Origin of the sequence: Paraburkholderia sp. MM6662-R1, assembly GCF_050436245.1 — a bacterium.
GTDB classification, from domain to species: domain Bacteria; phylum Pseudomonadota; class Gammaproteobacteria; order Burkholderiales; family Burkholderiaceae; genus Paraburkholderia; species Paraburkholderia tuberum.
The window spans coordinates 2,231,365-2,346,707 of the sequence record NZ_JBNDLV010000004.1; the positions used below are offsets into that span (position 1 = coordinate 2,231,365).

92 protein-coding genes, 2 tRNA genes, 3 rRNA genes and 7 pseudogenes (2 of these 104 only partly in view) are annotated in these 115,343 nt (G+C 62.2%); 64 read left to right on the forward strand and 40 right to left on the reverse strand.

Annotation, left to right across the window (positions count from 1 at the left end):
* From OKW39_RS40165 to OKW39_RS40180, 4 genes are all read right to left on the reverse strand, one after another.
* Positions 1-266, reverse strand: partial view of a GlxA family transcriptional regulator gene (locus OKW39_RS40165; protein ID WP_429565183.1) — the 5' end (the start) only. It extends 649 nt beyond the left edge of the window; the window shows 266 of its 915 coding nt (coding positions 1-266); the start codon lies at positions 264-266; the stop codon falls past the left edge of the window.
* A gap of 167 nt (positions 267-433) precedes the next feature.
* Positions 434-589, reverse strand: coding sequence for a hypothetical protein (locus OKW39_RS40170; RefSeq protein ID WP_429565184.1), 156 nt, complete (start codon positions 587-589; stop codon positions 434-436).
* A gap of 407 nt (positions 590-996) precedes the next feature.
* A complete protein-coding gene (locus OKW39_RS40175; RefSeq protein ID WP_429365268.1) occupies positions 997-1,212 on the reverse strand; it encodes a hypothetical protein in 216 nt (71 codons plus the stop codon).
* 93 nt (positions 1,213-1,305) lie between these two features.
* The gene (locus tag OKW39_RS40180; protein WP_090806297.1) at positions 1,306-2,559 is read right to left on the reverse strand and encodes a glycosyltransferase WbuB; all 1,254 of its coding nucleotides are present in this window, start codon (positions 2,557-2,559) and stop codon (positions 1,306-1,308) included.
* A 606-nt stretch (positions 2,560-3,165) separates the two neighbouring features.
* Between OKW39_RS40180 and OKW39_RS40185 the strand changes: the two genes are divergently transcribed.
* The 13 genes and pseudogenes from OKW39_RS40185 to OKW39_RS40245 all read left to right on the forward strand — a co-directional run bounded on the left by OKW39_RS40185 (position 3,166) and on the right by OKW39_RS40245 (position 19,550).
* Complete coding sequence (locus OKW39_RS40185; protein ID WP_429565185.1) at positions 3,166-4,008, forward strand: aldo/keto reductase; 843 nt, start codon at positions 3,166-3,168, stop codon at positions 4,006-4,008.
* On the forward strand, positions 3,998-5,548 hold the full coding sequence (locus OKW39_RS40190; RefSeq protein WP_429365270.1) for a GMC oxidoreductase: 1,551 nt from the start codon (positions 3,998-4,000) through the stop codon (positions 5,546-5,548). Before OKW39_RS40185 ends, OKW39_RS40190 begins: the two co-directional genes overlap by 11 nt.
* A 66-nt stretch (positions 5,549-5,614) precedes the next feature.
* Positions 5,615-6,253 (forward strand): putative colanic acid biosynthesis acetyltransferase, encoded by a 639-nt coding sequence (locus tag OKW39_RS40195; protein ID WP_429565186.1) that lies wholly within the window; start codon positions 5,615-5,617, stop codon positions 6,251-6,253.
* Positions 6,216-7,085 carry a glycosyltransferase family 2 protein gene (locus tag OKW39_RS40200; protein WP_429565187.1) on the forward strand — a complete coding sequence of 290 codons (870 nt, stop codon included), beginning with the start codon at positions 6,216-6,218 and terminating at the stop codon, positions 7,083-7,085. Before OKW39_RS40195 ends, OKW39_RS40200 begins: the two co-directional genes overlap by 38 nt.
* Positions 7,086-7,135: 50 nt before the next feature.
* On the forward strand, positions 7,136-8,287 hold the full coding sequence (locus tag OKW39_RS40205; RefSeq protein ID WP_429565188.1) for a glycosyltransferase: 1,152 nt from the start codon (positions 7,136-7,138) through the stop codon (positions 8,285-8,287).
* A gap of 141 nt (positions 8,288-8,428) precedes the next feature.
* Complete coding sequence (locus OKW39_RS40210; RefSeq protein ID WP_429565189.1) at positions 8,429-9,856, forward strand: lipopolysaccharide biosynthesis protein; 1,428 nt, start codon at positions 8,429-8,431, stop codon at positions 9,854-9,856.
* 24 nt (positions 9,857-9,880) lie between these two features.
* Positions 9,881-11,953 (forward strand): hypothetical protein, encoded by a 2,073-nt coding sequence (locus tag OKW39_RS40215; RefSeq protein WP_429565190.1) that lies wholly within the window; start codon positions 9,881-9,883, stop codon positions 11,951-11,953.
* A 46-nt stretch (positions 11,954-11,999) separates the two neighbouring features.
* Positions 12,000-12,140: pseudogene (locus OKW39_RS40220) on the forward strand (DUF6429 family protein); the annotation flags it as partial.
* A 311-nt stretch (positions 12,141-12,451) separates the two neighbouring features.
* Positions 12,452-14,698 (forward strand): polysaccharide biosynthesis tyrosine autokinase, encoded by a 2,247-nt coding sequence (locus tag OKW39_RS40225; protein WP_429565191.1) that lies wholly within the window; start codon positions 12,452-12,454, stop codon positions 14,696-14,698.
* Between the two features lie 57 nt (positions 14,699-14,755).
* A complete protein-coding gene (gene gmd / locus OKW39_RS40230; RefSeq protein WP_090806278.1) occupies positions 14,756-15,874 on the forward strand; it encodes a GDP-mannose 4,6-dehydratase in 1,119 nt (372 codons plus the stop codon).
* A gap of 45 nt (positions 15,875-15,919) precedes the next feature.
* Positions 15,920-17,302 carry a hypothetical protein gene (locus tag OKW39_RS40235; protein ID WP_429565192.1) on the forward strand — a complete coding sequence of 461 codons (1,383 nt, stop codon included), beginning with the start codon at positions 15,920-15,922 and terminating at the stop codon, positions 17,300-17,302.
* Positions 17,287-18,453 carry a glycosyltransferase gene (locus tag OKW39_RS40240; RefSeq protein ID WP_429565193.1) on the forward strand — a complete coding sequence of 389 codons (1,167 nt, stop codon included), beginning with the start codon at positions 17,287-17,289 and terminating at the stop codon, positions 18,451-18,453. Before OKW39_RS40235 ends, OKW39_RS40240 begins: the two co-directional genes overlap by 16 nt.
* Positions 18,454-18,491: 38 nt before the next feature.
* The gene (locus OKW39_RS40245) at positions 18,492-19,550 is read left to right on the forward strand and encodes an IS630 family transposase (RefSeq protein WP_429334073.1); all 1,059 of its coding nucleotides are present in this window, start codon (positions 18,492-18,494) and stop codon (positions 19,548-19,550) included.
* A gap of 170 nt (positions 19,551-19,720) precedes the next feature.
* Here OKW39_RS40245 and OKW39_RS40250 read toward each other — a convergent pair whose 3' ends face one another.
* Entirely contained in the window at positions 19,721-20,671 is a 951-nt protein-coding gene (locus OKW39_RS40250; protein ID WP_090806270.1) for a GDP-L-fucose synthase family protein, read from the reverse strand.
* A 396-nt stretch (positions 20,672-21,067) separates the two neighbouring features.
* On the opposite strand from OKW39_RS40250, the gene OKW39_RS40255 reads away from it, so the two are divergent.
* Positions 21,068-21,589 carry a hypothetical protein gene (locus OKW39_RS40255; protein WP_429334071.1) on the forward strand — a complete coding sequence of 174 codons (522 nt, stop codon included), beginning with the start codon at positions 21,068-21,070 and terminating at the stop codon, positions 21,587-21,589.
* Complete coding sequence (locus OKW39_RS40260; protein WP_429565194.1) at positions 21,586-22,746, forward strand: DegT/DnrJ/EryC1/StrS family aminotransferase; 1,161 nt, start codon at positions 21,586-21,588, stop codon at positions 22,744-22,746. The genes OKW39_RS40255 and OKW39_RS40260 overlap by 4 nt, the downstream gene beginning before the upstream one ends.
* Before the next feature lie 223 nt (positions 22,747-22,969).
* Here the strand turns inward: OKW39_RS40260 and OKW39_RS40265 are convergent, their stop codons facing one another.
* Positions 22,970-23,737 carry a class I SAM-dependent DNA methyltransferase gene (locus OKW39_RS40265; protein ID WP_090806264.1) on the reverse strand — a complete coding sequence of 256 codons (768 nt, stop codon included), beginning with the start codon at positions 23,735-23,737 and terminating at the stop codon, positions 22,970-22,972.
* A gap of 477 nt (positions 23,738-24,214) precedes the next feature.
* Here OKW39_RS40265 and OKW39_RS40270 point away from each other — a divergent pair, with 477 nt between their 5' ends.
* Positions 24,215-25,225: a GlxA family transcriptional regulator gene (locus tag OKW39_RS40270; protein WP_090806262.1), complete on the forward strand. Its 1,011-nt coding sequence runs from the start codon at positions 24,215-24,217 to the stop codon at positions 25,223-25,225.
* A gap of 323 nt (positions 25,226-25,548) precedes the next feature.
* On the forward strand, positions 25,549-26,817 hold the full coding sequence (locus OKW39_RS40275; RefSeq protein ID WP_429565195.1) for a glycosyltransferase family 4 protein: 1,269 nt from the start codon (positions 25,549-25,551) through the stop codon (positions 26,815-26,817).
* A 12-nt stretch (positions 26,818-26,829) separates the two neighbouring features.
* Here the strand turns inward: OKW39_RS40275 and OKW39_RS40280 are convergent, their stop codons facing one another.
* Positions 26,830-27,069, reverse strand: a complete 240-nt coding sequence (locus OKW39_RS40280) for an NAD-dependent epimerase/dehydratase family protein (protein WP_429334067.1) — start codon at positions 27,067-27,069, stop codon at positions 26,830-26,832.
* Positions 27,070-27,376: 307 nt separating this feature from the next.
* On the opposite strand from OKW39_RS40280, the gene OKW39_RS40285 reads away from it, so the two are divergent.
* Complete coding sequence (locus OKW39_RS40285; RefSeq protein ID WP_429365571.1) at positions 27,377-28,861, forward strand: mannose-1-phosphate guanylyltransferase/mannose-6-phosphate isomerase; 1,485 nt, start codon at positions 27,377-27,379, stop codon at positions 28,859-28,861.
* Positions 28,862-29,166: 305 nt separating this feature from the next.
* Here the strand turns inward: OKW39_RS40285 and OKW39_RS40290 are convergent, their stop codons facing one another.
* Positions 29,167-29,955 carry an IclR family transcriptional regulator gene (locus OKW39_RS40290; RefSeq protein ID WP_429446517.1) on the reverse strand — a complete coding sequence of 263 codons (789 nt, stop codon included), beginning with the start codon at positions 29,953-29,955 and terminating at the stop codon, positions 29,167-29,169.
* A gap of 141 nt (positions 29,956-30,096) precedes the next feature.
* On the opposite strand from OKW39_RS40290, the gene OKW39_RS40295 reads away from it, so the two are divergent.
* From OKW39_RS40295 to OKW39_RS40315, 5 genes are all read left to right on the forward strand, one after another.
* A complete protein-coding gene (locus tag OKW39_RS40295; protein WP_429565497.1) occupies positions 30,097-31,371 on the forward strand; it encodes a Rieske 2Fe-2S domain-containing protein in 1,275 nt (424 codons plus the stop codon).
* A 105-nt stretch (positions 31,372-31,476) separates the two neighbouring features.
* A complete protein-coding gene (locus OKW39_RS40300; RefSeq protein ID WP_090806258.1) occupies positions 31,477-32,259 on the forward strand; it encodes an SDR family NAD(P)-dependent oxidoreductase in 783 nt (260 codons plus the stop codon).
* A 14-nt stretch (positions 32,260-32,273) separates the two neighbouring features.
* Positions 32,274-33,236 carry a PDR/VanB family oxidoreductase gene (locus tag OKW39_RS40305; protein WP_429565196.1) on the forward strand — a complete coding sequence of 321 codons (963 nt, stop codon included), beginning with the start codon at positions 32,274-32,276 and terminating at the stop codon, positions 33,234-33,236.
* Between the two features lie 94 nt (positions 33,237-33,330).
* A complete protein-coding gene (locus OKW39_RS40310) occupies positions 33,331-34,590 on the forward strand; it encodes an MFS transporter (protein ID WP_429365278.1) in 1,260 nt (419 codons plus the stop codon).
* A gap of 107 nt (positions 34,591-34,697) precedes the next feature.
* On the forward strand, positions 34,698-35,804 hold the full coding sequence (locus OKW39_RS40315) for a porin (RefSeq protein ID WP_429565197.1): 1,107 nt from the start codon (positions 34,698-34,700) through the stop codon (positions 35,802-35,804).
* Between the two features lie 36 nt (positions 35,805-35,840).
* On the opposite strand, the gene OKW39_RS40320 is transcribed toward OKW39_RS40315, so the two are convergent.
* The 4 genes from OKW39_RS40320 to OKW39_RS40335 all read right to left on the reverse strand — a co-directional run bounded on the left by OKW39_RS40320 (position 35,841) and on the right by OKW39_RS40335 (position 44,010).
* Complete coding sequence (locus OKW39_RS40320) at positions 35,841-38,438, reverse strand: ATP-binding response regulator (protein ID WP_429565198.1); 2,598 nt, start codon at positions 38,436-38,438, stop codon at positions 35,841-35,843.
* Between the two features lie 16 nt (positions 38,439-38,454).
* A complete protein-coding gene (locus OKW39_RS40325) occupies positions 38,455-39,687 on the reverse strand; it encodes a hypothetical protein (RefSeq protein WP_429565199.1) in 1,233 nt (410 codons plus the stop codon).
* Between the two features lie 297 nt (positions 39,688-39,984).
* The gene (locus OKW39_RS40330) at positions 39,985-41,226 is read right to left on the reverse strand and encodes a phospholipase A (protein ID WP_184068068.1); all 1,242 of its coding nucleotides are present in this window, start codon (positions 41,224-41,226) and stop codon (positions 39,985-39,987) included.
* Between the two features lie 780 nt (positions 41,227-42,006).
* Positions 42,007-44,010 (reverse strand): VTT domain-containing protein, encoded by a 2,004-nt coding sequence (locus OKW39_RS40335; protein ID WP_429565498.1) that lies wholly within the window; start codon positions 44,008-44,010, stop codon positions 42,007-42,009.
* Between the two features lie 149 nt (positions 44,011-44,159).
* Here OKW39_RS40335 and OKW39_RS40340 point away from each other — a divergent pair, with 149 nt between their 5' ends.
* Together OKW39_RS40340 and OKW39_RS40345 are read left to right on the forward strand one after the other, a co-directional pair.
* A complete protein-coding gene (locus tag OKW39_RS40340; protein ID WP_429334063.1) occupies positions 44,160-44,552 on the forward strand; it encodes a hypothetical protein in 393 nt (130 codons plus the stop codon).
* A 47-nt stretch (positions 44,553-44,599) separates the two neighbouring features.
* On the forward strand, positions 44,600-45,076 hold the full coding sequence (locus OKW39_RS40345) for an OsmC family protein (protein WP_429565200.1): 477 nt from the start codon (positions 44,600-44,602) through the stop codon (positions 45,074-45,076).
* Positions 45,077-45,146: 70 nt separating this feature from the next.
* Here OKW39_RS40345 and OKW39_RS40350 read toward each other — a convergent pair whose 3' ends face one another.
* Together OKW39_RS40350 and OKW39_RS40355 are read right to left on the reverse strand one after the other, a co-directional pair.
* A complete protein-coding gene (locus OKW39_RS40350; protein WP_090806236.1) occupies positions 45,147-45,380 on the reverse strand; it encodes a hypothetical protein in 234 nt (77 codons plus the stop codon).
* An 86-nt stretch (positions 45,381-45,466) separates the two neighbouring features.
* Positions 45,467-45,937 carry an Lrp/AsnC family transcriptional regulator gene (locus tag OKW39_RS40355; RefSeq protein WP_018425024.1) on the reverse strand — a complete coding sequence of 157 codons (471 nt, stop codon included), beginning with the start codon at positions 45,935-45,937 and terminating at the stop codon, positions 45,467-45,469.
* Positions 45,938-46,090: 153 nt separating this feature from the next.
* On the opposite strand from OKW39_RS40355, the gene OKW39_RS40360 reads away from it, so the two are divergent.
* Both OKW39_RS40360 and OKW39_RS40365 read left to right on the forward strand, forming a co-directional pair.
* On the forward strand, positions 46,091-46,771 hold the full coding sequence (locus tag OKW39_RS40360; RefSeq protein ID WP_429365284.1) for a LysE family translocator: 681 nt from the start codon (positions 46,091-46,093) through the stop codon (positions 46,769-46,771).
* A gap of 145 nt (positions 46,772-46,916) precedes the next feature.
* Positions 46,917-47,096 (forward strand): annotated as a pseudogene (locus tag OKW39_RS40365) (YnfA family protein); the annotation flags it as partial.
* 44 nt (positions 47,097-47,140) lie between these two features.
* Here OKW39_RS40365 and OKW39_RS40370 read toward each other — a convergent pair.
* Positions 47,141-47,653, reverse strand: coding sequence for a DUF1993 domain-containing protein (locus OKW39_RS40370; protein ID WP_429565201.1), 513 nt, complete (start codon positions 47,651-47,653; stop codon positions 47,141-47,143).
* A 310-nt stretch (positions 47,654-47,963) separates the two neighbouring features.
* On the opposite strand from OKW39_RS40370, the gene OKW39_RS40375 reads away from it, so the two are divergent.
* The 5 genes from OKW39_RS40375 (at position 47,964) to OKW39_RS40395 (ending at position 53,260) form a co-directional block, all read left to right on the forward strand.
* Positions 47,964-49,523, forward strand: coding sequence for a S53 family peptidase (locus OKW39_RS40375; RefSeq protein WP_429565202.1), 1,560 nt, complete (start codon positions 47,964-47,966; stop codon positions 49,521-49,523).
* Positions 49,524-49,603: 80 nt separating this feature from the next.
* The gene (locus tag OKW39_RS40380; protein WP_429565203.1) at positions 49,604-51,268 is read left to right on the forward strand and encodes a S10 family peptidase; all 1,665 of its coding nucleotides are present in this window, start codon (positions 49,604-49,606) and stop codon (positions 51,266-51,268) included.
* A 184-nt stretch (positions 51,269-51,452) separates the two neighbouring features.
* On the forward strand, positions 51,453-52,124 hold the full coding sequence (locus OKW39_RS40385) for a hypothetical protein (protein ID WP_429565204.1): 672 nt from the start codon (positions 51,453-51,455) through the stop codon (positions 52,122-52,124).
* Between the two features lie 79 nt (positions 52,125-52,203).
* A complete protein-coding gene (locus tag OKW39_RS40390) occupies positions 52,204-52,566 on the forward strand; it encodes a hypothetical protein (protein WP_429565205.1) in 363 nt (120 codons plus the stop codon).
* 427 nt (positions 52,567-52,993) lie between these two features.
* Positions 52,994-53,260 carry a hypothetical protein gene (locus OKW39_RS40395; protein WP_090806224.1) on the forward strand — a complete coding sequence of 89 codons (267 nt, stop codon included), beginning with the start codon at positions 52,994-52,996 and terminating at the stop codon, positions 53,258-53,260.
* A 111-nt stretch (positions 53,261-53,371) separates the two neighbouring features.
* Here OKW39_RS40395 and nadE read toward each other — a convergent pair.
* A pseudogene (nadE, locus tag OKW39_RS40400) lies at positions 53,372-54,231 on the reverse strand (ammonia-dependent NAD(+) synthetase).
* Between the two features lie 449 nt (positions 54,232-54,680).
* On the opposite strand from nadE, the gene OKW39_RS40405 reads away from it, so the two are divergent.
* A complete protein-coding gene (locus OKW39_RS40405; protein WP_429565206.1) occupies positions 54,681-55,628 on the forward strand; it encodes a L,D-transpeptidase in 948 nt (315 codons plus the stop codon).
* Positions 55,629-55,664: 36 nt separating this feature from the next.
* On the opposite strand, the pseudogene OKW39_RS40410 reads toward OKW39_RS40405, so the two are convergent.
* Both OKW39_RS40410 and OKW39_RS40415 read right to left on the reverse strand, forming a co-directional pair.
* Positions 55,665-55,958, reverse strand: a pseudogene (locus tag OKW39_RS40410) (EamA family transporter); the annotation flags it as partial.
* A 35-nt stretch (positions 55,959-55,993) separates the two neighbouring features.
* A complete protein-coding gene (locus tag OKW39_RS40415; RefSeq protein WP_184068105.1) occupies positions 55,994-57,550 on the reverse strand; it encodes an ABC1 kinase family protein in 1,557 nt (518 codons plus the stop codon).
* Positions 57,551-57,845: 295 nt separating this feature from the next.
* Between OKW39_RS40415 and OKW39_RS40420 the strand changes: the two genes are divergently transcribed.
* From OKW39_RS40420 to OKW39_RS40495, 16 genes and pseudogenes are all read left to right on the forward strand, one after another.
* Entirely contained in the window at positions 57,846-58,601 is a 756-nt protein-coding gene (locus tag OKW39_RS40420; RefSeq protein ID WP_090806218.1) for a DeoR/GlpR family DNA-binding transcription regulator, read from the forward strand.
* Positions 58,602-59,098: 497 nt separating this feature from the next.
* Positions 59,099-60,190: a 2-aminoethylphosphonate ABC transporter substrate-binding protein gene (phnS, locus tag OKW39_RS40425; RefSeq protein ID WP_429334056.1), complete on the forward strand. Its 1,092-nt coding sequence runs from the start codon at positions 59,099-59,101 to the stop codon at positions 60,188-60,190.
* A 74-nt stretch (positions 60,191-60,264) separates the two neighbouring features.
* Entirely contained in the window at positions 60,265-61,365 is a 1,101-nt protein-coding gene (gene phnT / locus OKW39_RS40430; protein WP_429565207.1) for a 2-aminoethylphosphonate ABC transport system ATP-binding subunit PhnT, read from the forward strand.
* Complete coding sequence (locus OKW39_RS40435; RefSeq protein WP_090806212.1) at positions 61,343-62,305, forward strand: 2-aminoethylphosphonate ABC transporter permease subunit; 963 nt, start codon at positions 61,343-61,345, stop codon at positions 62,303-62,305. Before phnT ends, OKW39_RS40435 begins: the two co-directional genes overlap by 23 nt.
* Positions 62,295-63,158 carry a 2-aminoethylphosphonate ABC transport system, membrane component PhnV gene (gene phnV / locus OKW39_RS40440; protein WP_429365292.1) on the forward strand — a complete coding sequence of 288 codons (864 nt, stop codon included), beginning with the start codon at positions 62,295-62,297 and terminating at the stop codon, positions 63,156-63,158. The genes OKW39_RS40435 and phnV overlap by 11 nt, the downstream gene beginning before the upstream one ends.
* A 96-nt stretch (positions 63,159-63,254) precedes the next feature.
* Entirely contained in the window at positions 63,255-64,010 is a 756-nt protein-coding gene (locus OKW39_RS40445; RefSeq protein ID WP_429565208.1) for a phosphonate utilization associated transcriptional regulator, read from the forward strand.
* Between the two features lie 106 nt (positions 64,011-64,116).
* Complete coding sequence (phnA, locus tag OKW39_RS40450) at positions 64,117-65,397, forward strand: phosphonoacetate hydrolase (RefSeq protein ID WP_429565499.1); 1,281 nt, start codon at positions 64,117-64,119, stop codon at positions 65,395-65,397.
* A pseudogene (locus OKW39_RS40455) lies at positions 65,394-66,148 on the forward strand (aldehyde dehydrogenase family protein). The gene phnA and the pseudogene OKW39_RS40455 overlap by 4 nt, the downstream one beginning before the upstream one ends.
* 3 nt (positions 66,149-66,151) lie before the next feature.
* Positions 66,152-66,712 (forward strand): phosphonate degradation HD-domain oxygenase, encoded by a 561-nt coding sequence (locus tag OKW39_RS40460; RefSeq protein ID WP_090806206.1) that lies wholly within the window; start codon positions 66,152-66,154, stop codon positions 66,710-66,712.
* Between the two features lie 502 nt (positions 66,713-67,214).
* A 16S ribosomal RNA gene (locus OKW39_RS40465) occupies positions 67,215-68,747 on the forward strand.
* A gap of 75 nt (positions 68,748-68,822) precedes the next feature.
* A tRNA-Ile gene (locus tag OKW39_RS40470) sits at positions 68,823-68,899 on the forward strand.
* 53 nt (positions 68,900-68,952) lie between these two features.
* Positions 68,953-69,028, forward strand: a tRNA-Ala gene (locus tag OKW39_RS40475).
* A gap of 348 nt (positions 69,029-69,376) precedes the next feature.
* Positions 69,377-72,258: ribosomal RNA gene (locus tag OKW39_RS40480) — 23S ribosomal RNA — on the forward strand.
* A gap of 227 nt (positions 72,259-72,485) precedes the next feature.
* Positions 72,486-72,599: ribosomal RNA gene (gene rrf / locus OKW39_RS40485) — 5S ribosomal RNA — on the forward strand.
* The 16S, 23S and 5S rRNA genes sit together here with 2 tRNA genes alongside, the layout of an rRNA operon.
* A 263-nt stretch (positions 72,600-72,862) precedes the next feature.
* Positions 72,863-72,943 (forward strand): annotated as a pseudogene (locus OKW39_RS40490) (hypothetical protein); the annotation flags it as partial.
* Between the two features lie 31 nt (positions 72,944-72,974).
* Positions 72,975-73,453: pseudogene (locus OKW39_RS40495) on the forward strand (integrase core domain-containing protein); the annotation flags it as partial.
* Here OKW39_RS40495 and OKW39_RS40500 read toward each other — a convergent pair.
* On the reverse strand, positions 73,442-74,452 hold the full coding sequence (locus OKW39_RS40500) for a LysR family transcriptional regulator (protein ID WP_429565209.1): 1,011 nt from the start codon (positions 74,450-74,452) through the stop codon (positions 73,442-73,444). The pseudogene OKW39_RS40495 and the gene OKW39_RS40500 sit on opposite strands and share 12 nt — an antisense overlap.
* Positions 74,453-74,651: 199 nt before the next feature.
* Here OKW39_RS40500 and OKW39_RS40505 point away from each other — a divergent pair, with 199 nt between their 5' ends.
* The 3 genes from OKW39_RS40505 to OKW39_RS40515 all read left to right on the forward strand — a co-directional run bounded on the left by OKW39_RS40505 (position 74,652) and on the right by OKW39_RS40515 (position 78,899).
* The gene (locus OKW39_RS40505) at positions 74,652-76,865 is read left to right on the forward strand and encodes an FUSC family protein (protein WP_429565210.1); all 2,214 of its coding nucleotides are present in this window, start codon (positions 74,652-74,654) and stop codon (positions 76,863-76,865) included.
* Between the two features lie 138 nt (positions 76,866-77,003).
* On the forward strand, positions 77,004-77,222 hold the full coding sequence (locus OKW39_RS40510; protein ID WP_090806192.1) for a hypothetical protein: 219 nt from the start codon (positions 77,004-77,006) through the stop codon (positions 77,220-77,222).
* Positions 77,223-77,399: 177 nt separating this feature from the next.
* A complete protein-coding gene (locus OKW39_RS40515) occupies positions 77,400-78,899 on the forward strand; it encodes an acetyl-CoA hydrolase/transferase family protein (RefSeq protein ID WP_429565211.1) in 1,500 nt (499 codons plus the stop codon).
* A gap of 104 nt (positions 78,900-79,003) precedes the next feature.
* Here OKW39_RS40515 and OKW39_RS40520 read toward each other — a convergent pair whose 3' ends face one another.
* The 3 genes from OKW39_RS40520 to OKW39_RS40530 form a co-directional block, all read right to left on the reverse strand.
* A complete protein-coding gene (locus OKW39_RS40520) occupies positions 79,004-79,258 on the reverse strand; it encodes a GlsB/YeaQ/YmgE family stress response membrane protein (RefSeq protein WP_090806189.1) in 255 nt (84 codons plus the stop codon).
* Between the two features lie 162 nt (positions 79,259-79,420).
* Positions 79,421-80,128 carry an MgtC/SapB family protein gene (locus tag OKW39_RS40525; RefSeq protein ID WP_429565212.1) on the reverse strand — a complete coding sequence of 236 codons (708 nt, stop codon included), beginning with the start codon at positions 80,126-80,128 and terminating at the stop codon, positions 79,421-79,423.
* A gap of 474 nt (positions 80,129-80,602) precedes the next feature.
* Positions 80,603-81,766, reverse strand: a complete 1,164-nt coding sequence (locus tag OKW39_RS40530; protein WP_090806186.1) for a metallophosphoesterase — start codon at positions 81,764-81,766, stop codon at positions 80,603-80,605.
* A 400-nt stretch (positions 81,767-82,166) separates the two neighbouring features.
* Here OKW39_RS40530 and OKW39_RS40535 point away from each other — a divergent pair, with 400 nt between their 5' ends.
* A complete protein-coding gene (locus OKW39_RS40535; protein WP_090806184.1) occupies positions 82,167-82,514 on the forward strand; it encodes a hypothetical protein in 348 nt (115 codons plus the stop codon).
* A 58-nt stretch (positions 82,515-82,572) separates the two neighbouring features.
* On the opposite strand, the gene OKW39_RS40540 is transcribed toward OKW39_RS40535, so the two are convergent.
* On the reverse strand, positions 82,573-83,157 hold the full coding sequence (locus tag OKW39_RS40540) for a malonic semialdehyde reductase (RefSeq protein WP_429565213.1): 585 nt from the start codon (positions 83,155-83,157) through the stop codon (positions 82,573-82,575).
* A gap of 140 nt (positions 83,158-83,297) precedes the next feature.
* Between OKW39_RS40540 and OKW39_RS40545 the strand changes: the two genes are divergently transcribed.
* From OKW39_RS40545 to OKW39_RS40575, 7 genes are all read left to right on the forward strand, one after another.
* Complete coding sequence (locus OKW39_RS40545; protein ID WP_429565214.1) at positions 83,298-83,900, forward strand: alpha-ketoglutarate-dependent dioxygenase AlkB family protein; 603 nt, start codon at positions 83,298-83,300, stop codon at positions 83,898-83,900.
* 181 nt (positions 83,901-84,081) lie between these two features.
* Positions 84,082-85,068 carry an ABC transporter substrate-binding protein gene (locus OKW39_RS40550; protein WP_090806177.1) on the forward strand — a complete coding sequence of 329 codons (987 nt, stop codon included), beginning with the start codon at positions 84,082-84,084 and terminating at the stop codon, positions 85,066-85,068.
* A 252-nt stretch (positions 85,069-85,320) separates the two neighbouring features.
* A complete protein-coding gene (locus OKW39_RS40555) occupies positions 85,321-86,964 on the forward strand; it encodes a sugar ABC transporter ATP-binding protein (protein WP_429565215.1) in 1,644 nt (547 codons plus the stop codon).
* Complete coding sequence (locus OKW39_RS40560) at positions 86,961-88,004, forward strand: ABC transporter permease (protein WP_090806172.1); 1,044 nt, start codon at positions 86,961-86,963, stop codon at positions 88,002-88,004. The genes OKW39_RS40555 and OKW39_RS40560 overlap by 4 nt, the downstream gene beginning before the upstream one ends.
* Complete coding sequence (yjfF, locus tag OKW39_RS40565) at positions 88,001-89,098, forward strand: galactofuranose ABC transporter, permease protein YjfF (RefSeq protein WP_018420772.1); 1,098 nt, start codon at positions 88,001-88,003, stop codon at positions 89,096-89,098. Before OKW39_RS40560 ends, yjfF begins: the two co-directional genes overlap by 4 nt.
* A gap of 423 nt (positions 89,099-89,521) precedes the next feature.
* The gene (locus tag OKW39_RS40570; protein WP_429565216.1) at positions 89,522-90,469 is read left to right on the forward strand and encodes a polyphosphate kinase 2 family protein; all 948 of its coding nucleotides are present in this window, start codon (positions 89,522-89,524) and stop codon (positions 90,467-90,469) included.
* A 45-nt stretch (positions 90,470-90,514) separates the two neighbouring features.
* Complete coding sequence (locus OKW39_RS40575) at positions 90,515-93,268, forward strand: HAD-IC family P-type ATPase (RefSeq protein WP_429565217.1); 2,754 nt, start codon at positions 90,515-90,517, stop codon at positions 93,266-93,268.
* Between the two features lie 20 nt (positions 93,269-93,288).
* Here the strand turns inward: OKW39_RS40575 and OKW39_RS40580 are convergent, their stop codons facing one another.
* Positions 93,289-94,098 carry a class I SAM-dependent methyltransferase gene (locus OKW39_RS40580; RefSeq protein WP_090806167.1) on the reverse strand — a complete coding sequence of 270 codons (810 nt, stop codon included), beginning with the start codon at positions 94,096-94,098 and terminating at the stop codon, positions 93,289-93,291.
* A 546-nt stretch (positions 94,099-94,644) separates the two neighbouring features.
* On the opposite strand from OKW39_RS40580, the gene OKW39_RS40585 reads away from it, so the two are divergent.
* From OKW39_RS40585 to OKW39_RS40595, 3 genes are all read left to right on the forward strand, one after another.
* The gene (locus OKW39_RS40585; protein ID WP_429565218.1) at positions 94,645-95,070 is read left to right on the forward strand and encodes a CopG family transcriptional regulator; all 426 of its coding nucleotides are present in this window, start codon (positions 94,645-94,647) and stop codon (positions 95,068-95,070) included.
* Positions 95,071-95,115: 45 nt separating this feature from the next.
* Positions 95,116-96,213: an extracellular catalytic domain type 1 short-chain-length polyhydroxyalkanoate depolymerase gene (locus tag OKW39_RS40590; protein WP_429565219.1), complete on the forward strand. Its 1,098-nt coding sequence runs from the start codon at positions 95,116-95,118 to the stop codon at positions 96,211-96,213.
* A gap of 559 nt (positions 96,214-96,772) precedes the next feature.
* Complete coding sequence (locus OKW39_RS40595) at positions 96,773-97,069, forward strand: cation:proton antiporter (RefSeq protein WP_429334046.1); 297 nt, start codon at positions 96,773-96,775, stop codon at positions 97,067-97,069.
* A 69-nt stretch (positions 97,070-97,138) separates the two neighbouring features.
* On the opposite strand, the gene OKW39_RS40600 is transcribed toward OKW39_RS40595, so the two are convergent.
* The 15 genes from OKW39_RS40600 to OKW39_RS40670 all read right to left on the reverse strand — a co-directional run bounded on the left by OKW39_RS40600 (position 97,139) and on the right by OKW39_RS40670 (position 113,560).
* Positions 97,139-97,555: a universal stress protein gene (locus OKW39_RS40600; RefSeq protein WP_429565220.1), complete on the reverse strand. Its 417-nt coding sequence runs from the start codon at positions 97,553-97,555 to the stop codon at positions 97,139-97,141.
* A 196-nt stretch (positions 97,556-97,751) separates the two neighbouring features.
* The gene (kdpE, locus tag OKW39_RS40605) at positions 97,752-98,465 is read right to left on the reverse strand and encodes a two-component system response regulator KdpE (RefSeq protein ID WP_090806163.1); all 714 of its coding nucleotides are present in this window, start codon (positions 98,463-98,465) and stop codon (positions 97,752-97,754) included.
* Entirely contained in the window at positions 98,462-101,290 is a 2,829-nt protein-coding gene (locus OKW39_RS40610; RefSeq protein ID WP_429565221.1) for a DUF4118 domain-containing protein, read from the reverse strand. The genes kdpE and OKW39_RS40610 overlap by 4 nt, the downstream gene beginning before the upstream one ends.
* A gap of 76 nt (positions 101,291-101,366) precedes the next feature.
* Positions 101,367-101,951 (reverse strand): potassium-transporting ATPase subunit KdpC, encoded by a 585-nt coding sequence (gene kdpC, locus OKW39_RS40615; protein ID WP_187631712.1) that lies wholly within the window; start codon positions 101,949-101,951, stop codon positions 101,367-101,369.
* 19 nt (positions 101,952-101,970) lie between these two features.
* The gene (kdpB, locus tag OKW39_RS40620) at positions 101,971-104,055 is read right to left on the reverse strand and encodes a potassium-transporting ATPase subunit KdpB (protein ID WP_090810086.1); all 2,085 of its coding nucleotides are present in this window, start codon (positions 104,053-104,055) and stop codon (positions 101,971-101,973) included.
* A gap of 85 nt (positions 104,056-104,140) precedes the next feature.
* Positions 104,141-105,949, reverse strand: a complete 1,809-nt coding sequence (kdpA, locus tag OKW39_RS40625) for a potassium-transporting ATPase subunit KdpA (RefSeq protein WP_429565222.1) — start codon at positions 105,947-105,949, stop codon at positions 104,141-104,143.
* Complete coding sequence (gene kdpF / locus OKW39_RS40630; protein WP_090806156.1) at positions 105,946-106,041, reverse strand: K(+)-transporting ATPase subunit F; 96 nt, start codon at positions 106,039-106,041, stop codon at positions 105,946-105,948. Before kdpF ends, kdpA begins: the two co-directional genes overlap by 4 nt.
* 431 nt (positions 106,042-106,472) lie before the next feature.
* Positions 106,473-107,405, reverse strand: coding sequence for a malonate decarboxylase subunit epsilon (gene mdcH, locus OKW39_RS40635; protein WP_429565223.1), 933 nt, complete (start codon positions 107,403-107,405; stop codon positions 106,473-106,475).
* On the reverse strand, positions 107,405-108,103 hold the full coding sequence (locus tag OKW39_RS40640) for a malonate decarboxylase holo-ACP synthase (protein WP_429565224.1): 699 nt from the start codon (positions 108,101-108,103) through the stop codon (positions 107,405-107,407). Before OKW39_RS40640 ends, mdcH begins: the two co-directional genes overlap by 1 nt.
* On the reverse strand, positions 108,103-108,924 hold the full coding sequence (gene mdcE / locus OKW39_RS40645; RefSeq protein WP_429565225.1) for a biotin-independent malonate decarboxylase subunit gamma: 822 nt from the start codon (positions 108,922-108,924) through the stop codon (positions 108,103-108,105). Before mdcE ends, OKW39_RS40640 begins: the two co-directional genes overlap by 1 nt.
* Positions 108,921-109,805, reverse strand: coding sequence for a biotin-independent malonate decarboxylase subunit beta (locus OKW39_RS40650; RefSeq protein WP_184068359.1), 885 nt, complete (start codon positions 109,803-109,805; stop codon positions 108,921-108,923). Before OKW39_RS40650 ends, mdcE begins: the two co-directional genes overlap by 4 nt.
* The gene (locus tag OKW39_RS40655) at positions 109,802-110,125 is read right to left on the reverse strand and encodes a malonate decarboxylase subunit delta (protein WP_184038621.1); all 324 of its coding nucleotides are present in this window, start codon (positions 110,123-110,125) and stop codon (positions 109,802-109,804) included. Before OKW39_RS40655 ends, OKW39_RS40650 begins: the two co-directional genes overlap by 4 nt.
* A 5-nt stretch (positions 110,126-110,130) precedes the next feature.
* Complete coding sequence (locus OKW39_RS40660) at positions 110,131-111,096, reverse strand: triphosphoribosyl-dephospho-CoA synthase (RefSeq protein WP_429565226.1); 966 nt, start codon at positions 111,094-111,096, stop codon at positions 110,131-110,133.
* Between the two features lie 2 nt (positions 111,097-111,098).
* Positions 111,099-112,769: a malonate decarboxylase subunit alpha gene (gene mdcA, locus OKW39_RS40665; protein ID WP_429565227.1), complete on the reverse strand. Its 1,671-nt coding sequence runs from the start codon at positions 112,767-112,769 to the stop codon at positions 111,099-111,101.
* A gap of 20 nt (positions 112,770-112,789) precedes the next feature.
* Positions 112,790-113,560, reverse strand: coding sequence for a GntR family transcriptional regulator (locus OKW39_RS40670; protein ID WP_429565228.1), 771 nt, complete (start codon positions 113,558-113,560; stop codon positions 112,790-112,792).
* A 205-nt stretch (positions 113,561-113,765) separates the two neighbouring features.
* On the opposite strand from OKW39_RS40670, the gene OKW39_RS40675 reads away from it, so the two are divergent.
* Positions 113,766-115,064, forward strand: a complete 1,299-nt coding sequence (locus OKW39_RS40675) for an MFS transporter (RefSeq protein ID WP_429565500.1) — start codon at positions 113,766-113,768, stop codon at positions 115,062-115,064.
* A gap of 21 nt (positions 115,065-115,085) precedes the next feature.
* Here OKW39_RS40675 and OKW39_RS40680 read toward each other — a convergent pair whose 3' ends face one another.
* Positions 115,086-115,343: the final stretch of a DMT family transporter gene (locus tag OKW39_RS40680; RefSeq protein ID WP_429565229.1), read on the reverse strand. The gene runs 675 nt beyond the window's last position; 258 of the gene's 933 nt are visible here — the last part of the coding sequence; its start codon lies off the right edge, out of view — the gene reads right to left on this strand; the stop codon is at positions 115,086-115,088.

Consider the following 115,343-nt stretch of genomic DNA (forward strand, 5'->3'; position numbering starts at 1 on the left):
GAGGCGTGCGCGACACCACTTCCGCTGGGAACGAAGAGGTTGTCGAGACGATCGAAATCGCGCGTGGAAAAATGCTCTGTCCAAACCATCATCGATGACGAGCACGCAACCGCTCCACCGCCAGCCGAGATGAGGTTCACGCGATATGTCACGGAATGATTCGAACTTTGCGATTGTAATTCATTAGCGACATGCAGAGCTTCGGCGAGCGTGCCGGCGTCCAGCAACGAAAATCCGTCATACAAAATAATCGCCACGTGCTTCACGATTGTCGAACACTGAACAGACCGAATGTCCTGTCTCGGACAATCAGGCGGTGCTAGCGCGTCAGATAAGATTGGCGTCATGCGGCCTCCAGTTCGGCAGGTTTCTATTCGTCACACGGAAAGAAGACAGGATTTCCATGTGTCGTCGGACTTCGATTCTCGCGTTTTCAGATTATTCTCGCCGTTTTAATCGACAAGGTTTCAGGCGAGAAAAATACGTTGCCGAAGGGCGGTGGTGCAAGCCCGGCATCCAGGTCGCGGCGCGCGATAAAAACGACTGTCAGCGGAAAATGCAGCGGCCTTGCCTCAGTGTCGAGATGCAAGGTGTCCGCCTCAAAATAGCGGAGGCGTCACTGCAATATGGGCAGCAACCCGGTAATCAGAAAGAAAATAGTAATAACAAGCAATGAGAATCAGCGAGGTTCCCATATATCGGTATTCCTGGTTCAAGCGCATTCTTCATATAGTAAACTTTGAAGGTAAACTGGCGAGATAATAAGCAGTCGTGCCACGTAAATATCGTTACACGCCATAACTTACCGCGTGAAAAAAAATCCCACCAATTACTTTCAACCTTTATCGGCCGGACAGGGCTAAGTTTTGACTTAATGAAACTACGGCGCGTTCAACTGGCCGCATACCCTGGTGAATTAGTAGGGAAGGTCTGCAAAAGTCCTGGTGTTGACGTCAAGGTGGACGAAAAGCGCTGCAAGGCGAAGCCGCTTCAGAGCTAGTCCCGGCTAATACATCTGATTGAATCATCCATGCCCATTGCTTCACCGAGTCTCGTGACCGCAACCATACAAATCCGGTCTCCGGCCTCTTCAAGCGTGATGGTCTGTTCTTTGTAGGCCAGTGCGATCGCCTCCACTGCACGCATAAAGAACTCCGACTCCTCATCCGTCCAGTCTACGGGAAGGTCAGCACTAAGCCCTTCTGAATTCATCCCTGCCTCCTTAGGATACCTTGTGAGGTCCACGAAGCAAGCTGGATCTCGCTCATTTGCGCTAGCACCGGATCCGAAGACTGTTAAGTGGGCCTACGTCGTCGCGCGGTCTCCGAGGTCTCGTTTACCGAGGACTGAGCTGCGAAGCCGTGCCTCAAACTGGAGGAGAATCGTTTCTTTCGAGAAATTGGATGCGGCGTATTGCCGTCCGAGGGTGCCAAGGCGCTCACGAAGCGACGGGTCGTCGGCGAGACGAAGGATGGCGTGTGACAATGCCGTGAAAGAGCCGGGCTCGACTGCGACGCCGACCGAGTTGATGACGCTCCATAACTCGGTACCTTCATTCGCAGTCGCAATTACCGGTCGGCTGCTCGACAGCATTGGGCCAAGCTTCGAAGGCATGACGAGATCCGCGGCGCCCGCAAGCTGTGGAAGGACGTGTATGTCCGCAGCCGATAGCAATTCATTGAACCGCTCTTTAGGTTGCAGCCCGAGAAACTTGACGTTCGGTACGTCACGGGCCTTTTCGAGCAGGACATCTTTTGCTGGTCCGGCGCCACAGATCAGGAACATGATGTCCGCGCGCCACGTGAGAAGCTTTGCAGCGTCGACAATGATTTCCAGACCTTGCTTAAGTCCGAGATTGCCTGAGTAGAGGACGACCAGCGCTCCGTGGCCGATGGTGAGTTGCGCGCGATAGGGGTTGTCCGTGCTGTTTGGATGCGCGTGTTGAGTATCGACCCAGTTGGGAAAGGTGAAAGCTTTTTCCGAGGAGACCCCCTTCTGCACGGCGAGCCGTGTCATCGCTGCGGAGGGTGTCGAGACGACGTCGGCGCGTGACATCAACCATCTTTCCACGCGCAAAGCCAGCTTTCTTGCGACATGGCCTTTCAGTATGCCCAGTCGAAACGCTGCGTCGACTTCGTAGTCCTGTACATGAAGCCAACATGAGGCGCTGGCGACGCGGGCGGCGAACAACGCGACGGGAGACGCGAACAAAGGTGGCTCTACGAGCCACACGGCGTGCGGACGCCACGCGATCTGCCACAGAGCGGCCGGACTCGCGAAGACCGCGAAGCTCATCAGATGTAGCACGCGTTTCAGACCCGACGGGCGCTTGGGGCACCAGAAGGGAACGCGTATGACGGAAACGTTGTTGATTTGCTCAGTCGAGTACGTCAACGCGTTATAGCCAGCCTTGATGCGCCACTCAGGATAGTATGGAGACGCGGTTATCACGCGTATCGTGTGCCCCTGTAATGCGAGCCACTCCGCAAGCTCCGCGGAGTACTTTCCCACCCCTGTCACCTCTGGGGCATAGTTGAGCGAGATTATCAGCACTTTCATTGAGTAATCCACATCTTGGGAAAAAGAAGATCAAGTCTGCGTTGGGCACGGGAACGTGCGACCCATGCGTTCGGACTCTGACGGAGGCTATCGTTCCGTGGCTTGCTCGCAGTCGCATTCGTATTCGCGTTGTGTCAAAGCTGCGCGTTCGCCTTTTGATTCGAAGATCGCAGATATCAAATTGCCCGGTCGGACAAATGCTTGTCGTGCCTCGCCTAGATGGGCTTCGCCAGCCAGGACATATGATCGCAAGTCGTGTGGGCGCAGGAGGCCTGATGCCGGTCTCTTGCCACTCGCGGTGGGCGAAAGCCGACAACTTCTTGCCAATTTCCGTCTTGACCGGGGACATCAGGGCGCGGCGCTTATATTCCTTTCACGTCGACGAGATTCAAGTTCGCTACATGCAATCGCGTGAACACGCTGTGCTAACCCATAGTGCTCGGTATACAGCGGCTTTGACGGAGAGCTCGTACAACCATGCCATGGATACTGACACGGTTAATCTGGCGGACTACGCACAGACCTTACTAAGGGACTGACGTCTTATTGCCGCGGTAACGCTGATCGTGGGTAGAACATTCTCGTCATTCAATTCAAGGCGCGGGCTTGACCAGCATTCAGCGGGAGCTAATCGTGCAAAGCGTTCAGTTGACCGGGACTCCCATCGTACTTTCGAGATTCATATTCGGCACCGCCAGTCTTTTCAACAGTGGCTCCGAAAAAGCAAGACGACGACTATTATTCTCAGCGGTGGACGCCGGGTTCACCCATTTCGACACGGCCCCCTACTATGGCTTTGGCTTGGCCGAGCGCGATCTTGGCCACGTTCTCAAAGCACGACCGGAGGTCACTGTCACCACCAAAGTCGGTATCTATTCGCCCGGCGGCGAGGAGCAAAGCGGAGCCGCTGTTTTTGTTCGCAAGGCGACAGGGCGCTTTATAAAGACCATCTCGGGTCCAACGGTGGATTTCTCAGTTGCCCGAGCGAAGAAAACACTCGAGGGCAGTTTGCGTCGTCTGAAGCGTGACTCTATCGACATCTACGCGCTGCACGAGCCTGAACTTTCCCTGCTCAATACTGATGAATGGTTGAAATGGCTCGGGAGTCTCCTACGCGACGGAACGGTCCGTACTTTCGGCCTCGCGCTAACTACGGATAAGGTCGAACCGTTCCTCGCTGCCGGCTCCGAACTGACCCGCTTCATTCAGGTCCACGACAGTCTCACCGGTCGCGAGGCCGACGTACTGACCTGCTACCGCAAGCCCTTCCAGATCACTTATGGTTATGTCTCCGCGTCCCGCAAGGAGGGGTCGCCGCTGTCAGTGACAGAGGTTCTGCGTCGGGCACTACTTCGCAATACCGATGGCGCAATCATCGTGAGCACGAAGCAGTTGGCCAGGCTGCAGCAATATGCCCGGCTCGTGGAGGAAACGGCCGATGCTCAATGACCTGGGCGGGCAGGGCGCAATTTCGCGGGCAGCCGATTTCATAGTCATCGGCGCGGGAACCGTCGGCCTACCGATCAGCGTACTACTGGCGCGGAAGACAGGCGCAACCGTCATCTGCCTGGAAACCGGCGGATTGCGCCAGGAAGAGGACACGCATCCGCTCAATGAAGTCGTCCAGCAGGGGATGTTCTACAAGGGCGCCTCGCACGGACGTTTCCGATGCCTGGGCGGTACCTCGATGCGATGGGGCGGGGCCCTCATTCCCTTCCAAAACTCTGATCTCTGCAATGCCAACTGGCCGATCTCACTCGATGAACTAACCCCTTTCATCGGTGACGTCGAGCGGCTATTCTCCCTGGAACCGGGCCCGTATTTCGACGTCTCCTTTCCGTTCGAACTCGGTGGGACCCATGTCAATCGTCTCGCCAAGTGGCCAGAATTCCGGAAGCGCAATGTAGCGGCGTTGTTGGACGCTGACGTCGCTGCGGCAGCCAACCTTCAGGTATGGTTGAATGCCCATGTCGTCAAAATCAAAACTCAGACTGAAGGCGTCCGACTGGAAGCGGTATCGCAAAATGGTGACAGGCTAGCTATCTCGGGGAGGAAGCTCATCGTCGCCGCTGGCGCGATCGAAACAACCCGTCTGGCATTGCTAATCGACCGTCAGAACAATGGAGCCGTCTCCGCCCTTACGTCTGCGCTCGGCCAAAACTTCACGGATCATATTTCCGCAGAAGTAGCGGAAATCGTCGCCTCCGAAAGCGCTTTGCTAAATAAGATCGTCGGCTTTCGATTCGGCGCCGCCGGTTCAATGCGCAATATTCGTTTCGAGCTAGCGCCACAAGCGGAGGCGCGGCGGCATCTGCCGCCAGGTTTCTGCCACATCGGGTTCGAGGTTGAGAAACCCGGTGGCTTTGATGTGCTACGGGAGATATTCCGGAATGTACAGCGTCGTAAGTCACCGCCGCCACGAGTAATCTTCGATTTGATTGCGGATACCCCTTGGCTTGCGCGCGCCATGTGGTGGAGGCTCGTGAACAAACGTCTACTGTTTCCCGCCCACTCGCGCCTGATTGTCCATGCGGTGGTTGAGCAGCTTCCATCTCCCAACAATCGTATCACTCTTAGCGATACGTGCTGCGACCGCTTTGGCTTGCCACTCGCTGAAATCAACTGGAGGTTGTCCAAGGAAGACAAAGAAAACTTAATCGAGACATCAGAACTATTTAGAAGAACTTGGAGAACGAGCAAATTCGCCTCGCTTGGCGTATGGAAATCGATCGAGCCACAGCAAATCTGGGCCAACATCGATAACGCAGAAGGCATCTTCCATCCGACAGGTTCGACTCGCATGGGTGCTTGCCCCGCCGATGGCGTGGTGGACAAAAACCTCAACCTCTTCGGTGTCGCGAATGTCCAGCTACTTGCCACGTCAGTCTTGCCGACGGGAGGTGGGGCGAATCCGACTATGATGCTCCTGCTGCTGGGGATGCGATGTGTCAATCAGCACGCTGCCGGCAGCACCCCGCCAAAAGCTTGATGCTTTCCGCCAACCGCGGGTATTGAGCCGTGTGGACGCTACGATGGTCCGTTGAGAGAGGAGTCTATGCCTAAAGATGCAATCAACCGGCAAGGCGTTCGTCCGAGCATAATCCTGAAAGGCGTGAATTCGAGACAGGGACCTTCATTTTCGTTGTCGAACAGATTTCTGAGGGTTCTTTGGGGCGTCATCTATATCGTTTTCTTCGTGCCGACGCCGCGTGTCTTTCATGCGTGGCGTCGCTGGATTCTGCGACTATTCGGGGCCACTATAGGCGCAGGTGTTCACGTCTATCCGCGTGTGCGCATCTGGGCGCCATGGAATCTTTCGATCGGCGACTTTACAGGCGTTGCCAATGGAGTGAACTTGTATTCCATCGAACGCATCACGTTAGGTGAGCGTTGCACGATATCGCAGGGCGCGCAGCTCTGTACAGGAAGTCACGACTACAACCATCCGACGTTTCAGCTAACTGCAAAGCCGATTATTGTGGGATCGGACGCGTGGGTGTGCTCTGAAGTCTTCGTTTGCCCTGGCATTCATATCGCGCCGGGAGCGGTTGTAGGCGCGCGATCAGTGGTAACGCGGAGTCTGCTGGATGAGTGGACTGTGTATGCCGGCATGCCAGCAAGGAAGATTTCTCTTAGAGTCAAGCACGGAGAGCCTAATGAGCAAAGTGTCTGTACTAGTGCTGACGAAGAATGAAGAACAGGATTTGCCTGGTTGTCTTGAGACCGTCATCGGGTGGTCCGACGACATCCACGTATTTGATTCGCTCAGCACAGACGGGACCGTCGCGTACGCTCGCTCGGTATGCGCGAACGTGATCTCCAGACCATTCGACGACTGGTCCACTCACCAGAACTGGGGATTGAAAAACATCCCATTCAAGTACGAATGGGTGCTGTATCTGGATGCCGACGAGCGCGTTCCCCCATTGCTCGTGCCGGAGATTGAAAAGGCGGTCTCGAACGCCGGCGATGCGGTGGCGTTTCAGATTAGACGCCGCGACTTCTTCAATGACAGGTGGCTCAGGCACGTGCAGGCTTCACCGTACTTCGTTCGGCTTTTCAGGCCCCAGCATATCCACTATGAACGGCTCGTCAATCCCGTCACCGTGGTGGATGGCAAGACTGGCCGGCTCGACGGCTATCTCGATCACTTCCCTTTCAGCAAGGGGCTATCGCACTGGCTTTCACGGCATAACGCCTACAGTTCGCTGGAAGCAGATCAGTTCCTTCGCAATAAGGCGAACGGCAACAAGTTCAGCCTTTCCAAGGCGCTGTTTGCGGCCGATTTCCAGACTCGCCGCTATCATCAAAAGCGCCTGTTCTACCAACTTCCATGCCGCCCGGTGATCAAGTTCGTTTTACTTTACTTGGTTCGTCGAGGCTTCCTCGACGGACACCCGGGCTTGGTGTATGCGACGCTGCAGTCGGTCTATGAGTACTTCATCGTTCTGAAAGTCAGGGAGAAGATGAGGGCGGCGAGAACGCAAGTCGATCGCCCTACGTTAAGCGAAGAATTGAAGAGTTGAACCGCGCATGCGCGTTATGATGAATGTCAGTGTCAGCCGGAGATCCCGCGTTGAGAACCCTTCACATTATCTCGTCAATCGAGCGAAGGTATGGTGGTCCTGCTGAGGCGCTCAAACGGCTCGCGACGGAGCTCCGGCTTTTCGGACACACTATCGACATTGTCTGTCTTGACTCATCTATTGATGCTGACAAATCGGACGACAATGCTTTCGATCTGGTTGTGAGGCTAGGCCACCACGCTGGAAAATACGCGCTCAACTTCAGGCTTGTTGGGTGGCTGACACAGCATGCAAACCGGTACGATGCAATTATCGTAGACGGCATATGGCAGTTCCACAGCGCGGCGGCCGTTCTCTCGCTTCTTCCGCAAAAGATCCCATATTTCGTGATGCCGCACGGCATGCTCGATCCGTGGTTCAACATCGGCCGCCCGTTGAAACATGCCAAGAAGCTAGTCTATTGGATATTTGTGGAGCGTCATGTCATCAGCAATGCGAAGGGGGTTCTCTTCACCACCGACAGTGAGCGCGAACTGGCGCGCTTGGCGTTTCCGCTGTACAGGGCGAAAGAGCTGATGATGATGATTGGCACGGCACCGCCACCTTCGACGGAAACGTTGGACGTTGCGCAGCGGCATTCGCTAGCGACGCCGGGCAAGATTATCCTTTTTCTCGGGCGAATTCACGAGAAGAAGGGCTGCGACTTGCTAATCCAGTCGTTTCACGATCTCCAGAACTTGAGCACCGACTATCGCCTCGTCGTCGCAGGCCCCGATGATCATGGACTCGGGGCGAGATTGCGTCGCGAGGCCGTGCGGCTCGGCATCGCGGATCGTGTTAGCTGGCCTGGCATGGTAACGGGGGCGCACAAGTGGTCGCTGCTGCGCGCTGCCGACGTCATGGTTTTGCCCTCGCATCAGGAAAACTTCGGCGTGGTGGTGGCCGAAGCACTAGCGTGCGGCGTGCCGGTGCTCTTGACCGACAAGGTCGGAATCTGGCAAGAGGTCGTTGCCGATGGAGCCGGGTTCGTGGACGACGACACGCGAGAGGGTATCACCCGCCTTCTGACGCAATGGGCAATGCTGCCGGACGACGAGAAGGTTGCGATGCAATGTTCGGCAAAGCAGTGTTTCAACAATCGGTTTCATATCTCCAGAGTCGCGCAGAACTATATCGCGTTGATGAGCAAGCAGGTCGCGTAAGCATTTCTGCTTTAGCACACGCGTGCAGGATGGCTGTCGCAGGAAGTTGAGTTCGTCAGCGCGATTTTACGCTCAACCGTTGCTGCCCCTTCCGGGACATCTCATTCGCGGAAGAGCAGCGTCAGAGGATTACACGCTCCAATGCCGCTTGCAGATAATTTTTTCGTGCGCGCACCGGTCTCCATCCTGCGGCTCTGTTTTCGTCGCTTGCCGTTTGGTATCGGAGCCTCGGAAGGGCGCGACAGGGATCGCTATGTGCGCGCCGCGCGTTCCGCTGCATGCAATGCGGTGAGTGCCGCGATGGGCTTTGCGGTAGTGCTGCTCTCGGTCTCTTTGACGCTTCCGTATCTCGGGCAAGAGCGCTTTGGCATCTGGATGACAATATCAAGCCTCGCAGTGATGTTGTCGGTGCTTGACCTTGGCGTGGCGAATGGCCTCGTCAACCTGGTTGCGGACGCGAAAACGAGCGGCGATCAAGAGAAACTGCAGACGATTGCGACTCGCGGCGTACTGCTGCTCGTGGTGATCGGCGCAGCCGCTGGGGCTGTGCTCGTTGGTGCCGTGAGGTTGCTGGACTTCCAAAGGCTGCTCAAGATCGAATCGGCAGACGTCACAAGAGAAGCGGTGGAGTCAACCGTGGTTTTCATCACGCTGTTTTGCGTGAACATCCCACTAAGCGGCGTGAGAAAGGTTTTTTATGGTCTTCAGCGAGCATGGGAGCCACATATCGCTGCTGCGATCGGATACTTTTTCTCGCTACCGCTTCTTTATCTCTGCAACCGCTATCGCGCACCGTTGCCGTATCTCGTGCTTTCTACCTATGGCATGCAGGTCGGCACGACGTTGATTCTCGTTTGGCGTCTTCGCCGGGAGCGGATTTTTCGCGTTCATCGCGGCATATGGCTGGGAACGGGGTGGCAGGACTCGAGGCTGCTACTGCGGACGAGCGGCATGTTCCTGATTCTTCAACTTGGCATGATATGCGGCAGCGCATGCGATCCCCTGATCGTTTCAAACATTCTCGGCGCGAAGGAAGTGGCGCGACTGGCCGTTGCGCAGCGGTTGTTCCAGGCGATCACCGTCGGGATGGCCATGCTGTCGGGGCCGCTCTGGGGTCTCTATGCCGACGCACACTCGCGCGGTGAGAAGATGTTCATCAGGCACACGCTGAAGGTGTCCATGGGCGTCACGGGCGGCATCGCGGTGCTGACAAGCGCGCTGATTCTGGCAGCTTCGCCCTGGCTTCTGAAGGTTTGGACGGGCAATCACCTGGCTGTACCTTTCCCATTGCTGTGCGCGGCGGGGATGCTGGCGGTGGTCGAAGCAATGGGAAACGCTTTCACCATCTTTCTGAATGGAATGAGCGAATTACGCCCCCAGTTGCTTGCCGTGCTGATCTTTAGCGCGGTATCCATTCCGCTCAAGGTATGTCTGCTCTTGAAGTTCGGCACAGTGGAATGGGTGGTCTGGTCGTCCATCATTGCGAGCATCATCGCCGACTATGGCGTCTATATCGGCCTCTGCAGGAAGCAGATTCTTGCGCACGCGTCGCTCGGTCCGCTTTCGTGACTCTCACACCCACCTTCTGAACGTATGGCCGACTTCCAGGAAAAGTTGCGGTTGGCGGGGGCCGCGCTCAAAAACAGACGTGGAGCCTTGAGGACAATCATGGCCGCCTGCTTCGGCCTGTCTGGCGCATCTGCACAAGCGGCGCAGCGGCAGGCATCGGGACTGCAGCCGTCGCACACGCAGAGCGGTTCGACCTCGATGCAGCCCGTGACCGACTTGTCGCCCGACGACAGGGTGATAGTCACCAGGTCTTCGCTCGCATACACCGAAATCCGACACCTCGCTGAATTTGTGCTTGCGCAAGGTCCGATTCAGGGCTACGCCAGCTTGCGTGACTACGGCGGACCGCTTACGAGACTGCTCGTTTTTCAGCACGCTGCGGGCGAACGCGATTTGGATGCTGCATATTATTGGCTCGATCCTACCGACGTCTTGAGCCGGGACAATGGTGGCACAGTGCTGGTTTCGAAGAGCGGAAAGCGTTGGAAGCGCGTATTCGAGGGCGACATCCATGCCCGATGGTTCGGTGCACGCGGTGACGGCACGACGGATGACGGTGACGCGATCAATCGCGCCGTCGCATTCGCAGGATCGCTCTATGCATCGACGGGCCGGACTCAGTGCGTTGTACTTGATAACGGCACGTTCTACCTTGCAGCCGCGCGCGGAACGCTGGCCATCCCTTGTCACGACGATGGCACGGTTAAGCAGGGAAAAGGCAGGAGACTCCCGTCTGAGCCTGCCATGCGACAGCCCTATTGCGTAGGCGTATGGCCGGGGGTCAAACTATATGGGCATAACGCCGTGGTGAAGGGCAACTATCGCTACGGCATGGCGGACGCGTCGCAGCCAGTCACTTTCGGCTTGCTCGATCAATTCGACACGGCGATGGATGCAGGGCTCGAGAATCTGACATGCGTGGATTGCTTCATGGCTTTTGGCGCCCTGTCCGCGACGCTCGCAGGCTGCATCTTCGACAGACTTCACTTTGTCGGCTGCGGGGTGGGTATCTATGCGGCTGTGCTGGAACAGTGCACGTTCAGCAATATCGAGGCGCTGCGCACGGGCGTCCCTGTTCTTGTCGGAGGGCAATGGGTCGATCGCAACGACGACTACAACGAACGAGGCGGCTTCGCGGACAAGTGCACCATCATCAACGTACGTAACATCTATGACCGCGTCTATGGCGACGATGAGCGCAAGATCGATCAATGGTTCGATGCCACGTTCTTCAAGTCAATCAACAGCGAGCGCAGACTCAGCGCGCCGACTAATGCCGCGTCACCGGCCAGGGCGTATCCCTATCGGGGCATTTGCGGATTCTGCATACGCGTCATGGCGCGCTATGCGCGCCCTTCGAATAGCAATGTCTTCATGCAAATAACGCACGCTTACTCGCCGCGTCCAGCGGTGCTGGTTGATGCATGCCAATCGGCTGTCTTCAACGGCGTTTATATGGAACGCGTCGGCTATCGCGACCATCGCAAGCGAACCGGTGCCGTTGGCGCCGGATGGGACGATCCTTATCTTGGTCATGGCGTCCTCGTCCCGGCGTTCATAGGAGAACTCGACGTCTCCTCCTGCGTTTCCGGTGTCAACATCCAGCAGTCTTTCGGCGTTTCGGTCGTTCGATCTGACGGCCCTGTCGGATCCGTCCAGTCAGCGGACTGTGTTTTCAAAGAACCGCAGCCTCGCTACACCCTGCCTGCCACCACTTTCACCGACGATGTGACGATACGCAGTGGAGCGCTTCGCGCATTGGAGGATGCCAGGCATCGGATCGGTGGATTGGGCCTCTACACCGTGCATTTCGATGGCGGCAGTTTCGACACTGAGATTTCCTGCCCGAAGGACGAAGAAGGGCATGCAGTCATGGTGCTGGTGTCACGCGATGCGAACCGCGTAGAGAGCGCGTCATCCGGTCTCTATCTGCTGCAGCTTTCGCGTAATAGTACGAGCGCTCCGGTTGGAACGCTCGTGTCGGGAAGCGATGTCCTGCGTTTTGCTGTAAGTCCGCGGAACATGCTGGAACTACGAGCTACTGTCCATGGCGCACACCACGTCGTGATGATCGGCAACCGGCCGTTCGAGACTTAGACCGACCCCGCATCTGGGGCAAAACTGATCAAGTCCACCGCAGACTCTCAACCGGCTGCATGAACGAGGGCTCATTGCCGATCCGGTCAACAAAGCGAAATCCGTGGTGCTGACGGAGGACGGCCTGCGAGAATCTGAACGCCTCTTCAAGCAGCACTTCGTCACCGCTGGCAGCAAAACCGATTAATGAAACGAATTTCCAACTCACGACACCAGGGGTCACGCTACTGGCCAGTGGATCGTTTCATTCTAAACGACCGTCCTATCGGGCCCGACAACATCTTGGCGATTTCGGTCTCGACACGGCGCAAGCAGCAGGCTTATCTAAAATAGACTGCGGCGGCGAATGTTCCGCATTCTCGAATTTCAGTCATTGAAGTCGTAGCAGAGTACCTGTCGAAATGGACGCACGGTCAATGCGTCGCGTCGTCGCTCCCGTAACTGGTTGCCCCTGGCGTTATCCCGCTGGCGGGCGCAAAGCACTCCACCCGAGAAACCATGGCCTCAAGGAAACAGATCACGCGCGATGATCCGCTGCAGGGCGACGAGATCTCCATCTCGGATTACCTTCGCACAATCGGCGAGAGCTGGCGTCTAATCGGCATGATTGCGCTCGGCGTTCTCGCGCTGGGATCGTTGTACGGCCTGATGCATCCGACCTTGTACCGGGCCGATGCGCTCATACAGATTGGCACACCCGCGTCCAGCTCTCCCGAAGCCGAAGCGTTGGGCCGGCTTGCCTCGATATTCGATTCGAGGGTGAAAGCCAGTGCAGACGCCGAGATGGAACTCATTCGCTCACGCCTGGTGGTCGGCGAGGCGGTGCAGCAACTGAATCTCCAAACTACGGCGCAACCTCGGTACTTCCCACTTATTGGCCGTTGGATCGCGCGACTGCGCAGCGGATCTGCCAGCATGAAACCCCTTTTTGGACTGCGGCAGTTCGCCTGGAGCGACGAGTCGATCGAAGTATCGAAATTCGATGTTCCTCATGCTGCAATCGGCCACGAATTCATCGTAAAGGCGAGACAGGCCCCGTACTTCAAGTTGATTGCACCTGACGGAAAAACCCTCGGAACAGGAGAAGTCGGCCACGAGCTGGTGGTGCCTTTCGGCGACGGCAAGGTGCATCTTCTCGTCAATGAGTTATCCGCTTCTCCCGGCGGTGAATTTACACTGAAGTCAAGTTCGATAGAGGCCACGATCCTCGCGCTGAAAGATGCTTTGGCCATTTCAGAAAAAAAGTCGCAAACCGGCATGATTGGTGTTGCCCTGGAGGGACCCGACCCGGTGCGCACTGCGGACATCGTCAATGCGGTTGCTCAGCAGTATCTCGCTCAGGATCTCGCAAGGCGTACGTCCGAGGCCGAACACTCGCTTCTCTTCCTCGAGGGTCAATTGCCGAAGCTGCGGGACGAATTACAGCAAGCCGAGGATAAGTACAACGCTTTTCGTAATAGCAATGGAACCGTCGATCTGAGTGTGGAAAGCCGGTTGTTGCTGCAACAGGTTGTCGATCTCGATACCGCCTTGCGGGGCCTCTTGCAGCAGCGCGACGACATCTCGCAGCATTACAAGGAGGGTTACCCGCTACTTACGGCGGTGGATTCGAAGATCGCCCGATTGCAACAAGACCGCGAAGCGCTGAGCCAGCGTGTTGCCAGTTTGCCGGATAAGGAACAAAACGCAGTGCGTCTGATGCGCAACGTTCAGGTCGACACAGACCTGTATACGAATCTCCTGAACAGTGCGCAACAGCTTCGTGTCGTCAAGGCGGGCAACGTAGGCAACGTGCGCATTGTCGATCTCGCGGTGCCCGCCGAGAAGTCGAGCAAGCCTAACTGGCAGGTACTATTGTCGTTGTCTGCCGTGCTTGGGCTTGTACTGGGAATCGTCACCGCGTTCCTTCGCAAGGCGTTGTCTGGTGGAATCGAGCGAAGCGCCGAGATCGAGGCAGCCCTTGGAATACCCGTTTGCGCTGTCGTGCCGCACAGCGAACGGCAAATTCGTTTGCAGGAGGCAATGCGCCGCAAGGCTCCGGGCATACATGTGCTTGCTGCGGTATGGCCAGGGGATGTCGCGGTCGAAGGCGTGCGAAGCTTGCGAACAGCGTTGCAATCGATCGGATCGGAAGTCAGGAACAATGTCGTGATGATCACAAGTTCCCGTCCCGGGGTAGGAAAGTCGTTTGTCGCGGCCAATCTTGCAATCGTGTTGGCGACAGGCGGGAAAAAGGTGCTCCTGATCGATGCCGACATGCGCATGGGCGACATACACAGATCCTTCAACCCGGCTGGCGGCCCCGGCTTGACCGAGTTGCTAAAAGGTGCGGCGTTTGACGACGTGGTCGTGCGCGATGTCATGAATGGCGTCGACCTGATCCCGCGCGGGGGCGAGACGCCAAACGCCGCGGACTTGCTCACGACCCGGAGACTGAGCGAGATACTCGATGTTGCATCGCGGCGGTATGACGCTGTCGTCGTCGATACGCCGCCTGTGCTTGCTGTCACCGATGCAACGCTGATCGGCCGGCAGGCCGGTACAACGCTGCTGGTCGTTCGGCACGGTCGGCATCCGGTGGACGAACTGTATGAGGCGCTCAACCGGTTGCGCAGTAGTGGCGTGAACGTGGCAGGAACTCTCTTTACCGATGTTCCGCTCGACAAGGCGCGATACGGTTCAGGCTACGGCAGGTCGGACGGGTACGGCAAAAGCGGCGGCGAGTCCAATGTCAGGACAGCCTGAACGAATCGCAAGAAGTATCACGCACACAGCGAAGTATCAAAACAAGGAGAAGGAACCATGTCGAACAAGGTTGCACTGGTCACCGGTATCACAGGCCAGGATGGCTCTTATCTTGCTCAATTCCTGCTCGACAAAGGATATGAAGTGCATGGCGTCAAGCGGCGCACCTCGCTCTTCAACACGGATCGCATCGACCATTTATACGAGGATGACCATGCATCGCAGCGCCGCTTTCATCTTCACCATGGTGACCTGACCGACTCGTCGAGCATCTTGCGAATTATTCAGCGGGTGCAACCGGATGAGATCTATAACCTCGCCGCGCAAAGCCACGTTGCGGTTTCGTTTGAAGAGCCTGAGTACACGGCGAACGCGGACGGCCTGGGTGCGCTGCGCATGCTGGAAGCCGTGCGAATTCTGGGCCTCGAGAAGACCGCCCGGTTCTATCAGGCGTCGACATCGGAGTTGTTCGGACTCGTGCAGGAAGTGCCGCAACGGGAGAACACGCCATTTTATCCGCGCAGTCCGTATGCGGTAGCGAAGATGTACGCGTACTGGATCACGGTCAACTATCGCGAGGCGTATGGCATATACGCTTGCAACGGCATTCTGTTCAATCATGAATCGCCCGTTCGGGGCGAGACGTTCGTTACGCGCAAAATTACGCGCGCCCTCGCACGTATTGCAATCGGTTCGCAGAATTGCCTTTACCTTGGCAATTTGTCGGCGAAACGCGACTGGGGACACGCGCGCGATTACGTCCAGATGCAATGGCTCATGTTGCAACAGGACGAGCCGGAAGACTTTGTCATTGCATCTGGCGTGCAATACAGCGTGCGCGAATTCGTTCAGCAGGCGGCGTGCGAACTCGGCATCAAGCTTCGGTTTGACGGAAGCGGAGTCGATGAAGTCGGGATCGTCGAAAGTGTGAGCGGCCGGGAATGCCGGGTCGCGCCCGGGACGGTCATCGTGCGAGTGGATCCTCGCTATTTTCGACCGACAGAGGTCGAGACCTTGCTCGGCGATCCGTCGAAAGCCCACGCGAAGCTGGGATGGGCACCGACCGTGACGTTCGGCGCTCTTGTGAGGGAAATGGTGTTGTCCGACTATCAGATCGCCAAGCGGGATGCGCTGATCACGCTGGCTGGCTACAGGGCGTTGGAGCATCACGAGTAAGGACGAAGTTTGGCCGAGTCGGCATGTAACTCAGGAGCGTGTGGAATGTCGCCGCGTTTCGTATTTTCACTCGCAGTCTTTACGGTCTTCGCGGCAGGCTTGGCTCAATACGCGGATCAGGCGCTTGGCGCGCTCGGCACCGGAGCAATCAACGTCTGGAACTTAAATTCGGCCGCCATGGATGACGCAGGTGCTGTCAAGTACGTGAAGGACGCGAGCATCGCCTTGATCGGAGTCGGGTGGCCTCTTGCGCTCGGTTTGAATCGCTTTCGGGGGGGAATGCGTACGTTTATTCTGATGTTCTTCACGTGGATTCTTTGCATCGTATCGGTGGGACTCGTGCCGTTCATCGCAGGTTGGACGCCATTGTTCTTCCTGCCTGCGGGATTGCGCTGGGTTCTGCTGATTCATGCGTCATTCGGCCTGTTTTTGTTCGCGAGTTTGCTGCCGGCCGAGAAGCAGGGACAAACGGCCCTCGTCCTCGCATTGCTCGCGCTTGCCGCATTGGACTTTTACGTTGTCCTGCGACAATGGATGCAACTCGGACAAATACAGCAAGTTCTATTTATGCAGGATCGGTACACGGGCCTGTTCAGTAACGCGGCGCTAGCAGGTATGTATGCGATTTCGCTTGCAAGCATGGTGCTCATTCTGGACCGCGCCCGGCTGTTGTATCGGCTTATATTGCTCTCCCTCGCAGTCGCGATTGCCGTCTCTTCGGGCACGCGATTCGCTATGCTCAGTATCGCGTCCATCGTCGGCGTAGTAGTTTGGGAAACGCTTGCGGGACGGCTGAGCCGTAATGATCGGATGCTGCTGGTGGTGACTGCGCTACCGATTGCTATTTTGCTCGCAATCGTTGGCTATTCTCACATGGTGGAAGCGGTCGGCCGCGGTGATGTGCTGACTGATCAACTCGACGAAGGCGGTCGTTTATCCAACCTCGGGAAGATAGCGGAGCAGTTGTCAGAGGCAACGCCGGGAGAACTCTTTTTGGGGCGGGGCCTCGGCGTAGGCACGAACACAGCCGTCATGCTCCTCCAGCGTTCGGGCGTCGACCCTGAGCAATACCGGTTCAATCTGCTCATCGATAACGCCTTCGTGACGATGCAGTTTCAAATCGGAATTGTGGGTATGCTAATTTTCGCGACGGGTGCGACGGCGTTTTTCTGGCGCATCCGTCCGCGTCATTCGAGGCGTCAGTCGGTTCGCTATGTGGTGTTCGTTGGGATCACGATTGCAGCCTGCATGGACATCAACCTATTCGAGCAGTATCCACTGGTGACGACGCTGATGCTCTGCTTTGGGGACATCTACGGGTGCTCTCTCGGCGCGTATTTGTCCACGCGTCGATCACGTGGCGTTGACTTGCGTGGCACTGAAGCAGGAGTCGCTGACGTGGAGCAGCAAAAATGCTTGTTTTCATAGCGCCTTACAGCGCCTCTAATCGTGGGGCGAATGTGAATCTGGGCGCCGCACGCAAGGTGGAATTTTTTCTGGCGTTGGCATCGCAACTTTCCAAGGATGTTCTGTTGATCAATACGGGCCACGTAGAGGCAGGATGGTCACGTAGAAAATTTCGGGATTCCGTCATCGGCACGCAACGCATTCGGGAGATTTCGCTTCGCTGCTACCCTGTAAGGCCCATCGGCAAGTTGCTGAACCTCTTCGAAGTCTTGGCGCTGAGCGATGAGATAGCGAAGGTCGGCAAGCCCGAAGCCGTATGGATCTATAACGCTTACGCATTCGAGTCGATGCTCGCTCGCGTGCTGACGCACCGGTTCGGTGCGCGCCTGATCCTCCAGTTCGAAGATTGGCTGCTTTCTCGTCGCCGCTGGCATCCGAAGCCGTTGCTCGACTTCATCGCATGGCGATATGTGTTACCCGCTCCATCGTTATGTCTTGCGGTTAACGATCACTTATCGACACGCGAACATCAACGCAGCGGTTGTCCGGTGGTGCTGTGTCCGGGCGTGGTGTCGGACGATCTCATTGAAGCTTGTGGACAGCGGCGTCCATTCTCGCGAACGGCAGATGCTAGAACGATGGTTGGCTATTTCGGTGGGCTGAGCGTCGAGAAGGGTGCTGACGTGGTTCTCGACCTGATCCGGAAGTCCGGCGGACGCCTCATGTTTCACGTCTGCGGAACGGGTCCGCTGGCACGCGAGTTCGTCAGGCTGTCCGCCGAAGATTACCCGGTGCACTTCCACGGTCGGGTGGACGAAAGAGTCTTGTTCAAATTGATTTCCGACTGTGACGTGCTGGTGAACCCGCATGTTTCGATAGAGAAAATGGGTAACGGGGTCTTTCCTTTCAAGGTTGTCGAATATGTCGCGTCGGGAAGATTGGTCATTTCCACCGAACTTCCCCCGATGAGCATGAAGGAGATTCACGACGCCATATGCTTTGTTTCCGCGGATGCAAGGTCCATCGCCGATGCGTTGGCAAACGCAGAGCAGACGTATCGCCGCAAACGCATGAGCATCGAGCGGGCAATGAAAGCAGCCGCCCAACTTCTGACGCGAGACGCGCTAGAAAGGTCGATATCCAGGGCTTTGAGCAGTCGAATCAAGGACTAGTCCATTGAACCAATGAAATTGCACTGAGCTAATAGTGCATGGGCAAAATGAATCTGAGTGAAACCGAGCGCGAAGAGCTGATGTCGATGCAGCGCAGCCGCACGATGGCCGTTGGCCAGGTGAGGCGTGCGCGGTTGATCTTGCTGCTCGACGAAGGAGCCTCGCGTGCGGCGATCATGGCGGAATTGCGTTGCGATTCGCGTTTCATTACAACGTGGCAAATGCGTTTCACCAGTGAGCGTTTGGCTGGGTTGTACGGCAGACATCCAGGCCGGGCGCCGCGACCTGACCTGGCGGTCCTTGAAGCGAGAGTGCTCGACTACACACTGCGACGTAAGCCGGCCGACGGCTCGACACACTGGAGCAGCCGCAAACTGGCGGCACAGTTGGGCATGGCCTTCGTGACGGTGCAGCGTATTTGGCGCAAGCACGACATTCGGCCACATCGTCTCGATACCCACATGGTGTCCAACGATCCCGACTTTGAGGCGAAGGCAGCCGACGTGATCGGGCTGTACCTCAATCCGCCGTTGCATGCGGTGGTGTTCTGCGTGGACGAGAAGACAGCCATCCAGGCGCTGGATCGCAAGGACCGGATGTTGCCGCTCTCGCCTGGACGCGCCGAGAGCCATGGCTTTGAATACAAACGCAACGGCACCCTGAGCCTGTTCGCCGCATTGAACGTTGCCACCGGTGAGGTGCAGGGCAAAACCGCGCCCCGCCATACCAGTGCCCAGTTTGTTGCGTTCCTCACGGAGGTGGTATGGGCACAGCCGTGCGGAAAGGAGATTCACGTGATCTGCGACAACGTGAGCAGCCACAAAACCAACGCCGTTCAAACATTTCTGGTTGACCATCCGAAAGTGTCGATACATTACGCCCCGACGTATTCGTCATGGCTGAATCAGGTCGAGAACTGGTTTGCACGCATCCAGCGCGACGACATTGCGCTTGGCGTGTTCACCAGCACCAAGGATCTCAACAAAAAGCTTATGCGTTATATCTGTCAATACAACAAGCAGGCGCGCCCATTGAAATGGAAATACTCCGATCCATCGCGGCGAATCCGGTGCAATTCATCCGGTTCAACGGACTAGGCCGATGCGTTGATCAAGCCGCTCTAACCGGAATGACCTGTCGTGGCCTTGAAAGTGACATGATTTGCGGGCATCGAGGGACAGGAACCTCAGTCGGCAGACGGGTACCCTGGATACCAGGGGCGGAACTTCAATCCGTGGTGCAGGATCGCGCACGCCGCGTGAATTCGTCAGGCGCTGGCGAGCCCGGTACGCTGCACGTCATTCTCGAAGTCGGCGTAGGTTGATGCGATGCCCTCTCTGAGCGTAATCGTGGGCGCCCAACCCAGAGCGGCGAGCTTCGATACGTCGAGCAACTTTCGCGGCGTCCCATCGGGCTTCGACGAGTCGAATCTCAGCGATCCAGAAAAACCGACGACATCGCAGATCAGTCGTGCGAGGTCGGCAATCGCTATGTCCTTTCCATATCCGACATTGAACATGCCCTCGACCAGGTCGTTGCTCAGCAGGACGAGAACCGCGGACGCCAGATCGTCTACATGAAGGAATTCCCGTCTGGGCGATCCGGAGCCCCATACCGGGAGCGATTCGAGTCCGTTCAGCTTTGCCTCGTGCGCCTTGCGGATGAGCGCGGCCAGCACATGGCTGCCTTGAAGATCATAGTTGTCGTTGGGGCCATAGAGATTCGTGGGCATCACCGATATGAAGCGCGTGCCGTATTGCTTGTTATACGCTTCACAAAGCTTGTGACCCGCGATCTTTGAGATGGCATAGGCTTCGTTGGTTTGTTCGAGAGCGCTCGTGAGCAGGTAATCCTCTTTTATGGGCTGAGGGCAAAGCTTTGGATAGATGCACGATGAACCGAAGAAGACGAGCTTCTGCGTGTGACTCTTGAATGCTGCATGAATCACATTGGTTTCGATGACGAGGTTCTCGTAGAGAAACGAAGCCGGCTGAGTCGAATTGGCATGAATTCCGCCGACTTTGGCTGCGGCCAGAAGGACGACGTCTATATGCTCCCGAGCGAAAAAATCCATCACGGCGCGCTGATCCAGCAAGTCGAGCGACTGTCTCGAGGCCGTGATCACGTGATCATATCCGGAACTGGCAAGGCGCCGAAGGAGAGCCGAGCCGACCATTCCCTTATGTCCGGCGACATAGATGCGAGAGTTTCTGTTCATGTGAATGGCCAATAGTCGAGAGAGACACGTCGGTCGGAACGTGAGTTGCCCCGCCACTTGATTCAAAGGGCTACGACGTGCGGTTTCATCAGCTTAGCAATGCATATGGACCATTCAAGGTCATGGCGGACGGTGCCAATATATTGGCGCGGTCCGTGTGCACCTCTGCGCGGTCGTTGCCGCGGATATAAAGATGCGCGAGGTGACGCTGCAACGTAATACCCCGGTCAGCCAACTTCATTCCGTATTCGGCCATCTGACCGTGTGACCGACGAACCGATCCTATGCTTCGGGGACGCATGAAGGACCTCCGTGGGCCAATTTATGTCGTAAGCGGCCTTGCTCCCGGAAGGTTCGGTGTGTCGGGATACTACCGGCTCTCTTCGAGGAAAAAAAATGGAAGCTCTACCGATAACGGGCAACGCAGAGGTCGTTCATGACTCGAATTTCGAAGTAGTCTCGTTCGAAGGTGAAACGCTCGCCATGATCATCCGGGATTCGTTCTCGAGAAGTGGTGTGAGTTTCTTTACTCCGAAGGAGTTTCCTCAGCAACTCGCGTACATGGAACATCCCGCCGGAAAAGTGATCGACGCGCATCTTCACTGCAAGTTGGTGCGGCAGATCGAATGGACGCAAGAGGTGCTCTTCGTCAAGCGTGGCCGTGTCCTGGTGAAGTTCTATACGCCCGATAAGGACTACCTGTCGAGCCGTGTACTGTACGCGGGCGATGTCATCTTGCTGGCGTCGGGCGGTCACGGCTTCGAGATGCTCGAGGACGCGTCTTTCTTCGAAGTCAAACAAGGGCCCTATATGGGGGAGCAGGAAAAATTGCGCTTCGCGTCCGCAAACCTGAGCCGATGCAGTGAAGCGAGTAACGGCCCAGGCGTCGAGCTTGAAGTTAAGGACGGCGCGCGATGATTCCGGTCAACGAACCCCTGCTCGACGGAAAGGAGCGCGTCTATCTGAACGAATGCATTGAAAGCGGGTGGATTTCTTCGGACGGGGCGTTCGTCGAGCGTTTCGAACGTGCGATGGCGGGTTACGTCGGCCGCAGACACGCGATTGCCGTCGCGAACGGCAGCGCTGCGTTGGACGTGGCGGCGGTGGCTCTGCGGCTCGGTCCCGACGACGAAGTTATCATCCCCACGCACACGATCATATCGTGCGCATCGGCCATTGTTCGCACCGGTGCCCGCTTGAGACTGGTCGACTCAAGTCCGGATACGTGGAACATGGACGTGACGAAGATCGAAAGCGCTATCACGGGCCGGACGCGGGCGATCATGGCCGTGCACACTTTCGGTCTGCCGGTGGACATGGCTCCGTTGCTGGATATCGCAAGGAAATACGGCCTCGTTGTGATCGAAGATGCTGCGCAGGCAATCGGACAAGCCTATAACGAAGCGAAGTGCGGCAGTTTCGGCGATATATCGTGCTTCAGCTTCTACGCCAACAAGCACATCACGACGGGGGAAGGGGGCATGATCGTCTGCGACGACGACGAGCTGGCTACGCGCGCGAGAAGTTTGCGAAACCTGTGTTTCAAGCCTGAGAGGCGATTCGTCCACGAAGAGCTTGGCTGGAATTATCGGATGAGCAACCTCCAGGCGGCTGTCGGGCTAGCGCAATTCGAGAAGCTAGATGCGCACGTCGCGCGAAAGCGCGAGTTGGGCCGCCGCTACGAAAGCCTTTTGCGGGGAGTGCCGGGAATCGGGATGGCGCCGGTGGCATTGCCATATGCCGAGAATATCTATTGGGTCTTCGGTATGGTATTGGACGACAGCTTGCCCTTTGATGCCGACGAGCTCCGGTCCATGCTGGCGGAGGCAGGTGTCAGCGCGCGGCCGTTCTTCTGGCCGATGCACGAACAGCCGGTTTTTCTCAAGCAAGGGATGTTCAAGGGAGAGAATTTCCCGATTGCCGAACGCATGAGTCGCAGGGGATTGTATCTGCCGAGTGGTCTCGCGCTTACCGAAGCACAGCAGGACTACACGGTGGGCGTGGTGCGCGACACGCTGGCCACCGCCTTTTCGCGAAGTTTCCGCAACAGCAGGTCAAGTTCAGCGCGGTGCTGACCGACTGCTCGCCGCAGCAAATATGGCCCGTCACGCAACGGAACAAACACTTGATCCGGGTGGCAGGTGGTCGCACGCGGCTTTCGGCGGGCCGCTTTGACGCGATGCGCTTAGCCAGCGCGGGACTGCCTGGCGGTTCAGCCTCGACTCATCGACGAGGCTGGCTATGACATGCCATTCGTTGTATTTTCCGACGTTTTCTCGCTCGGGCTGTTTCCGAGCATCACCGTTTTCTCGCGACGAAGGTCGCTGAGAGATCGGTAGCGCTCAACTCGCCGCCCATGCACTTCAAACTGTCCAGGACCTCGAATCCGCTGAGGTCCAGCATCAGTTCGATCTCGGGCTTGAACATGTAGCGCATCACATGCGTCTCGAGGACGGTCTCGACCGACTGTGTTTTCAAATCCGTTAGCAGGACGGTGTAGTTGAACGCGACAGTATTGTCATGAGGACGCATCGTGGGCTCGGCGATTCGTATCGCCGCGGTTTCTTCGCTGGAGGCGCGTTTGATGCGCACGTCGGGCGGAGCGGCGAGGACCGCGGGACCGTACCAGCAATCGAACACGAACAGTCCTGATGGCCGCAGGTGCGTCGCGGCGGTGTGACACATCGCCATGAAATCGGAGTTGGTCGTTTGATAGCTCGCAACATAAAAGAGCGAGACGACTGCGTCGTAGAGTTCATTCGTGCGGACGATCCGCGCGTCGCCTTGCTGAAACGTCAGTCGCTTCGCTACTGCGCCTGGCAGAGTGGTACACCTGGCAGCGGCTCGGGCAAGCATATCGGCGCTCATGTCAACGCCAGAAACACAAAATCCCGCGGCTGCGAATTCCGCCGCGTGGCGTCCGGTGCCGCAACCTAGATCCATCACGTGACCTCCAACTATTCCGTACCGCCCGAGCAATCCGGTGACAAACGACGCTTCCGCCTTGTAGTTCTTGTCATGATAGAAAAGATCATAGTATTGCGAATATCTCGTGCTGAAGCTCATGAAGCGACTCCATGTCTGGTCGTATGGCGGTGGCGAAGTCACGCGTGACGCGAACGCACTTTTGTTTATTCGAAGGCAACCAAAGCCAAAGCCAAAGCTCAGGGTGCTCATGAGAAAGGGTAACTAGCGGGGATTTTCAGACTACTTGCATGACTGTTTTCAGCAAGGTGTTGACGGGTCGTTTCCTTGCTGAAGCATTCGCCGTCTGATCGGTCTATCGCTCAGCAAGTCCTGTGGGTCGGGAAACCCTGATGAGCGGCTTTATGGTTTTCACTTTCAGCGCTAAAGAAATCAGACAATGTTTTGGTCTTGTCGATACTGGGAGCGACATTCTCGGCCAGAAACATGCTTTTGGCGGACACCGCGGCAATGGTGGATCGAATATGGCACTAAGCTCACGAGGTCATACGCTTTCCACAGCGTTCCAACGCAAGCCAGAGCAGCGATCTAGAACCGAAGCAAAATGGAGGTAACGGCATGTCCCACGCTACTAGCTTAGGCGATGCAGGAGATAACGGTATTTTCCACCGATTTAAAGAACGCGCGGTCAAGCTCATAGGAATTTTGTTGTACGACGGTTTTTCGCTGCTGGAAGCGGGCACCCTTGCCGAGGTGCTTCATATCGCCAACGAGATTCAGTCTCGCAGTCTGAGAAGAAACGCAACTTACAGCGTCCGTCTGGTCTCTGCCTGCGGTGGGATGATAGCCTGTTCGTCATCCGTTTGCGTTTGGACCGAGCGCCTGGGCGGCCAGCGGTTCCAAGGCTTCGACGCACTGTATATTGCGGGCGGACCCGGCGCAAAGCGTGCAGCCGCCGACGAGGTGCTCATTGGGTTATTGACCATAGCATGTTCGCAGACCGGCGTCGTCAACCCTCTCGGCAACGGCGACTTGCTGCTGGCGGCAGCGGGCATTTCTCGCCGCGATTGGGCTTCGGTCGATCCGGGCATCTGGAGTCCGGAGACGTCTAACGTCGCGGCGTCGACCGAAGGCGGCGATGCGCTGATCAACTCGCTCGCGCTCGTGAAGCGGGACCTCGGATACGACATCGCGACAGCAGTTGCCGATCACTTCACCGTCTCCAAAGATCAGAATTTGACGACCATGCTGAGCACCATGGGAACGAACACGCAGGCGGAAAAGGCACAGGAATCCGCGCGCTGGCTCGAGCGAAATTGCGGACGCCCGGTTTCAATAGGCGACGCGGCTCGTACGGTGGCGATGAGCGAGCGGAACTTCCTGCGTCTGTTCAAGCGCGAGATGGGAGTGACACCGTCGCAATATCTTTTGCGAGCGCGCCTCGATCTCAGTTGTGAACTGTTGGCCAGAAGCGACTTGCCGATAGACAAGATCGCTCGCAGGGTTGGACTGACGAATGGCGAGCGGCTTTCGAAAGTGTTCAGGAGGCAATTCTCGATGTCGGCGACGGAATACCGCTGTCAAAAGAAAAGCGGCGCCACGGCCGATCCTGTGGAGATGTCCGCTTAGGAGCTGGCGAGGCAAAGCTTCGCCGCGAGACAAGGAGCCCTTCGAATCAGTTGGTCGGCATTCAGATTCAAATATTTTCGAGGAGAAACAGATCTTCACGCATCTGTTCGCCTCGGAAGCTCGATGTCCGAGGGCCGCATGAGCGTCATATGAGCCTTGCACAAGGGCTTTTCTCAGGAAGCCGTCGGACCGGCCAAATACCTGCCTTAATCAGTCACGAACGGCACCAGCAAGCTCGCGCAATCTAAATTCAAACCGAGCGCGAGAACCTTTTTCGAGCGCTGCAATCGTTATATCGATGGCCAAGAAACGTGGAGCGAGGAGTGACGAATTCAAACGGTTCCTTGGAACGGCCTATTCGCATGGTCGCGTTTATAGACTATGAACATACCTCAGGTGGGGGTTATCAGCAGGCGAAGAATGCTGCCTTGCTGCTAAAGAGTCTTCCGCCGGAACTTTGCGCGGTTGAGTTTGTGACGACGCGGCGATCCACCATCGATGATCTGCGACGCAGCGGCATTGAGCCTATTTTTTTCCCGGTGCCCCGCTTGCGCGGACTGGCGGCGAGACTCGGTTCAATATATAGCCGTGGAGGCCCGCGCGCGTTTCTGCGGAAACCGGGCAGGATGGCTTCGGTGGACCGCTTGCTTTCGGTGATGCGCGCGGACATTGCGTACTTCACAACGCCGTCCAACCTCGCACTGGCGATTGATCGATTCAACTACCTGTTCACCGTTTGGGATCTGTCCCACCGCGACGACGTCGAGTTTCCCGAAGTCCGGATCAAGCACGAATTCGAGCGTCGAGAATTTTTGTACGGATCTGCCTTGAAGAAGGCCTGCGGCATCTTCGTCGATTCGCAGGCCGGCCGCGAGAAGGTTGTCAGGCGATATGGAGTAGACAGCGAACGCGTGCATTTGATGCCATTCTCGCCAGCCCGCGCGACAGTGCTTTCCGAGGAGGCGTACGTGGAGCACTTCGTCGATGTCAAGACGAAGTACAAAATTCCGCGCGATCTGAAATACGTCTACTATCCCGCGCAGTTCTGGTCGCACAAGAACCATGTGTTTCTGTTGAAGGGACTGCACGCGCTGGAGTCCCGCTATGGCATCCGCGTAGGTGCGGTCTTCACAGGAAGCGATTTCGGCAACATGAGATACGTGCGTTCGGTCGCCGCCGATCTCGGTCTGGGCGAGCGTGTGTTCTTTCTCGGTTTCGTTCCGGACGGCGACGTGCCTTACTTGTATCGCGAGTCGATCGCGTTAGTGATGCCCACATATTTCGGCCCGACCAATCTGCCGCCACTCGAGGCGTTCAGTCTGGGCGTACCGGTCCTTTACCCTGACCTCGAGGCGCTGCGCGAGCAAGTCGGCGACGCGGGACTGCTGGTCGATCTGGCTCGGCCCGACAGCATGGCGGATGCGCTTTTCAGTCTGATCGACCAGCCTGCATTGCGCCAGTTGATGATCGAGCGCGGCACGCGGCGTCTTGCGAGCAACGATGACGCAGCCCGCTTGTCGACGCTAGCGCGGGTGCTCGAACGATATCGCATCCGTGCGGTGTGTTGGGGAGAGGAAGTCTGGATGAATTAGAGTACGGTGAGGTCATAGACGAGACGGGCAAGATCCGCGATTGCAGTGTCCCCGTCCGTATCCGATATTGAACACGCCTTCGGCCCCGTCGGCGTCGAGCAAGGCCAGTGCGGCGGACCCGGGGTCGTCGACGTGCAGGAACTCCCGCTTCGGAGAGCCGGAGCTCCAGACGGAAATCGACTGAACCCCGTTGAGCTTTGCCTCGTGTGCCGTACCTTTATGGGCTGCGGGCAACACTTTGGATAAGTGCATGATGAACCAAAGAAGAGCAGATCAGGTGGTGCGTGTGAGACCACCTTGTACCGCGAGACTCGCTTCAGCCAACGTCATGGCATATTCGGTCAACCCGTCTAGTGACCCTGGAACTGCTCCTATGCTTGCAGACGCGTGAGGTCGTTCTCTCTTCATCAAGCGGGGCCCCTATGTGGGAGAGCAGGAGAAAGTGCGTTTCACGGCGAACCGATAACCGATGAATCGAATTGGCGATGCCGGGAAGTACGTGTTCGACGCAAGACCAGAGGGGTGGATGATGGAAGACGCGGTGAGTTCTGAAGACGCAATGGCAGCGGCGATCGCAGAAGGGTCGCTCGGGCACGCCTGTCGGCGCATCGTCCCGGTCATTCTCGCAGGTGGATCGGGCACGCGCCTCTGGCCGATGTCGCGTGAGCAGTTTCCAAAGCAGTTGATCGATGTGGTCGGACGGGATTCATTGCTGCAGGCTACCGTCACACGGATGGAGGGTTTCGTCGGCGGCTTCGACGTCGACACTCAGCCGATTATCGTGTGTGGGGAGGAACACCGGTTCCAGACAGAAGAGCAGGTGCGGGCGTGCGGCGTCTGCGCGAAGATTATCGTCGAGCCTGCGCGGCGCGATACGGCGCCGGCGCTCACGCTCGCGGCGCTCGCAGCCGTTAATCAGGATGACGACGCGATCATGGTGGTGATGCCGTCTGACCATTCCATCTCAGACATTCCGGCGCTGCATCGTGCGATCGCAATTGCCGCTGAATATGCCGAACACTCCATGATCGTGACGCTCGGCGTTGCGCCCACACGGCCGGATACCGGCTTTGGCTACATCCGAATCGGCGACGCCCTCGAAAACGGCGCACATCTGATCGACCGCTTCGTCGAAAAGCCCACGACCGAACTCGCCGCGCAGTACGTCGCTGCAGGCACCTACTGGTGGAACAGCGGCATCTTCATCGTGCGAGCGGGCGTGTGGCTCGAAGCGCTAGCCAAGCTCAACGGCGACATGCATGCGGCCTGCACCGCGGCGTTCGCGGAAGGCAAGGCGGACGACAACTTCATTCGTCCTTGCCCGTTTCAGTTCGGCCGTGTGCCAGCGGATTCCATCGACTATGCGGTAATGGAGCACATCGGCGCGGCCGGCTCGCCTTGCAAAGGCGTGGTTGTGCCATTGGCGGCGGGATGGTCGGACCTTGGATCCTGGGATGCCGTGTGGGAAGCGATGGAGAAGGACGGGCTCGGCAACGTCGCGAGCGGGCGTGTCGTTTTCGAAGGCGCGACCTCGAGCTATGTGCGCGCCGAGGGCGGGCGGCTGGTTGCATGCGTTGGCACCTCCAACGTAGTCGTCGTCGACACGGACGACGCCGTGCTCGTCGCCGACCGCTCACACGCGCAGGACATCAAGACGCTGGTGGCGCGCTTTCGCGAGCAGCGCGCGCCTGAAGCCGAGACGCACCGAAAGGTGCGCCGTCCGTGGGGCTTCTACGATGCGATCGAGCGCGGCGAGCGGTTTCAGGTGAAGCGCATCGTGGTTGCGCCAGGCGCTCGCCTGTCATTGCAGATGCACCACCATCGCGCCGAGCACTGGGTCGTCGTGCGCGGCACCGCGCTCGTGACACGGGGCGAGGACCAGTTTCTTCTTTCAGAAAACCAATCGACCTTCATTCCGCTCGGCGTGCAGCATCGGTTGGAGAATCCGGGCAAAGTGCAGCTCGAAATCATCGAGGTTCAATCGGGCAGTTATCTCGGCGAGGACGATATTGTGCGCCTGGACGACTGCTACGGCCGAATTTGACCCTCGGTTGATGCGCACGTGAGACACCAACGTCTCGCCAACTTCTATCCGCCGGTGTCATGCCGGCCTCATCCTTTATGCGCGCTGCGCCGGACACTGCGATCCGGGAGATCTGCCCCATCTGATTATCGGTTACGTTCAGCAACCGTCGGCCCTCCGGGCACATCACACTCCAACCTCGCGAATGTCGAACTGCGTGCCATCCGGCTGGTTTCGGCTTCAGCCCTGAATCAGCGGGAGCCTGAGCAAAGCGTCGACCTTTCTGACGACGCTCCCGGCGTTGGCCAGCGCCTTTGAGGCCGATTTCACCGACGTGCCGTACCCGGCGGCCGTCCAGTTTCCCCTTGATGCCCAAGCGCACGCGACAGATTGCCCACCTCGCGCTTGAGCAACTCCGCGAACTGCGCGACGCGCTCATCGGTTACGCGCACGCTCGGCCCGAAGATGCACACCGAACCTGCCACCTGGTTCGCGCCGTTGAAGAACGGCGCGGCTACCGCGACTGCGCCGGCGATCAGCTCGTGATGGCTGGTACCGAAGCCTCGTGCGCGGACCGCGTCGAGATCGGCGGCTAGCGCCGCGACGTCCTGATCCGGATCGGTCAGATAGCGCCGCAGATCGTCCTCCGACAGCGGCATCTGCGAAAGAATCGTGCGGCCGCTCGCGCCGAGCACGAGCTTCTCGCGATAGCCGACCCCGCGCCGGAAACTCAGCGGCTGCGGACTTTCCAGTTCGGCCACGCAGATCCGGTACGTCCCCTCCGGCACGAACAACGCGACCGTCTCCGATGTCGCTTCCCAAAGCTCGCGCAGCATCGGCTGCGCGAGCTGCGCGATCGTATTGTTCGCCATCCACGCGTGCGCGAGTTGCGCGACCGAACTGCCAAGCCTGAAGCGTTGCGGCTCGCCCGACGAGGCGAGAAAGCCGTTCTGTTCGAGCGTATTCAGCAGGCGGTACAGCGTCGGTCGGCTCAGGTCCACGCGGGTCAGCAGCTCCGCGACGGTCAATTCTTTGTCCCCGGGTCGGAACGCCAGAAGAATTTCTAGCGCCCGTTCTACGGCCCGCACGTTTTCGTGCGGCTTTTTTTCTTCCATTTGAAATTTCCTTTCTGCGGCGGTCCGCGTCGATTGCACATTGTAGTGAAAGTCCCTAGCCGCAAGAACTTGACGTCGATCAATCTGTCCGTACAATGAGACTACATTCTCATACAACGGACAACAGGATTCGGAGGAATGATGGACAAGAACATGTCGGAAACTCTGGTTCGCACTGGCCCAGGCACGGCGATGGGCAATCTGATGCGCCGCTACTGGGTGCCGGTGCTCCTCGCCAGCGAAATCGCAGAGCCTGATTGCCCGCCGGTTCGCGTGCAGATCCTCGGCGAAAAGCTGCTCGCTTTTCGCGATTCCGACGGCCAGCCGGCGCTGATCGACGAGTTCTGCTCGCACCGCGGCGTGTCGCTGTACTTCGGCCGCAATGAAGAGAACGGCATCCGCTGCTCGTATCACGGTCTGAAATTCGACCGCAACGGCAACTGCGTGGAAGTGCCGTCCGCGCCGCAGGCGTGCAAGCACATGGGCATCACCGCGTATCCGTGCATCGAACGCGCGGGCATCGTGTGGGCGTACATGGGGCCGAAGGACCGCCAGCCGGCGCCGCCGGATCTCGAGTGGTGCAATCTGCCGGAGAGCCACGTGTTCGTCTCGAAGCGGCTGCAGGAATCGAACTACCTGCAGGCGATGGAAGGCGGCATCGACACGAGTCACGTGTCGTATGTACACCGCTACGAAGTCGACGAGGACCCGATGCACCAGGGCACGAAGGCACTCGACTACATCAAGGCGGACGGCAACGTGATCTTCGAGATCGAGAAGCAGCCGTTCGGCCTCACGCTGTTCGGCCGCCGCAACGGCGAGCCGGATTCGTACTACTGGCGCGTCACGCAGTGGCTGTTCCCGTGGTACACGCTGATCCCGCCGTTCGGCGATCACTCGCTCGCGGGCCACGTATGGGTGCCGATCGACGATCACACCTGCTGGGCGTGGAGCATCAACTTCCGCCCGGACCGTCCGCTCGACGAGCAGGAACTGGCCGACCTGAACGCCGGCAAGGGCATTCATTGTGAGTACGAGGAGGGTGGCACGTTCCGGCCAAAAGCGAACAAGGACAACGACTACCTGATCGACCGCCAGGCTCAGAAGGAAAAGCGCGCGTACTCGGGCGTGTTCGGCTTCGCGATGCAGGACGCGTCGCTGCAGGAAAGCATGGGTCCGATCCAGGATCACAGCAAGGAAAAGCTGCTGCCGACCGACCGCGCGATCGTGATGGCCCGCCGCATGATGTACGAGGCGGCGACGGCGCTGGTGCCCGACACCGATCCGCCCGCGATCGACGCCGACCAGCAGCGCGTACGTGCTGCCGGCGTGCTGCTGCCGCGCGATCAGAAGCCGCAGGAATGGGCGGTGATCCATCTGCTCGACGGCAAGGACCAGCCGATCTACTCGATCTGATGCACGGCGGAGCCGGACTTCGGTCCGGCTGCGCGTGTCGTCGTCTGGTCCGACTGGACCTTCTGCCCATTCCGCAAAAGGAGGCCGGCTGCGCGCCGGCATGCAATGCAGCAACGTAAAAGACTCGAGGACAAGGTCGCGCTGATCACCGGAGGCGGAGGCGGCATCGGTGCCGCGACCGCGCGCGTGTTCTGCGCGGAGGGCGCCGCGGTGGTGCTGGTCGATGCGAACCCGGAGGCGCTCACGCGCGTCGCCGACGAACTGAAGGCGGCTGATCCGTCCGCGCGTGTCGAGACGTTCGCGGCCGACGTGTCTCACGACGCCGATGCGGTGCGCGCGGCGCAACTCGCCGCCGATTCGTTCGGCCGGCTCGACGTGCTGGTGAACAACGCGGCGATGCGCAACTACAGCGCGCTCGCCGACGCGACGCCGGCCGAGTGGCAGGCGATGGTGTCGGTCAATCTGGTCGGCACATCCAACTATTGCAGGGCAGCGCTGCCGTTCCTGCGTCGCGCGGGCCGCGCGAGCATCGTCAACGTGTCGTCGTGCTACGCGGTGACCGGCCGCAAGGGCATGGGCCTGTACGACGCGACCAAGGCCGGCATGCTCGCGATGACCCGCACACTCGCGTTCGAGGAGACCGCGAACGGCGTGCGCGTGAACGCGGTGTGCCCGGGTTCGACGCTGACCGAATTCCACATGAACCGGGCCATTGCATCGGGCAAAAGCGTCGAAGTGCTGAAGACGCAACGCCAGGACACGTCGTTGATCGGCCGTTGGGCGTCGCCCGAAGAGATCGCATGGCCGATCCTGTGGTTCGCGAGCGACGAGGCTTCGTACATAACCGGCACGACGCTGATGGTCGACGGCGGCCTGTCGGCGATGTGAGCGGAGGAGGTGGCATGAACATGACCGATTCCACGCTGATGGTGCGTGTCGCCGCACGACGCGACGAAGCCGACGGGATTGCCGGCTTCGAGTTCGTCGACATCGACGGCCGCGACCTTCCGCCGTTCGAGGCGGGCGCGCACATCGACGTCTACGTGCCCGGTGGGCCGGTGCGGCAGTACTCGCTGTGCAACGCGTCTCGCGAGCGTCACCGGTATCAGATCGCGGTGTTGCGCGCCGCCGATTCGCGCGGCGGATCGCAGCGCATGCACGACGCGGTAAACGAAGGCGACGCGATTCATATCGGCGTGCCACGCAATCACTTTCCGCTCGCCCGGCATGACGCGAAGCCGCTATTGCTCGCGGGCGGCATTGGCGTGACGCCGATTCTCTGCATGGCGGAGCAGCTGGCGGCAATGGGCGCGGCGTTCGAAATGCGTTACTGCGCGCGCTCGAAGAGCCGTGCGGCGTTCGTCGAGCGAATCGCCGCGTCGTCGTGGGCGGACAACGTGCAATACCACTTCGACGACGCGCACGGCATGCTCGATCTGAATGCACTGCTGACGGACGCCGGCGCGGACCGGCATCTATATGTGTGCGGTCCGCAGGGCTTCATGAACGCGGTGCTCGACACGGCCCGCTCGCTCGGCTGGAGTGACGAGCGTCTGCATTACGAATACTTCGCGGCGGCGCAGCCGTCGGGTGATGGCGCGTCGTTCGACGTGCGGCTCGCGCGCTCGGACCGCGTCGTGTCGATTGCGGCCGATTGCACGGTCACCCAGGCGCTCGCGGCGGCGGGCGTCGACGTGCCGGTGTCGTGCGAGCAGGGCATTTGCGGCACCTGCGTCACGCGGGTGCTCGAAGGCGAACCTGACCACCGCGACCTGTTCCTGTCGCCAGAAGAGCAGGCCCGCAACGATCAGTTCCTGCCGTGCTGTTCACGCGCGAAGTCGAGGGTGCTCGTACTCGATCTGTAACCGTAATCGCCGGCCCGGCCGCCAGGCGCGGTCGGCGCCATCCATCAGAAAGAAAACGGGCGGCCCCGCTGGCACGCCCGGCATCGGAGGAGTCATGGAGAAGAATCTGGCGTCGTCGGAGGGTATGCCCGCGAGCGTCTGGACCGGGAACGATGCGAGGGCGGCGAGTAGCGCCGACACGAGCCCGTATCGCTGGGTCGCGCTGTTCATCGTCTGGGCCGCGTTTCTGCTCAGCTATGTGGTCCGCGTTGCATGGAGTACGGTAGCCGCGCCGGTCGGCGCGTCGCTCGGCATCGGCGTGTCGATGCTCGGTGCGTTCGTGACCGCGTTTTACGCGGGCTATGTGATCGCGAACGTGGTTGGCGGCATGCTGACCGATCTGCTCGGCGGTCGCGTGATGCTCACGCTTGCGCTGCTGCCGCTCGGCGTGCTCACGTTCACGTTCGGCTATACGCATTCGCTCGCATTCGGCATCGTGATTCAGGCCGCGATGGGTTTCGCGGCGGGCGCCGACTACTCGGCCGGCATGAAGATCATTCCCGCATGGTTCACGCGCGACCGTGGCCGCGCAATGGGCCTCTACACGACCGCTACGTCGCTCGCCGTCGTGATTGCGAACGCGGTCGTGCCGTCGTTCTCCGCGCGGCACGGCTGGTCGAACGCATTCCATATGCTCGGCATCGTCACGTTCGCGTGGGGCATCGTCACGTTGCTGCTGCTGAAGAACCGGCCTTCGAACGAAGCGAAGCCCGCGCGCAACAGCCTCCAGGAAATGCTCGGCCTGTTGCGCAACCGTAACCTGATCGCGCTGTCGATCGCGGGATGCGGCGGGTTGTGGGCGACCGTCGGCTTCGGTGCATGGGGCAACGCACTGATGACGCGCCAATACGGCATTGCGCCGATCGTCGCCGGATCGATCGTCGCCTCGTTCGGCATTGGCGCGGTGATCGCGAAGCCGACGCTCGGCTGGATCTCCGACCTGCCTGGTGTGTCGCGGCGGATGATGTCGATCGGCTGCCTGATCGCCTTCGCGATCGCGCTGCTGGTGTTCGGCTACTGCTCGACGGTGCATCAGTTCTATCTGGTCGCGCCGATTCTCGGTGCGTTCTCGTTCGGCTATCTGCCGGTGCTGATGGCTCAGGTCAGCGACGCATCGGGCAAGCGTCTCGCGGGCGCGAGCGCCGGCTGGACCAATGCTATCTGGCAGTCCGGCAGCGCGGTGTCGCCGATGGTGGTCGGCTCGCTGTATGGCGCGAGCCATTCGTTCATGCTCGCGCTCCTCACACTCGCGATCGGACCCGCTATCGCGGTCATCGCGATGTTCTTCGTCAACCCGCATATCGCACGCGAATGACCGATTCTCCGGTAGCCGACGCGGCCCCGCGCCGGCTACCGCAACGACAGAGGTCGGACGATAACTAATCCGCATCACAAAACAACTCACTTTCCAGCAGGAGACACATGGTGAAGCACAACCCTCTCGCCAGGCCGTCGAAGGTCCTTTTTGCATGTGGTATTGGTATCGGCATCAGCGGCGCGGCGCATGCGCAGTCGTCGGTCACGCTCTATGGCATCGTCGACTCGGGGGTGACCTACGTGACTCACGCTGTCACGTCGCAGGGATCGTCGGGCACGCAGGTCGCTCTCGGCACCGGCAACCGGCTGAATTCGCGGTGGGGTTTCACGGGCAAGGAAGATCTCGGCGGCGGACTGCGGGCGATTTTCACGCTCGAATCGGGCATGTCGATGAACACCGGTGCCCTGCAGCAAGGAGGGCGGCTGTTCGGCCGGCAGGCGTTCGTCGGACTCGAATCGGACCGCTACGGCGCGATGATGCTCGGCCGGCAGATGACGCCGATGTATCGCTACTTCCTCGCGCTCGACCCGCTCGGTTATTCGAGTTACGGCCTTTCCGCGCAGGACGCGCAGTTCGTCGGTCGCGCGGATAACGCGGTGTCGTATCTCGGCCATGTGGGACCATTCGAGCTGAATGCGCTCTACAGCCTCGGCTACGACGCAGTCACCTACAACGTGCCGGTGGCTGGCTCGTTCCGCGTCGGCAAGCAGTACGACATCGGCGGACGCTATGTGCAGGGGCCGCTGAATCTGACGTTCGTGTACGAGCAGCGGCAAGGCTCGGCCATTGCGTCATCGGGCGACAGCGAGCGCCGCTACGTGGCCGGCGGTTCGTATCAGATCGGCAAGGCGACGCTGTACGGCGGCTACGAATTGCTGCTGAACGACGTCCGGTCGACGCTCGCGGCATCGCCGCCGCAGTCGATGGCGTTCGCGGGCGTGCGCTACAGGGTGGCGCCGGCGCTCGACCTCGCAGCCGCGACTTACTACCACGCGTATCGCCAGGTCGACGCGCACGCATTGAGCACCGGTGTCAACGCGGACTACTGGCTGTCGAAGCGCACGGCGCTGTACACCGACATCACGTATGTGATCAACAGCTCGAAGGCCGCGCTGAGTGCGACGGGGTGGGCGACTTCGGTCGCGACGACCACCGTGAAGACCGGCGCGAACCAGCTCGCTGTTGCGGTCGGCGTGCTGCACAAGTTCTGACTTGACGCTGCAAAGAGGGCGACCGAGGCCGCCCTCTCAATCGCTCAGTGCGTCGCGATGATCGCGCCGCCCTTTCGCCGACGCGTAATACCGCTGCAAGGCGTCGGTCGAGCGCGCGCCCAACGCGCGGATCTGGGCGTGCCAGTCGGTTTCCACTGGCCACTCACCGGCGATCACGCGCGGATAGATCTGCCGTGCGTAGCGATGCAGTGCCTTCGCGCCGATGTTGCCGCTGACGCCAAGCAACGCATGCAAGCTCGCGTGCGTCGCCTTGATATCGACGGCCGCGCTGTTGCCTGCGAGGCGCACGACGAGCGAGCGAATCTGTTCGATGCCGTTCAGGAACGATTCGTCAAGCAGATCGAGCGAGACCAGTTCCTTGAGGTGTGCTTCGTCGAGCAGGCTTTCTTCAGCGATGGCGGCGGCCGCGGGCGCGTTCGCAGTGGGGGGCAATGCCACCGGCGTCGCCGCAAAATCCGTTTGCGCGGCTCCGCCCGCGGTTTCCGTGATTCGTTGCGGAGCGTCCGCAACCAGCGCGCCGCGTGTGCCGAACTGCCGCGCGAGACATGCGTACAGCGAGCCGGCCTGCACCGGCTTGATCAACACCTCGTTCACCCCGGCGGCAACGCAGGCCTGCACCGCTTCGGCATCGGTGTGACTGGTCAGCGCAATGATAGGCAGCGTCGCGTAGGCATCGGTGCGCGCGCGAATCGACTTCGTCGTCTCGATGCCGTTCATGCCCGGCATGTTCACGTCCATCAGGATCGCGTCGATGAAGCCGTCTTCGTGCAGTTTGGTCAGCACCGCCTGACCGTGGTCGGCCTCGACGACGCTCGCGCCGCAGCGCTCCAGATACGCCTTCGCGACAAGCCGGCTGTAGGTGTCGTCGTCGGCGATCACAAAGGTTCTGCCGGCGAAGACATCGGGCAGTTCGCCCGGCTGATGATGCGCACCGTTGTCGAAGAGGGTCTGCAACGCGGTGAGCAGCTCCTGCACACTCGACGTCTTGCTGATGATCTCGTCCATGCCGGCGCGCCGCGCGCGCAGTCGCACCGCGATGCCCGGTTCGGCGGTATAGGCGGCGATCAGCACGTTGCGGTTCGGGCAGTCTCTGTCGGCGCGGAGGCGCTCGGTCGTCGTGTAGCCGTCCATCGCGGGCATGCTGATGTCCATCAACACGAGGTCGTAGAGCGGCGCGCGCCGCAACGTGGCGAGCGCAAGCTCGCCGCCCGACGCTTCGCTGACATAGGCGCCGGCCTGCGTCAGCACGCGGCGGGTGCGGGCGCGCAGCGTGTCGTCGTCGTCGACGACGAGCACGCGCTTGCCCTTGAACGCCGGCATCGCCCGTTCGAACAGGCGCCGCTCGTGCTCCTCGACCTCGTCGGCCGCTACCGGTGGAAAGCGCAGCGTGAACGCGGTGAACTTGCCGAGTCCCGATTCGCAGTCGATGCTGCCGCCGAACGCGCGCATCGCGCGCTGGCAGTACGCGAGCCCGAGCCCGGTGCCGCCAGAGTTGCCGGCCGTGCGAAACGGCTCGAACAGATGCTGCAGGATCTCCGGCGCGATGCCGGGGCCGGTGTCGCGTACGATCACCGAGTCGCGGTCGACGGTCAATGTGAGCGTCGCCTGCGGATACGCGACGATGTGATGCAGCGCGTTCTTGATCAGGTTGAACAACGTGAACAGATAGACCGTCTCGTCGACCTTGAACACGAAGTCGCGCCTGACGACGACGCTCACCTTCGCGCGTTCCTTGTCGTTGTCGAAGCCGTATTCGGCGAGCGCCTTGCGCGTGGTCGCGCCAGCATGGAGGTAGCTGAGACTATCCGGGCGGATCGATTTCGCGGCGACTTCGTCAAGCGTCATCGCGATGATGCGCAGGCCGCGCTCGATCGACAATTGCCCCTGCGCGAGGTGGTTGTACATCAGCGAGGCCGTGCCGTCGGTCAGCGTCGGCGCCGCGCCCGCTTCGGTCGCCGCGGGCAGCGCTTCCTCGACGCGGTCGAGCACGTGCCGCAACTGGCTCAGCGGATTGCGCATCTCGTGCGCGATGGACCCCGCGAGCGCCTGCAACGCGCGGTTCTTTTCGACGAAGATGCGTCCCTTGCTGATCGCATGACTGAACGCCATGCTGCACAGCACGACCACCGGCAGCAACGCGAGGTTGGACTTGTCCTGCGCGCTGAGAACGACCGGCGTCGGCGCGCTCAACACGCCGGCGAGCCCGCCGGAAAACACGCCAATACCGATGCACGTTATCAGCAGCAGGGGGTTGTCGATACACAGCGCCAGAATGAAGATCATCATGACCTCGGTCATCATCCACATCGTGGAGAAACCGTTTCTGACGGTCAGGAACGTGCAGACGAACGGCAGCACGTAAATCAGACAGCAATGCCAGTAGATCAGCAGCGCAGGATTGTAGCGCCTCGGCCAGCGCGCCTGGAACAGCAGGGGGACGCAGACGGCCGCCGCGCTGAGCCGCAGCAGCAGGTTGTCGTAAGGCTGCGGAAGGATGTAGGTCCAGACGACGTAATAGATGGGGTGACACAGGAGGCCGAGTGCGCCTCCCCATCGAATTGCGAACCTGCTTCGTTCCAGCATATCCCGCATGCTTTCGCGCGGTATCGCCATCAGGCCTCCGAGCTCATTAGGAACCCATCATTTCATGCGTATTGAATTGCTGTGATTCGACGACTTCGGCGAGCGAATCGCCGTTCTTGCCGTGAAACGGTCCGACCGAAAAGCCATACTTCTTCAGCAGACCATGAGTATAAGAGACCGACCACACGGGCGGGCTGCCAATGATGAAATCGGAGGCGATACCTTCCTGCCATGCCGAATAGCCTTCGGCGAAGCAGGTATAGCAGTCGCGGGTGGATGGCAGCCTGAACGGGAACGCGGTGTCGAGTCCGGCGGGCCCGCGCGCGAAGCATTCAATATAGAGCGTATGACCGCGAGAAGCGAGTTCCGCTGCGACGCTTGCCGCGCGCGGATGCGAGTCGTCGATCCAGAATTGCGCGCGTTTGAGATCGGCGGCGCTCAGGTAAGGCACGCTCGTGCTGCTCGCGAGAATCGCGCCGTCGAAGTCCGGCAGCGGCGTGTCCGGGCTGAACGTATGCACCGAGACTTTCGATTTGCCAAGCAGGTCCGACGCGAGCAGATCGTTCGCCTGATCGATCAGCAGGTTGATCTTGTCGGGCAGATCGATCAGCACCAGCTCCTTCGGCGCATCCTTGTAGAGCAGATACTTCGCGACCGTCGTGCCGAGCCGGCCGGCCGCGCCGAACAGCGCGAGCTTCGTGTTGCCGAGCTCGAGGTCGAGCTGTTCGCAGCAATGCATCGCCCAGTCCTTCAGCATCGCCGCGGTCGCCGCGTGGCCCGTCGTGATGTGAGGCGGCTTGACCGGCCGGGGCAGCGCGCCGTAGTTGCACGCGTAGGGCGTCGACGCGCCCATCGCGACCATGTTCAAGCCCGCCTTTCGGGCGAGCTCGAGCGCCGGAAAGAATTGCGTCTCGCGAAAGCGCTTGATGCCGCGCGGGCTGCCGAGCCACATTTCGAGCGGCACCGGGCAGGCGATATTCGCGCCGATCACCTGCGCGCCCGAATAGATCGGCGATGCGATGAAAGGCCTGGTTTTCCACAACTCCTCTTCGAACGATTCGCTTCGTTCGCGAACGTTGTGAAAAGAAAATGAAAGGGTTTCCCAATCGGTCGCGTGGAACAGAAAGCCGACTCCCCCCTGACGGGCCGGCAGGCTATCCCGGATCTGTTCCGGGTGAATTTCGTGCTTGAGCGCAAGCGGTGCACTATTCCGATGCAAAAGAAGTCCGGTTGGCTCGTTTGAAACAGGCGACACGTCTTTAAGGAGAGCGGTTTTCATTGGTTTTTCCGTGGTTTTGATTAGACGCTGGAAAAGTCAGCGCGCTGCGTGGCCAGCCGGTTGGACCGGCGACCCTTCAACTCTAGAGAAATCCACACCGATATGCCCGTCTGTTCGTGCACACAGCATTCACGAGCGGTCCATGACGGGTTGCCCGCCGGGTGGAGGTCGGCTTTGGGCAAACTTTTGAAAGGATTACGGCAGAAGTTTCGATGTATTAGGGCGCGTCGTGGGCCGTCATCGAATGGAAAAGGGCCGCTCGGCGGCCCTTTGCTTGCATGCCGGGCGAATTCCGGATTAGCGTGTGATGCTATAGCCGATTCGCGCAATCCAGCGATGCTGGTTGTAGTCGAGAATGTCCTCGCCATAACCGCTGAAGAAGCCGAGCCACAGATAACCGCCCCAGCGGCTATTGATCAGCTTCGCCAATGGATAGGTGAACTGCGTATCGACGCTGCCCTTGCCGCCTTGCGTTCCTTTGCGCAGCGTCGTGTCCAATTGCGCGCCGTCGGGGCTGCCGTAGATGAACCGCAGGTCCACATAGCCGCGGTAGTCGGCGATGTCGTGGTTCTCGCCGGCGATGTGCGTATAGTAATAAATCTTCGGCTGGATGGTCAGATGGTAGCTGTGGATGTCGCCGAAATCCCAGATCGGCTTGAGGAACACATAGTCGACGCCGCGCGATTCCGGACCGTCGCGTCCATTCGATTCGTGTTCGTAGCCGGCCATCACGCCCATTCTGCTCCACCACGTGCTCTTCCAGCCGGTGTCTTCGAGGTAATAAAAGAGTGCCGGCATATAGCTGGTGTCGCGGAACGGCGCCGAGTACTTCTTGAGATCCCACAGCGAGGTTTGCGTATAGGCGAAGTACAGGTTGTCCGCGAAACCACGCGAGCGCGGGTCGTCCGGAACGACGAGGCGGAACTTGAAGCTGAGCTGGAATTTCGCGAGGGACTCGCTACCGCCGCCATCGGCGAAATACATCGGTTCGAAGGCGGAGAAGCGGCTCAGGAAAGTGTTGATTTGCGGCACGGGCGCATCCGGTCGTGATGGCGCGGGCGACGACGCGATCAGGCTCGTCGACGACGGTGCGCCGCTCGCGGTGCCCGCCGCCGTTGCTCCATTGGCGCTCCCGGCCGACGCGAGCGCCGCGTCCTTGCCGGAGCGCGGCGGACGCGTCAGCAGCACGTACGATGGCGACACGTCGAGATCCGGCACGTCGATCTGCATCGCGCCGCGCGCCCATTCGGGCCACGTGCCGGTATAGCGCACTGCCTTCAGTTCGCCGGCGGCGAGCTTCAGATGCTCGGGTGCGCCGCTTTCGCGCGTGAGCGCGAGCCGATGCGGTACCACGTCGGTATTGCTGATCGCGATATTCAATTGCGCCGGCACGTCGACTTCGGTGCCGCCGGGTTGATCGCCGGCATAGACGATCGTCACTTCGAGTGGACTGCTCGATAGCGCTTCGCGCGGCGGACGCAATACGGATACGCCGGCGACGCTATACGCGGAGTAGCTGCCGAGCACCAGCGCAGTCATGCAAAGCGATAACCAGGGGAGAAGCCTGGAAAGCGAGCTGGAAACCGAGCCGGAAAGCGGACTCGAAGATAATCGGGAAACACGCGAGCGGTGGCTGCGAACGGCGGACTGGCGGTCTTTCTTCACGCGAGACATCGATCGATTCCGCACACGAAGCTCCTGGTGGTCTACGAGAGTTCAGGTCGCAAAGAGACGATAGCGTTAATGCGTGCAATTGGGTAGAAAATCGCGGCCGCCGTGTTTTATTGCGGAAATGGCGACGCATGCCGGTTCCCGCTATCTGGCATTCTGCTCATTCTGCCAGTGCGATTACGGATTGCGTGAGTGGAAAAATGAATTAGGAGCGCTATCGGTGCAAATAGCGGGGGGAAGTGGGGATAATGCCGGTGTGTCGTTGCATTTGCGCAACGAAGACTTAAATGTCAAATCGATTGTCATTCGCGACCCGGTGTATCCCCGCGGTCGCCTCAGTCATTTCCGTTATGGCAATTGCGCGTCAATTGGCGATTCGCTTTCGTGACAATTCGTTGCGCGGCCAATGCGGCGACTGAATGCTTTCTTCAATAGGCGAATTTCCGGTATTGCTCCGGCGCGCTTGCATTGTCGAGTTCGCTCACGCGCGGCATATGGCGCAGCAGGCGTTCCGCCCGTGGCGCCAATTGCTGATAGACGGCGCCGGGTACGTCGATGTGGACTTCCGAAGCGGCCCACGGTTGTCTCCTTTATCGAATCGTCGAGTTGGGGATGCCTGAGATGCCTGAAGTTGCCTGGATGTGCAGCTCATTGCCTCGGCGAGACCAGCAGCGACACCGGCACGCCGTGACAATCGACCTCCGCGAGAACCGTCGCGCCGAGCTCGGCGCCCGACCTGGTGGGCGCGTCGAACGGGCTCGCGCCGCGATCGATGCGCAAAATGTTCAGCGGCCAGGAGGGCCGCGTCAGCCGCTCGTGCGCGAACGCGCCGACCCAAAGCGGCGCCGCGGAGGTGCCGTTGTCGACCGCGTAGCCGCTCGGCCAGAAGCGAAGCACGTAGCGTTCCTCGCGCGAATTGCCCGGTCGCATGAAGACCAGCGACGACGGCACGCCATTGTTCAGCTTCGGCAGCACCGGCAGCGACACCGCCGCGACGTCGGGCGAAGCGAGCGACAGCAGGCTGTGCGCGGACACGTCGGTGCCCTCGACCCAGCCCTGCGCGCGCAACTGCTCGCGTATCGAAGCGGGCTCGGAGACCCATTGCAGCGTCAGCGGCTCCTTGCGATCGCCGCCCATGTCGGAGCGAAAGCACGGCAGCCGCTTCCACCCGGAGAGCTTCCACTGCGTCTGCGTGAACTGCACGGGGGGTGGTTGCGGCGCGCCGTCCGGCGGCGTCGGCATTGCGAGGCCGAGCTGCAGGCCGACACTGAGCGCTACGACCGCGAGCACCACGAGCGGCATGAAACGGCGCGGCGGCGGCGGCCGCGGATGCCGCCAGATCGCCGTCAGCGCAATCAGCGCGACCCACACAGACGCGAGCGCCGCGCCGCCGATCGCGTCGGACACCCAGTAGCGGCCGAAGTAGACGCCCGCGAGCGCGACCACGATCACGACGATGATGCTGGCGCCGGCAACCAGCACGCCTCCGAGCTTGCCGATCCGGCGCGCCAGCAGAAACGCGAGAAAGCCGTAGATGATCACCGTCGCGGCGACGTGATTGCTCGGAAACACGAAGTGGCCACTCATGAGTTCGTTGGGCGGGGCGCGGCGCATCGCGAGTTGCAGGCCGAGAATCAGCAGCTGCGAAAACACGACCGCCGCGAGCCAGTAGACGATCGTGCGCCAGCGCCGCTCCCACACCATCCACAGGGCGACCGTGACGACCAGCGCGAACAGTGTGATGCCGCTGCCGAGCGTCGCGAGCGCCGCGAGCAACGTGTCGCCCCACGGCGTGCGTATCGATTGCAGAAAGTGATAAACGGACAGGTCGATGGTCGTCAGCGGATCGCCGCTGACGACGTCCTCAAGGACCCCGAAGAAAAGCGCGCCGGCCACCAGCACGATCAGCGACGTCGCGAGCAGGTGGGTCGCATCGGGCGTGTCGGGGTCGAGCATGCGGCGCGCGATGCGGCCGAGCGGACCCGGATGGCGGCATGCCCAGCTGCCGAGATGACGGCCTGCCGCGCTCGACCAGGCATTCGCGTGTGACACCAGAAACCCAGCGCCGCGAAAGCTGAGCCACACGATGCACGCCAGCATCGCGATGATCACGACGAGCCGGAACGACACCGCCCCCGCGAGCAGCACCGACGCGCCGAACACGACGCCGGGCAGGATGTGCGCGGGCGCCCACAGCAGCGCGGAGAGCACGTTGATCGAGAGGAAGCGCAGCGGCCGCATGCCCATCATGCCCGCGACGACCGGCACGATCGCCCGCAGCGGGCCGATGAAGCGGGCGAGCACGACGCTCTTCGCGCCATGCTTCAGAAAGAAGCGCTGGCCCGCGTCGAGTACGCCGGGGTGTGCGCGGAACGGCCACAGAGTGACGATGCGCTCCCTGTAGCGAGCGCCGAGCCAGAAGCTGGCGCCGTCGCCGGCGACCGCGCCGACGATCGCCCACACGAAGACCCAGGCGAGGCTCAGCGAGCCGGTGCCCGTCACCGCGCCGGCGAGGAACATCGCGGTGCTGCCGGGGACGAAGGTGCCGATGACCGCGATCGCTTCGAAAAAAGCGGCGAGGAAAACGACCGCGAGCATCCACGTCGAGTGGCCGGCGAGCAGATGCAAAAGGTGGATGTAGGCGTGCTCCATCGTGCGATCGGCCGTTCGGGCGTAACGATCGATCATAACGCGCACGGACACGCCGTGGGCGCGGGCGGGAGCGGCGCCGCTGCATCGGTCGCGCGATCGGCTCAGAATAGATATCGTGCTCGGCGGATCGATGCGGTTGGAGGGTAGCGATGAAGACAGCAACAGGTGGGATCGTGTGGTCGGCGTTGCTTGCGGCGCTGTTGACGGTGGGGGCCGCTGCAACGGTAGAGGCCCAGCAACCGGGCAATCCTGGCGGCAGCCAAAACGGCACTCGTGCGGGCACGAACGCGGGCACCAGCGGGGGCAGCGGGGGCAGCGGCAATGCGGCTGTCGGCGGCGCGATGGGCATCGGTACCGGCGTCAGTCCGAGTGCCATGCCGGTGCCCGGCATGTCGGCGGGCGGCTCGTATGGGCTCGGCTCGGGTGGCGCGACCGGCTCGGGCGCCGCGCTCAACAACATGCGCGCGAACGGCACGGCGCTCTATATGAATCCCGACCCACGCGCGCCGAACGTGACCGGCCGCGCGGCGCCGCCGCGCTAGTGTGGCGCGGATAGAATGCAGGTCCGATCCGACCAAAGGGGAAGCGAATGGCGCACGGCGAGCACAAGTACCACGTATCGGTGAAATGGACCGGCAACCGCGGCAGCGGCACCTCCGGCTACCGCGACTACGACCGCGATCACGTGATTTCTTCCGGCGGCAAGTCCGACATTCCGGGCTCGTCGGATCCGGCGTTTCTCGGCGACGCGACGCGCTGGAATCCCGAGGACCTGCTGGTCGCGTCGGCGAGCGCGTGTCACAAGCTGTGGTATCTGCATCTGTGCTCGGAGGCGGGCATCGTCGTGCTCGACTATCGCGACGACGCCGAAGGCACGATGCTCGATACCGCGCAGGAAGGCCGCTTTTCCCAGATCGTGCTGCGCCCGCGCGTGACGATCCGCGCGAGCGGCGATGTCGAACTGGCCACGCATCTGCATCACGTCGCGCATCAGAAGTGCTACGTCGCGAACTCCGTCAATTTTCCGATTCTCTGCGAGCCGGTGGTGGAGACGGACGCGCGTTAACGCGCATGCGGCGGCGCGAAGCGTGCGAGCCGGCTGGCGAGCGGGGCGCCGGCCAGACGCTCGCTAGCGCTCAACGATTGCCGTCGAGCAGATCGCCGAGCAGTTCGTCGAACGCGGCTTGTGCGTCTTCGAGTTCCTGCAGCGCGGCGTCGAAAGTCTGCAGCGCAAATTGCGAGGGCTTGCCGCTGCCTGCCGGCGGGAATTGCGATTGCAGCGACGCGAACGCGGTCTGCACCCGCATCGTGGCGGTCAACACGCGTTCCATTGCGGCGGTTTCTTCGGCTCGCGCCTTGTCGTGATCCATGGGAACTCCGGGGTCGTCGGGTTGCGTCGGAACGGCTCGTGCCGCTTCAAAAGGGGACTAAAGGGGGGACTATGCCACGTTCGCGCTCAGGACAGCGGCAGACCGCCAAACGCTTTCACTTCGCGCAACGATAAGGCCGATTCCACCGACGTCACGCCCGGCAGGCCGCGCAGTTCGTCGCGCATGAACGTGCCGTAGTCGTCGAGGTCGCGCGCGACGATCTGCAGGATGTAGTCGGCGCTGCCCGACACGTTGTGGCACGACAGGATCCGCGGGATCGCCTGCACCTCGCGCTCGAAGCGCGTGGCCACCACGCGGTCGTGCACCGCGAAGCGCACGAGCACGAACGCGATCACGCCCAGACCGAGCCCGGCGCGCGACAGCACCGCGCGGTAGCGGTCGATGTAACCATCGTTCTCCAGACGTTTCAGACGCCGCGCGCAAGGCGTCTCGCTGAGGCCGACCATCTCGGCCAGACGCGCATTCGACATGCGGCCGTCGTTTTGCAGCGCGGCGAGAATCGCGCGGTCGGTTTTGTCGAGATCGTCCGTGGACATGGTCGGAAGGGGGCTGCCGGGTGGTGGAAGGCGTCGCCAGATGTCGAAATATTAGCGCATTCCGCTATTTTTTGAATGCAGAGGACTGAAAGGCGCCAGCAAACGCTCCGCATCCGATAGCAACATGGAGCCTCGAACAACAAGGAGGCTCCGATGATTTCCGCTCACCTGCTGGCCGTCTACGTGGCGGCATTGATTGTCGTTTATGCGGTGCCTGGGCCGGACATGGCGCTGATCCTGCAAACCAGCATCGCGCGCGGCGTGCGCAGCGGCTTTGCGGCCGCGGCGGGGCTCGGCGTATCGCGCGCGACGCACGTGACGCTGTCGGCGTGCGGCATGGCGGCGCTGCTGCGCAACGCGCCGTGGCTGTACGACGCGGTGCGCTATGCCGGCGCCGTCTATCTCGCGTGGGTGGGGATACAAATCTTCCGCTCGCCCGGGTTCGCATTGCCGGCCGGGTCGCGCGACAAGCAAGCGGCCGGCGCGCCGCGAGTGGAATCCACTGCTTCGAGCGATGCGGGCAATGCGGTGCGGCCGTTGCGGACCGCGTTCGTCAAAGGTCTGCTGACGAACCTGCTCAACCCGAAGGCGCTACTGTTCTGCTCGGTGCTGTTGCCGCAATTCGCGCGGCCGGAAGCGGGGCCGGTAGCGTGGCAGATGATCGAGCTTGGTGTCGTGCTGCTCGTGATCGGCGCATGCTTCGACGCGTTGTATGCGATCGGCGCTGCGCGCATCGCCAACTGGATGCGCGTCCATCCTTTGGCGCAGACCGTACAACGGTGGACCTTCTCGGCTGCCTTGATCGGCTTCGCGCTGCGGCTTTCGCTGGATTGAAACTCGGAGCTGGCTTTTGCATTCGTCGCGCGTGCGCATACAGCCGATGCAAAGGCCGCGGTGCCAGGCGATTGGGTTAATAAAGCCGATAGCGCAGCGTGCCGCGCGCACGCGCGGCGACACAACCACCTTCTCACGCTCATCGATGCAAACCTTCCTGCTGTATGTCGTGACCGCTGTCGCCGAGATTCTCGGCTGTTACCTGCCGTGGCGCTGGCTTGCGTGGCTGTGGGTCGTGGACGAGGTGCGGCCCACGCTGTGGGACGCGGCAGGCGTCGCGCTGACGCTGGCCGGCATGGCGGTGATCGCATTCCAGCCGCGCCTGCACACGTGCGGGCGGCCGCGCGACCGACGACCCGCCGGCTCCGTTTACTGCTGCATCCCGCCCAGATAGTCGAGCTTACCGAGCTCGACACCGTTATGACGCAGGATGTCATACGCGGTCGTCACGTGGAAATAGAAGTTCGGCAGCACGAAACCGAACAGATATGACGCTCCGGTGAACTCGATCGAACCCGTCCGCATTTTCAGCGTGATGGTGCGGCTTTCCGAACCGTCGATCCGCGCCGCGTTGAATTCCTTCAGGTAATCGATCGTTTTCTGGATACGGGCCTGCAGTTCATCGAAAGTCTGCTCGACGTCGTCGAACTTCGGCGGCTCGACGCCGGCGAGGCGCGCCGCGCAACCCTTCGCGGTATCGCTCGCGATATACACCTGGCGCACGAACGGCAGCATGTCCGGCGCGAGCCGGGCATTCGTGAACACCGACGGTTCGATCTGCTTTGCGGCCGCGTGCGCCTCGGCCTTGCCCAGGATGGCCTGGAGGTTCGTGAGGCCGCGAATCAGCACAGGCAGTGATGCTTGATACATCGAAATTGACATGGGTTCCTCTGATTTCTCGATCGTGCGCGCAGGCGGCGCGCGCGGCAATGAAACGGCGGGAATGCCGCTTGAGCATCATAGCGTGTCGCATCCACGCCGCGCATTAGACCCTGGCCATGCGGACGACTGTCGCGCTGGCCGGAACTGTGTTCGAATGCTTTGGTCGGACGCGTGGACGAAGTTCTTGAACAACCCCTGCCGCGTATCGCCACGATGCGCTTCATGCAGGCGCGTGGCGTGCCTGGCCGCCGCCGGGCCGCGCGGTCGTGCATGACCGCGTGCGAAGCCACGCTAACAGGAGAGTCGATACATGGTCACCAAGCATCCATTGCCGGGCAGCGAGCGAAAGGTCGCGCAGGGCACGACGGTCATCGGGCAATGCGATCCCGCCGAGCGGATCGAGGTCTTCGTGATGCTGCGCCGCCAGCAGCAGGCGCAGTTCGACGCCTTGATGAAACGCATCGAAGCCGGCGACGCGAGCGTGAAGCCGCTGTCGCGCGAGGCGCTCGCCCAGGACTACGGCGCCGCGCCCGATGACATCGCGAAGGTCCGCGCGTTCGCGGCCGCGCATGGGCTCACCGTCGCGCGCGAGGATCCGGCGGCGCGCTCGGTGCTGCTGAGCGGCACGATCGCGCAATTCCAGAGCGCGTTCGAGGTCAAGCTCGAGCTCTACCGGCATCACGCGGCCGGACAGTTCCGTGGCCGCACCGGCACGATCAGCGTGCCGGACGATCTGCATGGCGTCGTGGAGGCGGTGCTCGGACTCGACAACCGGCCGCAGGCGCGTCCGCACTTTCGCATCCGGCCGCCGTTCGTGCCGGCGCGCGCCGGGCAGACGTCGTACTCGCCGCCGCAGCTCGCCTCGCTCTACCAGTTTCCGCAAGGCGACGGCGGCGGTCAGTGCGTCGGCATCATCGAGCTCGGCGGCGGCTACAACACGTCGGACCTCAAGACCTATTTCTCGAGCCTCGGCGTAAGCGAGCCGACCGTGACCCCGGTCGGCGTCGATCAGGCTGGCAACGAGCCGAGCGGCGATCCGAACGGGCCGGACGGCGAGGTCACGCTCGACATCGAGATCGTCGGCGCCATCGTGCCGGGCGCGGCCATCGCCGTGTACTTCACGCAGAACAGCGACGCCGGCTTCATCGACGCGGTGAGCCGCGCGGTGCACGACACAACTAACAAGCCGTCGGTGATCTCGATCAGTTGGGGGGCGCCGGAATCAGTGTGGACCGGCCAGTCGATGCAGGCGCTCAACAGCGTACTGCAATCGGCGGCGGCGCTCGGCGTGACCATCTGCGCGGCCTCGGGCGACAGCGGATCGAGCGACGGCTCGGGCGGCGGCGACGCGGTCGACTTCCCGGCGTCGAGCCCGTATGTGCTCGCTTGCGGCGGCACGCACCTGAGCTCGTCCGGTTCGGCGATCACGCGCGAGGTCGTGTGGAACGACGGCGAGCAGGGGGGGGCCAGCGGCGGCGGCGTGAGCAGCGCGTTTCCGGTGCCGGCGTGGCAGCAGGGTTTGTCGGTCACGGCGACGGGCGGCGGCGGCCAGCCGCTCGGCGGGCGCGGCGTGCCGGATGTCGCGGGCGATGCCTCGCCGTTGACCGGCTACGACGTGCTGGTCGACGGAATGCAAACGGTGGTGGGGGGCACCAGCGCGGTCGCGCCGCTGTGGGCGGCGCTGATCGCGCGCATCAACGCGGCGAAGGGACAGCCGGCCGGCTTCGTCAACGCTAAGCTGTACAAGGCGCCGGGCGTCTGCAACGACATCACACAGGGCAACAACGGCAGCTTCGCGGCGTCGAAGGGGTGGGATGCCTGCACGGGACTGGGCAGCCCCAATGGCGGGAAGGTGGCGGGCGCACTATAGTCTGCAACGCAGCGCATAACACAACAACGAGACGTAAGATCGAGGACGCATGGCAATTAAAACGAACCCTTGGAGCGATCATGACGAGTACAGAATCAGCTTCCGGTAGCCAGCATTCGCCGCACAACACGCATGCCACGGCCTCGGCAGGCGCGTCCACCGCCACGAGCGCGCCGCACAAGGCCGGCGACCAGCCGCTCTTCGACCCGGTCGCCTATGGCAACGGCCCGGACGATTCGGTTACCGATACAGTCGAGACGGCCGCGATCACGCATCATTCGATGACGATCGGCGGTCACAAGATCGACTACACGGCGACCGCGGGCCATCTGGTGATCGTCGATCCGAGCAGCTCGCAACCGTCGGCGAGGATGTTCTACGTCGCGTTCACGCAGGACCATCAGAAGGAAGAAACGCGGCCGGTCACGTTTTTCTATAACGGCGGGCCGGGGTCGTCGTCGGTATTCGTGCTGCTCGGCTCGTTCGCGCCGCGCCGCATCAAGACGTCGATGCCGGGGTTCACGCCGCCTGCGCCTTATTCACTCGAAGACAATCCGGACAGTCTGCTCGACAAGAGCGACCTGGTGTTCATCAATCCGGTCGGCACCGGCTATTCGGCGGCGATCGCGCCGAAGAAGAATCGCGACTTCTGGGGCGTCGATCAGGACGCGGATTCGATCAAGCAGTTCATCAAGCGTTTCCTGACGAAGAACAACCGCTGGAATTCGCCGAAGTATCTATTCGGCGAGTCCTACGGCACGGCGCGCAGCTGCGTGCTCGCGTACCGGCTGCACGAGGATGGGGTCGATCTGAACGGCATTACGCTGCAATCGTCGATTCTCGATTACACGCAATCGGGCAATCCGGTCGGCGCGCTGCCCACGGCGGCCGCTGACGCGTGGTATCACAAGAAGCTCGGCGTCGCGCCGCGGCCGACCGATCTCGGCGCGTTCGCCGAGGAGGTCGCGCAGTTCGCGCGCACCGACTACCTGGCCGCGCTGCGCAAGTTCCCGACCACAGATTCCGCGACCACCGAAAAACTCAGCGAATACACCGGCATCGACAAAACGACGCTGCTCGCGTGGAGCCTCGACATCGCGGGCTACGACAGCCGCGGCAATTCGCTGTTCCTGACCACGTTGCTGAAGTCGCAAGGCCTCGCGCTCGGCGCCTACGACGGCCGCGTAACGGCGATCGACACCGGCATCGCCGGCAAGATCGACCCGAACTCCGGCGGCAACGATCCGACGATGACCGCGGTCACCGGCGTCTACACGACGATGTGGAACGTCTATCTGAACGAGCAGTTGAAGTACACGTCGAACTCGTCGTTCACCGACCTCAACGATCAGGCGTTCAAGTACTGGGATTTCGGCCATATCGATCCAACCGGCGCGCAGAAGGGTCTCGACTCGACAGGCAACATCATTCTGTACACGGCCGGCGACCTTGCCGCCGTGATGGCGCTCAATCCCGACCTCAAGGTGCTGTCGGCGAATGGCTTTTTCGATTTCGTCACGCCGTTCTATCAGACCGTGCTCGATCTGCAGCAGATGCCGCTGGTCAGTCAGCAGGTGCGGCAGAACCTGTCGGCACGGTTCTATCCATCGGGGCATATGGTGTATCTCGATGGCGGTTCGCGCACCGCGCTGAAAGCCGACCTCGCAAAGATGTACGAAGAGACGGTGTCGAACGCGCAGGCGCTCGGGCGGATCCGCGCGTTGCAGGCGCGGGTGGCGAAGTAGAGGCGGCGGGGCGCTCCCACTCATCGCGACGTCGCGCTGGGTTGGTCTGCGCTGGCTCGCGGCGGCTGCCGCGAGCCGGCAAACGCCGCGCCCTCATGTCCGGCTTTTGTACTCATCCATATTGAATGTGTTTTAATTGCCTTGCGAATTGAACTACCGCGTGCCGCCGCCGGCGCGCCGACGAATGAACGCAGGCATCGCAGACACCCATCGGCGCGGTCTTTCCCGCGACACGACCAGCAGCAATGACACGGCCACCGCGCCGCGGCTCGGACGCACGCGCGTCCTTCGTCCGCGCGTGCGCATCACGCACCGTGCGCTGCTCGTCACCGTTGGCGCACTGCTCGCGCTGCGCATCGGAGATGCCGCCGCGCAACCGAGCGCCGTGCTCGACGAACGCGTGACCCAGCAGTCGATCGGCCAGACGATTTGCCGCCCCGGTTATGCGGAAACCGTCGCGCCGCCGTTCGACGAACTGATGGCGCACAAGGATCGCATGCTTGCCGCACGCGGCATCGATGCGGATGACGTCGCCGCGTTCGCGCTCGACCGGCGTGTGCCGGTCATGCTCGGCGGATCGCCCGATGCGCCGGCCAATCTCGATCTGTTGCCGTGGTCCGGCCCGCAGGGCGAGCGCCGCAAGGCACGCGCGGCGGCGCTGCTCAAGCGTTGCGTCTGCGAAGGCAAGCTGAGTCTCGCGCAGGCGCAAGCGGTGATCGTCGGAAACTGGTCGGCGGTGTATGCGGGCTTTGGCCAGGCGTCCGGCGACGTGAGCCGGCTCGAGTTCGCGACTCGCGACGACGATGGCGTCGACAGCGAAGACAGCCGACGCGACGCGCATGCCCGCCAGCGTTGAGCGCGCCGCGCGTCCGCACGCTTGCGCATTCCGCGCGGAACCACGGTTCGCTGCCCCTCACTTTTTTCGGAGAAACACGATGATCCATTCCCGTCTCGCCGCCGTCGCGCTGACGATCGGCTGCCTGAGCGGTTGCCTGAGCGGCAGCGCCGCCGCGGTTGCCGTCGCGCCGGCGCATTGCGCGCGCGCCAATGAGCTCGAGATTCGCGGCGACGTGCCCGCGGCGCTCAGCTTCGACGTGTATCGGCAACTGCGCCCGCTGGATGCGCAGCGAATAGCGCTGTTCGAGGCCGCCGGCGAAGTGAAGCGTCTGCCCGACGGCCTGCCGGTATGCCAGATCGCCGATGACGGCGTCGAGGATCCTACCGCGGTGCTGGTCCGTCTGCCGCAAGGTAAGAATGCGTGGTGGGTGAGCGCGGCGAACGTGCAAGCGGCGGACTGATCGGCGCGATCAGTCCGCCTTTGCCCACGTCCCCCGCACGCTGCCTTCGACGATAGGTCTGCGTGCCGGGCCGGGGCTCGCCAGGCATGCAAGGTGCTGAGGCAGCCGATGTCTTCCCAGGATTGGCGCGACCGATTCAGGTACAGTGCATCGACGGGGACGTTTCGCCATTGCCTACGACGCTGCGTCACAGTGTGTTCGCTGTCGAAGCGGGCTATTCTGACAAGAGGATGCAATTCGCACAGGAGATTTGAACGATGGCCTTTTACTTGTCATGGCTCGCTATGGGGTTAGCCGGCGCGACCGGCGTCGTCGCACTTCGCGCACTCGGCGCGACTCAGACGAAGCAGCGTGCCGCGCTGCGACCGGTGCGTATCGCAAGCCCTGACCGACGGACGGACCGCCAGGCGCGGCGAGGGTAGGCCGCATGAACCTGACCGTGCGCAATATCGCCGAATCGTGCAGCGAGCAGGATGTGCGGGAATTTCTGAAGCGCGAACTCGGCCGTTACGCGAAACACGTCGAGGTGGTGGACGCCGGCAAGCCCGGCGCCTACGCGACGATCGAACTCGACGCGAGTGTGCCGTATGTCGGCGACGTGATCGCGCGGCAGATTCAAGGCAAGCAACTGGGTGGCCAGCCGCTCGAAGCGAGCGCCGATCTGTTCAGCGACGAACCGCCGCCCGAGCAGTAAGCGCCGCGGATGGCGCAGTAAGCTCTATTGTTTTCGAAGGCGGTGGACAGGCGCGACGACGCGCGCATGTCCACCGCCTTTATTCGTTTGAGAGCGCCGTTCGCGGGCGCATCATTGCCCATCCGGCGACGCCGGCCAATCGAACGGCGTATACGGCGGCGCCCGCTTGTGACGCGTCGCGTTGTAAAACTCCAGGACCACGTCACGCACGGTATCGCTGACCGGCTTGCCTTCGAGAAAATCGTCGATCGCGTCGTATGGGATGCCATATGCGTCTTCGTCGGGACGAAGCGGCCGCAGCATCTCGAGGTCGGCGGTCGGCGCCTTATGCGCCAACGCGTCGGGCGCGCCGAGCGTATTCGCGACCGCACGCACGCGGCGCTTGCTGAGCCCGGCGAGCGGCAGCACGTCGGCGCCGCCGTCGCCGAACTTCGTGAAAAAGCCCATCACCGATTCGGCCGCGTGGTCCGTTCCGATCACGACGCCCGAGCGCGCGCGAGCCACCGCGTATTGCGCGATCATCCGCTGGCGCGCCTTGATATTGCCGTGCACGAAATCCCGCTGGGATTCGTCCTTGAACGACACGCCGCTTTTATCGAGCGACTCGAGCATCGCATCGGCTGCGGGTTGATATCGATAGTCAGATTTTCGTCGGCGCGAATGAAGCGTAATGCATCGAGCGCATCCGCTTCATCGCGTTGTTTGCCGTAAGGCAGACGGACGGCGACGAAACTCGCGTCGTAACGGTTCGCCCGCAAACGCTCGACCGCGAGTTGCGCGAGACGCCCGGCCGTAGTCGAATCGACGCCGCCGCTAATGCCGAGCACATAAGTTCTCAGGTGGCTGTTGCGCAGATAGTTCGCCAGAAAATCGACCCGGCGCTCGATTTCGCGGCTTGCGTCGAATTCGGCGGCGACGTGCATTTCGGTCGCGATGCGGGCCTGGCGCGCGGCCGGATCGGATTGAGCCATGATCGTTGTTGTCCTCGCGAGAGAAAAAGCGATTGAAGCGGCTTGAAACAGATTGCAAGCAGATTGAAAAACGGCGTGAGTATCGGCACGTGCCGCCGTCTTCGGTCTACCTTTCGTCGAACGAAATCGTATATGCCTTTTGGGGTTTGATTTTCCGATGACCGATTTAATTGCGTATTAATTGCATTTTCGCTGGCATGTCGATTGTCGAAAAATAGCCGATCATTTTTGAAGAGTTCGCAGGTTAGAAGGTATTTTCATCGACACGCCTCGCTTCGCTGAGTAACATCGGTCGTGCCGAACGCCGCAGGGACCCGGCGTGCGATCAATAATAATCATGTTTGCTCCAAGACGCGATGAGATACCCAGATCGGCCTGGCCAGCCTGGATTGAACCGCCTGAGGATTTGCGCGTGGGTTTGCGCAGCCGTCGTCTCGAGTGCCGGTGCGATGGCGGCGCCGGTTCATGCGGCGGCGCCCGGTAGCGCTCAGTCGCCTGCATCCGCGACATCAGCGGCGCATACGGTGAATCTGGCCAATCCGGGCAACGCATGGAATGGCGCGAGCCGGCCGTTGCCCACGATCGACGCCGCCACCATCGCCGCGCCCGACGCGGCTGGCGTCGTCGATCCGCGCCGAGCATTCCTGCTGCGCGACGTATTCGCGCGGGACGTGACGCGCCGGCTCAGGCTGCCCGTCGCGGCGCAGCGAGCGTACGCCAACCGTCTGGAGACGGCGCTCAATGAGAACGAGCTTGGCAATCTGTCGGGCGAGTACGTGGTGCTCGTCGATCGCAATGCGAACGTGCAGGCGCTCCTGATTTACTTCCGTCCGGCGCCCGCCGACAACTGGCAGATGATCGGCGCATCGCCGGTATCCACGGGACGGCCCGGCGAGTACGACCACTTCATCACACCGCTCGGCGTGTTCGAACATACGCCCGACAACATGGATTTCCGCTCCGAGGGCACGCAGAACGAAAACCATATTCGCGGCTACGGACGGCGCGATATGCGCATCTTCGACCTCGGCTGGGCGCTGGGTGAACGCGGCTGGGGCAAGGGCGGCATGTCGCAGATGCGCTTCCAGATGCACGCGACCGACCCCGAGCGGCTCGAACCGCTGCTCGGCATTCGTCATTCGAAGGGCTGCGTGCGGATTCCCGCATCGCTGAACACGTTTCTCGATCACTACGGGATTCTCGACGCAGCATATGCGCAGCTCGTCGATTCCGGCCAATCGCTGTGGGTGCTGAAAAGCGACCGGCAGATCATGCCGTGGGCGGGGCGTTTTATCGTCGTGGTCGATTCGCAGCGCAAGAGTCGGCCGGCGTGGTCGCCAGCACCGGGCGCGGTTGCGCGAGCGAAAATGCCCGCGCGCGCGGATACGGCCGACTGACGGGCGCTTGGTGGCAATACTGGCGCGCGGCGCCCCTCACGACCTCGCCAACAACACGCCAGCCAGCGCGACCGCAAATCCGGCGATCTGCACTGGCAGCAGCGTTTCGCCGAACCCCAGATAGCCTTCGAGCGCGGCAAGCGGCGGCGCAAGAAACAGCAGAGCAGTCGCGCGCGCCGCATCGCCGCGCCGGACCATCCAGACGAGCAACGTGACGCTGATGCCGGACAGCATCACGATGCCCCACGCGAGCGATGTCCACAGCGTCGGCGACGCGATCCAGCGATGCTCACCGAGCGCCAGCGCCAGCACTCCCGCGACGATCGCCGCGTCTTGTTCAAAGCTGCAAGGCGCGCGCGGGACCGTCACCACGCGAGCAGCGTCATCCCCGCTCCGAGCACGCCGCCACAGACGACGCATGCCCACAGCAGCCAGCGCGTGCGCCGGTATTCGCGCGCGAGATCCGCGAGCAATTGCGCGTTCTGCTGCGGGGTGCCGGTGCGATCGTGCTGCTGCAGATAGCGCACCGCCAGTTGCGGCACGCGCGGCAGCATATGCGCGAGATGCGGCAGCTCGTGTGACAGTCGCTTGAGCCAGCCCCGATGATCGAGATCGCGTCGCGCGATATCGGCGAGCACGCCGCGTGCGATGTTCCATGTATCGATGCCCGGATGGAGCGCCCGCGCGAGCATCTCCGCCTGCTGGAACGAGCGCTGCGCGGTCGCGAGCGCGCCCGGCACGTGGCCGTCGAACGGTTGCACGCCGTGCAGCAGATGGTGAAACAGCGAACCCGCCGAGCGATCCTCGGGCGCCGCCGCGAAGTGCGCTTCGGCGCGCGTGCGCAACTCGGCTTCGAGCAGCTCGGCGCGCGTGTCGTCCGGCACGTGGCCGGCCTCGCGATGCATGTCGGCGAGCCGCCCGTAGTCCTGGTCGAACAACGCGGTCGCGCCGTGCACGAAAAATTCGCGCTCGTCGCTCGACAGCGTCGCCATGATCGAGAACTCCGCGAGCACGAGGCGCCCGAGCGTGTCCGGCTCGATGCTGACGCGCACGCGGCGCGCATCGAGCGTCGCGTGGAAGAAGCCATGCTCGAATGCCTGCTCGGTGACGACCTCGACGATATGCGCGGCGAGCGGCGCCAGCTTGATGCCGTGCGCGTGCAGACCGGGCAGGTCGCTCGCGGACAGCGTGTTGACGCGCTGCATCGTCAGCGTGTGGTCGGTGCACAGCTCCCAGATCACGTCCGGCACGACGATGCGCTTGTCGCCGTCGAAATCGTGGCCGGTCTGGCTCAGATTCGCGGCTTCGGCGCGCAGGTCGAAGCGGCGCAGGATGTCGTCGGTGAAGGTTTGCGCGAGCGCGCGCAACTGCAGCCGGCGCGCGACGCGCGACAGCTTTTCGAGCCAGCGCGCGACCCAGCGCAACAAAGCCAGTTCATCGCCGATCTGTTGCAATTGCTGCGCGCGCACGAGCTTGACGGCGACTTCGTGATGACCTTTGAGCGGCATCGCGAGCCGCGCGAAATGGGTCTGCTCGGCGAAGCCGCTGCGTACCGGCACGAGGTCGACCGCGCTGAACAGCTCGCCGAGCGGCCGGCCGAACGCGCGAGTCAAAGCCAGCGCGGAGTCGTCCGGCGACAGCGGCACTTCCATGTGATCGATGGCGTCCAGCGCGTCATGCAGCGTGCCGCTCGCGAGCTCGGGGCGCCTGGCGAGCGTCTGCGCGAAGCGGCTCGCGAGCGGACCGAGCGCCGGCAGCAGACCATGCAACTGCGCGCCGCTGCGCTCCGACGCATGCACGCGGCCGATCAGTTCGATCATCCAGTGCAGCTTGTGGTCGGGCGGGGCGGCGAGCCAGATCAGGCGCGCGCCGTAACGCAGCGCATGGAACAGCAGCAGTAGACGGCGAAACAGTGGCGGCATCGGCGGTTCGGTTGACGGGCGAGGCGTTGTGCGCGGGACTCGGCCGGGCGGCGGCGTTGCGTTCGCCGCATGGCCGGCGAGTCCAGCCGTCAAGGTTAGCAGGTCGGCGCGATGGCTGGCGTGTTCGCGCGCAAGGGCGGCTCGATGCAAGCCGAGCGCGCCGTGAACGCGCCCCCACGCCACCCTGAGCGCCACCTGCACGCGAGCACCGACGACGCGCAATACGCGTAATACAATACGGCGGCCTTCCTCAACCACGGCGAAACCCAAGCGTGCCGGCTTCCGGCCTTCTCAGATGCTCGCAGAACAACGTCATCAATACATCCTCGCGCAAGTCGCAAAGCACGGCGCGCTGTCGGTCGCGGAACTGGTGCGCGAACTGAACGTATCGCGCGAAACGATCCGTCGCGACCTCAACGCGCTGGCCGGCCGCGGCCTGCTCGTGACGACACACGGCGGCGCGTTGTCGAGCGATCGGCGCGAGCCCGATCTCGATACGCGCGAAGCCGAGAACGCCGGCGCGAAGCGCGCGATCGGCGAGCGCGCGGCCGAGTTCGTGCCGGACGGCGCATCGCTGATCATCGATTCGGGCAGCACCACGCAGTCGGTCGCGCGGGCGCTGCTCGACCGGCATCGGCTGACGGTCTACACCAACGACTGGCGCATCGCGCTGCTGCTCGGCCGACGCAACGACAATCGCGTGACGCTGCTCGGCGGCGAGCTGTCCGATATCGAAGACGCTACCTTCGGCCTCGACACGGTTCAGCAGCTCACGCAGTACCACGCCGATTTCGCGTTCATTGGCGCGGGCGGAATTTCGCCGGACGGCTATCTCACCGACTACAGCCGCATGGCGGCCGAAGTACGCAGCCGCATGATCGCCGCGGCCGACATGGTGGTCGTCGTCGCCGATCATTCGAAATTCGGACGCGTGACGCCGGTGCGCATCAACGGGATCGAGTCGGCGCGGTATCTGGTCACCGAACTGGCGCCCGAGCGCGCGCTTGGCACGGCGATCACCGCGCATGGTCCGGAGATTCTGATCGCCTGAGACGGGCTGGCGGGGCGGTTCCCCCCGCGTTCATACGCCGCTCGCGCTGAGCGAGATTCCGCGCCCGCCAAAATCTAAATAAAACAAGCCGCCCCCTCCGCATTTTCCCGACGCACCGTGCATACATCGTCATTTTCGCCATGTACGATCCACACGGGATCGGCGCGCGGGGTCCGCTTTGGGGTGGCGCGACGAATTCCGTCGGTTGGCGAGAGTTGGCAATTTGTGTCTTTTTTTGGAATTCGGCGCAATCGTCATGGCCTTGTCATCGAAACCTGTGATTCTTGCCGTGCCCGCTCAGGCGCGGCAGGCAGCGCGGGTGTAATAGGGGCTGTCAGTCAGGCTGGGCGAGAAGCGGCAAAGTTGTCGGCAATCTGCAATCCACGACAGACCGGCGCGGCAACCGCAGCGGGCAACAAGCAAGCGCGTGCCGCCGTTCAATCACTACAGGTATGGGTTATCCCGACCGTCTGGTTTTTAGCTTCGGAGAGAGCGACATGAAAAAGACGAATTCCCTTCACGCTGCGGCCGGCCTCGCGCGCAAACTGCTGCCGGCGCTGGTCGCCGCGGCCGCGTTCGGCGGTGCCGCGATGCAGGCTCATGCGGCCGACGCCGTCGTGCTGTACACGGCCGACGGCCTCGAAAATCTGTACAAGGATGTGCTGCCGGCCTTCGAAAAGAAGGAGGGCGTGAAGGTCAATATCGTCACGGCGGGTAGCGGCGAAGTCGTGAACCGCGCGACCATCGAGAAGGATCAGCCGAAGGCCGACGTGCTCGTCACCCTGCCGCCGTTCATTCAGCAGGCCGACCAGAGCGGCCTGCTGCAGGCGTACCAGAGCGCCAACTACAAGAACGTGCCGGCCATCGCGAAGGCGCCGAACGGCGCGTGGGCGACCTTCGTGAACAACTACTTCTCGTTCGCGATCAACCCCGAAGTCACGAAAACCCAGCCGAAGACGTTCGCGGACCTGCTGCACCCGGACTTCACCGGCAAGGTCGCATATTCGAATCCGGCGACCGCCGGCGACGGCATGGCGGTGATCATCCTGACCACGTCGCTGATGGGCGAAGACCAGGCGTTCGACTATCTGAAGAAGCTCGAGCAGAGCGCCAAGTTCCACACCAAGGGCACGGGCTATCTCGACGTGCTGCTGTCGCGCAACGAGATCGCGGTCGCCAACGGCGATCTGCAGATGGATCTCGACGACGCGGCCAACGGCGGCCTGTCGCTGAAACCGGTGTTCCTCGCCGCCACGCCCGGCGGTCAGCCGACCACGTTCCAGCTGCCGTACGCGATCGCGCTGATCAAGAACGGTCCGAACCAGGCCGAGGGCAAGAAGCTGATCGACTATCTGATGTCGACGCAAGTGCAGTCGAAGGTGCCGGACATCTTCGGCATTCCGGGTCGCAGCGACGTGCCGCTCGCCGGCAAGAACGGCGAAGCGGTCAAGCAGGCGATCAGCGGCGTCAAGCTGATTCCGGTCGACTGGAACCACGTGATGGCGAAGAAGGCCGACTGGACCGCGCGCTGGAAGAGCGACGTGATCGGTTCGTCGGGCAAAGAGATCGAAGTGGTCAAGCCGAAGTAAGTCGATTCAGGCGGCGCTTCGCACGTAATGCGCGGCGCCGCATCAGCATTAATCCTGTTGGGAGGACGACTCCGGTGAATACGGCCAGTCTCGCTCACCCCGCTGCGCCTGGCGCTCCGCTGGATGCGCTCGACGCCGCGCGTTCGGACGCGCCCGGCGGCGTGCAGATCGATCACCTGACGGTGCGCTTCGGCGCGCGCACGGTGCTCGACGATCTGTCGTTGACCATCCGGCGCGGCGAGTTGCTCACCGTGCTCGGGCGCAGCGGCTGCGGCAAGACGACCTTGCTGCGCTTCATCGCGGGCTTCATCGAGGCCGACGGTCTGGCCGGCACGCTGACGGTGGCCGGCCGCGATCTGACGCACATGCCGCCGCACAAGCGCAACCTCGGACTGCTGTTCCAGAGCTACGCGCTGTTTCCGCATCTGACGGTATTCGAGAACGTCGCGTTCGGGTTGCGCGCGCGGCGTATTCCGGCGCGCGACGTCGCGCGCCGCGTCGCCGAGGTGCTGAAGCTCGTGCAGCTCGGCGATGCCGGTCACGTGATGCCCGCGCAACTGTCGGGCGGCATGCAGCAGCGCGTGGCGCTCGCCCGCGCGCTCGTGATCGAGCCCGACGTGCTGCTGCTCGACGAACCGCTGTCCGCGCTCGATGCCAATCTGCGCGCGTCGGTGCGCTCCGAACTGAAGGCGCTGCATGAACGCCTGCCGAATCTGACGATCGTCTGCGTGACGCACGATCAGGACGACGCGCTCGTGCTGTCCGACCGCACGCTGCTGATGCGCGATGGCCATATCGCGCAGCTCGGCACGCCGCAGCAGCTGTACGACTCGCCGGCCGACGGCTTCGTCGCGCGCTACCTCGGCGCGGCCAATCTGCTGCCGCCGCAGGTCGCGTTCGGCATGGACGACGCGCGCTACAACGAGCGCGAACGTGTCGCGTGTCTGCGTCCGGAGGCGCTGCGCATCGTGCCGCTCGGAGAGGGGCAGTTGCACGGCGCGATCGCGTCGGTCGAGTGGTACGGCGCGGCCTTGTCGGTATCGGTCGTGCTCGATGCGCTGCCGAACGACCCCGTGCTCGTCACGCTGCAGCGTGGTCTCGGCATGACGCCGGAGAAGGGCGCGCGTGTTTCCCTGCGTTACGAGGCTGGCGATGTCGTCCTTATCAAGCCCTGATACGTCCAACCCGCTCGACCTTGCCGCACGAGCCGAGGTCGAAGCCGCCGCCGCGCGCCGTCTCGCGAGCGCGGCGGCGCACGCGGCCGCCGTCAAGCGGCGCGAGCGCCTCGCGCAATGGCATCTGCTGTTCATTGCAGTCGTGGTGCTCGGACCGCTCGTCATCTATCCGCTGGTGCGGCTCGTGATGCTGAGTCTGACCGGCGCGCATGGCCTGTCTGGCCACGCGTACGTAACGTTCTTCGGTAACCCCGAAACGCGCGGCGTGATCGGCACTACGCTCGGCATCCTGTTCGCGAGTGCGAGCCTGGCGTCGCTGCTCGGCGTGGCGCTCGCGTCGCTGCTGTTCTTCAAGCCGTTTCCGGGCGCGCGCCTGGTCACGCGCTTTCTCGAACTGTTCGTCGCGTTCCCGTCGTTTCTGGTCGCGTTCACGCTGATCTTTCTGTACGGCTCGCAAGGCTCGGTCAGCATCGGGCTGCAGCGGCTGTTCAATCTGCAGGCGCCGCCGCTCGATTTTCTGTTCGGCATCGGCGGCGTGATTCTCGCGGAAGTCGTGTTCTATACGCCGTTCGTCGTGCGTCCGACGTTGGCATCGTTCGCGCTGCTCGACCAGCGACTGATCGAAGCCGCGCGCAGCCTCGGCGCGAACGGCCTGATGGTCGCGTTCAAGGTGATCCTGCCGCTCGCGTGGCCGGGCATCGCGGCCGGCACGATCCTGTGTTTTCTGCTGACGCTCAACGAGTTCGGCATTCTGCTGGTGCTCGGCAGCGCCCATCTGATCACGCTGCCGGTCGCGATCTACAGCGCCGCCACCGTCGATCTCGATCTGCCGACCGCCGCCGCCGGCGCGGTCGTGATGCTGCTGATGTCGTTGTCGTTGTACGCGTTGTACCGGCGTGTCAATCGTCGCAAGGTGAAAGGAGCCGGTCATGGCCGTTGAACTCGATCCGACCGTGCTGCCGGTCATGCACAAGAAGGGCCGGCCGGTGCGGCACAGCCTCGCGGTGCGACTGCTCGGCGGTCTGTTTCTCGGCTTTGCCGCGCTGCTGTGCTTCTGGCTGTTCGTGCTGCCGGTGTTGGTCGTCGCGCTATCGAGCGTCGCGTCGCACTGGTCCGGCACGATCCTGCCCGACGGCTTCAGCATGCGCTGGTTCGAGCGCCTCGGTTCGAGCGACTTCGACGCGCTGACCACCAGCCTCGAAGTCGGCATGGGCGTCGCGGTGCTCGGCACGATCCTCGGTTTGTGGTTCGCGCTCGCGCTCGAAGGACGCGACCGGCGCGGCCTCGGCGCCGTCATCGACACGATCGCGATGATGCCCAACGGCGTGCCGAGCGTCGTGCTCGGCCTCGCGGTGCTGATCGCGTATCACAAACGGCCGCTCGATCTGTCGAGCTCGGCGGCGATCGTGGTGTTCGTGCAGCTCGCGCTGGTACTGCCGTTCTGCTACCGCTGCGCGGCCGCCGCGCTGCGCCCGGAGCTGACCGTGTTGCGCGAAGCGGCCGCGAGCCTCGGAGCGCCGCCGTCGATGGTGCTGCGCCGCGTCGTGTTGCCGCAACTGGTGCCGGCGATACGCGCGAGTCTCGCGCTCGGCTTTGCGCTGTCGCTCGGCGAACTCGGCGCGACGCTGACCGTATATCCGCCAGGCTTCGCGACGGTGCCGATCGTCGTCGTCGGGCAGGTGGAACGCGGCTATTACCTGCCGGCTTCCGCGCTGTCGCTGATTCTGCTGCTGGTCTCGCTGGTCGCTCTGCTGCTGATCGCGGCGCGCGCTCCGCGGCGCCGGATCGACTGACCCGACTGAGCCGACTGATCGGCGAGCGATTTCGTTGATCTGAAGCACGCGCGCGAACCGGTGAGCATCGATGTAGATGTGGCAAAAGTTGCCAAAATGACCGAATATATGCACACTGCGTCCGTCGATCCGATCGAGGTCCTGCGCCGCCATTCGCTGACGACGCTGGTGCGCGACGAGATCGAGCGGCATATCGTCGGCGGCATGCTGGCGCCGGGCGACAAGCTCAACGAAGCCGACTGGGCGGCGCGATTGCAGGTGTCGCGCGGGCCGGTGCGGGAGGCGTTTCGCGCGCTAGAGCAGGCGGGTCTGGTGCGCACCGAGAAGAATCGCGGCGTGTTCGTGCGGACGGTGTCGCTCGCGGAGGCGGACGAGATTTACGCGGTGCGCGCGGTGCTCGAAGAGGGGGCGTGCCGGATGCTCGCGTCGAGCATCGATGCGGGCAAGCTCGCGGTGCTGCGCGACTGGGTCGACGCGATGCGCGCGGCGCTCGCGTCGCACGATCACGATGCGTATGCGCGCGCGAACGTCGCGTTTCACAATGCGCTGGTCGCGGCGGCGGGCAACACGAAGTTGTACGACACGTATCGCAGGCTCGTCAGCGAGCTGAGCCTGTTTCGGCGTGCGGCGCTAGTCGTGCAGGCCGACGCGATGGCGCGCTCGCTCGCCGAGCATCGCGCGATTCTGACAGCGCTCGCGTCGCGCGATGCGGAGCAGGCCGCGCAGTTGATGCGCGCGCATGTGCAGGGCGGGTTGCAGCGCGCGCATGCGGCCTGCGAGGCGGCGGGCGATGCGGCGCACGAGCAGCGCCTCCCGGCAGGCGCGGGTGCGGCCGGCTCGCGCGGGCGATGACGGCGCGGCGATGAAGCCGAGGCAAGCGTACCGGCAAACGCCGCGGCAGCTTCGCCCCACGAACAGACAACCCGGCGATTAAGACTTTGCAATGACAACCCCGGCAATGGAAAACCACGCGATGACATACCCCGAGCAACGCACGATCGAGGTCAACGGCCGGAGCTACCGGCTGCCTTCGCAACCGACGGTCGTTGTCTGTGTCGACGGCTGCGAGTTTGCGTACCTGGAAGCGGCGGTCGCGGCCGGCGTCGCGCCGTTCATCGGTTCGATGCTCGAGGGCGGCGCGGCGTTTCGCGGCGACTGCGTGATCCCGTCGTTCACGAACCCGAACAACCTGTCGATCGTGACCGGCGTATTGCCGTCCGTGCACGGCATCTGCGGCAACTACTTCTGGGACACCCTCGCGAACGACGGCGCGGGCGCGGCGGTGATGATGAACGATCCCGCCTACCTACGCGCGCCCACGCTGCTCGCGGCCGCCGCCGACGCGGGCGCCGCGGTCGCCGTCGTCACCGCGAAGGACAAACTGCGCGGGCTGCTCGGCTCGCAGTTGAAGGGCATCTGCTTGTCGGCGGAGAAAGCCGACGAGGTGACGCGCGAGGAAAACGGCATCGACGACGTGCTCGATCTGGTTGGCCTGCCATTGCCCGACGTGTATAGCGCGGGGTTGTCGGAATTCGTGTTCGCGGCCGGCGTGCGGCTCGCGCAGACACGCAAGCTCGACCTCATGTATCTGTCGACGACCGACTATATCCAGCACAAATGGGCGCCCGGCACCGAAGGCGCGAACGCGTTCTACGCGATGATGGACGGCTATCTCGCGAATCTCGACGCGCTCGGCTGGGTGATCGGCCTCACCGCCGATCACGGCATGAACGCGAAGCACGATCCGCAGACCGGCGAGCCGAACGTAATCTATCTGCAGGACTTGCTCGACGACTGGCTCGACGCGTCGACGGCACGCGTGATTCTGCCGATCACCGATCCGTACGTCGTGCATCATGGCGCGCTGGGTTCGTTCGCGACGGTCTATTTGCCGCGCGAGGTCGATGCTGCGTCCGTGATTGCGCGGATCGGCCGCCTGCCGGGAATCGAAGTCGTGCTCGATCGACGCGCCGCGTGTGCGCGCTTCGGGCTGCCTGAGGATCGCATCGGCGATCTGGTCGTGATCGGCACGAAGCATGTGGTGCTCGGCACGCGGCGCGACGAGCACGACCTGTCCGGGCTCACCGTGCCGTTGCGCTCGCACGGCGGGATTTCCGAGCAGGAAGTGCCGCTGCTGTTCAACCGGCGCGTTCAGCCATCAGCCACCGGCAGCGAAGGCAAACGGCTGCGCAATTTCGATATCTTCGACGTCGCGCTCAATCGCGTGTCGACATCGTGAACACGGCGCCGCGGGACCATCCTGAGTTCCGCGCCGAAGCGCTGCGGCTGAGCGGCGAGCGCGCGACGCGCGCCCGGACGCTCGACGTGTTCGATCCTTATACCGGCATGCGCGTCGGCACGGTGCCCTTCGCCAGCATCGACGATGTGCGCGCCGCGTTCGACTACGCGCTCGCGTATCGGCCGACGCTGTCGCGCTACGAGCGTTCGCAGATTCTCGAGCGCGCGGCGGTGCTGCTGCGTGAGCGGATCGAACCGGCGTCGGATCTGATTTCGCTCGAGTCGGGTCTGTCGAAGCAGGACTCGCGCTACGAGATCGGCCGCGTCGCCGACGTGTTCCGCTTTGCCTCGTTCGAGGCGCGCGCCTGCGCCTCGGCAACGAGCGCCGCGGCGCGTTGTATGCGCCGACCGTGCTCGATAACGTCGATCCGTCGATGACACTCGTGCGCGAGGAAACCTTCGGGCCGGTATCGCCGGTCATCGCGTTCGACACGCTCGACGATGCGATTCGCATCAGCAACGGAACACCGCTCGGGCTGTCGGGCGTGTGTACGAACCGGCAGGACGCGATCACCCGTTTCATTAATGAGCTGCGCGTGGGCACCGTCAACGTGTAGGAAGTGCCAGGCTATCGGATCGAGCTGACGCCGTTCGGCGGCCTCAAGGATTCGGGGCTAGGCTACAAGGAAGGCGTTCAGGAAGCGATGAAGAGCTTTACCAATCTGAAGACGTTTTCATTACCTTGGGAGTAACAGGTGGCATTGAGTCTCGACGATATCCGTGTGCTCTTCGAGCGACACGGCAGCCTCGCGTATAGCGGCGAGCCGGTGACGCAGCTCGAGCATGCGTTGCAGAGCGGCGCGCTCGCCGAGGCGGAAGGCGCGAGCGACGAACTCGTCGCCGCGGCGTTCTTGCACGACCTCGGCCATCTGCTGAACCTGCAAGGGGAGACGCCGACGGAACGGGGTGTCGACGATCTGCATCAGTATTTCGCCTTGCCGTTTTTGCGGCCGGTGTTGTCGGATGCGGTGCTGGAGCCGATTCGTCTGCACGTCGACGCGAAGCGCTGCCTGTGCGCGATCGACGCCACCTATTTTGGCCAGCTGTCCGCCGACTCGGTGCGCAGCTTGCAATTGCAGGGCGGGGTCTTCAGCAGGGAAGAGGCGCAGGCGTTTATGCAGAAACCGTACGCCGAAGACGCGATGCGTTTGCGCCGATGGGACGATCGCGCGAAAGAGAAGGATCGCGCGACGCCGGGGATCGACCATTATCTGGCCGTGGTCGAACGGGTGATGCGCGCGCATGCGACTGCGTGAGTCGAGGTGTTTTGGGTCGCGGTAGGTTGCGCGCCGAGCGGTCAAAATATCGCTTGCAAGTCCCGATGTCGGCGACTAGAATTCCGCACTTTCGCGCTCCGGACGCCGGGGTGCGGAGAAGCGGGAAGCCTTTGATGGCGTGGGCTTCGGCGGCGTGGGCAGGTTAGGCGAGTGATAAAAACCTGTTGACGATCCGACGGAAGTTCTCCATAATTTCGCTTCTCTGCTGCAGACGCAGCGACGCAAACGAAGCAGTGCCGGGTAGTGGTGGTTCAGGCGCGGCGGGTTTGGCGGACCGATCTTTAAAAACTAACAGTCGATAAGTGTGGGCGCTTGATGCGGAATGCGGCGGCGGATTCTCCGGAGTCTGCTGTCAGGCAGAAGTATCAGAAGCCTCACACAGTATTAGAGGAAGGTTTGTCTGTCGAAAGACGGATCAATCATCGTCAGTACGTTGAGTGAGCGACCGGGTTCGAGAGAGCCCGAACACAGTAACAGGTTTGAACTGAAGAGTTTGATCCTGGCTCAGATTGAACGCTGGCGGCATGCCTTACACATGCAAGTCGAACGGCAGCACGGACTTCGGTCTGGTGGCGAGTGGCGAACGGGTGAGTAATACATCGGAACGTGTCCTGGAGTGGGGGATAGCCCGGCGAAAGCCGGATTAATACCGCATACGCTCGGGAGAGGAAAGCGGGGGATCTTTCGGGACCTCGCGCTCAAGGGGCGGCCGATGGCAGATTAGGTAGTTGGTGGGGTAAAGGCCTACCAAGCCGACGATCTGTAGCTGGTCTGAGAGGACGACCAGCCACACTGGGACTGAGACACGGCCCAGACTCCTACGGGAGGCAGCAGTGGGGAATTTTGGACAATGGGCGCAAGCCTGATCCAGCAATGCCGCGTGTGTGAAGAAGGCCTTCGGGTTGTAAAGCACTTTTGTCCGGAAAGAAAACCTCGTGGCTAATATCCGTGAGGGATGACGGTACCGGAAGAATAAGCACCGGCTAACTACGTGCCAGCAGCCGCGGTAATACGTAGGGTGCGAGCGTTAATCGGAATTACTGGGCGTAAAGCGTGCGCAGGCGGTGCTGTAAGACCGATGTGAAATCCCCGGGCTTAACCTGGGAACTGCATTGGTGACTGCAGCGCTGGAGTATGGCAGAGGGGGGTGGAATTCCACGTGTAGCAGTGAAATGCGTAGAGATGTGGAGGAACACCGATGGCGAAGGCAGCCCCCTGGGCCAATACTGACGCTCATGCACGAAAGCGTGGGGAGCAAACAGGATTAGATACCCTGGTAGTCCACGCCCTAAACGATGTCAACTGGTTGTCGGGCCTTCATTGGCTTGGTAACGTAGCTAACGCGTGAAGTTGACCGCCTGGGGAGTACGGTCGCAAGATTAAAACTCAAAGGAATTGACGGGGACCCGCACAAGCGGTGGATGATGTGGATTAATTCGATGCAACGCGAAAAACCTTACCTACCCTTGACATGTATGGAATCCTGCCGAGAGGCGGGAGTGCCCGAAAGGGAGCCATAACACAGGTGCTGCATGGCTGTCGTCAGCTCGTGTCGTGAGATGTTGGGTTAAGTCCCGCAACGAGCGCAACCCTTGTCCCTAGTTGCTACGCAAGAGCACTCCAGGGAGACTGCCGGTGACAAACCGGAGGAAGGTGGGGATGACGTCAAGTCCTCATGGCCCTTATGGGTAGGGCTTCACACGTCATACAATGGTCGGAACAGAGGGTTGCCAAGCCGCGAGGTGGAGCCAATCCCAGAAAACCGATCGTAGTCCGGATCGCACTCTGCAACTCGGGTGCGTGAAGCTGGAATCGCTAGTAATCGCGGATCAGCATGCCGCGGTGAATACGTTCCCGGGTCTTGTACACACCGCCCGTCACACCATGGGAGTGGGTTTTACCAGAAGTGGCTAGTCTAACCGCAAGGAGGACGGTCACCACGGTAGGATTCATGACTGGGGTGAAGTCGTAACAAGGTAGCCGTATCGGAAGGTGCGGCTGGATCACCTCCTTTCCAGAGCTGTGCATTCATTGCACTCAAGTGCTCACGCTTATCGGCTGTGGTTAGAAGAAACGCAGACAGGCTCAGGGGTCTGTAGCTCAGCCGGTTAGAGCACCGTCTTGATAAGGCGGGGGTCGATGGTTCGAATCCATCCAGACCCACCAGTGTCTTGTCTGGTGAGCTGAAGGGCTGGGGCCGCTGGAGTATCTGTGAGACTGGGGGATTAGCTCAGCTGGGAGAGCACCTGCTTTGCAAGCAGGGGGTCGTCGGTTCGATCCCGTCATCCTCCACCAATCCTCAATGCCAAGGGTTCAGCACGAAGTGATGCTGAGTACTTTGCATTGGCGATTGAGCCAGTCAGAGCGGTATGAGGCACAGGCTTCATACCGGCTGCCGTTCTTTAACAATCAGGAAGAAGTAGTAAAGAGATTCACGAAAGGCACCTGGAGATGGGTGCGGAGTAGGTGAATCAGGGTTGTGATTGTATCGATGTATTTTAAAGGTGATCGAAAGATTGCTTTGGAATACGGCGCAACACGAATACTCAACCTGTAGCGAGTGCGTCTATCCCCTGCGGGGATGGGACCCACGTAAGCGCTAAAGCGCTAGCGTGGGTCGACACAGAGACACACCCGTTATAGGGTCAAGCGAACAAGTGCATGTGGTGGATGCCTTGGCGATCACAGGCGATGAAGGACGCGGTAGCCTGCGAAAAGCTCCGGGGAGCTGGCAAACGAGCATTGATCCGGAGATGTCCGAATGGGGAAACCCACTCCTAATGGAGTATCCGTAGCTGAATCCATAGGCTGCGTGAGGCGAACGCGGTGAACTGAAACATCTAAGTAACCGCAGGAAAAGAAATCAACCGAGATTCCCAGAGTAGTGGCGAGCGAAATGGGATCAGCCGGTACACGTTATCTGTATTGTTAGTCGAACGCTCTGGAAAGTGCGGCCATAGCAGGTGATAGCCCTGTAGACGAAAACAGCATGGAAGAACTGGGTGTACGAGAAGTAGGGCGGGACACGTGAAATCCTGTCTGAAGATGGGGGGACCATCCTCCAAGGCTAAATACTCGTGATCGACCGATAGTGAACCAGTACCGTGAGGGAAAGGCGAAAAGAACCCCGGGAGGGGAGTGAAACAGATCCTGAAACCGCATGCATACAAACAGTCGGAGCCTCTGCGAAGGGGTGACGGCGTACCTTTTGTATAATGGGTCAGCGACTTACATTCAGTGGCGAGCTTAACCGATTAGGGCAGGCGTAGCGAAAGCGAGTCCGAACAGGGCGTCCAGTCGCTGGGTGTAGACCCGAAACCAGGTGATCTATCCATGGCCAGGTTGAAGGCACGGTAACACGTGCTGGAGGACCGAACCCACTAACGTTGAAAAGTTAGGGGATGAGCTGTGGATAGGGGTGAAAGGCTAAACAAACCTGGAAATAGCTGGTTCTCTCCGAAAACTATTTAGGTAGTGCCTCGTGTATCACCTTCGGGGGTAGAGCACTGTCATGGTTGTGGGGTCCATTGCGGATTACTACGCCATAGCAAACTCCGAATACCGAAGAGTGCAATCACGGGAGACAGACATCGGGTGCTAACGTCCGGTGTCAAGAGGGAAACAACCCAGACCGCCAGCTAAGGTCCCCAAATATGGCTAAGTGGGAAACGAAGTGGGAAGGCTAAAACAGTCAGGAGGTTGGCTTAGAAGCAGCCACCCTTTAAAGAAAGCGTAATAGCTCACTGATCGAGTCGTCCTGCGCGGAAGATGTAACGGGGCTAAGCCATATACCGAAGCTGCGGATGCACAGTAATGTGCATGGTAGGAGAGCGTTCCGTAAGCCTGCGAAGGTGCACTGGAAAGTGTGCTGGAGGTATCGGAAGTGCGAATGCTGACATGAGTAGCGATAAAGGGGGTGAAAGGCCCCCTCGCCGTAAGCCCAAGGTTTCCTACGCAACGTTCATCGGCGTAGGGTGAGTCGGCCCCTAAGGCGAGGCAGAAATGCGTAGCTGATGGGAAGCAGATTAATATTTCTGCACCATTGTGAAATGCGATGGGGGGACGGATCGCGGAAGGTTGTCCGGGTGTTGGAAGTCCCGGTCCTTGCATTGGAGAAGGCGCTTTGGCAAATCCGGGCGCAGAATTCAAGGGTGCGAGGCGAGCCACTTCGGTGGCGAAGCAACTGGAAGGGGTTCCAGGAAAAGCCTCTAAGCTTCAGTTTCACAGTGACCGTACCGCAAACCGACACAGGTGGGCGAGATGAGTATTCTAAGGCGCTTGAGAGAACTCGGGAGAAGGAACTCGGCAAATTGGTACCGTAACTTCGGGATAAGGTACGCCCTCATAGCCTGACTGGCCTGCGCCAGAAGGGTGAAAGGGTTGCAATAAACTGGTGGCTGCGACTGTTTAATAAAAACACAGCACTCTGCAAACACGAAAGTGGACGTATAGGGTGTGACGCCTGCCCGGTGCCGGAAGATTAAATGATGGGGTGCAAGCTCCTGATTGAAGTCCCGGTAAACGGCGGCCGTAACTATAACGGTCCTAAGGTAGCGAAATTCCTTGTCGGGTAAGTTCCGACCTGCACGAATGGCGTAACGATGGCCACACTGTCTCCTCCCGAGACTCAGCGAAGTTGAAGTGTTTGTGATGATGCAATCTCCCCGCGGCTAGACGGAAAGACCCCATGAACCTTTACTGCAGCTTTGCATTGGACTTTGAACCGGTCTGTGTAGGATAGGTGGGAGGCTATGAAGTTGGGACGCCAGTCTCAATGGAGCCGTCCTTGAAATACCACCCTGATCTGTTTGAGGTTCTAACCTTGGCCCGTGATCCGGGTCGGGGACAGTGCATGGTAGGCAGTTTGACTGGGGCGGTCTCCTCCCAAAGTGTAACGGAGGAGTACGAAGGTACGCTAGGTACGGTCGGAAATCGTGCTGATAGTGCAATGGCATAAGCGTGCTTGACTGTGAGACTGACAAGTCGAACAGGTGCGAAAGCAGGTCATAGTGATCCGGTGGTTCTGTATGGAAGGGCCATCGCTCAACGGATAAAAGGTACTCTGGGGATAACAGGCTGATACCGCCCAAGAGTTCATATCGACGGCGGTGTTTGGCACCTCGATGTCGGCTCATCTCATCCTGGGGCTGTAGCCGGTCCCAAGGGTATGGCTGTTCGCCATTTAAAGAGGTACGTGAGCTGGGTTTAAAACGTCGTGAGACAGTTTGGTCCCTATCTGCCGTGGGCGCTGGATATTTGAAGGGGGCTGCTCCTAGTACGAGAGGACCGGAGTGGACGAACCTCTGGTGTACCGGTTGTCACGCCAGTGGCATCGCCGGGTAGCTATGTTCGGAAGAGATAACCGCTGAAAGCATCTAAGCGGGAAACTCGCCTTAAGATGAGATATCCCCGGGGCTTCGAGCCCCTTGAAGGGTCGTTCAAGACCAGGACGTTGATAGGTCAGGTGTGCACGTACAGTAATGTACTGAGCTAACTGATACTAATTGCCCGTAAGGCTTGATCCTATAACAGGTGTGTCTCGACCCGCGTGAGTGCTTCAGCACTTACGCGGGTCCGATCCCCGAAGGGGATTTGTGTGACCTCCCGCGGGAGCTCACAGAAACGCACGGTTGGGATTCAGTGTTGTGCCAGAAACAACACAACCCCCCACACTCGAATCCTTTACGCTTCTTCCCGATTGGCTGTGGCGCAACCGGTTGACTCCAACCCTGCGACGCAGCAACCCGTCATGCCTGATGACCATAGCGAGTCGGCCCCACCCCTTCCCATCCCGAACAGGACCGTGAAACGACTCCACGCCGATGATAGTGCGGATTGCCCGTGTGAAAGTAGGTAATCGTCAGGCTCCCCCCCAGTCAGAAACCCCACCCGCCGCGGTGGGGTTTTTGCGTTTACGCGGCCAAAATCAACAGCAACATGCTCGACCGAGCACGAACAACAAGCGTGGTCGGACGCCGTTGCCAGCCACTGCCAAAAGTAGCCTGTTGATCGACGCTTTTTTGCGCATACTGAAGTTGACCCAGAAAAACGGACATCTATCCTTTGGAGAAGGAGGTGCCGATTATCGGCAAGCATCGTACCCCGTACCCGGCGGAATTTCGGGCGCAAATGGTCGAGCTGGTGAAGGCCGGGCGCAGGCGGGAGGAACTGGAAAAGGAGTTCGAGCCGACTGCACAGACCATCTACAACTGGGTGGCGCAGGCTGATCGCAACACAGATGTTCCGGTGCGACGATGGCACGCCGTTGCGCGTAACGTTCGCACTCGACTGCTGCGATCGGAGAGGCGATTGGCTGGGCGGCGGGGACCGGCGGGCATAGCGGTGATGTAGTGCGCAACGCGATGCTGGCCGCCGTCGCGCAGCAATTCGGCACCGGGCAGGTCGCGCCGTCCATCGAATGGTTGACGGACAACGGCTCGACTTATGTCGACCACCGCACTCGCAGCTTCGCTCGCGAATTGGCCCTGGAGCCATTGACAACGCCGGCACGTTCTCCGCAGAGCAATGGCATGGTCGAATCGTTCGTGAAGATCATGAAGCGACAATTACGTCGCCTGTATGGACGAGCCTGGCGCGCCAGCGGCGCTCTCGAGTCTGGCTGTTGCATTTGAACACTACAATGAGCGCCATCCGCACAAAACCCTGGAATACCGCTCGCCGCATGAGTTCAGGCGTGCTGCCGCGACTTCATTGACCTAACGGTGTCCGCGTGTCCTGAGTTGCAGGGGCAACTCCAACCAGCTGCACTGGGTCATCTCCGCCCCCCGGTTGCCCGACCTCAGCAAGCAATGCTTCGTCGCGCGCAATCACCGTCGGCAGATGCGAGCGCAAGAATTCGACCCACGTGCGCGTCTTTGCATCGATGAATTTGCGCGACGGATAGAGCGCATAAACAGTCGTCTTCTGCAGCGTATATTCCGGCAACACGCGCACCAGCGTGCCATCGCGCAACCCGGAAATGGCCGCGTAGAGCGGCACCATGCCGATGCCCATGCCTTCGCGGATCGCCACGATCAATGATTCGGCGATGTTCACATGCACGGGGCCGTCGACTTCCATCAACTCACTGCCGTTCGGGCCGTCGAGCGTCCATTCATGTGGCGGGAACGCCGGCGTATGCAGGATCAGACATTCGTGATGCGCAAGGTCAGCCGGTTCTTGCGGCGCGCCGTGCGCCCGCACGTAGGCCGGCGATGCGCACAGGATGCTGAACGTCGTCCCCAGCGGAAACGATACGAGGTCAGAATTCGGCAGCGTCGATGCGCCGATCACGGCCACGTCGGCGCTGCCCTCGAACAGATCGGGCATGCGCTGCGATAGCGTCAACTCGACGGTCACATCAGGATAAAGCTCGCGGTAACGCGAAATGGCTGGCAGGACGTAGTGCTGGCCGATGCTCGCAAAGCTATGCATGCGCAGTGCGCCGGTTGGTCGCTCGTGTGCGCAACTGGCTTCTTCTTCCGCAACATCGACATCCGCGAGGATCTGCTGCGATCGTTTCAGATAGCGCTCGCCGGCGGTGGTCAGCGCAAGCCGACGCGTCGAGCGATTCAGCAGGCGCGTGCGCAGATGTGCTTCAAGCTCCGAGACCGCGCGAGACATCGCGCCGGTCGTTGAATTGAGCGATTGCGCGGCCGCGGTGAAGCTGCCGGCTTCAACCACGCGCACAAACACTCGCATATTTTGTAGCGTGTCCATCAAACCTTCTGTTTCATGATCAAGATCATATTTTCCGTCAGTCTCAGAACACTATTGTTGTCCGTTCTGGAACAGATGTTCTGCACCCATCGGCTTAATGTACACATCGCGGACTCCTACAATCGGCGCCTCGCCTGCCGGTGTCGGCCATTCTGTCCGGAGGCTCTCTCAGCGACCACGTAGGGTGCACTGTTTTCAGATGAAACCCGATCATGCGATCGAACCGTCGGCGGATTTCTTCGGTCCGCGCGGCGTCATGCGGCGACGCCTCAGCCGAGCCAAACTCAATCGCGCCGTGCGGGACTGGGCCAGCAGCGACGGTCTGACCTGGCTGCATCTGCTGAAGACGGTCACCGCCGGTCTGCTGGCGTTGGGCATCGCGATGCTGCTCGATCTGCCGCAGCCGCGCATTGCGATGACCACTGTCTTTGTGTTGATGCAACCGTTCAGCGGCATGGTGCTCGCGAAGAGCTTCTACCGGATTCTCGGAACGGCAGTAGGGACCGTGGCCGCGCTCGTGCTCGGCGGGCTGTTCGTTCAGCAGCCCGAACTGTACATGCTCGGCATGATCGTGTGGGTGAGCGCCTGTATTGCTGCGGCGGTCAGGTATCGGCATTTCAGATGGTACGGTTTTGTGCTCGCGGGTTACACCGCCGCGCTGATCGGCATTCCAAACGTGACGACGCCTCAGGGACTGTTCCTCGCCGCACTCACGCGTGCCGCCGAAGTGGCGGTCGGCATCGTGTGTTCGAGCGCGGTCAGCGCGTTGCTGCTGCCCCAGCGCTCGATCCTTGCGCTGCGACGTAACCTTCAGATCAGGTACGCGAATTTTACTGCGTATGCTGTCGACGTGCTCGCACGCGGGCTGGAGCGCAATCAGTTCGAACGGCGTTTCGCGGATTTCGTCGACGAAATCGCTGGCCTCGAAGCAACCCGCACGTTCGTCGCATTCGAAGATCCGGCGATGCGCTCGCGCAGTGCGCATCTGGCGCGTCTGAATAGCGAATTCATGGATGCGTGCGCGCGTCTGCATGCGCTGAATCAGTTGCTCAAACGGTTGCGCGCCAGCCGCGCTGTGTCGATACTCGCGGCCATCGGTCCGTACCTCGACGAACTGGGAGCCTTGTTCGAAGCACAAGCTGAAGCCGGCGTCGAAGCATCGCACGCAGCAGCCGATCTGCGCCCCTTTCGAGCGAGCTTGCCACGCCGGGTACGCGAAACCAGGCGGCCATTCGAAGCCGCGTCCGCGGAATCGCTTGCGGACTTCAACACGGCAGCCGAATTGCTGTATCGATTCGTGGGCGAATGGATAAACTATTCGCAAACCTATGCATGCTTGTGGCGCAAAACAGCAAGCCGGCAGCACAGCCTACGATGCAGCTCAAGCCCAACTAATAGCCACCGCACAAGCAGACCTATAAGCCGCACAAACCGCTTCGCCGTATTGTTCACATTCGTGCGCTCGGCTGTCGTCATCGGAATCGCCGGTGCGTTCTGGATCGCGACCAACTGGCCGAGCGGCGGTCTCGCCGTAATTGGCGCAACACTGGTCTGCGCGTTGACGTCCACCGCGCCAAGCGCCACCAGAATGGCCATCCAGATGGCAATCGGCGCGGTGCTCGCGACGCTGGCCGGCTATGTGTTCATGTGCTACGTGTATCCGAACATCGATGGTTTCCCGCTGCTTTGCGCAGTACTCGCGCCGGTGCTCGCGCTCGGCGCATTCATCGCGACGCGTCGCGGCGCGGCTGGGCTTGGCATCGGCTTTTCGGTGTTCTTCTGTCTGCTGGCCGGGCCGGACAACGTCGTCAGCTACGTGCCCGATCTGCTGATCAACAACGGCATCGCGCTCACCGCGTCGATGCTGCTCGCAGCGGTTGTTTTCGCGGTGGTCTTTCCCGCCGATATGCGCTGGCTCATCGACCGGATCATGGGCGACCTGCGAGCGCAATCGGTGTCGGCATGCAAGGACGCGCTGCCGGGTCTGAACCAACGTTTCCAGTCGGGCACGCATGATCTGACTTCGCAACTGCGCGTGCTGTTGACGCACCGTTCACGACGACGGCGCGACGCACTTCGCTGGATGCTCGCGACGATCGAAGTAGGTCACGCCGTCATCGATCTGCGCAACGAAGCCGCACGCGCCGATTATGCCGACCCCCTTCAGCCGCGTTGGCGCAGCGTGATCGAACACGCGTGCGACGATCTTGCCCGGCTCTTCGAACGCCCAGGTCCACGTTCGCTCGAACGCGCACTCGTCGCCGTGCGCTCGGCCACCTGGCTCGCGCAAGACATGCTGCAGGCAGTGCACGCCGAGCGCGCCCGGCATCACGATCTGCAACGTATCTCGAGCTGTCTGCACTTCATTCGCAGCGCGTTGCTCGACAAGGACGCGCCCTTCAATCGTCGCTGAGCAATGCTGCGTGGATCTTTCTGCCAGATGGAAAGATCCCTTCCGGGCGGCCCCGTTTATTCGCGTAGGTGGCGGTCATATAGTTTCGTCACTGCCTCGCAGTATTCGTCGCAGTAGTCGTAAGTCCTGGAGAACGAGATGAAAGTGTTGAAGATGGTCCTGATTGCCTGTTCTTTGTCCACCGCTGCCGCCGCCTATGCACAGACGGCGCCGGCCGCGCCGGAGCAGCAGGTTGCGCAAGCGGATGGCCAGCGCACCGATAAGGTTGCCCCGCGCAAGCATGTGGAAGCGCCGAAAGCGAAAGCTGATGAATGTGTCGGCCCGATGAGCTTCTGCAACATCTACTTCGGCAGCTAAGTCCGGCTGCCTCACGCGCAACACCTGTCGCGGATCCTATCGCGCGACCCAACACCTGCTCGCGACGCCGTCCGATCGAGACGCCGCGGCGGGTGCGGCAACCGCCTATTGAGCGAAGCACACCGCAGACGTGCGCACCAGTAGACGGAGCTGGCGACTATGGAGAGACTCCCTTTCATGTACGAAGACCGAATTCGCTGCGCCGCGCTGCGCGGAAAAATCACCACGGCCGCCGACGCGGCGCTTCTGATTCACGACGGCATGCGGGTGGGTGCAAGCGGCTTCACGCGCGCGGGCGACGCGAAGGCCGTGCCGGTCGCGCTCGCCGAGCGTGCGCGCCGGCTGGGCGAGCCGCTGCGCATCACGTTGATGACGGGCGCCTCGCTCGGTCATGACGTTGACCGCATGCTGACCGAAGCGCATGTGCTCGCGCGCCGTCTGCCGTTTCAGGTAGACAAGACGCTGCGCGACGCCATCAATCGCGGCGAAGTGATGTTCGTCGATCAGCATCTGTCCGAGACCGTCGAGATGCTGCGCGCGAACCAGCTCGGCAAGCTCGATGTCGCGATCATCGAAGCCGCCGCGATCACGGAGAGCGGCGGTATCGTGCCGACGACGTCGGTCGGCAATTCGGCGAGCTTCGCGATTCTCGCGGACAAGGTCATCGTCGAGATCAATCTTGCGCAGCCGCTCGGGCTCGAAGGCTTGCACGACATCTGGATTCCGGGGCGCCGGCCGCATCGCGAGCCGCTGCCGATCGTGCGCGCGCAGGATCGCGTCGGCACACCCGCTATCGAGATTGCGCCCGAGAAAATCGCGGCGATCGTGATGACGGACATGGCCGACAGCCCGTCCACGGTCTTGCCCGCGGATCGGGAAACCGCGTTGATCGCCGGTCATTTGATCGAATTTTTCCAGCACGAAGTCACGCGTGGCCGCATGCCGAAGCAGTTGCCGCCGCTGCAGGCGGGCATCGGTACGATCGCCAACGCGGTGCTGGCAGGATTCGTCGATTCGCCTTTCGAGGTGTTCGAAATTTATTCGGAAGTCCTGCAGGATTCGACGTTCGATCTGATGGACGCTGGTAAGGTCGCGTTCGCGTCCGGCGCGTCGATCACGTTGTCGGCCGCGTGGCAGGCGCAGGTATTTGGCGATATCGAGCGCTATCGCGACCGGCTCGTGCTGCGTCCGCAGGAAGTCAGCAACCATCCCGAGGTGATTCGGCGGCTCGGTCTGATCGCGCTCAATACCGCGCTCGAATTCGATATCTACGGCAACGTCAATTCGACGCATGTCGGCGGCACGCATATGATGAACGGCATCGGCGGCTCGGGCGACTTTGCGCGCAATGCGTCGTGCGCGGTGTTCGCGAGCAAGTCGACCGCGAAGGACGGCCGCATTTCGAGCATCGTGCCGATGGTGCCGCATTGCGATCACAACGAACACGACGTCGACGTCGTCGTCACCGAGCAGGGTCTCGCCGATCTGCGCGGCCTCGCGCCGCGCGAACGCGCGACGCTGATCATCGAGCATTGCGTACATCCGCGGTATCGCGAGCTGTTGCGCGACTACTACCACGATGCGTCGCTCTGGGGAGGGCAGACGCCGCATTGCCTCGATCAGGCGTTTGCATGGCATACGCGGCTGCGCGATACGGGGTCGATGCTGCCGGCCTGATTCTGCGGCGGCCACAACCGCGGCGATAAAAGGAGAAGCAACAGGTCATAAAAAAGCGCCAGCGATTCGAACCCGCTGGCGCTTGATGACGTCGGATGCCGTACTCAGGACCCTCGTCGCACGAGCCGGATAATAAACAGCAGAATGACCGCTCCGATCAACGCGGTGACGATCGAGCTGATCCAGCCGCCGCCAAGCGAGATATGCAGCACGCCGGCGAGCCACCCGCCGATGAACGCGCCGATGATCCCGACGATGATGTCGACGATCAGGCCGAAGCCGCCGCCCCTGACCAGCACACCCGCGAGCCAGCCCGCGATCGCGCCGATGATGATCCATGCGATGATGCCGTGTTCCATATTCGAGACTCCCTGGTTGAGTGTGAACAAATCACGGTGACAGAGCTTAGTCGAAGGTTATGGGACCGTCCACGTTCACGACGCGGAATTAACATTCTCTGAATCTGCTGCCAGCTAAGTGTAGACGATGCGCGCGAACAAAGGAGACTTACGCGCCGCGCTTCACTCGGGCGTCGGCTCCGCTTCCCGCGCGGTCCAACTGACGCTGGACACGCTCTTTTCCATGCTCAGGCGGCTCGCCATCTGTTCGAGCTTCGATTGATCCTTCGGATGCATCGTCAGCGTCGCCGTCACGCGAATGCGCGCCGGTTCGTCCTCGACATCCTCGCTCGTGAGGCTCTGGAACGACAGCGGCGCCGAGTACATGGAGTTGGAAATCGCGGCGCGAATGTTGATCTCGTCGGCTTCGCGGCAGACGATCGTCAGCACGTACTCGCGCACGAGGTCGGCGTTTGAAACCGGCGTCGAGTTGATCATCCGGCTCACTTCACGCAGCACGGTGTTGGCCAGCAGCACGACCGCGGTGCCCGCGAGCGCCGGTCCGTAATGTCCCGCGCCGCTCAACACGCCGACGGCCGCCGAGCACCACAGCGTCGCCGCGGTGTTGATCCCCTGGATCGAGCCTTTGTCGCGCATGATGACGCCGCCGCCAAGAAAGCCGACGCCGGACACCACATAGGCGGCAATCTGCGTGACGCCGCTGACGCCGTTGCCGGTCAGCACGCCGAGCGTGACGAACAGGCACGCGCCGCTCGCCACGAGCGTGATCGTGCGCAGGCCGGCAGTGCGCTGGCGCATCTGTCGTTCGAGGCCAATCGCGACGCCGCAAGCAAAAGCGGTCAGAAGCCGCAGGAAGAATTCGAGTGTCATCGTTCAGAAAGGTTGGCGTGCGTGCTGCCGCAGGGTGAAGCCTAGGCGTGGGAACGTCAAGTCGTCTACCTCGTGCGCGGTAAGCGCATGAGGGTGGAACGAAATACGCGCGCACACGCGTGCAGCGGCCGCAAGCGTGCGGCATCGGCATGGCATCGAGCCACGCTGTTTCACCGACAGTACGCGAATGACAATGAAATGAGAGCGACGTGCGCCATCGAGCCCCAGGGCAGGACGGCGACAGGGACACCTGACGCGGAAATCCTGCCGCTCAGGCGAGCGGGCAAATCGATACTCGGCTGGTACAGCTGCTACTGTCCAAGATCGTGATTCCGGTTAAAAGAATTGCGGGAATTTTAGAGGGCGGCGTAAAGTTCAGTCAAGCCGCGATCGGCGGAGAGTGCGCATGTGGGTTTGCTACAGCCGTATCGTAGACAGGCCGTGATTAATTGCTCCGGACTGCGAATGTTGAGTTCAATCCGGTTCGCCCGGCACGAGTCTCAAGCGCGTGATTTCCGAAGGCGCACCGAGTCGTTTCGGCGGACCCCAATAGCCCGTACCGCGACTCGTATAAACCCAGAGTCCGTTCAGGCGCGCGAGGCCTGCCGTGAACGGCTGTTGCAGGCGCACAAAGAAATTCCACGGAAAGAACTGACCGCCGTGCGTATGACCCGACAACTGCAGCGTAAAGCCGGCCGCCGCCGCCGCTTCGGCCGAACGCGGCTGATGCGCGAGCAGCACCCTGATCAGCACGTCGCCCGGCGCGCCGGCGAGCGCCGCGACCGGGTCGCTGCGATGCGCGGGGTCGTGATGACCCGCCGAGTAATCGGTGACGCCGGCGATGACGGCGCGCGCGCCGTCATGGTCGACGATCACGTGTTCGTTCAGCAGCACCCGCAAGCCGAGCCGGCGGAATTCGGCGATCCACGAGTTCGCTCCGGAGTAGTACTCGTGATTGCCGGTCACGAGAAACGCACCGTGCCGCGCGGCGAGCCGCGACAGCGGCTGCGTATGCCGGCTCAGCTGCGGCACGCTGCCGTCGACGACGTCGCCCGTCACCGCGATCAGATCCGGCTTGAGCCGGTTCACCGCGTCGACGATCGCATCGACATAGCGGCCCTTGATCGTCGGGCCGACGTGGATGTCACTGATCTGCACGATCGTGAAGCCGTCGAGCGCGGCGGGCAGATCGTCGATCGGCACGTCGATCGTGACGACGCGCGCGCGACGGCGCGCGTTGAACAGGCCGATCAGCGTCGACAGCAGCGCGAGCAGCGGCACCGCCGCCGCCGAGCCGGTGCGCCAATGCGCGATCGTGAGCGTGTTCGGCCAGATCGCGTCGATCGTCAGCAGCGACGCCAGCACGAGGTCGCGCGCGAACGTCAGTACCAGCAGCGACGAGAAGAAGCCCATCGCGAGCAGGCCCACCCACGCGAGCCGGTCGCCGAGCGGCTGGCGCTTGAAGCCGCGCGCCATCATGCCGACCGGGATCAGGAAGATCGACAGCACGAGCCACAGCGCGCACAGCCCGCGGCCGGCCGCGGTGATCGGCATGTCGGGAATCAGGCGCAAGCCGACGTAGATATGCAGCAGGATGCCAATCAGGATGATGCGGACAAGAAACGATGAACGTCGCATAAAGAGGATCAGGGTGGGAAGGAGGCCAAAGGGCCGGCATCAGCGACAGCGCGGCGGCGATCGGTTAACGAACGCGGCGAATCATTCTACCGACATGTTCGGTCCCTTGCCGTAGCCGCAAAATTCGTGCTCCCGCACCGCACGACACGCCGGCCCCGAAGCCGCCGGGACGCGCCACGAAAAGTGTTCGCCGGGGCAGGCGCATTCCGTGCTCAGCACATACTTACAGGGCCGCGCGCCACGCATTCAATGCCTATGCAAGCGAATTAAATGGGCTTTGAATTGTATTCATGCGTGGAGTATGCTTGAAACAAGCCAGCTTGTTGCCGGGGCAGCGTAGGGCGCTTCGGCCATGACTGGTTCTGTCGCCTGGAAAGATCGGGCGGGGGGGAGGCACATCATGAAGCTGCTCAAATCGGGCCACCTGTGGCATCACGCGCACGACGTGCATCATGTTCATCATGAGCATCATGTCGGGCACGAGGGCAGCCACGTGATGCTGCCGCTCGTCGGTATCTCGCTGATGGCGATTGCGCTTTACGTCGGCGTACGCAACATCGATTTCTCCGAACTCGGCAAAAGCGCGCTGTTCGACGTCGTGATGGTGTGCGTCGCGCTTGGCATCGCGGGCCTGTTCGGTGCGGTCGGCGCGTGGCTGCGCTCGAATGGCGACGAAGCCGAAGAGGGCTTCTGCTTCATCGGTGCGCTGATCGGCACGGTGGTCTTTTATATCGCGGTGCTGACCTGACGCGATCCGATCCAGCGCGTGGCGCGCACCCGCAGCGCCATCCATCATCAACGCCCCGTCACACTATGCGCGCCGCTTCGTCGAACGAAAAACGCGGGCTGCGTGCAAACAGCTTTGACGGATCGCCGTGGCCAAGATTGATCAGGAAGTTCGACTTCAGCGTCGTGCCCGCAAAAAACGCTTCGTCGACCTTGGCCTGATCGAAGCCCGACATCGGCCCAGTGTCCAGACCGAGCGCACGCGCCGCGAGAATCAGATACCCGCCTTGCAGCGTCGAATTGCGAAACGCCGTGTCCGCGATCAACCGCTCGTTGCCGACGAACCAGCTGCGCGCATCCGCATGGGGAAACAGTTTCGGCAGATACTTGTAGAAGGCCATGTCCATGGCGACGATCACCGTGACGGGCGCGGCCATCGTTTTCTCGAGATTGCCAGCCGACAACGCCGGGCGCAGTTTCTCCTTGCCCTTCGGCGTCCTGACGAACACGAAGCGGCCCGGACTCGAATTGGCCGAGGTCGGGCCGAGCAGTACGAGCTCCATCAGCTCGCGCAGCACGGCGTCGTCGATCGGCTTGTTCTGCCAGCCATTGTGCGTACGCGCGTCGCGAAAGAGCTGCGCGAGCGCCTGATCCGAAAGTGTCATGGAAGTAGTCCGTGCGAAAGAACAGAGGGAACGCGCAGAGCCGCGTCGAATGAAAGAGCAACGCGCGTGAATCAGCGGGTGAGCCGGTGTCGCCATAATAGTCAGGGTTTTGACTTGTCCGCTTGCATCCAGACATTCCGATGAGCACCGATTTATTCAACGACCTGCCGACGCCCGACGTCGACTGGTATCCCGACTGGCTCGCAGCGGCCGACGCCGAACGCCTGCTGGCCCGACTGATCGACGAAGTGCAATGGCGCCAGGACATGATGGGCACGCCCACCGGCCGTGTTGCACTGCCGCGTCTGACCGCCTGGCAGGGCGAGCCGGACGCGGTGTACGTGTACTCGGGCATCCGCAACGTGCCGCAAGCATGGACGCCCGCCGTCGCCGAACTGAAGGCGGCCGTCGAGGCGACCAGCGGCGCGCGTTTTAACAGCGTGCTGCTGAATCGTTACCGCAGTGGCGCCGACAGCATGGGCTGGCACGCGGACCGCGAGCCCGAACTCGGCAAGCAACCGGTGATCGCGTCGGTGAGCCTCGGCGTCGCGCGCAGGTTCGATCTGCAGCACAACCGCAGCGGCGTCGTGCAATCGTTCTCGCTGAAGGGCGGCAGCCTGCTCGTGATGAAAGGCGACACCCAGGCGCAGTGGCGTCATCGGGTGCCGAAGGAGCCGCGCGTGAGCGGCGAGCGCATCAATCTGACGTTTCGCTGGGTCACTCCGAGAATGACGCCGACCTGAGGCAGCGAGCGGCAATGCTCTGACCGGCGCGCCATACCAAAATTGATATCGAGGGCGCGAATCATATGATTGGACGGTTAACGCCTCGCACAGTACGCTACATCACGATCCATGGGCCGTGAGGGCCACGAGGGCCGGGCAGACCGCTGGGTCGTCTACACAACAACGATTGGAGACTGTCATGGCGAATACACGACGTGCCGCGTGTCGCGCTCTGGGCGCGCTCGCGCTTTGCGCGAGTCTCGGAGCGCTGACGCTGGCCACGCCTGGCGCGCATGCCGAGGACAAGAAAATTACGCTCGGTTTTGCGCAGGTCGGTGCGGAAAGCGCATGGCGCACCGCGAATACCGAATCGGTGAAGTCGGCGGCGACGGAGGCCGGCATCAACCTCAAATTCTCCGACGCGCAGCAGAAGCAGGAAAACCAGATCAAGGCGATCCGCTCGTATATCGCGCAGAAGGTCGACGTGATCGCGTTCTCGCCGGTCGTCGAATCGGGCTGGGAGCCGGTGCTGCTCGAAGCCAAGGCCGCGAAGATTCCGGTGATCCTGACCGACCGCAACATCGACGTGAAGGACACGTCGCTGTACGTGACGATGATCGGCTCGGACTTCCTCGAAGAAGGACGGCGCGGCGGCCACTGGCTCGCGGATCACTACAAGGACGATAAAGGTCCGGTCAACATCGCCGAGCTGCAAGGCACGGTCGGCTCCGCGCCGGCCAACGACCGCCACGCGGGTCTGATCGAAGTGATCAAGAGCGATCCGAAGTTCAAGATCATCGCGTCGCAAAGCGGCGACTTCACGCTCGCCGGCGGCAAGCAGGTGATGGAAGCGTTCATCAAGACCTACGGCAACAAGATCAACGTCGTCTATGCTCATAACGACGACATGGCGCTCGGCGCGATCCAGGCGATGGAAGAAGCCGGCATGCATCCGGGCAAGGACGTCGTGGTGGTTTCGTTCGACGCAACCAAGGGCGGCTTCCAGGCGATGGCCGCCGGCAAGATGAACGTCGACGTCGAGTGCAGCCCGCTGCTCGGACCGCAGCTGATGTCGGCGGTGAAAGACGTGGTGGCTGGCAAGCCGCTGCCGAAGCGCATCCTGACTCAGGAGACTGTCTTCCCGATGAGCGTGGCCGCGCAAACTCTGCCGTCGCGTAAGTACTGACGCGGCGCGCAACGTCGCCGCGGCAGCGCTCGCGCGAGCGCCGCGGCGTGTGCGTGTTCAGGCGCCGGGGCCAACGGGCTCACGGCGCGAAGGAGATGTGCAGTACGGACGCATCGAACAGGTTTCTCCAGTGGTGCCTGACCGCCCGGGCTGCTTTCTTCTGCAGCGGGCGGTCTCTTTTCAGGAGCATGCGCCCGCAGGAGCATGTCACTGGGGCCTGCCGAACCATGCATAGCCGATCGAGCGAGGTCCATGACCCATTCCGCTACCGAACCGAATCAGCCGGACCAGCCGGACCAGCCGCGGCGCGGCACGCCGCCGGGCGCGCCAAGCCAACAGAATGACATGAGCGCGCGCGAACCGATTCTGGCGACCTCCGGCGTCAGCAAGACATTTCCGGGCGTGAAGGCGTTGCAACACGTCGACTTCCGCCTGTTTCCCGGCGAGGTCCATACGCTGATGGGCCAGAACGGCGCCGGCAAATCCACCTTGATCAACGTGCTCACCGGTGTGCTCGCACCCGATGCCGGCACGATCCGCCTCGGCGGCGAGGTGGTCGCGTTCGCGTCGCCGCAGGAAGCCGAGGCGGCCGGCGTGCGCACGCTGTACCAGGAAGTGAACCTGTGCCCGAATCTGTCGGTGGCGGAGAACATCTTCGCGGGCCGGCAGCCGCGCCGCTTCGGCGCGATCGACTGGCCCGACATCAAGCGGCGCGCGCAGGAAGCGCTCGCGCGCCTCGACGTGTCGCTCGACGTCACGCGCTCGCTCGACGCCTATCCGATCGCCGTGCAGCAGATGGTCGCGATCGCGCGAGCGTTGTCCGTCGATGCGCGCGTGCTGATTCTCGACGAACCGACTTCGAGCCTCGACGACAGCGAAGTCGCGCAGCTATTCAAAATACTTCGACATCTTAAGCGATCGGGCATTGCGATCCTGTTCGTCACGCATTTCATCGAGCAGACTTATGCGATCTCCGATCGCATCACGGTGATGCGCAACGGCGAGCGCGAAGGCGAATATCTCGCGCGCGATCTGTCCGCGGATCAGCTGGTCGCGAAGATGGTCGGCCACGAGCGCATGAGCGCGCGTCTGCGCGAAGCGGCGCACGACGGACAGGCCGCCGACGATCAGGAGGTCGCGCAAGACCACACGGAAGCAACGGCCACGCAGCCGTTCATCGAGCTGCGCGGCGTCGGCCGTCGCGGCACCTTGCAGCCGATCGATCTCGAGATGCAGGCCGGCAAGATTCTCGGCCTCGCGGGTCTGCTCGGCTCGGGCCGCACCGAAACCGCGCGGCTTCTGTTCGGCGCGGATCGCGCGGACAGCGGCACGATCCTCGTCGAAGGGCGCGCCGTGCGGCTGCGCACGCCGCACGACGCGGTGCGCCACGGCATCGGCTATTGCGCGGAAGACCGCAAGAAGGAAGGCATCGTCGCCGAACTGTCGATCCGCGAAAACATCATGCTCGCGTTGCAGGCGCGGCGCGGCTGGTGGCGCAAGATCAGCCGGCAACGCGCGCGCGAGCTCGCCGATATGTGGATCGAGCGGCTCGGCATCAAGGCGTCCGACGCCGAGCAGCCGATCGCGCTGCTGTCCGGCGGCAACCAGCAGAAGGCGCTGCTCGCGCGCTGGCTCGCAACCGATCCCAAACTGCTGATCCTCGACGAGCCGACCCGCGGCATCGACGTCGCCGCGAAGTTCGAGATCATGGACCGGCTGCTCGCGCTGTGCGCGAACGGCCTGTCCATCCTGTTCATCTCGTCGGAGATCAGCGAGGTGCTGCGCGTGAGCCATCGCGTCGCGGTGCTGCGCGATCGCCGCAAGATCGCCGAGGTGGCCGGTAAGGCATCGAACGAGGACAACATCTACCGACTCATCGCAGGGAGCGGCGAATGAAGCTATCGAACTGGTTCGCGCGCGACGGGGTGGAGCGTCCGCTGCTGTGGCCATGCGTGACGCTCGTGTTGCTGGGCGGACTGAACCTGCTGGCCAATCCGCATTTTCTCGCGCTGCGCACGCTCGACGGCCACCTGTTCGGCGCGCCGATCGACATCCTGAATCGCGCGGCGCCGCTCGTGCTGGTCGCGATCGGCATGACGCTCGTGATTGCGACACGCGGCATCGATATTTCGGTCGGCGCGGTGGTCGCGATCGCGGGCGCCGCGGCCGCGACGATACTCGCGACCCAGGCCGTGCCGAGCGGTGCGCTGATCGCGCAGGCGCTGCTGGCCGCGCTCGTCGTCGGCATCTTGAGCGGCATGTGGAACGGGCTGCTCGTCGCGTTCGTCGGCATGCAGCCGATCATCGCGACGCTGATTCTGATGGTCGCGGGCCGTGGCATCGCGCAACTGCTGACCGCCGGGCAGATCATCCCGATCGGCGCGCCCGGCTATCTGTTCGTCGGTGGCGGCTACTGGCTCGGCGTGCCGTGCTCGGTATGGATCGCGACCGTAGCCGTGCTGGCGACCGCCGCCCTGGTGGAGGGCACGGCGCTCGGTCTGTTCATTCGCGCGATCGGCGTGAACCCGGTTGCGACGCGACTCGTCGGCTTGCGCTCGAAGGCGATCGTATTCGCGGTGTACGGCTTCTCGGGCTTGACCGCGGCGCTGGCCGGCATCCTGATCAGCTCGAACGTGCGTAGCGCGGACGGCAACAACGCGGGCTTGCTGCTCGAACTCGACGCGATTCTCGCCGTGACGCTCGGCGGCACGTCGCTGCTCGGCGGCCGCTTCAGTTTCGCGGGCACGGTGCTCGGCGCGCTGATCATCCAGACGCTCACGTACACCACGTATTCGATCGGCGTGCCGCCGGAAGCGACGCTCGTCGTGAAGGCGGCCGTCGTGCTCGCGGTCAGCGTGATCCAGTCGCCGGCGGCACGCGCGCTCGCGGTGTCGTTCGGCGCGTCGCTCGTCAAATCGCGCGGGGTGGCACGATGACGCGCGTTCTCGAAGCACTCGCCCGCGTGGTCGATCCGCGCACGCTGCCGATCGCGGTGACGGTCCTGCTGTTCTGCGCGCTGTTCGGCTTTGGTTCGGTGATGTACACCGGTTTCTTCGCGTGGCAGGTGTTGCTCGATCTGCTCGTCGACAACGCGTTCCTGCTGATCGTCGCGATCGGCATGACGTTCGTGATCGTGTCGGGCGGCATCGATCTGTCGGTGGGCTCGATCGTCGCGCTGACGACGATCGTCGAAGCAGTGCTGTCCGAGCACATGCATGTGTCGGTGTGGCTCATCATTCCGATCGTGCTGTTGATGGGCACGGTGTTCGGCGCGGTGCAGGGCGCGCTGATTCACTACTTCCGCCTGCAGGCGTTCATCGTGACGCTGGCGGGGATGTTCTTCGCGCGTGGCCTGTGCTTTCTGATCACGACGCAGTCGATCACGATCACCGATCCGACGTTCAAGGCGATCTCCGCGTTTCGTCTCAGTGTCGGCGTCGGTTCGGTATCGGCGAACGTGCTGATCGCGGCCGTGACGCTCGCGGCCGCGATCTATGTCGCCCATTTCACGCGCTTCGGCCGCAACGTGTATGCGGTCGGCGGCAATCCGCGCTCGGCGCTGCTGATGGGCCTGCCGGTCGCGCGCACGCGGGTCGGCGTGTATGCGCTGAGCGGCTTCTGTTCGGCGCTTGGCGGCGCGGTGTTCACGTTCTACGTGCTGTCGGGCTATGGGCTGCAAGGGCAGGGCATGGAACTCGATGCGATTGCGGCCACGGTGATCGGCGGCACACTGCTGACGGGCGGCGTCGGTTATGTGGTCGGCTCGCTGTTCGGCGTCGGCATTCTGGGCACGATTCAGACGCTGATTACGTTCGACGGCACGCTCAGTTCGTGGTGGACGCGGATCGTGATCGGCGCGCTGCTGTGCGCGTTCTGTTTGCTGCAGCGATTGATCGAGCGGCACGCGAAATCGGTGCGTCGGCCCGGCGGCACCAATGCGGTCACGACGACGGGGCATGGGCACGGGCGTGACGAGACGTCGACGACGGCGTCGTCGGATTCGCAGGTGTTGGGGCGGGCGCCGGGCTAGCGCGCGGTCTTCCAGTCGCTTCGAACCACGGCGGCGCGGCGCAAGCCGCGCCGCGTTCACGTTAGTCCGCGCGGCCGCTGCCGAGCGTCCAGCTCATGCCGTTCCCACCGGCATAGACCGCGAGCTCGGCGCATTCGCGGATTTGCGCGTCGCCAGCAGGTGCATGCAGCGCTTGAGCGCTGCAATCGTCAGCGCACTGAGCAGCAGACCCGCAATCACATCGGCGAGATAGTGACCGCCTTGCGTCGGCGTCGACAGGATCAGTGTGTTTCCCGTCGCTACGCGGGTGCGCAGCGTCGTTGCCGATGAGCACGTTTCCGTTTGCGTGACCTATTATCAGAAAGAGTTGTGAACAGTACGACTGCGGTTGCGATGCGATCCGCGAATCGTGCAACTGAATGCAGATGCCGTGGAGAAAGAGCGATGGTTCGCATGGAAATACTCGACGCGCTGCGGGCATACACCGATCCGTTCCGCGTCACGAGCGGCAAAGATTTCTTCCTGAAGGATTTCGATCCCGGCGAGACGGTGGGACTCAGAATGCATAAGGAAGAGGCGCAGCAACTACTCCAGCGAGGGTCGAAATGGCTCGCGATGGAGCAGGAGATCCTCTACGCGCAGGATTCCTGGTCCGTGCTTCTGGTGTTCCAGGCCATGGACGCCGCGGGGAAGGATGGGACGATCAAGCATGTGATGTCGCGCGTCAATCCGCAGGGGTGCGATGTCATCTCGTTCAAGCAGCCGTCGGATGAGGAGCTCTCCCACGACTTCCTTTGGCGCTATTCCGGGAAAGTGCCCGAGCGCGGGCACATCGGCATTTTCAACCGCTCGTACTATGAAGAGGTGCTGGTGGTGCGCGTGCATCAGCATCTGCTCCATGCGCAGAAGATCCCGCCGGCACGGGTCGGCAACAACATATGGGACGAGCGGCTCGCCGACATCGCGCGCTTCGAGGACTATCTGACGCGCCAGGGCGTGGTCATTCTCAAGTTCTATCTGAACCTGTCGTACGGGGAGCAGAAGAGGCGATTCATGGATCGCCTCGACGATCCCGACAAGCACTGGAAGTTTTCCGCAGCCGACGTTCGCGAGCGTCGCTACTGGAACGACTATATGTACGCCTATGAAGAGGCGATCCGCGCGACGGCCTCCGAAGCGGCTCCGTGGTTCGTCGTGCCCGCCGACAACAAACCTTTCACGCGCCTCATCGTCGCGGCCGCGATCGTCGAGGCCGTCGAGAAGCTCGACCTCGAATATCCGAAAGCCACGCAAGAGCAGATGAAGGATCTCGCCGCCGCGAGGGAGGAGCTCGACGCTGAAGCGGTGGACGCGACGAGACCCTATCAACCCGGGGACGATCCAGACCATTGAGAGCGGCCCCCTGACCCGAAATCACTGGAACCGGGAGACACGAGGATGAGCTCAGTTGAGAGTGCGACGCCGTGGCATGCGATGCCGGCCGGTGACATCGAACGGCAGTTCAACGTCGATCCCGCGCAGGGCCTCGATGCAACGGAAGCGACCGGGCGGCTGGCCACCTATGGGCCGAACCGCCTCCCGCAGGGCAAGAAGAGGGGGCCGGTCGTACGCTTCCTGATGCAGCTCCACAACGTTCTGATCTACGTGCTGCTCGCGGCCGGTTTCGTCAAGTTCATGCTGGGCCTGTGGCTCGATGGCTCGGTCATTCTGGCCGTCGTCATCCTCAACTCGCTGCTCGGCTTCCTGCAGGAAGGACGCGCCGAGAAGGCGCTCGACTCGATTCGCAACATGCTGTCCGCGGAAGCGCGCGTGATGCGTGGCGGAGCGGTTCGCTTGATCCCCGCCGAGGAACTCGTTCCTGGCGACATCGTGCTACTGGAATCGGGCGACAAAATCCCGGCGGACATGCGTCTCGTCGACGCCAGGAACCTGCGCACGGAAGAAGCGGCTCTTACGGGGGAATCCCTCCCGGCCGAGAAGGGCACCGCGCCGGTACCCGCCAAAGCCACGGTCGGCGACCGCGAGAACATGGCGTTCTGCGGCACGATGGTCTTGTCGGGGCGGGCAACCGGCGTCGTGGTGACGACCGGGAGCCAGACGGAACTCGGCCGGATCAACCAGATGCTCGCCGAGGTTAGCGCGCTCGAGACGCCGCTGTTGCGCCAGATCAAGAAGTTCGGCTACGTCATCACGGCAGTGATCGCCGTTGTCAGCGTGCTGCTCTTCTCCTGGGGGCACTGGCTCGGACACATGACCTTCGTCGAGCTGTTCCAAGCCATCGTGGGGATTGCGGTATCGGTCATCCCGGAAGGCCTGCCGGCGCTCATCACCATCACGCTCGCCATCGGCGTGCAGCGCATGGCCCAGCGCAACGCCATTATTCGCCGCCTGCCGGCGGTCGAAACACTGGGCGCCGTCTCGCGCATCTGCTCGGATAAAACGGGCACGCTGACCCTGATGGAGATGATGGTGACCTCCGTCGTAACGGCCGAAGCGGCCTATGCCGTTACGGGCGACGGCTACGCCAGCCAAGGAGAGGTCAGTGCCGATGGCAAGCCGCTCGGCGCCGCGCCGGACGTGCTCAAGCTGATGGGCCGCGTGTCGCTGTTGTGCAACGACGCCGAGCTCTTCGAGGAAGACGGCAAATGGAAAGTGGAGGGTGACCCGACCGAGGGCGCGCTCTATCCGTTCGCTTCCAAGCTGGGCATGGACCGTGCCGCCGAGACGGCCGCCGCGCCGAGGATCGACGCGATCCCCTTCGAGTCCGAGCACAAGTTCATGGCGACGCTGAACCGTTCGACGGACGGCGAGATGCTGCTGGTCAAGGGCGCGCCGGAGGTGATCCTCGAGCACTGCGACCGGCAGCAGACGGCGCAAGGCCCGGCGCCCCTCGATCGCGAGTACTTCGCGAGGGAGGGCGACCGGCTCGCTGCGCAAGGTGAGCGCGTGCTCGGGCTCGCGTGGCTGTCGGACCCGGGCCTGCGTACGGGCGGCCTCGGGCCGCAGGACCTGCCGCGTACCCTCGTACTGCTCGGCCTCGTGGGCCTGATGGACCCGCCGCGCAAAGAGGCGATCGACGCCGTGCGCGAATGCCACGGCGGCGGCATTCGCGTGACGATGATTACGGGCGACCACAAGATCACGGCGGCGGCAATCGCAAGAATGCTGGGCATCGGCGACGGCAAGACCGCCGTGTCGGGCACCGAGATCGAGGCGATGAACGATGCGGCGCTGCAGGAATGCGTGCGCGGCGTCGACGTGTTCGCGCGCGCGAGTCCCGAGCACAAGCTGCGGCTCGTCAAGGCGATCCAGGCGAATCGGCAGATCGTCGCGATGACGGGCGACGGCGTCAACGATGCGCCGGCGCTCAAGAAAGCCGACATCGGTGTCGCGATGGGGATCAAGGGCACCGAGGTGACGAAGGAGGCGGCGGGCATGATCCTCGCCGACGACAATTTCGCGTCAATCTCCGCGGCGGTGAAGGAAGGGCGCACGGTCTACAACAACATCGAGAAGGCGATGCTGTTCATGCTGCCGACCAATGTCGCGCAAGGCGCGGTGATCGCGGTGGCGATCCTGTTCTCCTTCACGCTGCCGATCACGGCGCCGCAGATCCTGTGGGTCAACATGGTTACTTCCGTCGCGCTCGGCCTGACCATTTCGTTCGAGCCGCACGAGGCAGACGTGATGCGCCGCTCGCCACGCGCAATCGACCGGCCGATCGTCACGCGCTTCGGCATCTGGCGCATCCTGTTCGTCGGCGCGGCGCTCGTGATCTATACGCTGTCCACCTTCTTCTGGATGAAGTCGCAAGGGGCGTCGGATCAGATGGCGCGCACGGCCGCCGTCAACGCCATTACGCTGGGCCAGGTGTTCTATCTGCTCAACATCCGGTATCTGCTCGATTCGTCGCTGTCCGTGCGCGCCCATACAGGCAATCGCTATCTCTGGTACGGAATAGCCGGCGTCGTGGTCTTGCAGCTTCTGTTCACCTATACGTTCCCGTTCCATGCCGTTTTCCACACCGAGGCTCTGCCCTTGTCAGCGTGGGGGTGGCTCGTCGGTGGTGGCGTGCTGTTTTTCCTCGTGGTGGAGATCGAGAAGCTCGTTTTCCGGCTCACCCCTGCATTGAGAGGATTTGTGACGTCGCAACAGGAGGGCGCGGCCTTGCCCAATGATCCCGCGAGGTAGGCCGCCTTGGCGGCCGCCTGCTACATCTCATGCACGCGGCGGAGGATGAAAAACAGATTAGCCGAGACTGCATTCACGATCGGTATCCGCTCGAAAGGCCGGTTCAGCTTCATGCCGATATTGGCCAGGGCGTTGAGCGCTCCGCCGCCCTTTATGCCTTTTGCGAAGGTGGGAAAGACCTGGTGATAGCCGCATTCTTCCAGTACGAATCCCGACCGGAGAAACAGGCGCTTCGCGTCGCTGAGACTGTACAGCCGATTATGGCCCGTGTACTTCTTCATGACTCTGCACGCGTTTTCGGTCACCGATAAGCGGTTAGGTAAAAATGTGATTATCAGCAAACCGTCGTTTTTCAGCACGCGCCATAGCTCATCGAGGCTCTTTTGCTCGCGGGCCACGTGCTCGAGTACACCGCTTCCGATCACCACATCGAATTGATTGTCTTCGTAGGGCAGCAGAAATTCATGATCGAGCGATGCGAAAGATAACCCGGCGTACTCATGGAATTCCGCGAATTGCCCATCCTTGCAGATGTCGCAGCCATATATATCGATGTCATGGTAGAGCGTGCGAAGCATGCACGAATCTGGCGCGTGCCGGCATCCCCAGTCGAGCACTTTCATGCCACGCTTGATATACGGTGCGTAAATTTCGAACGCGCGCACGTGGCGATCGAGACTCGCGTTGTTGGCAATGACCGATTGCACATAGTCCCGGTATTCACCATCGCTACGATGTGCAATGTAGTCCTCGCAAAGCTTGGCATAAGTCGCCTTGACCTGCTGCAATTCATTGCTCGGGATCGTTTCAGTGTCGATGGGTTTATGCATATCTCCCTCATGGCGGTGCGAACGATACGACGAATTTCAGGCTCTACCGGGCCAGTATGCTGGGAATCCTTGGTCCATGTTGAGGTCTGCGCAATCCGTTTCCGCAGTACCGGCTTTCGCTGCCCGAGTGACATCGGGGTTGAGAGGTTCGCGGGATGTTGACTACTCCGATTTTGAGCGCTGATGGACTGCGCTTGGCGAGACCTGCGGCAGCAACTACCTCGATAAAGCCGCGATAGTGAACGGGTTCAAGTTTTGAAGGATAGCAGTTGAATTTGTCAAAACTGGTCGGGGAACCTCTCCATTTCGCGCCTTATTCTGATGGTTTTGCGCCTTGACGCTCATCCGTTGTGTTCGAGCGAACATCAGTGCCAGCCTCCCGTTGCCCGGCCGTCTTATTCAGCGTTAACCGGCGATAGCGCTCTATCTAGCCCCCACGACCAGCGATGCGGCGACCCAGAAGGCGTCTCGACCCCAAATTTTTATGTTGCGGCGCGTCTAAAACCATCCTATAACCATCCATATGGATGGTGAAAGGATGGTGCGATGAAGAAACCCGCGGTATTGGACACCCCCCGCTCGAAAGGCGGCGACTCGGAAAAAATCACGATCAACCTCGGACCGGTCGACCTCGGGCAGATCGACCTGCTGGTTGAAGAAGGCTTCTATGCGAACCGGACCGACCTGATCCGAACGTCGATTCGCAACCAGCTCGCGCTACATGCGCGGGTCGTCCAGGAAACGGTTGCGCGTCGTTCGCTCGTGCTCGGGCTGCAGCATTTCTCCAGGCAGGATCTCGAGGCGATTCGAGCCGCGCGCGAGCGTCTCAACATTCAGGTCCTGGGATTGGCCAGCATTGCCGCCGATGTCTCCCCGGAACTCGCGCTCGCGACTATCGAAAGCGTCGTGGTGCTGGGAGCCTTTCACGCTTCGCTCGCAGTCAAGACGGCGCTTGCCGGCAGAATCCACTAGCCGCGCGAGGCCCACCCCCTCAACACCGGTAATCGGACAAATGTGATGAAACTCAACGAAGGCTTTCTGAACTCAATGCACGAAGCGATGACTTTGCTGCGTACCCGCGGCGTTGCCGAAGCGACAGAAGCGATACAACGCGCACTGCGAGGGGAAAGCGTCGGTGCAGTGAACGAAACTGCGTCGCGGGACAAGACGCCAGAGCCCGTTGTCTTCCCGTTTGCAAAGACCAAGGAAGCGACCGCGCACAAGGCGCGAGAAGACTGCCTTGACGTGGAGGAACGAGGACATTTCATTACGCTTGCGTATGCGAATGCCGCCGGTCGCCGTCAATATCGGCTGTATGTGCCGGCGGGGGACGCCGGCGAGCCGCTGCCACTGATTGTGATGCTGCACGGCTGCACGCAGGACGCCGACGATTTCGCAGCAGGCACGCAGATGAACGCGCTTGCCGAGCGGCATCGATGTCTCGTAGCTTATCCGGTGCAACCGCAGCAGGCGAATCCGTCGAAGTGCTGGAACTGGTTCAAACCTGACGATCAGCATCGCGAGCGCGGCGAGCCGTCGCTGATCGCAGGCATCACGCGCGAAATCATCTCGGCCCACAACGTCGATCCTGCGCGCGTGTACGTCGCGGGGATGTCCGCGGGGGGCGCGATGGCGGCGATCATGATCGCCGAGTATCCCGAACTGTATGCCGCGGTCGGCGTGCATTCCGGTCTTCCGGCACGGTGCGCGCACAATTTACCCTCCGCGCTCGCGGCGATGAAAGGCGGCAAGCACCCCCGAAATGCACGGCGCGTGCAAGGCGATACAGACTTGTCACCGACGCGGCCCATGATCGTCTTTCATGGTGACACGGATGCCACCGTTCACGTAGCGAATGCCACGCGGCTCGTGCAGAGGTTCGACGCACGGCCGGACGCCGGCAGCGAACGGCGTCGGGTCGACGCGGGCCGACGCGCCTGTACCGTCTCGCGGCTGGTTTCCGGCGACGGTATCGACGCCGAGTTGTGGACCATTCATGGCGCAGGGCACGCTTGGGCAGGCGGCAATGCACGAGGCAGTTATACGGACGCTACTGGTCCGGATGCGAGTGCCGAAATGCTGCGCTTCTTTCTTGATCATCCGCAACGACAATAGTGCAGGCCTCTCATGTGGTGACTATGATTGCGACGGAGTGGCGTCCGCTGTGCATGTAGAGCAAGTCCGCTTGCTCAACTGCATATAAAGGCTGCCCGATGAATCACTTCCGGTGAGAATCCTCGGCGGCAGGTCGGCGAAGCCGGATTTGCGCCGCAATCAACGTACGGCGGGTTGCCATTCAATTGGAGACATCCACGCGTGCTCGTCCATCGTCAACAACGGGTCGCGTGTCGCCGATCGCGGCCTTGCGAAGTTCGAGCGATGTGTGCCGATTGCATGAGGCAGTCATCGGCCATGAACGGCCGGTCGGCGAGGACGCCCGAAAGCGTTCAGTCAACTGCGCTTTCGACCCGCCGCCGACTGTTCGACAACGCAGATAGTTTGACCGTCCTCCGCATTCGGTGGGCGAGGGTCCGGGACGCTGAAATCGCTGGCATCGGGAGCGTGACTCGCCCTCACATTGCAGTTGCGTAGACCGATCGGTGGAGAACGGCAGCTACTTGTCCCGCAATGGCGCAACTGACGTCAATGAGCAGCGCGCAGGGAATACGACACCGTGTGGCTATCGATCGGGATCGCCATCATGGTCGTGATGCTGGGGCGTGCCGTGGCTGTGTACCCGTGTTGCACGCTCTTCTCGCGCTCGTCGCTGCAGATCGAGGTGCGGCATCAACATATCCTGTTCTGGGGCGGGCTACGCGGTGCCTTGGCCTTGGCGCTCGCGATGGGATTGCCGCCCGGACTACCACGGCGCGAAGAAATCATTACTGTGTGTTTTGCCGTGGTTGCTTTTTCAATCTTCGTTCAGGGCGCCACGATGACGCCGCTACTAAGGCGATTGGGTGTCGTTTAAAGATGCAGGGCCTCAAAAGTTTCATGCACGCCTGCTTTTCATCCTCATCGTTGCGCTCACGCATGCAGTCTAGTGAACCATGGTTACCGGTCTGGTAGTCACGCGCCATAACCCGGCGAGCATGGTCAGTCTGCGAAAGAAACCGAAATGGCTGGCGTCGATCACGACGACATCCGGTTGAGTCTTTGCAGCATAGGCGGCAATGGCTCTTGCGCCGTGCCCGAACACCCGCTTCCATTTGTACGGAACGCCTGCATCCTCAAGGACTGAGCGTGTCTGGATCAGCGCGTCGAGCATTATGTGTTTCTCATGGCGACGCAGTGCGCTGCGCGAGTGAAACGCTGCCGCACGCCCTTCGTCAATAGGCTCAAGCACTTCAAGCAGTTCGACTTCGGACACGCAGTGTTCCAGATACAGAAATGCGGCGTGTCGGGCAGCCTGTACGGCACCGCCGCTATCGACTACGGGGATCAGCAACCGTAACATTGAGTACTCCGATTTCGGCCAGCAGACCGACTTTGACACTTCCATTTCAGCACAGAGCGTGTCAATGAGTTGCAAAACTATACGCAGGACACGTAAAAATCCCGTCAACGCGACGTCTCGAACACGGTGCAAACATGACGGCAGCACTTCTGAGCGCAATTTCCCCCTGAATCGACGCTTCCGTGGGGATTGCATGCTACTGCCCCTGATAGTCGTTCGCTCCGACCAGTCTGTAGCCTACGCCGGTCTCCGTGATGATGTACTCTGGTTGCGCCGGATCACGTTCGAGTTTCTGGCGCAGGTGCCCCATGTAGACTCGCAAATAGTGGTCGTTATCAGCGTGCGTTTGGCCCCACACCTCCTGAAGTAGCTGTCGATGCGTCAGCACCCATCCTGCGCGTGACACAAGCGCCGACAGTAGCCGGTATTCGATCGGGGTAAGATGGACGATCTGGCTGTCGCGCGTTACCCTCCGTTCAGCAAGATCGATCGTGACAGCGCCGAAATGCACTTTGGTCGACCCCGTCCTGCCGCCGCAGGTTCGCCGCCGCAGGTGGGCGCGGATTCGCGCAGTCAGTTCCGGCAATCCGAACGGCTTGGTCAGGTAGTCATCGGCCCCGGCGTCGAGCGCCGCGACCTTATGCTCCTCCCGGGTTCGCGCCGTTAGCACGAGCACCGGCACAGTGGACCAGCTACGCAGTTCCCGAATCACGTCAATGCCGTCCATATCCGGCAAACCAAGATCGACGATGACGAGATCAGGCCGCCGTGTTGCGGCCTGCGCCAGCCCTTGCTCCCCCGTTTCGGCATCAAAGACCCTCATGCCATCCGCTTCCAGTGCCGTGTGAACGAAACGACGGATGTGCTTGTCGTCTTCAATCAGAACAACGGTGACCGTCGGCTCGCTCATGGTTTTGCCGGATCGACGGCCGGTGCCGGGAAGGCGCCCCCTGTTGACGCCGCCTGCTCTCCATCGTCGGGCCATAGCTCTGCGGGTGGCGCTTCGGCCGGCGGGGTCTCATCGGCGGGCAGCATGAACCAGAAGCGCGCGCCAATGATCTTACCCATTGTGCCGGTACGATTCTCGGCCCCGATCCTGCCGCCATGCGCCTCGACAATGGCACGGCAGATCGCGAGGCCAAGACCTATCCCGGCCTTCGCCGATTCTTTCTCGCCGCGCGTGAACTTGTCGAACACGCGCGTCTCCATGCCCGGCGGCAGGCCGGGCCCGCTATCGTCGACGCAGACCTTCACATATTTCCGGCCGCCATCATGGGCCGGCGTGGCATCGATCGTGAGCGGCGTCCCCGGTGGCGTGTACTTCGCCGCGTTCTCGAAGAGATTCACAAAGAGCCGCTCCATCAGCACCGCATCAAGCTGCAGCAGTGGCAGATCAGGCGGTACATGCACCCGGACTGGGCGCCCGGCGAGCATCCGCCGGCAAGCGCCGAGGGCCGCGCCGACGACCTCCTCGAGCATCGACCATTGCCGGTTCAGGCGCACGCCACCCGCTTCGAGGCGTGCCATGTCGAGCAGGTTCGTGACAAGACCATTCATCCTGAGCGCCTCCTCGTGGATTGCGTCGACGACTTCGCTGGTCGTTCTCACAGGCACACCGCTTTTGTCCTGTTCGGCAAGCATCGACGCGAATCCGACGATTGCGGTCAGTGGCGTGCGCAGGTCGTGTGAGATCGCCGACAGCAGGGAGTTGCGCAGTCGTTCGGACTCCATGTTGATGAGCGCGTCCTGCGCGATTTCCACGTAGTGAACGCGTTCGAGCGCCAGCGCAATCTGGGCGGCGAACGCATCGAGCATCCGCTGCTGCTCTGGACTCGCCAGATCCGAAGTCTGCTCCGATATCATCGCGAGCACGCCGCGCGTGCGCATCGGTGCCCTTAGCGGCAGGTACAGCGCGTCCGTGGCGGGCAGCGTATCCGTGCCACGTCCGGCAGGTTTTTGCTGGTCATACACCCATTGACCGATATCGAGGTCGAGCGCTTGTGCGTCCAGCATGACAGCAGGGTTAGGCTCTTCGACTTTCTGCCAGATCTTCTCTGCGCTGTCCGGCAGCAGGATCGCGACGCGCGCGTGAAACACTTCGCCGACGTGCCGCGTACCGATCTCGATGATCTGCCCGGTCGTCAGCGCCGCGCCCAGTTCACGTGACATGGCGTACATCGCACTGGTGCGCCGTTCGCGCATGGTCGCGATGTGCGCCTGACGGCGCAGGCTCGACGTCAGATGACTGATTGTCAAGGAAGTCAGCAGCATCACGAAGAAGGTCAGCACGTATTGCGTGTCCGAAACCGCGAATGTCATCTGCGGCGGTACGAAGAAGAAATCGAATGCCGCCACGCTGAGGAACGACAGCAGCACGCCCGGCCCGCGCCCGAGTCGCGCGGCCGCGAAGATCACGCCGAGCAGATACAGCATCACCAGGTTCGCCAGAGCGATATGGTGGAGAAAGGCTGACGCAACGGCTGTGATTCCTCCGCAGATTGCCAGGGCGTAAAAATAGCTTTGCGGCTTCAAGCGCCCGCCGCCTCCGGGCGCCACAGCAAAGCTCGGAGCACCGGTTCGCATATTCCGGCCCTCACGCTCCGGGGTCGCGCTCATCAGCGTGACGTCGATGTCGCGCGCGTTCTGCACGAGTTGCTCGCCGACCGGCGGCACGATCAGCCGCCGCCAGCGTCCCCGCGCTGACGCGCCGGCAACCAACCTGGACACATTGCGCATGCGGGCGTAAGCAACGAGCGTTTGTGCGGCGTCAGTCCCGTCGAGCGTGGCAGTTTCGGCACCGAGTTCGGCGGCGAGCTTCAACGCATCGAGCGTTCGTTTGCGCAAGTCGTCCGGCATGCGCTGCAGTTTCGGCGTCTCGACATACACGGCTATCCAGTCGGCCTTGATGCTCGTGGCGAGCCGCAAAGCGGCGCGCACCAGCACTGGCGCTTCCGGCCCCGGTCCGACGCACACAATGAGCCGCTCGCGTGCCTGCCAGATACGCTCGATAGACTGGTCGGCGCGATACTCGCGCATCTGCGCATCGACGCGATCCGCGGTACGGCGCAGCGCCAGTTCGCGCAGCGCAATCAGGTTGCCCTTGCGAAAGAAGTTACGCACGGCATGCTCGGCCTGCTGGGGCAGGTAGACCTTGCCGTCTCGCATCCGGTCGAGCAGCTCTTCGGCGGGCAAGTCGACTAGTGTGACCTCGTCGGCGCCATCGAACACCCGGTCGGGGACAGTTTCCCAGACCCGGATACCCGTGATCTGACCGACAATATCATTGAGACTTTCGAGATGCTGGACGTTGACCGTCGTGTAGACGTCGATGCCCGCGTCGAGGAGTTCGTGGACGTCTTGCCAGCGCTTCAGGTGCCGCGCGCCCTGCACGTTCGAGTGCGCGAGCTCGTCGACGAGGATGAGCTTTGGCCTGCGGGCGAGCGCGGCGTCGATGTCGAACTCGGAGAGCTGGTGGCCGCGATATTCGTGGCGCGCGAGCGGCAGTATCTCGAGACCATCCAGCAGCGCGATGGTTTCCTTGCGGCCATGGGTCTCGATGATCCCGACAACCACATCGGCGCCTTCTTCGTGCTGCCGCCGGGCGGCCTGCAGCATCGCAAACGTCTTCCCCACGCCCGCTGACGCGCCAAAGAAGACCTTCAGGCGGCCACGCTGCTGTTTCTCTTTATCCCGCTGGATCCTATCCAGAAGTTCGTCTGGGTCGGGGCGGTCCATCGAGTGTCTCCCATAAACGGCCGGCGGCAGACGTCAGACCCGCCCACCTTCCCGCCAGACGCACGTTGGCAGCACATCATCCGTGCATGGGTTTGAGGTCGTCGAGCGCGAGGTTGAGCTTCAGCACATTGACGCGCGCTTCGCCAAAAATGCCGAACTGCCGCCCGGACGTAGAGCGGGCAACCAGTTCGGTGACCTGGTCGGTCGTCAGCCCGCGGGCCTTGGCAACGCGTGCGGTCTGATAGGCCGCCGCAGCGGGACTGATCTCGGGATCGAGACCGCTGGCTGAGGACGTCACAAGATCCACCGGTACCGGTTGCGACATGTCGGTGCCCGCTGCCTTCAAGGCATCGATGCGACCTTTGATTTCGTCAGCGAGTGCGGGGTTGGTCGGACCAAGGTTCGAGCCGCCCGAGTTTTGCGCGTTGTAAGGGTTCGGTGTGGTCGCCGACAGGCGTCCCCAGAAATAGTACGGTGCGTCGAACTGCTGGCCGATCAAGGCGGAGCCTACTGCCTTGCCGTTGTGCTCAATCAGGCTGCCGCTCGCCTGGTGTGGAAACGCCATACGTCCGATGGCCGTCACAGCAATCGGATAAATGCCCCCCGCGATCACGGTCAGTACGACGAACAGCACAAGTACGGGGCGAATCAGGTTTTTCATGATGTTTGCGCTCCTTGTGTCAAACCCAGCCAAACGCGGACATGATCATGTCGATCAGCTTGATGAACGGAAACGGGAGCAGAATTCCGCCGAGCCCATAGACCAGCAGGTTGCGGCGCAACAGTGCGGCAGCCCCCAGCGGTCGGTACTTCACGCCCTTGAGCGCAAGCGGGATCAGCGCCACGATGATCAGCGCATTGAAGATCACTGCCGACAGGATTGCCGAGGCCGGCGAACTCAGATGCATCACGTCGAGCACCCGCAACTGCGGATAGGTCGTCGCGAACGCCGCCGGGATGATCGCGAAATACTTCGCGACGTCGTTGGCAATCGAGAATGTCGTGAGCGACCCGCGCGTCATCAGCATCTGCTTGCCGATCTCGACAATCTCGATCAGTTTCGTCGGGTTGGAGTCGAGGTCGACCATGTTGCCGGCTTCCTTAGCCGCCTGCGTGCCCGTATTCATGGCCACCGCGACGTCGGCCTGCGCGAGTGCGGGGGCATCATTGGTGCCGTCGCCGGTCATCGCGACGAGGCGTCCTTCACCCTGATGCGTGCGGATGATCGTGAGCTTCGCCTCCGGCGTGGCTTCGGCGAGGAAATCGTCGACGCCCGCTTCGGCCGCGATCGCCGCGGCGGTCAGCCGGTTGTCGCCGGTGATCATGATGGTCTTGATGCCCATCTGGCGCAGTTCGGCGAAACGTTCCTTGATGCCGCCCTTGACGATGTCCTTCAGCTCGATCACACCCAGCACGCGCGCTACGTCGCCGTGTTTTTCCGCCACCACGAGCGGTGTGCTGCCACGTCGCGCGACATCCGTCACGGCGCTCTCGACCTCGGATGCAAACTGCCCGCCGTGCATTTCGACGTAGTGCTTGATCGCTTCTGCCGCGCCCTTGCGGATCTCGCGGCCCGGCGTCCCGGAGGAAGTCCCCTTGGGGGACAGGTCGACGCCGCTCATCCGCGACTGCGCGCTGAACGCGAGGAAGGTCGCGTGCAAGGAGCTCATATCGCGCTCGCGGATGTTGAAACGCTGCTTCGCGAGCACAGTGATGCTGCGGCCTTCCGGCGTCTCGTCGGCAAGCGACGACAGCTGTGCGCCGTCGGCGAGCGCTTCCTCCGTGACACCCGGTGCCGGTATGAAGGCCGAGGCCTGACGGTTGCCGAGCGTAATCGTGCCGGTCTTGTCGAGCAGCAGCACGTCTACGTCGCCGGCGGCTTCAACAGCACGGCCCGAGGTCGCGATCACGTTCGCCTGCATCATGCGGCTCATGCCCGCAACACCGATCGCCGACAGCAGGCCGCCGATCGTCGTTGGAATCAGGCACACGAGCAGGGCAACGAGCGCGGTGATCGTCACGACGTGGCCGGCTTTTGCCACTTCGACGGAGAACATCGAGAACGGCAGCAGCGTGGCGGTAGCGAACAGCAGAACCAGCGTCAGCGCGACCAACAGGATCGTCAGTGCAATTTCGTTCGGCGTCTTCTGACGCTTCGCGCCTTCGACCATCGCGATCATGCGGTCAAGGAACGCTTCACCCGGGTTCACACTGACGCGTACGACGATCCAGTCGGACAGCACGCGCGTGCCACCCGTCACCGATGAAAAGTCGCCGCCCGACTCGCGGATCACCGGTGCGGATTCGCCGGTGATCGCCGATTCGTCGACCGACGCCACCCCTTCGATCACTTCGCCGTCGGCCGGGATCACGTCACCTGTCTCGACCAGCACGACGTCGCCGCGGCGCAGATCGTTCGCGGCCATGATGCGGATCGGCGCTTTCGGATGCGGCTCCTGCAGTTTCTTTGCCACCACATTGTGTTTGGCGCTGCGCAGCGACGCGGCCTGGGCCTTCGAGCGGCCTTCGGCCAGCGCTTCGGCAAAGTTCGCAAAGAGCACCGTGAACCACAGCCACAGCGCGATCGCGAGGATGAACCCCGCAGGCGCCTCGGCCTGGCCGGCGAGCGCAGCAAACCACAGGATCGTCGTCAGGAGGCTGCCGACGTAGACGCAGAACATCACCGGGTTGCGCAGCTGGGTACGCGGCGTGAGTTTCCTGAAGGAGTCCACGATTGCCGGGCGAACCAGCGTCGGATCGAACATCGACCTGGCCGCGGTGCGCGCCTGACCGATATTGCCCGGCTGATGGACAGGCGGTTGGGTATGTGTAGTCATGCTGTCCTCGGAATCAGTGAGCCGAGATCATCATCAGGTGTTCGACGACCGGGCCGAGCGCGAGCGCGGGCACATAGGTCAACGCACCGACCAGTACCACGGTGCCGAGCAGCAGCACGACGAACAGCGGGCCATGCGTGGGCAGCGTACCGGCGGTAACGGCAATGCGCTTCTTGCCCGCGAGCGAACCGGCGATGGCAAGCACCGGAACAATCGATCCAAAGCGCCCGAACCACATCGCGATCGCGAGCGTCACGTTGTAGAAGGGCGTATTGACCGACAGGCCGGCGAATGCGCTGCCGTTGTTGTTCGCGGCCGAGCTGTACGCATAGAGGATTTCAGAGAACCCGTGCGGACCGGGGTTGGCGATTCCAGCCACACCCGCTGCCGTCAGCACACCAACCGACGCGCCTAACAGTACGAGTAATGGCGTGAGCAGCACGGCAATCGACACCATCTTCATCTCGTACGACTCGATTTTCTTGCCGACGTACTCGGGCGTGCGGCCGATCATCAGCCCGGCGACGAATACCGCGAGCAACGCGAACACAAGCATCCCGTATAGCCCGGAGCCCACACCGCCGAAGATCACTTCGCCAAGTTCAATCAGCAGTAGCGGGACCATGCCACCGATCGGCGTGAGCGAATCGTGCATGTTATTGACCGCGCCGCATGAAGCCGACGTCGTCGCAACGGTGAAGATCCCCGACTGCGCGATGCCGAAGCGCGTCTCCTTGCCTTCCATGTTGCCGCCCGGCTGCAAGGCGGACGCGGTTTGATCCACATGCAGCGAGGCAAGCAGCGGATTGCCGCCCTGCTCGGAGGAAATCTCCACCCAGCAGGCGGCCGCGAAGGCGATCGTCATCGCGGCGAGGATGGCGTATCCCTGGCGCTGGTCGCCCACCATGCGACCGAACACAAGGCACAGCGCGGCCGGAATGACCAGCATGGCGATCATCTGCACGAAGTTCGCGAACGGCGTTGGGTTTTCATACGGGTGCGCGGAGTTGGCGTTAAAGAAGCCGCCCCCATTGGTGCCCAGCATCTTGATCGCTTCCTGCGATGCGGTGGGCCCCATGGCGATGGTCTGCCTGTCGGCCTTGTTGTCGACCATGACCGGATTGCCCTTCGCATCCTTCACCGGGTTGCCCTGGGCATCAGTCCTGGGCGTCTGGTAGGTCGTGACCTGCAGCGTGGCGACGTCCTTGTATGACTCGAAGTTCTGGATCGCACCCTGGCTGATGAATACGAGCGCGATGACCGTCGCGAGCGGCGCGAGGATGTAAAGCGTGATGCGCGTGAGGTCGACCCAGAAGTTGCCGATGGTTTTCGTCGTATGGCGTGCAAAGCCGCGGATCAGCGCTACGACGACGGCAATACCGGTGGCGGCCGAAAAAAAGTTCTGAACGGCTAACGCGGCCATCTGCGTCAGGTAGCTGACGGTCGACTCCGGCGTGTAATCCTGCCAGTTCGTATTGGTCACAAAGCTGATGGCCGTATTGAATGCAGCGTCGGGGGTCATCGGGCCGAAACCCTGCGGGTTTGCCGGCAGCCATTGCTGGAGGCGCAGGAATCCGTACACGGCCAGCGCGCCGAGCGCATTGAAAACGATCAAGGCGAGGGCATAGTGCGTCCATGCCATTTCGGCTTCGGGATTGACGCCAGCGAGCTTGTATAAGACCGCCTCCAGCGGCCTTCCGATACGCCGCACGACGACGGACGAGCCGTCAAGCACGCTGGTCATGTAGCGGCCAAGCGGAATCGCGAGCGCGATCAGCACGACGATATAGAGTCCTGTCTGAAACAGGTTATTGGCGTTCATTCGAGGGCCTCCGCTCGCAGCAGGGCGTACACGAGGTAGACAAACAGTAAGAGCGTCGACACTGCGGCGAGCCACGTCATCCAGGAAGTCATGGACGGCCTCCGGGGGCGCGGCGGAGCTTGTCGCAGCCGACCGCAAGCGCTGCGACCAGCCCCCCGAATGCGGCGATGGCGATGAGGTAAACCAGATCCATGACGATGCCCTCCCATGACGGATCTTTCCAAGATCAAGCCTATGAAAGAGGGCGTAAACGCCGTGGTAAGACCACGTGCTGGGGTATAAAAAATATGTAAACGGGATCCGGTTCTCGCCTCGAAGGAACACCAGTCAAGGCGATCTGCGCGATGCGCGTCCTCCCCGGGTTCGGCGTCAGCCGTTTGCGCAGATCCGGACTGCGTCAGGCGCAGGCAGCTCTTTTCTCCGGGCGCGCCGAAGCAGCATGGACCAGACGCGACCTTTATCTGTCTGAGGCTGCCGGAATGATTCTTCTGAGCAGAGTTCGCACACCGCAAAGCACACCCCGTCAGCCACGCTCCAACCGCCTGCGCACCGTCCCCACCAACCTGTCAAACGGCAATGTACTCGCAGCCAGCGCACTGACCTCAGAAAAATTCTCCCTCACGATATCTGTCAACACCTGCCCCGGCGGCGCCTCGACCAGCACCTGCGCGCCCATTTCCTGCATCACGGTCAGCGCATCGAACCAGCGCACGGTGTAACGCATATTGGTCGCAAGATCCTCGCGAATCGCATCGGCCGTATATAACGGGCGTCCACCGCGATTGCCGATATAAACACCGCGCGGTCTTTCAACATGCAACGTGCGCGAGTACGCCAGCAGTTCGTCGCTCGCACGCGCGAGCAATTCGCAATGCGAGGGCACGCTGACCGCGAGCCGCGTGGCCTTGCGCGCGCCGGCCGCGAGCGCGCGTTCGATGAACCCGTCGAGCGCATCGTCCGCGCCGGCCATCACGATCTGGCGCGGTGCATTGACGTTGCCGATATACACGCGTTGCCGTTGCTCCGCGGCCTGCTGTGCAACGAGCGTTTCCGCCTGCTGCTCGCTCAAGCCGGAGACGGCCGCGAGACCATAGCCCGCCGGATAAGCGGTTTCCATCAGCTCGGCGCGTCGCTGCACCATCTTCAGCGCGTCGCGGAACGCCACCGCGCCACAACTGACCGCCGCCGCATACGCGCCGATCGACAGTCCCGCGCTGATCTCCGCCGCCAATCCTTCATCGGCGAGCGCGCGCATGATCGCGACGCCCGCGACGGTCAAGCCCAGTTGCACCGCGACCGTCGAATCGAAAGCGTCGGCTGAGTCGAGCGTCAGCACGTCGATGCCAAGTGCGTCGGAGGCTTCAGCGAGCGTGTCCTGTACCGCGCGATGCTGCGGCAGTCGATGCAGAAAGCCTTCGCTCTGCGCACCCTGGCCGGGGAACAGAAGCGCGAGCATCAGGCAATGCCATTGTGAGCAACCGCCGCCCACGGATCAGCGATCAAGCGGGGGCCGCTCGCATCGCGGGCAAGCACGCGCGCCTTGCCCGCGGCCCATTCCGCGAGCGCCACGCCACCCGCGGGCGTTTCGAGTTGCGCATCGATGCGGATACCGATATGCGCCGCGAGCGTTTGCAGTTGCTCCAGCAAAGCACTCGCGACATTCAGCGCCAGCGGTTGCGGCACGCGGATCAACAGATCGAGGTCGCTCGTTTCGTTGACAGTCGGCACGTGCGTCGCCAGTTCAAAGCCGGTGCTGCCAATAGGTCCCCAAGCGAATCCACCAAGCGGACCGCCCGAATCACGTTGCAACGAAAGCAGTGCAACGAACGAGGGCAATGCATCACGTCCAGCATCGGCTTGCGTCTGCGCGAGCGATTCCGGCGGCACGGCACCGACGATATCGTCCGCATGCACCCATGTGCCGTAGCGTTGCGCTCGCTTCGCACCGCGTACGCCGATCGCGACGAAACCATCAGCGGCGAGCGCGCGCCGGACGACCGCATACGGCGCGCGTTCGAACGCGTCGCGAACCCACGCTGGTTCGTCATCGGGCAAGTCCAGCCGCCGCAAGCGCAGCAGATCATGCGGCCGCCACCGCGCGTCGCACGACGTGGCGTGCACGGTGGAGAAGGGCGCAGCCGCACACACGCGCATCACACGGCATCCCATTGTTCGGCAAGACGCCGCCGCACCTCGATCGACGCCGCGCGAGTCTGCCGCGCCGCCGCCGATTCCAGCCGACGCGCGAGCGTACGATCCCCCTCGCGCGCTCTGCGAATCTGCTCGACCAGCACCGTGCGCACGCGCTCGATCTGTGCCGCGTCGGGTGCGTCCGCGTCGATGCCTTCGATCAACTGATCGAGCAGCCCCAACTTCGCGAACGACGCCATCGAATACGACATCGGCACGATCGTGTCGCCGAGTTCGTCGAGTTCTTCGACCGTGCGGCGCGTGACGCGCGCGGCCGCTTCCTTGCCCATCGCGTGGACCATCGTGCCGGGCGCGTCGAGCGCGACGATGCGGTTCGCCTGATAGCCGTGCGCGAGGAACGCGCCGGACATCGCCGGACCGACGATCAGCGCGATCACCGGATGGCCGGCGTCGCGCGCGCTCGCATAGGCGTCGACGGCGGCCGCGCAGGCGAGGTGGATGCCGAGCATTTCCTCGCGATAGCCGTACGCCTGGCTCTTCACGTCGACGATGGCGACGATCGGGCGGCGCGTGCCGGCGTCCACACCCGCATCCGCTTCGATTGCTTCACGCACCGCGCGCGCGAGTTGCCAGCCTTGTTCGAGCCCGACCACGTTGGTGGTCGCGCGCGGAAAACGGTTCGCGGGATCGGGCACGACCGTGATGAAGCGCGCGGTGTCGCCGCCGAGCGGCGCATCGCCGCTCCAGACGGGCGCCGCGCTCGACGGTTCGCCGGCAAGTGCATTGAACCAGCGCGCGCCGCGCGTGAGTGTCGTGTCGTTCATGCCTGCTCCTTGTTCGACGCATCGCGCCCTTGCGGGTTGTACACATCACGCAGCGTCTCGGGCGTGACGCTCGCCGGATCGATCCGCGCGAGCCTCTGCAAGAACGTGTCGACCTGCTCGCTGCGATGCGTGGCCGGCACGCCTTGCGCGAACGCGGCGCGTACGGCGGCGCGCACGGCCTCGGCATCGTCGTCGACGAGTGTGTCGGCGAGCGCGCTCGCCACGCGCTGCTCGCCGCCGATCAGTTGCCATACGCGACGGCGATCGCTCGCATCGAGTTCTTCGATACCGGCTTCCTGCTCGATCACTTCAGGTCCGTTCATGCCGAGCCGTCCCTGCTTCGTCACGATCAGATACGAGCACAGCGCGGCCGCGAGCGACATGCCGCCAAAGCAGCCGACCATGCCCGCGATCACGCCGACCACCGGCACGCGCCGGCGCAACGCGACGATCGCCGCCTGAATCTCGGCGATGACCGCAAGCCCAAGGTTCGCTTCCTGCAACCGCACGCCGCCGGTCTCGAACAGCACGACGGGGCGCACGAGCTTGCCACGCTCGCAGTCGCGTAGCGCCATCTCGAGCGCCGCGGCGATCTTGCTGCCCGACACTTCGCCGATGCTGCCGCCCTGGAACGCCGATTCGATCGCGGCGACTACCGCCGGTTCGCCGTCGATCGTGCCGCGCGCGATCACGCAGCCGTCGTCGGCCTGGCAGACGATGCCCTGCAAGGGCAGCCACGGCGACCCGATGCGATCGAACGGTCCGAGCAGTTCGCGGAAGCTGCCCGCGTCGAGCAGCGAGCGGGCGCGCTCGCGCGCGGGCAGTTCGATGAAGCTTTCGCGCAGCAGCGGCGCGCTATGTACGCTGGCGCTCGTGCTCATACGCTGTCTCCTTCCTCGGCCGCTTCGACCGCTTCGGCGAGCCGCAACGCGACCACGCCCGGCGTCGCGCCGAAGTCGTTGATCTCGATGTGCGCGGCGCCGTCGTAGCGCGTGAAGAAGCGGTCGAGCACGCTCTTCCAGATGTGGCTATAGCCGTCGACGCTGGTGCGCACCACCACGTGCGCGGCGAGCGCCGAACCGCCTGGATCGGCGGCGGCAGGCGACAGCAGCACTTCCAGATCGCCCGAGCCGACCACGCCGACGTGCGCGCGGGTCGTGACGGCGCGTTGCGCCGGATAGTCGAAGGTCAGATGTTCCATGAGGCTTAGCTCCGGCTGGCGTCGCGATGCGCCAGCATGTCGAGAAAGAGGGTGGCGGCGAGCAGATCGGCCGCGCCGCCCGGCGATGCGTTCAGCGACAGCAGTTCGCGTTCGAGCGCGTCGAGCGCGACGCGGCCCGCGGCTGTCGAACTGCCGCCCGCGTCGAGCACGCGCCGCGCGCCGCGCTGCCCCGCATGCAAGCCCGCGAGTCCCGCGCGATGCAGCAGGCAGGTATCGTCGAGCGTGCTCATGATCGCGAGCAGCGCATCGATGCGCGCGGCGTTTTCGTCGAGGCCGCGTGCGCGGGCCGCGTGCAATGCCGGCAGACCGACGTCGAGCGCGTGCGGAAAGCCGTCCTGCGCTTCGCGCCGCGCACCACCGACCTGATAGCGTCGACGCGCGCGTTCGCCGTGGCTATCGGACGAAGCGGCGAAGCGGTCCGGGAAGCAGGCGATCTGCGCGGCCAGCGTGCAGATGCGCGAGGTATCGACACGGTTGGGACCGCCAGGCCTGTGCGCACGCATGGAGGAACTCGAAGCCGTTTCGAGCGCCACGCCCGCAACCAGCAAGCCGATGATCCAGATCGCGCCGCGATGCGCATTGCTCCCTCCCGTCGCCTGCATCATCTCCTGTTCGCCCGCGCGGCCGATCTGCGCGAGCTCGGCGCGCAGCAGCGCCGAGGGTTCGCCGCGGCGGCGCGCCGTGCGCGCCAGCGCCGCGAAGGTCGGTTCGAGCGCGTGCGCGGAGCGCCGCATGATCGCTAGATCGAGGTCGCGATGCGCGCCGCTGCCGCGCCGGTCGACGAGCGCGGGCTTCGGCGTGAGCTCCGCCTCGTCGATCAGCGCGATGATCGCGTCGCGCGCCAGTTGGGCGTCGGAAAACGGCGCGACCGGCGACCTGCCACATGCATCGTGTAGGACCGAAGCATGCGGCGCGTCCAACCGTTCAGGAAGAACAGCAGCGGACGCCATCGTCACCAGCTCCGGAAGCGCGCGGGCGGCGCGTACAGTCCGCCCGACCACGTGACCAGATCGTCGATGCTGCGCGCCGCGAGCAGCGAACGCTTCGCGTCGCCGCGCCGGATGCCGAGATCTTCCGGATACGCGACGATGCCGCGCCGGCGCAATTCCGCGGTTTTCTCGGGCTTCGCGCGCAGACCGATCGGCGTGACACCGGCCACCGCCGCGACCGCCGCGCGCCGCTCGTCGATGCCTTCGGCCTTGTGCAGATGCGCGATGCCTTCCTCGGTGACCACATGGCTCACGTCGTCGCCGTAGATCATCACCGGCGCGATCGGCATGCCGTTTTTCGCGCCGACCGCGACCGCGTCGAGTTCATCGACGAAGGTTGGCTCGCCGCCTTTCTTGTACGTTTCCGCGAGTTGCACGACGAGCTTCTGGCCACGCGACACCGCGCCGTCGCCCTTCAACAGCTTCAGCCACGCCTCGCTCGAATGACGCCGGCCGCGCGGATCGTGGCCCATGTTCGGCGCGCCGCCAAAACCGGCGAGCCGTCCGCGCGTGACCGTCGACGAATTCGCGTCCGCATCGATCTGCAGCGTCGAGCCGATGAACAGGTCGACGCCGTATTGCCCGGCCAACTGACACAGCACGCGGTTCGAGCGCAGGCTGCCGTCGTTGCCGGTGAAGAACACATCGGGACGCGCCTCGATATACGCCTCCATGCCGACCTCGCTGCCGAAGCAATGGATGCTGTCGACCCAGCCCGATTCGATCGCGGGGATCATCGTCGGGTGCGGATTGAGTGTCCAGTTGCGGCAGATCCTGCCCTTGAGACCGAGCGATTCGCCGTAGGTGGGCAGCAGCAGTTCGATCGCCGCGGTATCGAAGCCGATGCCGTGATTCAGCGACGTGACGCCATACGGCTCGTAGATGCCGCGTATCACCATCATCGCGGTCAGCACCTGCAAGTCGCCGATATGGCGCGGATCGCGCGTGAACAGCGGCTCGACCGCGAACGGCCGGTCCGCCTGCACGACCACGTCGACCCACGAGCCCGGAATGTCGACACGCGGCAATTCGTCGACGATCTCGTTGACCTGCACGATCACGATGCCGTGACGGAACGCGGCGGCCTCGGCGATCGTCGGCGTGTCCTCGGTATTCGGGCCGGTGTACAGATTGCCGTTACGGTCGGCCTTGTCCGCGCACAGCAGTGCAACGTGCGGCGTCAGGTCGACGAACATGCGCGCATACAGCTCGACATACGTATAGATCGCGCCGATTTCGAGCTGGCCGTCTTCGAGCAGTTGCGCAACGCGCAGACTCTGCGGCCCCGCGAACGAGAAATCGACCTTGTGCGCGATGCCGCGCTCGAACAGCGTCAAGTGCTCAGGACGACTGATGCTCGAAATCAGCAGATGCACGTCGTGCAGCTTGTGAGGATCGACCGTGGCGAGCGAGCGCGACAGGAAGTCGGCCTGTTTCTGGTTGTCGCCTTCGAGTGCGACGCGCTCGCCGGGCTGGATCAGCGTTTCAAGCGCATCGACGATGCGGTGCGTGGGCAGCACGCCGTCTTCGAGCCACGGCGCGATGGCCGCGAGGCGGCGGTTCTTTTCGTCGCGCCGGGTCGTCCACGAGCGGGCAGTGGACCGCGATGCGGCGGCTTCGGCGGGGTGGTTCATCGGCTCGGTCATCGGTTCGATCAGCTCCCGGTGGTGACGCGCGGGCGTCGGCCGCGCGGCTTCGGTTGATGCGCAAGCGCTTCTTCGCGCGCGCGCTCGGTCAGGAAACGATGCAGAAGCTCGCCGGTGCCGAGCAGATGCGCGACCACCAGCGACTGCGCGGTCGCGATATCGCGGCGCTCGACGGCATCGAGCAGCGCGGCGTGCTCACTGTCGGACTCGCCCTTGTACGACGGCAAGCCGAACTTCAGGCGCAGATAGCGTTCGCCGCGCCGGTGCAGCAAGCCGATCATGTCCTCGAGCTGCGGCCGGCCGGCGGGCGCGTAGAGACACATATGGAACGCGGCATTGCGCGTGACGTATAGCGACGGATCCTCTTCGCGCTCGGCGGCGCGGCACAAGTCCACGGCTTCGCGCAGCGTCGCGGCGGTGTGATGCGGAATCGCAAGGCCGAGCGCGAGACTTTCGAGCGCCGAGCGGATCTCGTAGATCTCGCGCGCTTCGTTGGCGGACAGCGGCGCGACGCTCGCGCCTTTATGGACCGCCGCGCGTGCCCAGCCCTCGCTTTCGAGCTGGCGCAGCGCCTCACGCACGGGAATCGCACTGACCGAGAAATGCCGGGCAATCGCGTCCTGGCGCAGCGGGGCGCCGGGCGCGAGCGTGCCGTCGACGATCGCCGCGCGCAGCGCCTCAGCAATCATGTGCGAGGTGCTTTCGCGCGGCGCGGCGGCCGGAAGAAACGAACCGGACATGGCGGCGTCCAGGGGAAAACCTTCAGTTGCGTCGGTCATGGTATCAAATATTATATATGAAAAGACGCGCATTTCGGCGCGGGCAAACCCGGAAGTCTTGAACCACATTCCAGGCAGGTGCTCGCGCCGTCCTCTGAATGAGTTGTACGAGGACATCGCCGATCAATCAACGTCGTCGAGCCATCCCCAAGCGCGCCCGTCCCTTTCTTCGTTACGTTCAACTATCGTAGGCCGGAGGAGCATGATGAATACAGTAACCGACCGACCAGCGGTCGCGCGTCAGCGCACACCGCTCAATCGTTCGCAGATCGCAGGGTTCTGGGGAGCATGGGCCGGCTGGACGCTCGACGGCATGGACTCGTTCATTTACGCGCTGGTGCTCACGCCCGCACTGACCGAGCTGTTGCCGCGTTCGGGCTTCGCGGCGACGCCGTCGAATGTCGGCCTCGGGGGATCGATCCTGTTCGCGCTGTTTCTGGTCGGTTGGGGACTGTCGTTCATCTGGGGACCGATCGCCGATCGCTTCGGCCGCACCAAGGTGCTCGCCGCCACCATCTTCACGTTCGCGATTTTCACCGGGCTCGCCGCGACCTCGACCAATGTGTGGCAGCTCGGTATTTATCGCTTCATCGCGGGCGTCGGGATCGGCGGGGAGTGGGCGCTCGCGGGCACCTACGTTGCCGAGGCCTGGCCGGAGGATCGTCGCAAAATGGGCGCCGGTTATCTGCAGACCGGCTACTACGCGGGCTTCTTCCTCGCGGCTGCGCTCAATTACACGGTCGGCGTGCATTTCGGCTGGCGCGCGATGTTCCTGACCGGCGCGGTACCGGTCGTCGTCGCGATTCTGATTCTGCTGCGCGTGAAGGAGCCGGAGAAGTGGCAGAAAGCCGACGCAAAGACGGTGCGCGTGAAGCCGTTGCGCGAGATCATGGGGCCGGCTTACCGGCGTCGCACATGGGTCGCGTGCATTCTGCTGACGATCGCGATCATCGGGCTGTGGGCGGGCGCCGTCTACGAGCCGTCCGCAGTGATCCAACTGGCGGCGCGCGCCGGCATGTCCAAGGGCGATTCGATTCGCACCGCGTCGCTCGCGACCGGCTTGCTGTCGATCGGCACGATCCTCGGTTGTCTCGCGCTGCCGCCACTGGCCGAGCGCATCGGCCGCAAGATGACGCTCGCGGTGTACTTCGCGGGAATGGCGGTGTCGATCGCGGCGAGCTTCGGTTGGGCGTTCTATCTGCCGAACGGGCTCGCGCCGTTCATCGCGTGGCTGTTCGTGCTGGGCTTTTTCGGCGGCAACTTCGCGTTGTTCAGCCTGTGGCTGCCCGAGCAGTTCGAAACCCGTGTACGCGCGACGGCGTTTGCGTTCTGCACGTCGTTTGGACGCTTCGTCGGCGCCGGCGTCAACTTTCTGCTCGGCGCGGCGGTTCTGCATATGCAGACGCTCGGCGTGCCGATCGCGTTGACCGCGCTCGTGTTCGTGCTCGGCCTGTTCGTGATTCCGTTCGCGCCGGAGACGAAGGGCGAGACGCTGCCGCAGTAAGAACCGGGCGGGCGGCGCGCTTTACTTCGCGTGACTGCGTGCCCGCCCACCCGGATGGAGCAGCGTCAGCAACGGCCAGCCGAGATTGACGCCGAGACTCGCGGCGACGATCAGCGCCATGCCCGCCAGTTGCGAGAGCGATAGCGCACGGCCATACACGAGCGCATCCACGACGATCGCGGTCAGCGGATAAACGAACAACAGCACCGCGATCACTGGCGTGCTGAGCTTGGGCAGCGCGCCGTAAATCAGCACATACGACAATCCCGTGTGCAGCAC

Excerpts from the sequence above, each read along its gene's own strand:
- OKW39_RS40175 (WP_429365268.1), bottom strand. The coding sequence starts at position 1,212 with ATGAATTCAGAAGGGCTTAGTGCTGACCTTCCCGTAGACTGGACGGAT.
- OKW39_RS40180 (WP_090806297.1), bottom strand. The coding sequence starts at position 2,559 with ATGAAAGTGCTGATAATCTCGCTCAACTATGCCCCAGAGGTGACAGGG.
- OKW39_RS40190 (WP_429365270.1), top strand. The coding sequence starts at position 3,998 with ATGCTCAATGACCTGGGCGGGCAGGGCGCAATTTCGCGGGCAGCCGAT.
- OKW39_RS40195 (WP_429565186.1), top strand. The coding sequence starts at position 5,615 with ATGCCTAAAGATGCAATCAACCGGCAAGGCGTTCGTCCGAGCATAATC.
- OKW39_RS40200 (WP_429565187.1), top strand. The coding sequence starts at position 6,216 with ATGAGCAAAGTGTCTGTACTAGTGCTGACGAAGAATGAAGAACAGGAT.
- OKW39_RS40210 (WP_429565189.1), top strand. The coding sequence starts at position 8,429 with ATGCCGCTTGCAGATAATTTTTTCGTGCGCGCACCGGTCTCCATCCTG.
- OKW39_RS40215 (WP_429565190.1), top strand. The coding sequence starts at position 9,881 with ATGGCCGACTTCCAGGAAAAGTTGCGGTTGGCGGGGGCCGCGCTCAAA.
- OKW39_RS40225 (WP_429565191.1), top strand. The coding sequence starts at position 12,452 with ATGGCCTCAAGGAAACAGATCACGCGCGATGATCCGCTGCAGGGCGAC.
- gmd (WP_090806278.1), top strand. The coding sequence starts at position 14,756 with ATGTCGAACAAGGTTGCACTGGTCACCGGTATCACAGGCCAGGATGGC.
- OKW39_RS40235 (WP_429565192.1), top strand. The coding sequence starts at position 15,920 with ATGTCGCCGCGTTTCGTATTTTCACTCGCAGTCTTTACGGTCTTCGCG.
- OKW39_RS40240 (WP_429565193.1), top strand. The coding sequence starts at position 17,287 with ATGCTTGTTTTCATAGCGCCTTACAGCGCCTCTAATCGTGGGGCGAAT.
- OKW39_RS40245 (WP_429334073.1), top strand. The coding sequence starts at position 18,492 with ATGGGCAAAATGAATCTGAGTGAAACCGAGCGCGAAGAGCTGATGTCG.
- OKW39_RS40250 (WP_090806270.1), bottom strand. The coding sequence starts at position 20,671 with ATGAACAGAAACTCTCGCATCTATGTCGCCGGACATAAGGGAATGGTC.
- OKW39_RS40255 (WP_429334071.1), top strand. The coding sequence starts at position 21,068 with ATGGAAGCTCTACCGATAACGGGCAACGCAGAGGTCGTTCATGACTCG.
- OKW39_RS40260 (WP_429565194.1), top strand. The coding sequence starts at position 21,586 with ATGATTCCGGTCAACGAACCCCTGCTCGACGGAAAGGAGCGCGTCTAT.
- OKW39_RS40265 (WP_090806264.1), bottom strand. The coding sequence starts at position 23,737 with ATGAGCTTCAGCACGAGATATTCGCAATACTATGATCTTTTCTATCAT.
- OKW39_RS40270 (WP_090806262.1), top strand. The coding sequence starts at position 24,215 with ATGTCCCACGCTACTAGCTTAGGCGATGCAGGAGATAACGGTATTTTC.
- OKW39_RS40280 (WP_429334067.1), bottom strand. The coding sequence starts at position 27,069 with ATGCACTTATCCAAAGTGTTGCCCGCAGCCCATAAAGGTACGGCACAC.
- OKW39_RS40285 (WP_429365571.1), top strand. The coding sequence starts at position 27,377 with ATGGCAGCGGCGATCGCAGAAGGGTCGCTCGGGCACGCCTGTCGGCGC.
- OKW39_RS40290 (WP_429446517.1), bottom strand. The coding sequence starts at position 29,955 with ATGGAAGAAAAAAAGCCGCACGAAAACGTGCGGGCCGTAGAACGGGCG.
- OKW39_RS40295 (WP_429565497.1), top strand. The coding sequence starts at position 30,097 with ATGGACAAGAACATGTCGGAAACTCTGGTTCGCACTGGCCCAGGCACG.
- OKW39_RS40300 (WP_090806258.1), top strand. The coding sequence starts at position 31,477 with ATGCAGCAACGTAAAAGACTCGAGGACAAGGTCGCGCTGATCACCGGA.
- OKW39_RS40305 (WP_429565196.1), top strand. The coding sequence starts at position 32,274 with ATGAACATGACCGATTCCACGCTGATGGTGCGTGTCGCCGCACGACGC.
- OKW39_RS40310 (WP_429365278.1), top strand. The coding sequence starts at position 33,331 with ATGGAGAAGAATCTGGCGTCGTCGGAGGGTATGCCCGCGAGCGTCTGG.
- OKW39_RS40315 (WP_429565197.1), top strand. The coding sequence starts at position 34,698 with ATGGTGAAGCACAACCCTCTCGCCAGGCCGTCGAAGGTCCTTTTTGCA.
- OKW39_RS40320 (WP_429565198.1), bottom strand. The coding sequence starts at position 38,438 with ATGGCGATACCGCGCGAAAGCATGCGGGATATGCTGGAACGAAGCAGG.
- OKW39_RS40325 (WP_429565199.1), bottom strand. The coding sequence starts at position 39,687 with ATGAAAACCGCTCTCCTTAAAGACGTGTCGCCTGTTTCAAACGAGCCA.
- OKW39_RS40330 (WP_184068068.1), bottom strand. The coding sequence starts at position 41,226 with ATGACTGCGCTGGTGCTCGGCAGCTACTCCGCGTATAGCGTCGCCGGC.
- OKW39_RS40335 (WP_429565498.1), bottom strand. The coding sequence starts at position 44,010 with ATGGAGCACGCCTACATCCACCTTTTGCATCTGCTCGCCGGCCACTCG.
- OKW39_RS40340 (WP_429334063.1), top strand. The coding sequence starts at position 44,160 with ATGAAGACAGCAACAGGTGGGATCGTGTGGTCGGCGTTGCTTGCGGCG.
- OKW39_RS40345 (WP_429565200.1), top strand. The coding sequence starts at position 44,600 with ATGGCGCACGGCGAGCACAAGTACCACGTATCGGTGAAATGGACCGGC.
- OKW39_RS40350 (WP_090806236.1), bottom strand. The coding sequence starts at position 45,380 with ATGGATCACGACAAGGCGCGAGCCGAAGAAACCGCCGCAATGGAACGC.
- OKW39_RS40355 (WP_018425024.1), bottom strand. The coding sequence starts at position 45,937 with ATGTCCACGGACGATCTCGACAAAACCGACCGCGCGATTCTCGCCGCG.
- OKW39_RS40360 (WP_429365284.1), top strand. The coding sequence starts at position 46,091 with ATGATTTCCGCTCACCTGCTGGCCGTCTACGTGGCGGCATTGATTGTC.
- OKW39_RS40370 (WP_429565201.1), bottom strand. The coding sequence starts at position 47,653 with ATGTCAATTTCGATGTATCAAGCATCACTGCCTGTGCTGATTCGCGGC.
- OKW39_RS40375 (WP_429565202.1), top strand. The coding sequence starts at position 47,964 with ATGGTCACCAAGCATCCATTGCCGGGCAGCGAGCGAAAGGTCGCGCAG.
- OKW39_RS40380 (WP_429565203.1), top strand. The coding sequence starts at position 49,604 with ATGACGAGTACAGAATCAGCTTCCGGTAGCCAGCATTCGCCGCACAAC.
- OKW39_RS40385 (WP_429565204.1), top strand. The coding sequence starts at position 51,453 with ATGAACGCAGGCATCGCAGACACCCATCGGCGCGGTCTTTCCCGCGAC.
- OKW39_RS40390 (WP_429565205.1), top strand. The coding sequence starts at position 52,204 with ATGATCCATTCCCGTCTCGCCGCCGTCGCGCTGACGATCGGCTGCCTG.
- OKW39_RS40395 (WP_090806224.1), top strand. The coding sequence starts at position 52,994 with ATGAACCTGACCGTGCGCAATATCGCCGAATCGTGCAGCGAGCAGGAT.
- OKW39_RS40405 (WP_429565206.1), top strand. The coding sequence starts at position 54,681 with ATGGCGGCGCCGGTTCATGCGGCGGCGCCCGGTAGCGCTCAGTCGCCT.
- OKW39_RS40415 (WP_184068105.1), bottom strand. The coding sequence starts at position 57,550 with ATGCCGCCACTGTTTCGCCGTCTACTGCTGCTGTTCCATGCGCTGCGT.
- OKW39_RS40420 (WP_090806218.1), top strand. The coding sequence starts at position 57,846 with ATGCTCGCAGAACAACGTCATCAATACATCCTCGCGCAAGTCGCAAAG.
- phnS (WP_429334056.1), top strand. The coding sequence starts at position 59,099 with ATGAAAAAGACGAATTCCCTTCACGCTGCGGCCGGCCTCGCGCGCAAA.
- OKW39_RS40435 (WP_090806212.1), top strand. The coding sequence starts at position 61,343 with ATGTCGTCCTTATCAAGCCCTGATACGTCCAACCCGCTCGACCTTGCC.
- phnV (WP_429365292.1), top strand. The coding sequence starts at position 62,295 with ATGGCCGTTGAACTCGATCCGACCGTGCTGCCGGTCATGCACAAGAAG.
- OKW39_RS40445 (WP_429565208.1), top strand. The coding sequence starts at position 63,255 with ATGACCGAATATATGCACACTGCGTCCGTCGATCCGATCGAGGTCCTG.
- phnA (WP_429565499.1), top strand. The coding sequence starts at position 64,117 with ATGGAAAACCACGCGATGACATACCCCGAGCAACGCACGATCGAGGTC.
- OKW39_RS40500 (WP_429565209.1), bottom strand. The coding sequence starts at position 74,452 with ATGGACACGCTACAAAATATGCGAGTGTTTGTGCGCGTGGTTGAAGCC.
- OKW39_RS40505 (WP_429565210.1), top strand. The coding sequence starts at position 74,652 with ATGAAACCCGATCATGCGATCGAACCGTCGGCGGATTTCTTCGGTCCG.
- OKW39_RS40510 (WP_090806192.1), top strand. The coding sequence starts at position 77,004 with ATGAAAGTGTTGAAGATGGTCCTGATTGCCTGTTCTTTGTCCACCGCT.
- OKW39_RS40515 (WP_429565211.1), top strand. The coding sequence starts at position 77,400 with ATGTACGAAGACCGAATTCGCTGCGCCGCGCTGCGCGGAAAAATCACC.
- OKW39_RS40520 (WP_090806189.1), bottom strand. The coding sequence starts at position 79,258 with ATGGAACACGGCATCATCGCATGGATCATCATCGGCGCGATCGCGGGC.
- OKW39_RS40525 (WP_429565212.1), bottom strand. The coding sequence starts at position 80,128 with ATGACACTCGAATTCTTCCTGCGGCTTCTGACCGCTTTTGCTTGCGGC.
- OKW39_RS40530 (WP_090806186.1), bottom strand. The coding sequence starts at position 81,766 with ATGCGACGTTCATCGTTTCTTGTCCGCATCATCCTGATTGGCATCCTG.
- OKW39_RS40535 (WP_090806184.1), top strand. The coding sequence starts at position 82,167 with ATGAAGCTGCTCAAATCGGGCCACCTGTGGCATCACGCGCACGACGTG.
- OKW39_RS40540 (WP_429565213.1), bottom strand. The coding sequence starts at position 83,157 with ATGACACTTTCGGATCAGGCGCTCGCGCAGCTCTTTCGCGACGCGCGT.
- OKW39_RS40545 (WP_429565214.1), top strand. The coding sequence starts at position 83,298 with ATGAGCACCGATTTATTCAACGACCTGCCGACGCCCGACGTCGACTGG.
- OKW39_RS40550 (WP_090806177.1), top strand. The coding sequence starts at position 84,082 with ATGGCGAATACACGACGTGCCGCGTGTCGCGCTCTGGGCGCGCTCGCG.
- OKW39_RS40555 (WP_429565215.1), top strand. The coding sequence starts at position 85,321 with ATGACCCATTCCGCTACCGAACCGAATCAGCCGGACCAGCCGGACCAG.
- OKW39_RS40560 (WP_090806172.1), top strand. The coding sequence starts at position 86,961 with ATGAAGCTATCGAACTGGTTCGCGCGCGACGGGGTGGAGCGTCCGCTG.
- yjfF (WP_018420772.1), top strand. The coding sequence starts at position 88,001 with ATGACGCGCGTTCTCGAAGCACTCGCCCGCGTGGTCGATCCGCGCACG.
- OKW39_RS40570 (WP_429565216.1), top strand. The coding sequence starts at position 89,522 with ATGGTTCGCATGGAAATACTCGACGCGCTGCGGGCATACACCGATCCG.
- OKW39_RS40575 (WP_429565217.1), top strand. The coding sequence starts at position 90,515 with ATGAGCTCAGTTGAGAGTGCGACGCCGTGGCATGCGATGCCGGCCGGT.
- OKW39_RS40580 (WP_090806167.1), bottom strand. The coding sequence starts at position 94,098 with ATGCATAAACCCATCGACACTGAAACGATCCCGAGCAATGAATTGCAG.
- OKW39_RS40585 (WP_429565218.1), top strand. The coding sequence starts at position 94,645 with ATGAAGAAACCCGCGGTATTGGACACCCCCCGCTCGAAAGGCGGCGAC.
- OKW39_RS40590 (WP_429565219.1), top strand. The coding sequence starts at position 95,116 with ATGAAACTCAACGAAGGCTTTCTGAACTCAATGCACGAAGCGATGACT.
- OKW39_RS40600 (WP_429565220.1), bottom strand. The coding sequence starts at position 97,555 with ATGTTACGGTTGCTGATCCCCGTAGTCGATAGCGGCGGTGCCGTACAG.
- kdpE (WP_090806163.1), bottom strand. The coding sequence starts at position 98,465 with ATGAGCGAGCCGACGGTCACCGTTGTTCTGATTGAAGACGACAAGCAC.
- OKW39_RS40610 (WP_429565221.1), bottom strand. The coding sequence starts at position 101,290 with ATGGACCGCCCCGACCCAGACGAACTTCTGGATAGGATCCAGCGGGAT.
- kdpC (WP_187631712.1), bottom strand. The coding sequence starts at position 101,951 with ATGAAAAACCTGATTCGCCCCGTACTTGTGCTGTTCGTCGTACTGACC.
- kdpB (WP_090810086.1), bottom strand. The coding sequence starts at position 104,055 with ATGTTCGATCCGACGCTGGTTCGCCCGGCAATCGTGGACTCCTTCAGG.
- kdpA (WP_429565222.1), bottom strand. The coding sequence starts at position 105,949 with ATGAACGCCAATAACCTGTTTCAGACAGGACTCTATATCGTCGTGCTG.
- kdpF (WP_090806156.1), bottom strand. The coding sequence starts at position 106,041 with ATGACTTCCTGGATGACGTGGCTCGCCGCAGTGTCGACGCTCTTACTG.
- mdcH (WP_429565223.1), bottom strand. The coding sequence starts at position 107,405 with ATGCTCGCGCTTCTGTTCCCCGGCCAGGGTGCGCAGAGCGAAGGCTTT.
- OKW39_RS40640 (WP_429565224.1), bottom strand. The coding sequence starts at position 108,103 with ATGCGCGTGTGTGCGGCTGCGCCCTTCTCCACCGTGCACGCCACGTCG.
- mdcE (WP_429565225.1), bottom strand. The coding sequence starts at position 108,924 with ATGAACGACACGACACTCACGCGCGGCGCGCGCTGGTTCAATGCACTT.
- OKW39_RS40650 (WP_184068359.1), bottom strand. The coding sequence starts at position 109,805 with ATGAGCACGAGCGCCAGCGTACATAGCGCGCCGCTGCTGCGCGAAAGC.
- OKW39_RS40655 (WP_184038621.1), bottom strand. The coding sequence starts at position 110,125 with ATGGAACATCTGACCTTCGACTATCCGGCGCAACGCGCCGTCACGACC.
- OKW39_RS40660 (WP_429565226.1), bottom strand. The coding sequence starts at position 111,096 with ATGGCGTCCGCTGCTGTTCTTCCTGAACGGTTGGACGCGCCGCATGCT.
- mdcA (WP_429565227.1), bottom strand. The coding sequence starts at position 112,769 with ATGAACCACCCCGCCGAAGCCGCCGCATCGCGGTCCACTGCCCGCTCG.
- OKW39_RS40670 (WP_429565228.1), bottom strand. The coding sequence starts at position 113,560 with ATGACCGACGCAACTGAAGGTTTTCCCCTGGACGCCGCCATGTCCGGT.
- OKW39_RS40675 (WP_429565500.1), top strand. The coding sequence starts at position 113,766 with ATGAATACAGTAACCGACCGACCAGCGGTCGCGCGTCAGCGCACACCG.